This window comes from Streptomyces sp. NPDC001532 (genome assembly GCF_040298625.1).
Lineage (GTDB): Bacteria > Actinomycetota > Actinomycetes > Streptomycetales > Streptomycetaceae > Streptomyces.
In genome coordinates, this window is sequence record NZ_JBEPAL010000019.1 from 1 (window position 1) to 111,489 (window position 111,489).

At 71.1% G+C, this 111,489-nt stretch carries 110 protein-coding genes and 4 pseudogenes (1 of these 114 only partly in view); 65 read left to right on the forward strand and 49 right to left on the reverse strand.

Annotation, left to right across the window (positions count from 1 at the left end):
- Positions 1–4,262 (forward strand): CHAT domain-containing protein (locus ABT232_RS18825; protein ID WP_351841208.1); only part of this gene is annotated, 4,262 nt, incomplete at its 5' end.
- Between the two features lie 181 nt (positions 4,263–4,443).
- On the opposite strand, the gene ABT232_RS18830 is transcribed toward ABT232_RS18825, so the two are convergent.
- Both ABT232_RS18830 and ABT232_RS18835 read right to left on the reverse strand, forming a co-directional pair.
- Positions 4,444–5,400 (reverse strand): hypothetical protein, encoded by a 957-nt coding sequence (locus tag ABT232_RS18830; protein ID WP_351841210.1) that lies wholly within the window; start codon positions 5,398–5,400, stop codon positions 4,444–4,446.
- 3 nt (positions 5,401–5,403) lie between these two features.
- A complete protein-coding gene (locus tag ABT232_RS18835) occupies positions 5,404–5,778 on the reverse strand; it encodes a hypothetical protein (RefSeq protein ID WP_351841211.1) in 375 nt (124 codons plus the stop codon).
- Between the two features lie 377 nt (positions 5,779–6,155).
- On the opposite strand from ABT232_RS18835, the pseudogene ABT232_RS38475 reads away from it, so the two are divergent.
- A pseudogene (locus tag ABT232_RS38475) lies at positions 6,156–6,224 on the forward strand (YxiG-like protein); the annotation flags it as partial.
- Here ABT232_RS38475 and ABT232_RS18840 read toward each other — a convergent pair.
- Positions 6,214–7,506, reverse strand: coding sequence for a hypothetical protein (locus ABT232_RS18840; protein ID WP_351841448.1), 1,293 nt, complete (start codon positions 7,504–7,506; stop codon positions 6,214–6,216). The pseudogene ABT232_RS38475 and the gene ABT232_RS18840 sit on opposite strands and share 11 nt — an antisense overlap.
- Before the next feature lie 209 nt (positions 7,507–7,715).
- Here ABT232_RS18840 and ABT232_RS18845 point away from each other — a divergent pair, with 209 nt between their 5' ends.
- The gene (locus ABT232_RS18845; RefSeq protein ID WP_450872127.1) at positions 7,716–9,674 is read left to right on the forward strand and encodes an APC family permease; all 1,959 of its coding nucleotides are present in this window, start codon (positions 7,716–7,718) and stop codon (positions 9,672–9,674) included.
- 119 nt (positions 9,675–9,793) lie between these two features.
- Here ABT232_RS18845 and ABT232_RS18850 read toward each other — a convergent pair whose 3' ends face one another.
- Positions 9,794–10,996 carry a L,D-transpeptidase gene (locus ABT232_RS18850; protein WP_351841214.1) on the reverse strand — a complete coding sequence of 401 codons (1,203 nt, stop codon included), beginning with the start codon at positions 10,994–10,996 and terminating at the stop codon, positions 9,794–9,796.
- A gap of 281 nt (positions 10,997–11,277) precedes the next feature.
- On the opposite strand from ABT232_RS18850, the gene ABT232_RS18855 reads away from it, so the two are divergent.
- The 5 genes from ABT232_RS18855 (at position 11,278) to ABT232_RS18875 (ending at position 17,228) form a co-directional block, all read left to right on the forward strand.
- Positions 11,278–12,534, forward strand: coding sequence for a lipid II:glycine glycyltransferase FemX (locus ABT232_RS18855; protein ID WP_450872126.1), 1,257 nt, complete (start codon positions 11,278–11,280; stop codon positions 12,532–12,534).
- Positions 12,535–12,761: 227 nt separating this feature from the next.
- Positions 12,762–14,330, forward strand: a complete 1,569-nt coding sequence (murJ, locus tag ABT232_RS18860) for a murein biosynthesis integral membrane protein MurJ (RefSeq protein ID WP_351841431.1) — start codon at positions 12,762–12,764, stop codon at positions 14,328–14,330.
- 23 nt (positions 14,331–14,353) lie between these two features.
- On the forward strand, positions 14,354–15,037 hold the full coding sequence (locus tag ABT232_RS18865) for a response regulator (RefSeq protein WP_351841218.1): 684 nt from the start codon (positions 14,354–14,356) through the stop codon (positions 15,035–15,037).
- A 161-nt stretch (positions 15,038–15,198) separates the two neighbouring features.
- Positions 15,199–16,629, forward strand: coding sequence for an ATP-binding protein (locus ABT232_RS18870; RefSeq protein ID WP_502975423.1), 1,431 nt, complete (start codon positions 15,199–15,201; stop codon positions 16,627–16,629).
- A complete protein-coding gene (locus tag ABT232_RS18875; protein WP_351841220.1) occupies positions 16,626–17,228 on the forward strand; it encodes a hypothetical protein in 603 nt (200 codons plus the stop codon). Before ABT232_RS18870 ends, ABT232_RS18875 begins: the two co-directional genes overlap by 4 nt.
- A 39-nt stretch (positions 17,229–17,267) precedes the next feature.
- Here the strand turns inward: ABT232_RS18875 and ABT232_RS18880 are convergent, their stop codons facing one another.
- The 5 genes from ABT232_RS18880 to ABT232_RS18900 form a co-directional block, all read right to left on the reverse strand.
- Complete coding sequence (locus ABT232_RS18880; protein WP_351841222.1) at positions 17,268–17,456, reverse strand: hypothetical protein; 189 nt, start codon at positions 17,454–17,456, stop codon at positions 17,268–17,270.
- An 82-nt stretch (positions 17,457–17,538) separates the two neighbouring features.
- The gene (locus tag ABT232_RS18885) at positions 17,539–18,192 is read right to left on the reverse strand and encodes a DNA alkylation repair protein (RefSeq protein ID WP_450871740.1); all 654 of its coding nucleotides are present in this window, start codon (positions 18,190–18,192) and stop codon (positions 17,539–17,541) included.
- 134 nt (positions 18,193–18,326) lie between these two features.
- Entirely contained in the window at positions 18,327–18,623 is a 297-nt protein-coding gene (locus ABT232_RS18890) for an antibiotic biosynthesis monooxygenase family protein (protein ID WP_351841225.1), read from the reverse strand.
- A gap of 83 nt (positions 18,624–18,706) precedes the next feature.
- Positions 18,707–19,078, reverse strand: coding sequence for a hypothetical protein (locus tag ABT232_RS18895; RefSeq protein WP_351841227.1), 372 nt, complete (start codon positions 19,076–19,078; stop codon positions 18,707–18,709).
- Between the two features lie 590 nt (positions 19,079–19,668).
- Positions 19,669–20,385 carry a TetR/AcrR family transcriptional regulator gene (locus tag ABT232_RS18900; protein ID WP_351841229.1) on the reverse strand — a complete coding sequence of 239 codons (717 nt, stop codon included), beginning with the start codon at positions 20,383–20,385 and terminating at the stop codon, positions 19,669–19,671.
- Between the two features lie 98 nt (positions 20,386–20,483).
- Between ABT232_RS18900 and ABT232_RS18905 the strand changes: the two genes are divergently transcribed.
- Positions 20,484–22,229, forward strand: coding sequence for a CocE/NonD family hydrolase (locus ABT232_RS18905; RefSeq protein ID WP_450871738.1), 1,746 nt, complete (start codon positions 20,484–20,486; stop codon positions 22,227–22,229).
- Positions 22,230–22,445: 216 nt separating this feature from the next.
- Here the strand turns inward: ABT232_RS18905 and ABT232_RS18910 are convergent, their stop codons facing one another.
- The 3 genes from ABT232_RS18910 to ABT232_RS18920 all read right to left on the reverse strand — a co-directional run bounded on the left by ABT232_RS18910 (position 22,446) and on the right by ABT232_RS18920 (position 24,128).
- Positions 22,446–22,574 (reverse strand): hypothetical protein, encoded by a 129-nt coding sequence (locus ABT232_RS18910; protein WP_351841231.1) that lies wholly within the window; start codon positions 22,572–22,574, stop codon positions 22,446–22,448.
- A gap of 257 nt (positions 22,575–22,831) precedes the next feature.
- Entirely contained in the window at positions 22,832–23,485 is a 654-nt protein-coding gene (locus ABT232_RS18915; protein ID WP_351841233.1) for a hypothetical protein, read from the reverse strand.
- 211 nt (positions 23,486–23,696) lie between these two features.
- Positions 23,697–24,128, reverse strand: a complete 432-nt coding sequence (locus ABT232_RS18920) for a tetratricopeptide repeat protein (protein ID WP_351841235.1) — start codon at positions 24,126–24,128, stop codon at positions 23,697–23,699.
- A gap of 765 nt (positions 24,129–24,893) precedes the next feature.
- Between ABT232_RS18920 and ABT232_RS18925 the strand changes: the two genes are divergently transcribed.
- The gene (locus ABT232_RS18925) at positions 24,894–25,469 is read left to right on the forward strand and encodes a dihydrofolate reductase family protein (RefSeq protein ID WP_351841237.1); all 576 of its coding nucleotides are present in this window, start codon (positions 24,894–24,896) and stop codon (positions 25,467–25,469) included.
- A gap of 37 nt (positions 25,470–25,506) precedes the next feature.
- Here the strand turns inward: ABT232_RS18925 and ABT232_RS18930 are convergent, their stop codons facing one another.
- Positions 25,507–25,707 (reverse strand): hypothetical protein, encoded by a 201-nt coding sequence (locus ABT232_RS18930; RefSeq protein ID WP_351841239.1) that lies wholly within the window; start codon positions 25,705–25,707, stop codon positions 25,507–25,509.
- A 410-nt stretch (positions 25,708–26,117) separates the two neighbouring features.
- Positions 26,118–26,714: a hypothetical protein gene (locus ABT232_RS18935; RefSeq protein ID WP_351841241.1), complete on the reverse strand. Its 597-nt coding sequence runs from the start codon at positions 26,712–26,714 to the stop codon at positions 26,118–26,120.
- A 226-nt stretch (positions 26,715–26,940) separates the two neighbouring features.
- On the opposite strand from ABT232_RS18935, the gene ABT232_RS18940 reads away from it, so the two are divergent.
- The 9 genes and pseudogenes from ABT232_RS18940 (at position 26,941) to ABT232_RS18980 (ending at position 36,595) form a co-directional block, all read left to right on the forward strand.
- Entirely contained in the window at positions 26,941–27,534 is a 594-nt protein-coding gene (locus ABT232_RS18940; protein WP_351841243.1) for a DUF4291 domain-containing protein, read from the forward strand.
- 54 nt (positions 27,535–27,588) lie between these two features.
- Positions 27,589–28,311 carry a 2-phosphosulfolactate phosphatase gene (locus tag ABT232_RS18945; RefSeq protein ID WP_351841245.1) on the forward strand — a complete coding sequence of 241 codons (723 nt, stop codon included), beginning with the start codon at positions 27,589–27,591 and terminating at the stop codon, positions 28,309–28,311.
- A gap of 434 nt (positions 28,312–28,745) precedes the next feature.
- Positions 28,746–31,721 (forward strand): CHAT domain-containing protein, encoded by a 2,976-nt coding sequence (locus ABT232_RS18950; protein ID WP_351841247.1) that lies wholly within the window; start codon positions 28,746–28,748, stop codon positions 31,719–31,721.
- A gap of 111 nt (positions 31,722–31,832) precedes the next feature.
- Entirely contained in the window at positions 31,833–32,201 is a 369-nt protein-coding gene (locus ABT232_RS18955) for a hypothetical protein (RefSeq protein WP_351841250.1), read from the forward strand.
- A 3-nt stretch (positions 32,202–32,204) separates the two neighbouring features.
- Positions 32,205–33,110: a hypothetical protein gene (locus tag ABT232_RS18960; RefSeq protein WP_351841252.1), complete on the forward strand. Its 906-nt coding sequence runs from the start codon at positions 32,205–32,207 to the stop codon at positions 33,108–33,110.
- A 124-nt stretch (positions 33,111–33,234) separates the two neighbouring features.
- A complete protein-coding gene (locus ABT232_RS18965) occupies positions 33,235–33,963 on the forward strand; it encodes a DUF2625 family protein (protein ID WP_351841254.1) in 729 nt (242 codons plus the stop codon).
- A 189-nt stretch (positions 33,964–34,152) separates the two neighbouring features.
- Positions 34,153–34,614 carry a DUF2199 domain-containing protein gene (locus tag ABT232_RS18970; protein WP_351841437.1) on the forward strand — a complete coding sequence of 154 codons (462 nt, stop codon included), beginning with the start codon at positions 34,153–34,155 and terminating at the stop codon, positions 34,612–34,614.
- A 14-nt stretch (positions 34,615–34,628) separates the two neighbouring features.
- Positions 34,629–35,276 carry a hypothetical protein gene (locus ABT232_RS18975; protein WP_351841439.1) on the forward strand — a complete coding sequence of 216 codons (648 nt, stop codon included), beginning with the start codon at positions 34,629–34,631 and terminating at the stop codon, positions 35,274–35,276.
- A 197-nt stretch (positions 35,277–35,473) separates the two neighbouring features.
- A pseudogene (locus ABT232_RS18980) lies at positions 35,474–36,595 on the forward strand (IS630 family transposase).
- 8 nt (positions 36,596–36,603) lie between these two features.
- Here ABT232_RS18980 and ABT232_RS18985 read toward each other — a convergent pair.
- Positions 36,604–37,443 carry an NmrA family NAD(P)-binding protein gene (locus ABT232_RS18985; RefSeq protein WP_351841256.1) on the reverse strand — a complete coding sequence of 280 codons (840 nt, stop codon included), beginning with the start codon at positions 37,441–37,443 and terminating at the stop codon, positions 36,604–36,606.
- Between the two features lie 268 nt (positions 37,444–37,711).
- On the opposite strand from ABT232_RS18985, the gene ABT232_RS18990 reads away from it, so the two are divergent.
- The 5 genes from ABT232_RS18990 (at position 37,712) to ABT232_RS19010 (ending at position 42,210) form a co-directional block, all read left to right on the forward strand.
- Positions 37,712–38,545, forward strand: coding sequence for a helix-turn-helix domain-containing protein (locus tag ABT232_RS18990; protein WP_351841258.1), 834 nt, complete (start codon positions 37,712–37,714; stop codon positions 38,543–38,545).
- Between the two features lie 168 nt (positions 38,546–38,713).
- A complete protein-coding gene (locus ABT232_RS18995; protein ID WP_351841260.1) occupies positions 38,714–38,992 on the forward strand; it encodes a hypothetical protein in 279 nt (92 codons plus the stop codon).
- Between the two features lie 82 nt (positions 38,993–39,074).
- Positions 39,075–40,172 carry a GNAT family N-acetyltransferase gene (locus ABT232_RS19000; protein WP_351841262.1) on the forward strand — a complete coding sequence of 366 codons (1,098 nt, stop codon included), beginning with the start codon at positions 39,075–39,077 and terminating at the stop codon, positions 40,170–40,172.
- Positions 40,173–40,192: 20 nt separating this feature from the next.
- Complete coding sequence (locus ABT232_RS19005) at positions 40,193–40,726, forward strand: truncated hemoglobin (protein ID WP_351841264.1); 534 nt, start codon at positions 40,193–40,195, stop codon at positions 40,724–40,726.
- The gene (locus ABT232_RS19010; protein ID WP_351841266.1) at positions 40,723–42,210 is read left to right on the forward strand and encodes an FAD-dependent monooxygenase; all 1,488 of its coding nucleotides are present in this window, start codon (positions 40,723–40,725) and stop codon (positions 42,208–42,210) included. The genes ABT232_RS19005 and ABT232_RS19010 overlap by 4 nt, the downstream gene beginning before the upstream one ends.
- Before the next feature lie 77 nt (positions 42,211–42,287).
- Here the strand turns inward: ABT232_RS19010 and ABT232_RS19015 are convergent, their stop codons facing one another.
- A complete protein-coding gene (locus ABT232_RS19015; protein WP_351841268.1) occupies positions 42,288–42,740 on the reverse strand; it encodes an SAM-dependent methyltransferase in 453 nt (150 codons plus the stop codon).
- A gap of 106 nt (positions 42,741–42,846) precedes the next feature.
- On the opposite strand from ABT232_RS19015, the gene ABT232_RS19020 reads away from it, so the two are divergent.
- From ABT232_RS19020 to ABT232_RS19030, 3 genes are all read left to right on the forward strand, one after another.
- Positions 42,847–44,100, forward strand: a complete 1,254-nt coding sequence (locus ABT232_RS19020) for an MFS transporter (RefSeq protein WP_351841270.1) — start codon at positions 42,847–42,849, stop codon at positions 44,098–44,100.
- Positions 44,101–44,249: 149 nt separating this feature from the next.
- A complete protein-coding gene (locus ABT232_RS19025; protein WP_351841272.1) occupies positions 44,250–44,720 on the forward strand; it encodes a hypothetical protein in 471 nt (156 codons plus the stop codon).
- 144 nt (positions 44,721–44,864) lie between these two features.
- On the forward strand, positions 44,865–45,596 hold the full coding sequence (locus ABT232_RS19030) for a PIG-L deacetylase family protein (RefSeq protein ID WP_351841274.1): 732 nt from the start codon (positions 44,865–44,867) through the stop codon (positions 45,594–45,596).
- Between the two features lie 6 nt (positions 45,597–45,602).
- Here ABT232_RS19030 and ABT232_RS19035 read toward each other — a convergent pair whose 3' ends face one another.
- The 3 genes from ABT232_RS19035 to ABT232_RS19045 form a co-directional block, all read right to left on the reverse strand.
- Positions 45,603–46,271 (reverse strand): DNA methyltransferase, encoded by a 669-nt coding sequence (locus tag ABT232_RS19035; RefSeq protein WP_351841276.1) that lies wholly within the window; start codon positions 46,269–46,271, stop codon positions 45,603–45,605.
- Between the two features lie 93 nt (positions 46,272–46,364).
- Entirely contained in the window at positions 46,365–46,898 is a 534-nt protein-coding gene (locus ABT232_RS19040; protein ID WP_351841278.1) for a DUF6879 family protein, read from the reverse strand.
- Positions 46,899–47,173: 275 nt separating this feature from the next.
- On the reverse strand, positions 47,174–48,823 hold the full coding sequence (locus ABT232_RS19045) for a sodium/solute symporter (RefSeq protein ID WP_351841280.1): 1,650 nt from the start codon (positions 48,821–48,823) through the stop codon (positions 47,174–47,176).
- Between the two features lie 492 nt (positions 48,824–49,315).
- On the opposite strand from ABT232_RS19045, the gene ABT232_RS19050 reads away from it, so the two are divergent.
- Positions 49,316–50,086: a formylglycine-generating enzyme family protein gene (locus ABT232_RS19050; RefSeq protein ID WP_351841282.1), complete on the forward strand. Its 771-nt coding sequence runs from the start codon at positions 49,316–49,318 to the stop codon at positions 50,084–50,086.
- A 260-nt stretch (positions 50,087–50,346) separates the two neighbouring features.
- On the forward strand, positions 50,347–50,631 hold the full coding sequence (locus ABT232_RS19055) for a hypothetical protein (protein ID WP_351841284.1): 285 nt from the start codon (positions 50,347–50,349) through the stop codon (positions 50,629–50,631).
- On the opposite strand, the gene ABT232_RS19060 is transcribed toward ABT232_RS19055, so the two are convergent.
- Complete coding sequence (locus ABT232_RS19060) at positions 50,600–51,367, reverse strand: class I SAM-dependent methyltransferase (protein WP_351841441.1); 768 nt, start codon at positions 51,365–51,367, stop codon at positions 50,600–50,602. The two genes, ABT232_RS19055 and ABT232_RS19060, sit on opposite strands and share 32 nt — an antisense overlap.
- A gap of 92 nt (positions 51,368–51,459) precedes the next feature.
- Between ABT232_RS19060 and ABT232_RS19065 the strand changes: the two genes are divergently transcribed.
- From ABT232_RS19065 to ABT232_RS19075, 3 genes are all read left to right on the forward strand, one after another.
- Complete coding sequence (locus ABT232_RS19065; protein WP_351841286.1) at positions 51,460–52,341, forward strand: GNAT family N-acetyltransferase; 882 nt, start codon at positions 51,460–51,462, stop codon at positions 52,339–52,341.
- 90 nt (positions 52,342–52,431) lie between these two features.
- Positions 52,432–53,364, forward strand: coding sequence for a hypothetical protein (locus ABT232_RS19070; protein ID WP_351841288.1), 933 nt, complete (start codon positions 52,432–52,434; stop codon positions 53,362–53,364).
- Between the two features lie 325 nt (positions 53,365–53,689).
- Positions 53,690–54,430, forward strand: coding sequence for a nuclear transport factor 2 family protein (locus ABT232_RS19075; protein ID WP_351841290.1), 741 nt, complete (start codon positions 53,690–53,692; stop codon positions 54,428–54,430).
- 111 nt (positions 54,431–54,541) lie between these two features.
- Here ABT232_RS19075 and ABT232_RS19080 read toward each other — a convergent pair whose 3' ends face one another.
- The 5 genes from ABT232_RS19080 to ABT232_RS19100 all read right to left on the reverse strand — a co-directional run bounded on the left by ABT232_RS19080 (position 54,542) and on the right by ABT232_RS19100 (position 58,411).
- Complete coding sequence (locus tag ABT232_RS19080) at positions 54,542–55,378, reverse strand: NAD(P)H-binding protein (RefSeq protein ID WP_351841292.1); 837 nt, start codon at positions 55,376–55,378, stop codon at positions 54,542–54,544.
- Entirely contained in the window at positions 55,375–56,271 is an 897-nt protein-coding gene (locus tag ABT232_RS19085) for an alpha/beta hydrolase (protein WP_351841294.1), read from the reverse strand. Before ABT232_RS19085 ends, ABT232_RS19080 begins: the two co-directional genes overlap by 4 nt.
- Positions 56,268–56,822: a nuclear transport factor 2 family protein gene (locus ABT232_RS19090; RefSeq protein WP_351841296.1), complete on the reverse strand. Its 555-nt coding sequence runs from the start codon at positions 56,820–56,822 to the stop codon at positions 56,268–56,270. The genes ABT232_RS19085 and ABT232_RS19090 overlap by 4 nt, the downstream gene beginning before the upstream one ends.
- Entirely contained in the window at positions 56,819–57,223 is a 405-nt protein-coding gene (locus ABT232_RS19095; protein WP_351841298.1) for a nuclear transport factor 2 family protein, read from the reverse strand. The genes ABT232_RS19090 and ABT232_RS19095 overlap by 4 nt, the downstream gene beginning before the upstream one ends.
- 162 nt (positions 57,224–57,385) lie before the next feature.
- Complete coding sequence (locus ABT232_RS19100; RefSeq protein ID WP_351841300.1) at positions 57,386–58,411, reverse strand: AraC family transcriptional regulator; 1,026 nt, start codon at positions 58,409–58,411, stop codon at positions 57,386–57,388.
- A gap of 294 nt (positions 58,412–58,705) precedes the next feature.
- Here ABT232_RS19100 and ABT232_RS19105 point away from each other — a divergent pair, with 294 nt between their 5' ends.
- Both ABT232_RS19105 and ABT232_RS19110 read left to right on the forward strand, forming a co-directional pair.
- Complete coding sequence (locus tag ABT232_RS19105; protein ID WP_351841302.1) at positions 58,706–59,494, forward strand: TetR/AcrR family transcriptional regulator; 789 nt, start codon at positions 58,706–58,708, stop codon at positions 59,492–59,494.
- Positions 59,495–59,503: 9 nt separating this feature from the next.
- On the forward strand, positions 59,504–60,286 hold the full coding sequence (locus tag ABT232_RS19110; protein ID WP_351841304.1) for a phosphotransferase: 783 nt from the start codon (positions 59,504–59,506) through the stop codon (positions 60,284–60,286).
- A gap of 90 nt (positions 60,287–60,376) precedes the next feature.
- On the opposite strand, the pseudogene ABT232_RS19115 reads toward ABT232_RS19110, so the two are convergent.
- Positions 60,377–61,247: pseudogene (locus ABT232_RS19115) on the reverse strand (AbfB domain-containing protein); the annotation flags it as partial.
- On the opposite strand from ABT232_RS19115, the gene ABT232_RS19120 reads away from it, so the two are divergent.
- From ABT232_RS19120 to ABT232_RS19130, 3 genes are read left to right on the forward strand one after another with little or no spacing between them, the layout of a single operon-like run.
- Positions 61,234–61,584, forward strand: a complete 351-nt coding sequence (locus tag ABT232_RS19120) for an asparagine synthase-related protein (RefSeq protein ID WP_502975425.1) — start codon at positions 61,234–61,236, stop codon at positions 61,582–61,584. The pseudogene ABT232_RS19115 and the gene ABT232_RS19120 overlap by 14 nt on opposite strands.
- Positions 61,581–61,838 (forward strand): lasso peptide biosynthesis PqqD family chaperone, encoded by a 258-nt coding sequence (locus ABT232_RS19125; protein ID WP_351841306.1) that lies wholly within the window; start codon positions 61,581–61,583, stop codon positions 61,836–61,838. Before ABT232_RS19120 ends, ABT232_RS19125 begins: the two co-directional genes overlap by 4 nt.
- Before the next feature lie 41 nt (positions 61,839–61,879).
- Positions 61,880–62,428 (forward strand): lasso peptide biosynthesis B2 protein, encoded by a 549-nt coding sequence (locus tag ABT232_RS19130; protein ID WP_351841308.1) that lies wholly within the window; start codon positions 61,880–61,882, stop codon positions 62,426–62,428.
- A 382-nt stretch (positions 62,429–62,810) separates the two neighbouring features.
- Here ABT232_RS19130 and ABT232_RS19135 read toward each other — a convergent pair whose 3' ends face one another.
- Positions 62,811–63,761 carry a MerR family transcriptional regulator gene (locus ABT232_RS19135; protein ID WP_351841443.1) on the reverse strand — a complete coding sequence of 317 codons (951 nt, stop codon included), beginning with the start codon at positions 63,759–63,761 and terminating at the stop codon, positions 62,811–62,813.
- A 125-nt stretch (positions 63,762–63,886) separates the two neighbouring features.
- Here ABT232_RS19135 and ABT232_RS19140 point away from each other — a divergent pair, with 125 nt between their 5' ends.
- Positions 63,887–65,461 carry an alpha/beta hydrolase family protein gene (locus ABT232_RS19140; RefSeq protein ID WP_351841310.1) on the forward strand — a complete coding sequence of 525 codons (1,575 nt, stop codon included), beginning with the start codon at positions 63,887–63,889 and terminating at the stop codon, positions 65,459–65,461.
- A 142-nt stretch (positions 65,462–65,603) separates the two neighbouring features.
- Here ABT232_RS19140 and ABT232_RS19145 read toward each other — a convergent pair whose 3' ends face one another.
- Complete coding sequence (locus tag ABT232_RS19145) at positions 65,604–67,016, reverse strand: FG-GAP repeat protein (RefSeq protein WP_351841312.1); 1,413 nt, start codon at positions 67,014–67,016, stop codon at positions 65,604–65,606.
- A 183-nt stretch (positions 67,017–67,199) separates the two neighbouring features.
- Positions 67,200–68,075, reverse strand: a complete 876-nt coding sequence (locus ABT232_RS19150) for a LysR family transcriptional regulator (RefSeq protein ID WP_351841314.1) — start codon at positions 68,073–68,075, stop codon at positions 67,200–67,202.
- A gap of 231 nt (positions 68,076–68,306) precedes the next feature.
- Here ABT232_RS19150 and ABT232_RS19155 point away from each other — a divergent pair, with 231 nt between their 5' ends.
- The 3 genes from ABT232_RS19155 (at position 68,307) to ABT232_RS19165 (ending at position 71,661) form a co-directional block, all read left to right on the forward strand.
- A complete protein-coding gene (locus ABT232_RS19155) occupies positions 68,307–69,308 on the forward strand; it encodes an EamA family transporter (RefSeq protein ID WP_351841316.1) in 1,002 nt (333 codons plus the stop codon).
- Positions 69,305–70,612 carry an MFS transporter gene (locus tag ABT232_RS19160; RefSeq protein WP_351841318.1) on the forward strand — a complete coding sequence of 436 codons (1,308 nt, stop codon included), beginning with the start codon at positions 69,305–69,307 and terminating at the stop codon, positions 70,610–70,612. The genes ABT232_RS19155 and ABT232_RS19160 overlap by 4 nt, the downstream gene beginning before the upstream one ends.
- 200 nt (positions 70,613–70,812) lie before the next feature.
- Positions 70,813–71,661 (forward strand): carbon-nitrogen hydrolase family protein, encoded by an 849-nt coding sequence (locus ABT232_RS19165; protein ID WP_351841320.1) that lies wholly within the window; start codon positions 70,813–70,815, stop codon positions 71,659–71,661.
- Here ABT232_RS19165 and ABT232_RS19170 read toward each other — a convergent pair.
- Positions 71,638–72,519: a LysR family transcriptional regulator gene (locus ABT232_RS19170; RefSeq protein WP_351841322.1), complete on the reverse strand. Its 882-nt coding sequence runs from the start codon at positions 72,517–72,519 to the stop codon at positions 71,638–71,640. The genes ABT232_RS19165 and ABT232_RS19170 overlap by 24 nt on opposite strands.
- A gap of 104 nt (positions 72,520–72,623) precedes the next feature.
- On the opposite strand from ABT232_RS19170, the gene ABT232_RS19175 reads away from it, so the two are divergent.
- Positions 72,624–73,367 carry an SDR family oxidoreductase gene (locus ABT232_RS19175; RefSeq protein WP_351841324.1) on the forward strand — a complete coding sequence of 248 codons (744 nt, stop codon included), beginning with the start codon at positions 72,624–72,626 and terminating at the stop codon, positions 73,365–73,367.
- 132 nt (positions 73,368–73,499) lie between these two features.
- Here ABT232_RS19175 and ABT232_RS19180 read toward each other — a convergent pair whose 3' ends face one another.
- The gene (locus ABT232_RS19180; RefSeq protein ID WP_351841326.1) at positions 73,500–73,910 is read right to left on the reverse strand and encodes a peptidoglycan-binding domain-containing protein; all 411 of its coding nucleotides are present in this window, start codon (positions 73,908–73,910) and stop codon (positions 73,500–73,502) included.
- 337 nt (positions 73,911–74,247) lie between these two features.
- Between ABT232_RS19180 and ABT232_RS19185 the strand changes: the two genes are divergently transcribed.
- Positions 74,248–75,165, forward strand: a complete 918-nt coding sequence (locus tag ABT232_RS19185) for a helix-turn-helix domain-containing protein (RefSeq protein ID WP_351841328.1) — start codon at positions 74,248–74,250, stop codon at positions 75,163–75,165.
- Positions 75,158–76,168 (forward strand): helix-turn-helix domain-containing protein, encoded by a 1,011-nt coding sequence (locus ABT232_RS19190; protein ID WP_351841330.1) that lies wholly within the window; start codon positions 75,158–75,160, stop codon positions 76,166–76,168. The genes ABT232_RS19185 and ABT232_RS19190 overlap by 8 nt, the downstream gene beginning before the upstream one ends.
- Positions 76,169–76,198: 30 nt before the next feature.
- Here ABT232_RS19190 and ABT232_RS19195 read toward each other — a convergent pair whose 3' ends face one another.
- Positions 76,199–76,432 carry a hypothetical protein gene (locus tag ABT232_RS19195; RefSeq protein ID WP_351841332.1) on the reverse strand — a complete coding sequence of 78 codons (234 nt, stop codon included), beginning with the start codon at positions 76,430–76,432 and terminating at the stop codon, positions 76,199–76,201.
- Positions 76,433–76,726: 294 nt separating this feature from the next.
- Between ABT232_RS19195 and ABT232_RS19200 the strand changes: the two genes are divergently transcribed.
- Positions 76,727–77,275 (forward strand): DUF1062 domain-containing protein, encoded by a 549-nt coding sequence (locus tag ABT232_RS19200; RefSeq protein ID WP_351841334.1) that lies wholly within the window; start codon positions 76,727–76,729, stop codon positions 77,273–77,275.
- 343 nt (positions 77,276–77,618) lie between these two features.
- The gene (locus ABT232_RS19205) at positions 77,619–79,274 is read left to right on the forward strand and encodes a purine-cytosine permease family protein (protein ID WP_351841336.1); all 1,656 of its coding nucleotides are present in this window, start codon (positions 77,619–77,621) and stop codon (positions 79,272–79,274) included.
- A gap of 86 nt (positions 79,275–79,360) precedes the next feature.
- Here ABT232_RS19205 and ABT232_RS19210 read toward each other — a convergent pair whose 3' ends face one another.
- A complete protein-coding gene (locus tag ABT232_RS19210) occupies positions 79,361–80,428 on the reverse strand; it encodes a zinc-dependent alcohol dehydrogenase family protein (protein WP_351841338.1) in 1,068 nt (355 codons plus the stop codon).
- Positions 80,429–80,777: 349 nt separating this feature from the next.
- Between ABT232_RS19210 and ABT232_RS19215 the strand changes: the two genes are divergently transcribed.
- The 4 genes from ABT232_RS19215 (at position 80,778) to ABT232_RS19230 (ending at position 83,834) form a co-directional block, all read left to right on the forward strand.
- Entirely contained in the window at positions 80,778–81,614 is an 837-nt protein-coding gene (locus ABT232_RS19215; protein WP_351841340.1) for a DUF4397 domain-containing protein, read from the forward strand.
- 84 nt (positions 81,615–81,698) lie between these two features.
- Positions 81,699–82,418, forward strand: coding sequence for a class F sortase (locus tag ABT232_RS19220; RefSeq protein WP_351841342.1), 720 nt, complete (start codon positions 81,699–81,701; stop codon positions 82,416–82,418).
- 47 nt (positions 82,419–82,465) lie between these two features.
- Complete coding sequence (locus tag ABT232_RS19225) at positions 82,466–83,026, forward strand: RNA polymerase sigma factor (RefSeq protein WP_351841344.1); 561 nt, start codon at positions 82,466–82,468, stop codon at positions 83,024–83,026.
- Positions 83,013–83,834 carry an anti-sigma factor gene (locus ABT232_RS19230; RefSeq protein ID WP_351841346.1) on the forward strand — a complete coding sequence of 274 codons (822 nt, stop codon included), beginning with the start codon at positions 83,013–83,015 and terminating at the stop codon, positions 83,832–83,834. Before ABT232_RS19225 ends, ABT232_RS19230 begins: the two co-directional genes overlap by 14 nt.
- An 85-nt stretch (positions 83,835–83,919) precedes the next feature.
- On the opposite strand, the gene ABT232_RS19235 is transcribed toward ABT232_RS19230, so the two are convergent.
- Both ABT232_RS19235 and ABT232_RS19240 read right to left on the reverse strand, forming a co-directional pair.
- Entirely contained in the window at positions 83,920–84,099 is a 180-nt protein-coding gene (locus ABT232_RS19235) for a DUF6480 family protein (protein ID WP_351841348.1), read from the reverse strand.
- Positions 84,096–84,317: a hypothetical protein gene (locus ABT232_RS19240; RefSeq protein ID WP_351841350.1), complete on the reverse strand. Its 222-nt coding sequence runs from the start codon at positions 84,315–84,317 to the stop codon at positions 84,096–84,098. Before ABT232_RS19240 ends, ABT232_RS19235 begins: the two co-directional genes overlap by 4 nt.
- A gap of 309 nt (positions 84,318–84,626) precedes the next feature.
- On the opposite strand from ABT232_RS19240, the gene ABT232_RS19245 reads away from it, so the two are divergent.
- The 4 genes from ABT232_RS19245 to ABT232_RS19260 are packed head-to-tail and all read left to right on the forward strand — an operon-like array spanning position 84,627 to position 88,261.
- The gene (locus ABT232_RS19245; protein ID WP_351841351.1) at positions 84,627–85,532 is read left to right on the forward strand and encodes an ABC transporter ATP-binding protein; all 906 of its coding nucleotides are present in this window, start codon (positions 84,627–84,629) and stop codon (positions 85,530–85,532) included.
- The gene (locus ABT232_RS19250) at positions 85,529–86,320 is read left to right on the forward strand and encodes an ABC transporter permease (protein ID WP_351841353.1); all 792 of its coding nucleotides are present in this window, start codon (positions 85,529–85,531) and stop codon (positions 86,318–86,320) included. Before ABT232_RS19245 ends, ABT232_RS19250 begins: the two co-directional genes overlap by 4 nt.
- A gap of 8 nt (positions 86,321–86,328) precedes the next feature.
- Positions 86,329–87,627 (forward strand): sensor histidine kinase, encoded by a 1,299-nt coding sequence (locus ABT232_RS19255; RefSeq protein ID WP_351841355.1) that lies wholly within the window; start codon positions 86,329–86,331, stop codon positions 87,625–87,627.
- Positions 87,620–88,261, forward strand: a complete 642-nt coding sequence (locus ABT232_RS19260) for a response regulator (RefSeq protein WP_351841357.1) — start codon at positions 87,620–87,622, stop codon at positions 88,259–88,261. The genes ABT232_RS19255 and ABT232_RS19260 overlap by 8 nt, the downstream gene beginning before the upstream one ends.
- Positions 88,262–88,536: 275 nt before the next feature.
- On the opposite strand, the gene ABT232_RS19265 is transcribed toward ABT232_RS19260, so the two are convergent.
- Together ABT232_RS19265 and ABT232_RS19270 are read right to left on the reverse strand one after the other, a co-directional pair.
- Positions 88,537–89,490 (reverse strand): sigma-70 family RNA polymerase sigma factor, encoded by a 954-nt coding sequence (locus ABT232_RS19265; RefSeq protein WP_351841359.1) that lies wholly within the window; start codon positions 89,488–89,490, stop codon positions 88,537–88,539.
- Positions 89,491–89,500: 10 nt separating this feature from the next.
- Positions 89,501–90,703, reverse strand: coding sequence for an NAD(P)/FAD-dependent oxidoreductase (locus ABT232_RS19270; protein ID WP_351841361.1), 1,203 nt, complete (start codon positions 90,701–90,703; stop codon positions 89,501–89,503).
- Positions 90,704–91,032: 329 nt separating this feature from the next.
- On the opposite strand from ABT232_RS19270, the gene ABT232_RS19275 reads away from it, so the two are divergent.
- Positions 91,033–91,680: a hypothetical protein gene (locus tag ABT232_RS19275; RefSeq protein ID WP_351841363.1), complete on the forward strand. Its 648-nt coding sequence runs from the start codon at positions 91,033–91,035 to the stop codon at positions 91,678–91,680.
- Positions 91,681–91,751: 71 nt separating this feature from the next.
- Here the strand turns inward: ABT232_RS19275 and ABT232_RS19280 are convergent.
- A pseudogene (locus ABT232_RS19280) lies at positions 91,752–91,892 on the reverse strand (AhpC/TSA family protein); the annotation flags it as partial.
- Here ABT232_RS19280 and ABT232_RS19285 point away from each other — a divergent pair.
- Positions 91,879–92,727, forward strand: coding sequence for a cellulose binding domain-containing protein (locus tag ABT232_RS19285; protein WP_351841365.1), 849 nt, complete (start codon positions 91,879–91,881; stop codon positions 92,725–92,727). The pseudogene ABT232_RS19280 and the gene ABT232_RS19285 overlap by 14 nt on opposite strands.
- A gap of 152 nt (positions 92,728–92,879) precedes the next feature.
- Here the strand turns inward: ABT232_RS19285 and ABT232_RS19290 are convergent, their stop codons facing one another.
- The 3 genes from ABT232_RS19290 to ABT232_RS19300 all read right to left on the reverse strand — a co-directional run bounded on the left by ABT232_RS19290 (position 92,880) and on the right by ABT232_RS19300 (position 95,241).
- Positions 92,880–93,779: an aminoglycoside phosphotransferase family protein gene (locus tag ABT232_RS19290; RefSeq protein WP_351841367.1), complete on the reverse strand. Its 900-nt coding sequence runs from the start codon at positions 93,777–93,779 to the stop codon at positions 92,880–92,882.
- Positions 93,780–93,908: 129 nt separating this feature from the next.
- On the reverse strand, positions 93,909–94,430 hold the full coding sequence (locus tag ABT232_RS19295; RefSeq protein WP_351841369.1) for a peptidoglycan DD-metalloendopeptidase family protein: 522 nt from the start codon (positions 94,428–94,430) through the stop codon (positions 93,909–93,911).
- Positions 94,431–94,851: 421 nt separating this feature from the next.
- A complete protein-coding gene (locus ABT232_RS19300) occupies positions 94,852–95,241 on the reverse strand; it encodes a VOC family protein (protein WP_351841371.1) in 390 nt (129 codons plus the stop codon).
- A gap of 95 nt (positions 95,242–95,336) precedes the next feature.
- Between ABT232_RS19300 and ABT232_RS19305 the strand changes: the two genes are divergently transcribed.
- The gene (locus tag ABT232_RS19305) at positions 95,337–96,107 is read left to right on the forward strand and encodes a TetR/AcrR family transcriptional regulator (RefSeq protein ID WP_351841373.1); all 771 of its coding nucleotides are present in this window, start codon (positions 95,337–95,339) and stop codon (positions 96,105–96,107) included.
- A 14-nt stretch (positions 96,108–96,121) separates the two neighbouring features.
- On the opposite strand, the gene ABT232_RS19310 is transcribed toward ABT232_RS19305, so the two are convergent.
- On the reverse strand, positions 96,122–97,243 hold the full coding sequence (locus tag ABT232_RS19310) for a helix-turn-helix transcriptional regulator (RefSeq protein WP_351841375.1): 1,122 nt from the start codon (positions 97,241–97,243) through the stop codon (positions 96,122–96,124).
- Positions 97,244–97,389: 146 nt separating this feature from the next.
- Here ABT232_RS19310 and ABT232_RS19315 point away from each other — a divergent pair, with 146 nt between their 5' ends.
- Positions 97,390–98,184, forward strand: coding sequence for an NIPSNAP family protein (locus tag ABT232_RS19315; protein ID WP_351841377.1), 795 nt, complete (start codon positions 97,390–97,392; stop codon positions 98,182–98,184).
- A 147-nt stretch (positions 98,185–98,331) separates the two neighbouring features.
- Here the strand turns inward: ABT232_RS19315 and ABT232_RS19320 are convergent, their stop codons facing one another.
- Positions 98,332–99,417 (reverse strand): DUF5937 family protein, encoded by a 1,086-nt coding sequence (locus ABT232_RS19320; protein ID WP_351841378.1) that lies wholly within the window; start codon positions 99,415–99,417, stop codon positions 98,332–98,334.
- A gap of 99 nt (positions 99,418–99,516) precedes the next feature.
- Between ABT232_RS19320 and ABT232_RS19325 the strand changes: the two genes are divergently transcribed.
- From ABT232_RS19325 to ABT232_RS19340, 4 genes are all read left to right on the forward strand, one after another.
- Positions 99,517–100,833, forward strand: coding sequence for an MFS transporter (locus tag ABT232_RS19325; protein ID WP_351841380.1), 1,317 nt, complete (start codon positions 99,517–99,519; stop codon positions 100,831–100,833).
- A gap of 16 nt (positions 100,834–100,849) precedes the next feature.
- Positions 100,850–100,987 carry a twin-arginine translocation signal domain-containing protein gene (locus ABT232_RS19330; protein ID WP_351841382.1) on the forward strand — a complete coding sequence of 46 codons (138 nt, stop codon included), beginning with the start codon at positions 100,850–100,852 and terminating at the stop codon, positions 100,985–100,987.
- 79 nt (positions 100,988–101,066) lie between these two features.
- Complete coding sequence (locus tag ABT232_RS19335; RefSeq protein WP_351841383.1) at positions 101,067–101,570, forward strand: substrate-binding domain-containing protein; 504 nt, start codon at positions 101,067–101,069, stop codon at positions 101,568–101,570.
- A gap of 49 nt (positions 101,571–101,619) precedes the next feature.
- A complete protein-coding gene (locus ABT232_RS19340; RefSeq protein ID WP_351841385.1) occupies positions 101,620–101,979 on the forward strand; it encodes a hypothetical protein in 360 nt (119 codons plus the stop codon).
- Positions 101,980–102,550: 571 nt separating this feature from the next.
- On the opposite strand, the gene ABT232_RS19345 is transcribed toward ABT232_RS19340, so the two are convergent.
- Positions 102,551–102,943, reverse strand: a complete 393-nt coding sequence (locus ABT232_RS19345) for a VOC family protein (protein WP_351841387.1) — start codon at positions 102,941–102,943, stop codon at positions 102,551–102,553.
- Positions 102,944–103,220: 277 nt separating this feature from the next.
- Here ABT232_RS19345 and ABT232_RS19350 point away from each other — a divergent pair, with 277 nt between their 5' ends.
- A complete protein-coding gene (locus ABT232_RS19350) occupies positions 103,221–104,027 on the forward strand; it encodes a hypothetical protein (protein WP_351841388.1) in 807 nt (268 codons plus the stop codon).
- Positions 104,028–104,428: 401 nt separating this feature from the next.
- The gene (locus tag ABT232_RS19355; RefSeq protein ID WP_351841390.1) at positions 104,429–105,340 is read left to right on the forward strand and encodes a class I SAM-dependent methyltransferase; all 912 of its coding nucleotides are present in this window, start codon (positions 104,429–104,431) and stop codon (positions 105,338–105,340) included.
- Here the strand turns inward: ABT232_RS19355 and ABT232_RS19360 are convergent.
- Positions 105,337–106,425, reverse strand: a complete 1,089-nt coding sequence (locus ABT232_RS19360) for a hypothetical protein (RefSeq protein WP_351841392.1) — start codon at positions 106,423–106,425, stop codon at positions 105,337–105,339. The genes ABT232_RS19355 and ABT232_RS19360 overlap by 4 nt on opposite strands.
- 127 nt (positions 106,426–106,552) lie before the next feature.
- Complete coding sequence (locus ABT232_RS19365) at positions 106,553–106,807, reverse strand: DUF5132 domain-containing protein (protein ID WP_351841394.1); 255 nt, start codon at positions 106,805–106,807, stop codon at positions 106,553–106,555.
- Between the two features lie 211 nt (positions 106,808–107,018).
- Between ABT232_RS19365 and ABT232_RS19370 the strand changes: the two genes are divergently transcribed.
- The gene (locus ABT232_RS19370; RefSeq protein WP_351841396.1) at positions 107,019–107,231 is read left to right on the forward strand and encodes a hypothetical protein; all 213 of its coding nucleotides are present in this window, start codon (positions 107,019–107,021) and stop codon (positions 107,229–107,231) included.
- A gap of 36 nt (positions 107,232–107,267) precedes the next feature.
- On the opposite strand, the gene ABT232_RS19375 is transcribed toward ABT232_RS19370, so the two are convergent.
- The 3 genes from ABT232_RS19375 to ABT232_RS19385 form a co-directional block, all read right to left on the reverse strand.
- Positions 107,268–108,572: an acyl-CoA dehydrogenase family protein gene (locus ABT232_RS19375; protein ID WP_351841398.1), complete on the reverse strand. Its 1,305-nt coding sequence runs from the start codon at positions 108,570–108,572 to the stop codon at positions 107,268–107,270.
- Between the two features lie 366 nt (positions 108,573–108,938).
- Positions 108,939–109,163: an MbtH family protein gene (locus ABT232_RS19380; RefSeq protein ID WP_351841399.1), complete on the reverse strand. Its 225-nt coding sequence runs from the start codon at positions 109,161–109,163 to the stop codon at positions 108,939–108,941.
- Positions 109,164–109,188: 25 nt separating this feature from the next.
- On the reverse strand, positions 109,189–111,489 hold the 3' portion of the coding sequence (locus ABT232_RS19385) for an ABC transporter ATP-binding protein/permease (protein WP_351841401.1). Its footprint extends 36 nt past the window's final position; the window shows 2,301 of its 2,337 coding nt (coding positions 37–2,337); its start codon lies off the right edge, out of view; it ends in the stop codon at positions 109,189–109,191.

Here is a 111,489-nt window from a genome sequence, read left to right on the forward strand (position 1 = left end):
CGGCCGGGGGTGGCCTTACGTGGGCCACCCCCGGCCGGGTTTTTTTTGCGGCTCAGCGGTCCACTCAGGCGAGTTCGACGAGCAGGCCGCCTCGCCGCCGCCCTCCGTCTTCGTTCCGGAAACAGCCATATCGGACCGTTTCCCCGAGCCGGGGAAAACCCGAAAAACCCGACACGGCGTGTGCTATCACCGTCTCAGACAGTGAGCAGCATGGGGGTGTCTTGCGAACGGAACAGCTGGCCGCGCTGCTGGCGCGACTACAGCGAATCGCCGAAGACGGTGACCCGTACGGTGAGCCCGAACGGCAGGTGGCGGACGCGGCCGCAAGGCTCGCGGAGGGCTCGTACGAGGACGATGTGCGGGTGCGCTTCGAGCTCGGGTGCCTCCTCTGGCGTCGGCACGGACTGCTGCCCGAGGGGGAGAGAGCCGCAGCCCTTGACCTCGCTGTCGACGTGCTCGGCCCCTGCTTCGTCAGCGGCATGAGCGGGCTTCCGGCTCCGCTGCTGCCGCGGCTCGCGGACGCTGCCGCACCCCGCGCCTTCGACATGGTCCGGCATGTGCAAGGGTCCGACGATCCGAGACTGTTGTCCGCTGCCGTGGAGCTGTGGCAGCGCATCGTGAACGCCACTCCTGCCGAACACTCGGAGCGGCCGAGGGCGTTGTCCAATCTCGGTGGCCTGCTCGGGATCCGGTTCCAGCGCAACGGCACCTTGGCGGACCTGGACGCCGCGGCCGACCTGTACCAACAGGCCGTGGTCGCGGCCGGCGCCGGTCATCCGGACCGGGCCGGGATGCAGTTCAACCTGGCGAGCGTGCTGCGGGCTCGCTTCGCTCTTGCCGGCGCGGTGACGGACCTGGAGGTGGCCGTTGCCGCAGGGCAGGCGGCAGTGGACGCCACGCCGCCCGGCCGCCCCGAGTGGGCGGGCATGGTGTCCCTTCTCGGGGTCTCGCTGCTGGACCGGTTCGAACAGGCCGGAGCACTCCGGGACCTCGACCGCGCGATCGAGTACCTGCGACGGGCGAGAGCCGTGTCCCCGCCCCTCGGGCCCCAGTGGGTGCCGCTGCTCACCAGTCTCGGGCAGGCCCTGCAGGCCCGTTTCGGGCGGACGGGAGCGTTACCCGATGCCGACGCCGCCGTGAAGGTGCTCCATGACGCGGTAACGGCCATGCCCGGCCACCACCCGGATCGCGTGCGAGCACTCGTCCGGCTGGCCAGTGCCCTGGGAGAGCGGTCCCAGCGGACCGGCTCCACGCAAGACCTGGACGCCGCGATGGACCATTTGCGGCAGGCCGAGCGGCTGTGCCCGGAAGGCCATCCCGAGCGCGGAGCGGTCCTGTCCACCATGGCCAGCGCTTCGGGAGACCGGTTCGAGCGCACGGGAGCGCTGCACGATCTGGACACCGCCATCGCCCTGCACCGCCGGGCCCACGCCTCCCTGCCGGCACAGCACCCGGCGCGCGCCTCGGTGCTGTCCAACCTGGGGGCCGACTTGCAGAGGCGGTTCGAGCGGACGGGGGCGATCGAGGACCTCACCGAAGCCATCGCGGCAGGCCAGGAAGCGGCCTCGGCCACACCTGACAGCGACCCGGATCTCGCCAGGGTTCTGTCCAACCTCGCCGGTGCGCTGTCCCGACGTTTCGAGCGGAGCGGAGCGCTGACGGACCTCGACTCCGCCATCGACCGGCTGCGTCAGGCCGTGGCGAGGACACCAGCCGACCACCCCGACCGTCCCGGGCGGCTGGGCAACCTGGGCGGAGCACTGCGGAGGCGGTACGAGCGGACCGGGCAGTCGGCGGACCTCGATGCCGCCGTCAGCCACTTGCAGGACGTGGTGACCGCCACGCCGCCGGACCATCCCCACCGGCCGATGTGGCTGTCCAACTTGGGCGGCACGTTCGTGGCGCGCTTCGAGCGCACGGGCACCACGGCGGACCTCGAGGCCGCGATCAGGACGACGAGGCAGGCGGCGACCCTCCTGACACCCGGCCACCCCGAGCGCGCGGCGGTGCTGTCCGTCCTGGGCAGCACTCTGCTGCGCAAGCACGAACGGACCGGAGCCGCCGAGGATCTCGACGACGCCATCGGCTGCCTCGAACAAGCGGTGACGGCGACACCCGCGAGCCACCCCGACGCCGCACGCTTCCGGTCCATGTCGGGATCCGCTCACCTCAGGAAGTTCCAGCGTACGGGGCATCTGAAGGATGCCGACTCCGCCATCGGCCGACTGCGTGACGCCATGGCCGCGGCACCGGCGGATCACCCGGACCGCTCCATGTGGTGGTCCAATCTCGGCCTCGCCCTGGGGGCCCGTTCCTCGCGCACCGGAGCTCTCACGGAGCTCGACGCGGCCGTCGAGGCGGGACAGCAGGCGGTGGCTGCCACTCCGGCCGACCACCCGCACCGTGCGTCGGCGCTGAGCAACCTCGGGATCGCCCTCAGGGCGCGGTCCGAACGGACCGGAGCGGAGGCGGATGTCACCGCCGCCGCGCACTGCTGGCTGGAGGCGTCCGAGGTGGCGTCCGCGCCACCGTCCGTCCGGGTCAGGGCCGGCTTCGCCGCAAGCCGGCTGTTCGCCCGCGCCGGTGAGGCCCATCGTGCCGCGGACACGGCGGAGGCCGCCGTGCGGTTGTTGCCCTCGGTGCCGTCGCGGCGGATGGCACGCACCGATCAGCAGTACGCGATCGGCGGCTTCACCGGGCTGGCCGCCACGGCCGCCGCCCTGGCCCTCGCCGCTCCGGCCGGTACTCCGTGCGGTCGGGCGGAGCGGGCTCTGGGGCTGCTGGAGGCGGGCCGTGCCCTGCTGCTCAACCAAGTCCTGGAGACGCGCAGCGACGTGACCGATCTGCGCGACCGTCATCCGGAACTCGCCGCTCGCTTCCTTCGTCTGCGCGAGCTGCTCGACGATCCCATGGACGCCACGACGGACCCGGCAGCCGGATACGCAGCCGTGGACGGCGGGGTGCGTCTGGATCGCCTGAGGGCGGACCGGAACCAATGGGCCGAGGAGTTCGCGGAGCTCCTGGTCGAGATCCGGAGTCTGGACGGTTTCTCCTCGTTCGGCCTTCCTCCGAGCCCTCAGGAGCTGCGCGCCGAGGCGTCGGACGGCCCGGTGGTGGTGTTCAACGTCAGCGATCACCGAAGCGACGCCTTGCTGCTCACCTCCACCTCGATCACGAGCGTGGAGCTCCCTGCCCTCACTCCCGCGGCAGTCCTGCGACAAGCCCGCGCCTTCAGGAGCGCGCAGGAACTCGCCGCGCACGGAGAGACGCAGGCGGAGCGCGAGGAGGCGCAGGCAACGCTTTCGAACGTCCTGCGGTGGCTGTGGGATGCCGCCACCGGGCCGGTGCTGGAAGCTCTGGGCCATCATCGCCGGCCGGACGAGGCGTGCGACGAGGAGTGGCCGCGGGTGTGGTGGGTCCCCAGCGGGCTGCTGACGCTGCTGCCGCTGCACGCCGCTGGTCATCACACCGACTCGGGCGAGAACCCGCGCACGGTGATGGACAGAGTGGTCTCCTCCTACACCCCGACCGTCCGCACCCTGCGCCACGCCCGTGAGTGCGCCCGGAGCCGTGCCTCGACGGCCGTACGCAGTCTCATCGTGGCCATGCCGACCACTCCCGGGTTGCCCGGCCGCGGGCGCCTTCAGTTCGTCGAGGAGGAGGCCGAGATGCTGCGGGCTCGACTGCCCCAGCCTGTGCTGTTGCAGGAGCGTGGTGCAACGGAGGGTGGCGCCAACGCCCTCGCCGAACCTGACGCCCCCACCAAAGCCGCCGTGCTCAAACATCTGGCCGAGGCGTCCTTGGTGCACTTCGCCTGCCACGGCACCAGTGATCCCGCCGACCCCTCCAGCAGCCGGCTGCTGCTCCACGATCACGCGGAGGATCCGCTGACCGTGGCCAGTCTGATCCCGGTCGCACTCAAAAGCGCCGGGCTCGCCTACCTGTCCGCCTGCCGCACGGCCGCCGTGGACACCACCGAGCTGCTCGACGAGGCTATCCACCTCGCCTCCGCGTTCCAGCTCGCCGGGTTTCCCCATGTCATCGGGACGCTCTGGGCGATCGACGACCAGATCGCCGTCACCATGGCCAAGTTGTTCTACTCCCACCTGGACACGGACTCCACGGGCCTGGACCCGGCTCGTTCCGCCCGCGCTCTGCACGATGCGGTGCGCGAGGTGCGCGACGGCTCCGACCTGCCGCCCGGGTTCGACCGGAGGCAGACACCTCAGCTGTGGGCCGCCTATCTGCATGCCGGTGCCTGAGCGAGGCGCCCTACGAAGTGACGCCGCGACGCGACACCACGATGCCCAACGGGCTCACGGGCCTACGGGCCTACGGGCCTACGGGCCTACGGCGCCACGCTGCAACGTGACACCCATCGGAGCGCGTCGCGTCGGCCAGGCGGCACCACCCGCTCGGTCGCCCCACTCGGAGAGCGGGCAATCAGGCGCCGGAGGCGGGAGGGTCGTGGCGTGGCCGGGGAGGCGGGCTCGGGGTGAGATGGCGGGTGATGATGTCGCCGAACTCCTGGGTGAGGGGCGCCGGGTCGAGGCTGAGATGTTCGGCGAGGTCGCGGACGTAGGTGCGGGCCGCGGCCTCCAGCAGGTGGGCGTACAGGTCGGCGGCGGCGCGGGTGCGACGCCAACTGGCCAGGAGCAGCGCGGCGGTGACTGCCGTGGCGGGCCACCACCACACGGCGAGGCACAGGTAGAGCACCGCCCAGGCGGTGAGGGCGGTGGCCCGGGTGAGGGTCTGGCGCGCGGTGGTGACGTCGGTCCGCACCGTTTCGGGCAGGATCGTCCACAGGTGCGGCCACACGGCCGACAGGTCGAGGTGGTGGTCGCGTTCGAGGCGCACGGCCACCGCCTGGATGCGGTCGCCGCTCCAGGTGGGACGCTCGGGACATTCGACCGAGATGCGCGTCATCGCTGCCTGGGCGGCGTAGCGAGGGAGGGGGTCGGCCCGTTCGCGGCGCAGTCGGGCGTCGGCGGCTTCGTCTCTGAGGCGGTGCCAGGTCTCGGCTGCCGCCTTCCAGCGAGCGGCGCGGGAGCGGGTGGCCCTGTGGGCCAGGTGCCGGAGTCCGGGTGGCCAGGTGTACCAGTTGGTGGCGAGATGCAGTTGCTCGGCCAGGGATCCGAGCGCCGTCGCGATCAGTCCGGTGACGGCGGCGGCGGCCAACACCGCTGCCAGCAGCACGACTTGGCCGCCCACGGTGCGGACCGCGGGAGCGGCGGCCCACGCGGTTATCTGCTCGGTCAGGCTGTCGAGGTCGAACGGGTGGGCATGGCCGAGGGCGCGGGCGGCGGCGGCCACGGCCAGGTAGAGGGCTCCGGGTAGGACGAGCAGGGACATCCACCGTTCGGCGAGCTTCTTGCCGAGTTCCGCCAGCATGCCGCCCATGGGCTACAGCCGGTCCCGCCGCAGCACGTCTGCGCTGATCGTGCAGGTGGGGACCGGCATCGCGCCCTGCGGCCACCAGCGGCGGGTGCATCGAAGGGCCGGGCACAGATAGACGGTCTCGCCGGCCCCCGCGTAGGGGTCCACGCCAGCGGCACGGAAGTCACGGTCCGCAGAGCGCTCGTGATCGACGTACGAGTAGAGGCCCTGGGAGTCGCCGAGGGCCTGCAGCACAGAGTGCAGCACGTTCACCGCTCGCGCCACGCTCCCGCCGTCGCCATCACCGCCACGGCTCGCGTTCAGTACGTCGTCGAGGAGCGAGTCGCTTCCGGGCGGGCCGGCCCGCAACCGCCTGCGGATGTCCTCCGCGTGCGCACACACGACAGCCAGCCTTTTCGCCGTTTCCCCAAGATCCGCCATGCGCCCCCGCCCCCTCGGCCGCTCAGCCGCGCCATCGCACTCAGGGCTGCCCGATGCGGCTGAACCGGGGCGAGTCTACCCAGGCGTGCTGCCGTTCCGCGACGGATCGTGCTATCAGCATGACAAGGAGTGAGCGAGGCGGGGACCAGGGGGGTGCGGTGCGCGAGCGACTACTGGCCGCAATGCGGGCACGACTACGACAGGTCGCCGAGAGCCGCGATGTGTCACCCGTGCTGAAACGCCGCGCAGTTCGGGAGGCCCGGCAGTTGGCCGAAGTGCAGGCGCTTGCTCCCCTCCCCCAAGACCACCCCATCGCGCCGCTGTGCTGCTGCACTTCCACCTTGCTCTTCTCGGACCTTCAGGTGAGCGAGGTCCCGGTCGGATACGCACCCTTCGTCACGGAGTAGTGATCAGTTTCTCCGGGAGCCCGCCGTTCTTCTCACAGCCCAGTTCCTTGGCCATGGCCAGCGAGAAGGAATGGGCCACGGTGGCGTAGGCGTTCTTCAACGCCTCGGTGTCCCCCTCGGGCTCCGTCGGTGTGCCCCAGCGTTCCACGCCGATGCCTACGTGAGCCGCTTCATTCATGGAGTTGGGAAGCTTGTCGCTCCGGCACGCGAACCGGACCGACGCCCTGTTCGCCGCCGCCAGGGTGCGCTCCCCCATGTTCAGCACGGTGAATTCCGGGTCCGGTGCCCGTCGGAGAGTCGCCGTACAGCCCCCAGGTGACTCGGACGCGAAATCCGCCTCACCGCCGGCCGTGTAGATGCGACAGACGTCGTCGCGTCCTCCGGTGGCGGCCGGAAACACAGCGACCAGGTTATTCGCGGCCTGCGCGACGGTGGACTTCTCCGCTGTCGTACCGAACCGCGATGTCCCCGTGATCACCTTCAGTGCCTTGGACGCCTGGGCGGACACGGCGTCACCACCGCACACCTGCGTTCCCGCCAAGGCCTTGTCGGCCGGCTCCTCGTTTCCGTCCCCGTCACAACCAGTGGCCGCGAGACCCAACAAGCCGGTCACGGCCGTGGCAAGGAGTCCAACGCGTACCGACCTACGACTGATCACTATCCGCATCCTTACGTGTCCTCGGCCGCCGACCTCAGCCCGTCTCCAGGCTGTTGCCCTGCCGTTTCGCCCGGTTGTTGCCCACCCCGTAGCCCAGCAGCATCGATTCGCGAAGGTCCTGCGCGAACGTGCTGCTCTCGGGGGCCGGCGTCCGGGTGCTGCCCCAGGGTGCTGAGGGAGCCACACCGGGATCCGGGTACCCGGCCGGTAGCCGAGGGTCGCTGCCTCCAGGGCGTGGCCGAGGGCATCGGGCATGTAGTCGGGTGCAGCCTCACCTTCCTTCGGCTCCATCGAGTTGACGTCGGGGAAGGACTCCCAGGTGTCGATGACCTCGCCGTCCTCCGCACACAGCCGGGTCCACGAGGCGGCGACGTCGCTCGATCTGGAGTGCCCGGCGTCGGCAAGTGCAGTGGGCAGGCGGGGCGAGATCGCGAAGACGACGCACCCGTCGTCGCTCTGGCCAGCGACGATGCGAGGCTGAAGGCATTCCCACTCGACCACGGCTTCTTCGGGATCGAAGTTGCCGATGGAGAGCGACTCGAATGCCCGTCCCGGCCCCGGCTGAAGGGCCAGGCCCGCTGACGTGTCGTCCGGCGCCACGAAGAACTTCACGATGATGCTCACCCGGGCATCATGCCCGTCTGCCTACAGCCGTGATCGGCTGGACAAGTCCTAGGTAGCCGCGCCGGCGCAGCGGGACCTCACTACTCGGGCGAAGTGCGGGCAGGCGCATACTCGGTGATCGTCGCGCTGCCGCGAGGCGGTGACCGCCGTGACTGTTGTGGTGTCCGAGCGAAAAGGGCGTACGGGATATGAGTGACGCGGGTCGGCCGATGGTGCCGGAAGTGGTGGACAGTCCGGCTCTGCGGGCGCAGCCGACGGGGAAGGCGGCTCGGTGGCTGCTGCGTCATCGGGTCCAGCCGACGGGTCCCGCGGCCGGAGAGAGTCGGGCCGAGCAGCACCCCTGGTGGAAGGTGATGTGCCTGACCGGGGTCGACTACTTCTCCAGCCTCGCCTACGTTCCGGCGATCGCCGCCCTGGCGGCCGGGAGCGTGTCGCCTCTGGCGACGCTGCTGATCGTGGGGCTGACGCTGCTGGGGATGCTGCCGATGTACCGGAGGGTGACCAAGGAGAGCCCGAACGGTGCGGGCTCGGTCGCCATGCTGGAAGACCTGCTGCCGTTCTGGTGGGGCAAGCTGTTCGTGCTGGTCCTGCTCGGCTTCGTGGCCACGTCCTGGATCATCACCATCACGCTCTCCACGGCGGACGCCTCGGTGCACGTGGTGGAGAACCCCTTCTTCCCCACCGCGTTGCACGGCCACGAGGTCGCCCTGACCGTGGTGCTGCTGCTGGTGCTCGGCGGTGTCTTCCTGCTCGGGTTCAGCGAGGCGGTCAGTGTCGCGATCCCGCTGGTCGCCGTCTTCCTGGCACTCAACGCGGTCGTCATCGCCGTCGGCCTGGTGCACGTGTTCACGACCGACGGCGCGCTGTCGGCCTGGACCGACGCCCTCGCGGACGGCGGCGGCTTCGGTGACCTGGTCGGTCCGGCGCTCCTCGCCTTCCCGCTGCTGGTGCTGGGCCTGTCGGGCTTCGAGACCGGCGTGAGCATGATGCCGCTGGTGGCGGCCGACGGCGCCGACGCCGAGCAGCGGCTGCGTGCCAGGATCCGCAACACCCGCCGTCTGCTGACCACCGCCGCCCTGATCATGAGCGTCTACCTGCTGTCCGCCAGCTTCGTGACCACGGTCCTCATCCCGGCCGACGAGTTCGAGCCCGGTGGCGCGGCCAACGGCCGGGCTCTGGCCTGGCTGGCCCACGAGCACGTCGGCGAGGCCTTCGGCACGGTCTACGACGTCAGCACCATCCTCATCCTCTGGTTCGCCGGTGCCTCGGCCATGGCCGGGTTGATCAACATCGTTCCGCGGTACCTGCCCGACTACGGCATGGCTCCCGAATGGGGACGCGCGGTGCGTCCTGTCGTCCTCGTCTACACCGCGCTGTGTGTGGTGATCACCATCGCCTTCGACGCCGATGTCGACGCCCAGGCCGGCGCCTACGCCACGGGGATCCTGGCGATGATGGTGTCCGGGGCCTTCGCCGTCACCGTCTCCGTCGCCCGCGGCCGCCGACGGGTGGCCACTGTCGGCTTCGCACTGCTCACCGTGGTGCTGCTCTACGCACTGATCGCCAACATCGTCGACAAGCCCGACGGCATCGCCATCTCCGGCCTCTTCATCCTGGGCATCATCATCGTGTCGCTGATCTCCCGCGTGTCACGCACCACCGAACTGCGCGCCGACCGCGTCGTCTTCGACGAGACCACCCGCCGCTTCATCCACGACACCCTGGCCCACGACGACGCCATCAACATCATCGCCAACCGCCGCCAGGCCGGCGACTTCGCCGAGTACAGCAGCAAGGAACGCGAACAGCGCGGCACCAATCCGGTACCGGGCCCTGCCGACATCCTCTTCCTGGAGATCGACGTGGTGGACCCTTCCGACTTCAGCGAGACCCTCACCGTCCACGGTGTCGAAGTGGACGGCTACCGCATCCTGCGCGCCGAGGCTCCGGCCGCCCCCAACGCGATCGCCGCCATCCTCCTGGCCCTGCGCGACGCCACGGGCGTACGGCCGCACTGCTACTTCGCGTGGGCCGAGGGCAGTCCGCTGATGCACATGTTCCGCTACTTCCTCCTCGGGCGCGGCGACACCGCCCCCGTGACCCGCGAGATCATACGCAGCAACGAACCCGACCCCGACCGGCGTCCCGGCATCCACGTCGGCGGCTGAGAACCCGTCTCCTCCTCCCCCCAATTACGAGCAGACCAGCGGGGCAACGAAGGCCGCCGGGCGCGATGACGGAATCCGGCGGGCTTCGGACCCCACTCCCCCGCCGGTACCAGCCGTCCTCACAGCAGCGCGCTCTTCCGCTGCCAGGCGGCCCATGACAGGTTCCAGGCGCCGAAGCCGTTCCCCGGGTCCACCACGCCCTTGGTCTCCTTGCCGGTGATCTCGAACGGGTCGCCCGGGCGCACCTGCCCGTAGAACCAGGCCGCGTTCGCGTCGCTCATGCCTATGCAGCCCGAACTGCGGTTGGAGTTGCCGAAGTAGCGGGCGTTCCACGGGGCGGCGTGCGCGTACATGCCGGACCAGGTCAGCCGCATCGAGTAGTCGACCATCTTGTCGTAGGCGTCGCCGAGACCGACCGTCTCGGAGTTCATGTTGATGGTGCCCTCCTTGGCCATGAGTACGGCCGTTCCGCGCCAGGAGCGCTTGTCGCCGCCGGGCGTGCCTCCGGAGACCGGGATGTCGCGGACGGTCCTGCCGTCGCGCACGAGTTTGAGCCGGTGGGTGTCGAGGTCGACCTGGACGATCTGTTCGGCGCCGATGGTGAAGGTCGTCGTGTAGTCGCGTACGAACCAGCCGCCGTCGGCTCCCGAGTGGGTGCCGTTCAGTTCGGCGTCGAGTGTCACCTTCGTGCCGGGCTTCCAGTAGGCCTTCGGACGCCAGTCGACCCGGTCCCGGCCCGACCAGTCGCGGATCCAGCCCCAGGAGCCCTCGGTGTCGTTCGAGGTGGTGACCTTGAGCTGCCGCTCGACCTCGGCCCGGTTCTCGACCGGGTTGTCGAAGACCAGGGAGATCGGCTGGGCCACGCCGACGGTGGTGGCGGGGCCCGGCCGCCAGTCGACCTTGTTGACCTTGTCCGCCTCGGCCGTGGTGAAGGAGGCCTCGGTGGTCGCGGCGGTGCCGCTCGCGCTGCGGGTCGCGGCGGTGACCTCGTACGCCGTGCCGGGCGCGGCCTTGCGGTACGAGGTCCACCTCGCGCCGTCGGCCGTGACCTTGCCGGGCAGCCGGCGGCCGTCGGCGTCGGTGACGGTCACCGAGGTGAGCCGGCCGTGGGAGGCGGTGACGGTGACCGGCCGGCCCGGTGCGGCCTGCCGTCCCTCGGGTGTGACGGTGACCGTCACGGGTCGGTCGTCGGTCCGCTGGGTCCGCGGCGCGTCCGAAGCAGTCGGTGACGCACTCGACGAGCAGGCGGCGAGCGGCGCCAGCAAGGCCGCGGCGACGGCGGCCCGGATCGGGGCATGGGTGAACACACGTGTGCGGTGCATGGGGACCTCCGTGACGGGCGGTTTCAGCGGTCGACTTCCGCGGTCGGCTTCCGCAGGCCGACGTCCGCAGTCGACGTCCGCAGTCGACGTCCGCGGTGATGGGCGGACGATCGTGACTGTAGAGCCGGAAAACGCCAGGTCAGCCACTGCGGAGCAATGTGACGGCGGTTGGTGAGGAACGGTCATGGTCCGGTCACATTCACCGCGCGGAGCGGTCATGGGCCGCTGTGAGCATCGTCGGCGTCCCCGTGACAAGCCGGGGAGAAAGCGAGGCTCAGACCGTGTCCGCACTGCTCGTACCGCCTGGCCGCGTCCCCCGAGCGGGACAGGCACCCGTGTTCCTCGGTCCCGTCACGCCCGAGGCCTACCGTGCCTTCCTGGCGTCACCCGCCGGCCAGGCGCTCGGCCCCGGCTTCCTCCAGTGCCCTTCCTGGGCACAGGTCAAGGAGGGCTGGCGGGCCCAATTGCTCGGCTGGGGAACGGATCCTGGATCGGGCGGGCTGAGCGGTACGGGTCAGGGATCGGGTGCGCCGAGCGGTACGGATCCGAGGTCGGGTGCGCTGAGCGGTGTCGCCCTGGTCCTGCTGCGTCAGTTCCCGGGCACCCGCAAGTACTTCGCCTACCTCCCCGAGGGGCCCGTGGCCGACTGGGCGGATCCCGACATCGACGTCTGGCTGACGCCGCTGCTCGACCATCTGCGCGGCGCGGGCGCGTTCGCCGTCCGCATGGGACCCTCGCCCGCCTACCGGCGCTGGGACGCCTCCGCGCTGAAGCCGCTCGCGGGGCCGGGTCGCCGGCTGGGCGATGTGCTCGCCAGCGAGGTCGACCCGCTCGGCACCGCCGTCGCCGAGCGGCTGCGCGCCCGAGGCTGGCGCCGCTGCGGCGGGGACGGGACCGGGAACGACGGGGACGCCCAGCCCCGTCACGTCTTCCGGATACCGCTCACCGGACGCACCACCGAGGACCTGTGGTCCGGGCTCAACCAGGAGTGGCGGCGCAACGTCCGGCGCGCGCAGAAGGAAGGCGTGGAGGTGGTGGTGGGCAGCGCCGCCGAACTCCCGCAGTTCTACCGGCTGCTGGGCCTCACCGAGGAACGCGACGGCTTCCGGCTCGGCCGCCCCCTCGCCTACTACGAGCGTCAGTACGCGGCGCTCAACGCCGAGGAGCCGGGCCGGATGAAGCTGTATCTCGCCCGTCACCGCGGTGAGATCCTCGCCGCCCACACGATGATCACAGTGGGCCGCCGGGTCTGGTACCAGACGGGGGCCTCGGCCGACCACCGTCGCGAGGTACGGCCCTCCAACGCCCTGCAATGGCGGATGCTGCTGGACGCCCACGTCCTCGGCGCTGACGTCTACGACATGCGCGGGGTACCCTCCACTCTCGACCCCGACGAACGTGCGTACGGATTGCTGCGCTGGAAGCTCGGCACCGGCGGACAGGTCGTCGAGACGTTGGGGGAATGGGAGAGACCGTTGGGCGGCACCGCCAACCAGACGCTGTACCGCGCCTTCCAGGCGTACCTGAACCGCCGGTGAGCGCCACGACTCCGACCGGTACGGACGGCGCGGCCTCCCGGCCGGACGGCGAAGGGTCCCAGCCGGACAGCGCCGCCTCCCGGCCGGACGGCGAAGGGTCACCCGCCCGCGGCGGCGTGCACAGGCGCTCGCCGACCCGGCGGCGGCGACACCGGCCGGACGGCGAAGGGTCCGGCGACGGCCGCGCCGGTGCGAAGGCGGCCTCCACGGCACGCAGCAGTGCCGTCATGGCCGCCGGGTCGATCGTCTCCCGAGGCACCGGCTTCGCCCGCTCCGCCGTGGTCGCGGCGGCGCTCGGCACCATCGGGCCGACCGCCGACGGCTACGCGGTCGGCAACTCGCTGCCCACCATCGTCTACATGCTGCTCCTCGGCGGCGCGCTCAACGCCGTCTTCGTCCCCGAGCTGGTCAAGGCTGCCAAGGAGCACGAGGACGGCGGTGTCGCGTACACCGACCGGCTCGTCACCGTCTGTGTGACCGCCCTGCTGGCGATCACCGCGGCCGCGGTGTGGGCGGCCCCCGCGATCGTCGACGCGTACACCGACTACGGCGGCGGACAGGCCGCCATGACGACCGCGTTCGCCCGCTACTGCCTGCCGCAGATCTTCTTCCTCGGGCTGTTCACCCTGCTCGGACAAGTCCTCAACGCACGCGGCCGGTTCGGCGCGATGATGTGGGCGCCGGTGCTCAACAACCTGGTCGTCATCGCCGTGTTCGGGCTGTATATGGCCTTCGCCACGGACATCGGGGACACGGGCGGCGGGAGCGCGCTCACCCCGGCCGAGACCGCCCTGCTCGGCTGGGGCACCACCGCCGGGATCGCCGTCCAGACCCTCGCCCTCGTCCCCGCGCTGCGCGCGGCGAAGTTCCGCTGGCGGCCCCGTTTCGACTGGCGCGGCAGCGGACTGACCCGCCCGTTGCGGGCGGCCTTCTGGCTGGTGCTGCTGGTCCTGGCCAACCAGGCCGCCTACTGGGTCACCACCCGGCTGGCCACGACCGCGGGACTCGACGGCGGCCCCGGATACAGCGCGTACAACAACGCCTATGCCCTGTGGGTCGTGCCGCACGGCATCATCACGGTCTCCCTGGTGACCGCGCTGATGCCCCGGATGAGCGCGGCCGCCGCCGACGGGGACACCGCCGCCCTGCGGCGTGACGTCTCCCAGGCGCTGCGCACCTCCGCGTCCGCCGTCGTGCCCGCCGCGTGCATGCTGCTCGCCCTCGCCCAGCCGGTGATGGCCCTGGTCTTCGGGTACGGCAGGACCAGCGCCGGCGACACCGAGGCCATGGCCGGGATCCTGATGGCCTTCGCGCCCGGACTCGTCGCCATGTCCGGCCAGTACGTGCTGTCCCGCACCTTCTACGCCCTCTCCGACACCCGTACGCCGTTCCTGCTCAACCTGGTGATCGTCGCCCTGAACGCGGGACTGTCCGTGGCGGCCGCCCACCTGCTGCCCGCCCGCTGGGCCGTGACCGGCATGGCGGCGGCGTACTCGGTGGCGCTGTGCGTGGGCTGGGTGGTGACCGCCCGGGTGCTGAGCCGCCGTCTCGGCGTCACCCGTCCGCTGCGCTCGGCCGCCGCGGGCACCCATGCGCGGCTCGTTCTCGCCGCCGTACCCGCGGCCGGGCTGGGCCACCTGGCCGCGCTGGGCGCCGCACGGGCCGGAGCCCTCGCCTCCGCAACCGCCGGGGCCGTGGTCGTCGTGCTCGTCTTCGCCGTGCTCGCCCGGCCGCTGCGGCTGACCGAACTCGACGCCCTGCTGTCCGGCGTACGCCGCAGACTGGCCCGGACCTGACCACCACCTAGGGAGAACTGCCCATGCCCCGCGTGCTCCTCATCGAGGACGACCCTTCCGTGCGCGAAGGGGTCGAGCTCGGTCTGCGCCGCCGTGGACACGAGGTACGGGTGGCCGCGACCGGCGAGGCCGGTCTCGCCGCGCTGGCCGAGTTCCGCCCGGATCTGATGCTGCTGGATCTGATGCTTCCCGGCATGAACGGGGTGCAGGTCTGCCGGCGGGTCCGCGAGCGGAGCCAGCTGCCGATCATCATGCTCACCGCGCGGGGCGACGACTTCGATGTGGTGATCGGCCTGGAGGCCGGAGCCGACGACTACATCGTCAAGCCCGCCCGCACCGAGGTGATCGAGGCGCGGATCTGCGCCGTGCTGCGCCGCATCGACACCACCGGCCAGGACCGCGCGGCCGTCGAGGTCCACGGCGACCTGGCCATCGACCGCGCCGGGCTGACCGTCACGAAGTCCGGCCGCCGCCTCGCGCTGGCCCCCTCCGAGCTCAAGCTGCTGCTGCATCTGTCCGCAGCGCCCGAGCAGGTGTTCAGCAGACAGCAGTTGCTGGAGCACGTGTGGGAGCACAGCTTCCACGCCGACGCACGACTGGTCGACGCCTGTGTCGCACGGCTGCGCGGCAAGATCGAGGACGAGGCGGGCAGCCCTCGCTACATCCAGACGCTGCGGGGCTTCGGCTACCGCTTCGGACCGCTGTGACCTCCGGCTCCGGCCCCGGCCGCCTCGCCCGGCGGGCTCTCCGCGCGAGCGTCGGCCGCCGCGGCGCGGCCGACGACGGCACGGCGCCCGCGGACGCTCCCGCCGACGGCAAGGCGCCCGCCGATTCTCGCGCGGGGCGGACGCGGGCCAGGGCGTTCGGGCTGCGCACCCGGCTGGTGTTCGCCTTCCTGCTGGTCGCCGCCGTCAGCGCGGGCACCACGTCCGCGCTGACCTACCGCGAGGCCCGCAACGCGCTGCTGAAGACCGCCCAGGACACCGCGGTCTCCTCCTTCCGTGACCAGGTGCAGCAGACCGGCTGGGCCCTGCCCGTGCAGCGGGAGGGCCTGGAGGAGATCCTGCGCGACATCGCCCGGAAGGGAAAGCCGCGTCCCTGGGTGGTGTTCGCGGAGTACGGTTCGGTCCGCGCCTCCTCCGGCGAGAACCCCGTCTCCAGCGTCATCACCCCGGAACTGCGCCGCGCCGCACGCGCGCACCCCAACGGCAGCTTCGAGCGGGTCGTCAAGGACGGCGTGCCCTACCTGACCATCGCCATGCCCACCGTCTTCAGGACCGGCCCCGAGAGCACGCTGCCGAGCGGACTCGTCCTCTACGCCGTCATGCGGATGACCGACGAGCAGGTCAACGTGGACGCGCTGCTCGTGGCCGCCCGGGACGGCGCCCTGCCCGGTCTCGCCATCGCGCTGATCCCCGGCCTGATCGCCGCGCGCAGCGTGCTGCGGCCGGTGCGGGAACTGCGCCAGGCCGCCCAGAGCATGGGCAGCGGCAGACTCGACACCCGGATCACCGTGCGGGGCAGCGACGAACTGGCCGACCTCGCCCGCACCTTCAACGCTTCCGCGGGGAACCTCGAACGCTCCGTGCGCGAGCTGCGCGAGGCCGAGGCACGCGCCCTCCGCTTCGCCTCCGACGTCTCCCACGAGCTGCGCACACCGCTCGCCGGAATGCTCGCCGTCACCGAGGTGCTCGACGAGGACGCCGGCCGGCTGGACCCCGACACCGCCCGGGCGGTCCGCCTGGTCAGTGCCGAGACCGGCAAGCTCGCCGTGCTCGTCGAGGATCTGATGGAGATCTCCCGCTTCGACGCCCGCGCGGCCGAGCTCAACACCGACGAGGTGGACGTGGCGGAGACCATCGGCAAGACGCTGGAGAACCGGCACTGGACCGATGACCGCATCCGCACCGATCTGCCCCCCGGCATCCGCGCTCGCCTCGACCCGCGCCGCTTCGACATCGTGATCGCCAACCTCGTCGGCAACGCCCTGCGGCACGGCGGCGCGCCCGTCACCCTGAGCCTGCGCAGCGAGACGCGCTCCTCCGGCCCGCCCGTACTGATCACGGAGGTCGCCGACAGCGGGCCCGGCATCCGGCCGGATGCGCTGCCGCACATCTTCGACCGGTTCTACAAGGCCGACGCGGCCCGTACCCGGTCGGCGGGCAGCGGCCTGGGGCTGGCGATCACCCAGGAGAACGTCCGGCTGCACGGCGGCACCGTCCGTGCCGGGAACCTTCCCGGAAGTGGTGCCGTCTTCACCGTCGAGATACCGCTCCACCTGGAGGAGGCCGACGGATGAGGCGTGCGCGGACGTGCCGGCGTACCGGCGCGGTCGCCGTCGCGTCGGGGTTGCTGCTGCTCGGCGGCTGCGGCATCCAGGAGACCGACGTGATCGAGGCGGGCGGTCCCGCCTCCGTCCAGGCGTTCGTCGACCACGACTTCGACATGCTGCTCTTCTTCCGCACGTCCGACGGCGGGATCAGTCCGGTGATCCGGTCCACCACGTCCACGATCGAGTACGGTCCCGAAGGCGGCATGGTCGCCGGCCAGGACCCCGCCGACGGGGCCGCCGTACCCGTACCGACGGAGAAGGTGATCCTCGCGCTGCTCGGCGGTCCCGACGAACAGGATCGCGCGGCGGGGCTCGGCACGTCCCTTCCCTCCGCGCGCTCGGCCGATACTCCCCGGGTGGAGGTCTCGTCCGGCGGCGACAGGGTCACGACCGACCTGCCCATCCCACTGGACGGACTGGACCGCACCGCGCTGCGCCAGCTGGTCTGCACGATCGCCTACAGCCACGACGCCGACGGCCGGGCCACCGTACGGCTCACGGGAACGGACGGGGCGTCGGCCTCGGGAACCTGCGGCCTGGATCCGGCGTCGCGACGGCGCTTCTGACGGGCCGCGGGCCCGGTCCCAGGCGCGGGGGATCAGGTCTCAGGTCTGTGTCCGGAGGAGGTGTCGGGCGTGGTCGGTCTCGTCGGCCCGGAGGACGCCTGGGCGTGCGTCGCGGAGGTTCCAGTGGGTGGTCGTGCCGTCCGGGCCGTCGAGGCCGGAGCGGGAGAGAGCCGCCTCCAGACGGCTGCGGACCTCGGCCTCGACCGCCGCTTCGACGGCGAACAGCACTCGCGGCCACACCTCGTCACCGGGGCTCTTCGCGGCGGTGTGGTGGGGCGCGAGCGAGCGCGGAGGTTCATGTCTCCTCGCCTCAGGTCACCGTACTGTCCCCCTGCCGGCGCACCATCTCGGCGATCCACACGGGCGCGAACGGCGAGGTGCAGCCCGGTGAGGTCGGGTAGTCCTTGAGCACCTCCAGGCGCTCTCCGATCCCGATCGCGCGGCTGCGGTACTCGGCGTGCTCGATCCCGATCTGTGCCAGACAGTGGTTCATCGCCCATTGCAGACGGTCCGGGGCGTCCTTCATGTCCGCCTCGATCACGTCGAGCAGCCCCGCGAGGTCGAGGCCCTCGGGCTGCTTCGCCACGCGTTCGGTGGTGAGCGCCCACCCGGCGCTCGCGACGACCGGGTCGGGATCGGCGAGCCAGGCCAGGCGCAGTTCCTCGCGGTGCGGATTCTTCTTCACCACGTAGTTCACGAGCCAGTCGTGCACCTTCGGGGTGCGCGCCTCGCGCAGCATGGTGTCCAGCTCGTCGCGCTCGTACGCCCTCGGGCGGCAGATGAGGAGCGCCAGCAGCCGCGCCGCGGTGTCGGCCGTCGTCCAGAGCTCACCCGCGAGGTCGTGCCGCGTCTTGAGCCGCTTGGCGAGCGCGCGCAGCTTGGTGAGGTTCACGCCGTGGTCGTCGCCGTGTCTCTCGTTCACCGCGCGGATCTTCGCATCGTCCAGCGCGGCCAGCTCGGCCATCACCTCGGCCGCCGTCGTCCCGGCCACCTCTGCCTCCTGTCCGTCGCGTCTTCTGTCCGTCGCGCCTTCTGTCCGTCGCGCCTTCTGTCCGTCGCGTCGGGGGCCGCCTGGTGGAGGCCGTCGGGGCACCTCGCTCAGGTCAGCGGCGCGAGGGTGAAGTGTCGCACCTGGAGTGGTGCGACGAGGTACTCGTCCTCGCCCGGCAGCACCACGGGCTGGTCACGCCAGTGCTCGCCGGCGTAGCCGACCAGGTCCTCCTCGCTGCGCCAACGACTGACGTACAGCAGCGAATCCGGCGGCGCGAGCAGTACTTCGTGGTCCACCAGGCCGGGGTAGCGGCCGGGGAACTCGCGCACCGCGTCGACGATCATGTCGCGGAACGCTTCGAAACGCTCAGGACGTACGCGTGCCTCACTCACCCTGATGATCACGCCATCAGCGTGTCATACCGGTGGCAGGTGCGGTGCCCCTTCTTGGTCTCCTGTTGTTCTTCTCGCCGTCGGCCGGCCGAAGGTCAGGCGGCGGACGCGAAGAACAGCCCCAGCGCCACCGCCAGCACGACGGACCCGCCGAGCAGCGTCAGCACCGCCGGGACCGCCGCCGTCAGCCGCTCCTGGCCCCTGCGTCGGCCCCGGCGGAACACGACGCGGGCCAGGACGAGCGGCAGCGCGGTGATGGCAAGGAAGATCACGGGAACCGAGACCCTGCTGTACGCGGCGGCTCCGGCGTCGCCGACCAGATGCCAGGCGGTCGTACCGAAGACCACCGCCGGTCCCGCCAGCAGGACGAGCGAGAGGACCGACGCCACGGCGACAGTCAGCGCCTCGGTCATCCGCTCGGCACACGTCCGCCCCCGGCACGGTTCCGTCGTCCCGCTGTACCCCATGCCCACTCCCCCAGGTGCCGCGCTCCGGCGCGGCCGATGTGCCGATCGAGCCGTTCGTCCCGCGGGCGCCTGCTTAGCGGCAACACCAGGTCCGGAGGCTCGGGACACGATGATCTCACGGACCCGGGCCCACCGGCCGGGCAGGTCCGGGCTCTCACCGCAGCGCGGGCCAGGTGCGGGAGAGTCGGACCGGACGGCGAGCCGTCCGTCACCTGGTTCGATCGCGACTTCGACACCGAACTCGCGCTGGCGCCGGACTTCCGGACGTTCGTCGAGAACCTCACGGCAAGCAGCTCCTTCGACACCGAGCCCGACGCCACCCCGTCCACCTGACCTGTCGACCTGACCTCCTGCACCGCACCCTGCGGAGCAGCCGCGATCCTGCAGTACGGCCCTCGGGCCACCTTTTCCCGTCGCATGGTCGTGAGCCGTACGACGAAGTGCACGGCGGCGCCCGCCGCGGCCACGGACGGGAGGTCGGCCGCCATGGGGTGGGCCACGGCGTCCCGGAGTTGCGGAAGGGTGTCGGCCTGGTGGAAGCGCGCGGCGGCGAAGCGGTTGAGCAGACCGCTGCCGACGAGCAGGCCGCATCAGCCGGTGTCGAGCCCGTCGATCAGGCGATTGAGGAACCGGGTGAAGGTGGCGTCGGGGGTCAGGGGACGGCCGGGGGCGGACAGGGCCTCGGCGAGTTCCGGGTGGTGGCCGTCGGCCGCGACGGCGGTGAGGTAGCGGACCTCGGCTGCGGCGCGGTCCGGTGATCGTGAGACCGCGGCCTGCGCGACCTCATGGGCGACGTGCCCGGCCACGAATGCGGTGAGCTGGGCGAAGACCTCCAGCTTCGCCGCACCGTCCAGCCCGGTGGGCCGCAGGACGGCGAGTACGTGTTCCAGGAAGGCAAGCGTGTTGGGCCCCGGAACACGGCGGGTGGACAAGGCGGCGGGCAGCCAGGGGTGGCGCAGCATGTGGGCGCGCTGCGCGTGGGCGACGGCCTTCAGGTCCGCACGCCAGTCGCCGCTCGGCGGGTTCGTGACCGTGAGTTCGCCGCTGACGTGGTCGACCATCAGCTCCAGCAGCGTCTCTTTGTCCGGCGCGTAGCTGTAGAGCGACATGACGCCCGCTCCGACCTCGGCGGCCACCCGCCGCATGGTGACGACGTCGAGCCCTTCCGCGTCGGCGAGCTTCACGGCTGCGGCGACGATCGCCTCCCGACTGAAGGAGGGTCTGCGGCCTCTGCGGGGCTCGGTGGGGCGAAGCCAGAGCTGTTCGGGGTCGACGCCGGCGGCACCGGACTTTCCGTCGCTGGGCACGGCTTCGCTCTCCTTCCCTGGTCGTTGCGGTGGCTCTTGCCAAGCCCATCCAAGCATGCACTATTCTCGTACACAGTACGAGAATGTGGAGGGGAACGATGCCATCAAGCACGCCCGACGCCGTGGCCGGACCGGTCTGGACGCCGCCCACGGGCAAGCCACCGCTGTCGTCCCGCATGATGAGGGCGCTCTGGCGAGGCCTGCCGGCGAAGCGGCACGAGGTCGGCTGGGAGCCGGGGCTGGTGGTGCCGGCCGCCGACGGCAGCCCGTTGATCACCGACCACTACTTCCCGCGTGCCCAGGGCGACTTCCCCACCCTCCTGGTCCGCTCGCCCTATGGCCGAGGACTGCCGTGGTCGCCCCAGTACGGCCTGCTCTTCGCGGAGCAGGGCTTCCATGTCGTCCTGCAGAGCTGCCGCGGCACCGGCGGTTCGGGCGGCGCGTTCGACCTGTGGCGCAACGAGCCCGCCGACGGTCAGGCCACGGTGTCCTGGCTGCGCGAGCAGCCCTGGTTCAACGGAACACTGGGTACCGTCGGCCCCAGCTACCTGGGCTATGTGCAGTGGGCCCTCGCCGCGGACCCGCCGCCCGAGCTGAAGGCGATGGTCGTCCAAGTGGGCCTGCACGACCCTTACGCCCTCTTCCACGCGGGCGGTGCGCCGCGCCTGGAGAACGCCCTCGCCGTGGGTGTCGGCATGACCTACCAGCACCAGGGCCTGGGGCCGTTCGTCAAGGCGACCCTGCGTCTGCAACGCCGCCTGCGCGACATCACCACCGCGCAGCCGCTGCGCGGGGCGTACGTCTCAGGCCTCGGGTGCGCCATTCCCTGGCTGGACGACGTGATGGCCCACCCGGACGCCACGGACCCCTTCTGGCGCGGCGCGTCCTTGGCGGGATCGGCGGAGACGGCCGAGACCACCGGGCCCGCCGAGACCGCCGAGACCGCCGAGACGGCGGAGCGGCTGAACGTGCCCACGGCTCTGATCACCGGATGGCACGACGCGCTGGTCGACCAGACCTTCGAGCAGTACGGCCGACTGCGCCGCGCCGGATGCCGGACCGCCCTGCTCGTCGGGCCCTGGACGCACACCTCGGCCCTGCAACAGGGATGGCCGGAGGTGTTCGCCGAAAGCCTCGCGTGGCTGCGCGCCCACCTGTACGCCGACCCCTCCGGCCTGCGTCCGACAGCGGTGCGCGTGCACGTCGGCGGCGAGAACACCTGGCGGGACCTGGACGACTGGCCGCCGACCGCGGCCGCCACCTCGTGGTATCCCATCCCCGGCGGGCACCTCACCCGGCAGGCCCCCGCGGACTCCACCCCCGTGACGGCGTTCCGCTACGACCCGGCCGACCCGACCCCCTCCCTCGGCGGCCCCCTGCTCTCCCGCACCGCCGGCCCCCAGGACAACGGCACCCTGGAAGCTCGCGGCGATGTCCTGACCTTCACCGGCCCAGCGCTCACCGAGCCCGTGGACATCCTGGGCCCCGTCTCCGCGCGGCTGAGCATCTCCACGGACACCGGCCACGCCGATGTCTTCACCCGCCTGTGCGAGGTGGACCCACAAGGCCGCTCCGTCAACGTCTGCGACGGGTTCAGCCCGCTTCGGACGGCCGGAGATGCGCCCTCGCGGGTCACCGTCCCGATGAGTGCCACCGCCCACCGCTTCCCCGCCGGCCACCGCATACGCTGGCAGATCAGCGGAGGCGCCCACCCACGCTTCGCCCGCAATCCCGGCACCGGGGAATCGCCGCTGGACGCCACCACCTTCACGCCGGTGCACATCACGCTCCACACGGACTCGGCACTGGTCCTTCCCAGCAGCCCTGCCCAGCCCGAGGACTGACGCCGTAAACGACCACGGCCTATGGCTCCTGGCGGACCATCCCCGCGGCGCACTCCCCGAGGGCGATCAGCCCTACGCAGCCGTGCTCGCGCCGGCAGGGTGGAGGGGACTCTCCCAGCGGAAGGAGCACGCCGACTCGGTGTCCTCCACGGGACTTCCGCCCGCCTGCGCAGGAGAAGTCCGCCTGGCCGTAGCCGCTGAGCGAGCACAGGACGATCACCGGCTGCCCTGGCGATCGAGGTAGTCGATCAGTTTCACCTCGCTGCGACGCAGTCGATCACTGTCGTCCGCCGGGAGGGAGGCCAGGGCGTCGACGAGGACACGTGCTCGGGGAATGTGAACCATCGCACCTGAGTAGATGCGGCACCTGGAACACCAGGCCAAGCCGACGCACCGCTCGAACATCGAGGACTCAGGAGGATGGAGACGGAACTGGTAGGAACGGACGGCGGTCCCGCAGGCGGCACAGACCCAGCGGTCACCGTCCCTGACCGTGTCCCAGATCGCGACCTTGATCCAGCGTTGCCGCCCGACCGGTGCGCTTCAAGTCGTCATGCGCACGATTCTCCCTCACGGCAGCGGGTCCTGGCGTGGCCTCCGGGTCAGCCGTCGAGCGCGGCGGTAGGTGTGTCCCCGTTCTGGGCCTGCTGGGCCCGCTCGGCGAGCACCGCGGCCAGGTCCCGGACCGCGTCCTCGTCGATGCCGCCTTTGTGCGCGGAAGTCGTCTCGGTCCACAGCAGCGTCGTGCCGACCCGGGTCTGGGTGACGGCGCCGGGCTCGCCGCGGAAGCCGGAGGAACCGAATCGAGCGTCGCGCTCGTCACCGATCGGGCCGATCTCGAACGTCTTGGCCCTCTGTCCCGCCCTCTTGCCGTAGTAGCCGTCCCAGAGAGTGTCGTACGCCTTCCGGGCAGCCTGTTCGCTGTCGTAGGCGATGATGAGAAAGGTGACGGTGGCCGCGTTGTCGTCGTGGCGGAAGGTGGAGGCGCCGTAGAAGCGGGAGCTCTCGCAACCCGCGTTGTTCTTGATGGGGCAGGCCTGCGAACGGTAGAGCTTGTCCATCTCGACGGCCGTGGGCCGAGCGGACTCCTTCCAACCCGTCATGGCCTCGCCGTCCGGCAACGTCTCCTGTGCTTGCTCCTTCGTGAGCACCGCGGCCTTGCCGTCCCCGCTGTCGCTCTCCGCGCCACCGCCACAGCCGGCAAGCAGCAGCGCCGCCACGATCGCCACGCCCCACCGGTAGTCACTCATGGTCATGCCATCACCCCCGAGCGGATCCTACGTGGACCGTCTTCGTACGGAACGCGCCGCCAAGAGCCGAGACCGTCAGCCGTCGTGGCGAGTGCTCTGTCGGCCGATGCCGGTCGCTTCGTGGGTGCCGTCGCGTCGTTCCCAGCGGATGCGCGGTCGACGGAAGCCGTGCGGCCAGGCGACGGTGCGCGACTCGCCCCGAGCGGGAGCGGTGCGCTTACGGTCGAGTGCCGTCGATGTGCTCGAGCAGCGCCCGGGCTTCGACGGTACGGCGGTGGTCCGGGCCGAACGAGGCCAGGCACGCATCGTGAGCGGCTGAAGCCTGGCGACAGGCGTCGGGAGCGCGGCCCAACCCCCACAGCGCGGTAGCGGAGGCCAGCTCGACGGCGCCCGTCTCTGGGCGGCGCTGGTCTTCGGGCAGCGCGCGGTGGAGCTTGTCGGCGCCCTGCGCCTCGGCGAGGGCCTCTTCGTAGCGGGCTTGGCCGTTGAGGCTGCGAGCCAGGCCGAGTCGCAGGACGAGGGACGGCCGGTCGCCTGCACGACAGGCGGCCAGGGCCTCGCGGGCGAGTGCCTCGGCCTCCTGGTGGCGTCCCTGCGCGTTGAGGGCGAAGACCAGTCCATTGCGGGCGGCCGCTGCCAGGAGTGACATCTCCGGTCCGGTACCGCGGCGCGGCCTCGGCCACGGCCGCGCATTCCGCCTCGCACTCGGCGTGCTGACCGAGCGAGACCATCTGCTGGGCGCGATCCGAGCGCAGCTTCAGGGTCAGCCAGTGATCGGCTCCGAATATCCTCCTGAAGGCGGGCAGCGCTTGGTCGTAGGTGGCGAGTGCCTCGGCGTGGCGGCCTTGGGCGCCCGTCGCGAGCGCGGCGATGTTCAGCGCCACGGCTGCGTATTCGTCGTCGCGGGGCCGCGATCGGGCCACGGCTCGGGCTTCGGCCTCCGCCTCGGCGTAACGCCCGGCTTCGTGGAGGGCTTTGGCCTCAGCCACAGGCGTTCCCGTCATTCGCTGGGCGTCGCCTCGGCCACGCGACCGGAAGAACCTCATGAACGGGAGCATACGGATGCTGCGCAGGCTGCTCGGCGAGGAGGTGAGGAGGTGGTCGGCAGCGACTGCGTCCTGCGTCAGCTCAGTCGTGTGGGACTCGCTGCCGTGCGGACGAGTCGGCGGACGACTTCGTCTGCGTCTTCTGCGGCAGCGATCTGCCCTCGGTGTGGAACGTGGACCCCATCGCGTGACGGCCGAGGGTCACAGCCGCTGAACCCACCGCTCGGTGAACACGCCACCCGGCCGTTCCTCTTACAGGTCACCCTGCTTTCGAGTTCCGGCCGCATGCTGATGGGCGCGGCACACCGTGGAGTCGCCCTCCAGGCGTTCAGACTTGGTGGCGGATCTGTTCCCGAGGAGGACTTCTGATGCGCAGCGTGACCTACTCGATGGGCGTCTCCCTTGACGGTTACATCGTCGGGCCGGACGGCGGCTTCAACTGGACGGAGCCCGACGACGAGGTGTTTCGCTTCGTCAACGAGGAGATCCGAGATGTCGGCGTCCACCTGTTGGGACGACGGCTGTACGAGACGATGCTGTACTGGGAGACCGCCGACCAGGATCCGTCACTGGACGACTTGATGCTGGAGTGGGCCGCGCTCTGGAAGCCGCTCCCCAAGGTGGTGTTCTCCAGGACGCTTTCGTCGGTGCAGGGCAATGCCCGCCTGCTGTCCGGCGGCCTGGCGGAGGAGATCGATCGGCTGCGAGCCGAGCCGGGGGAAGGCAGGATCGCGATCGGGGGCGCGACTCTCGCCGCCGAGGCGGCGGCATTGGATCTCATCGACGAGTACCGGGTCCGGGTCTACCCGGTACTGGTCGGCGGTGGCATTTCGTTCTTTCCCCAGCACGAGCGCCGGGTGGATCTCGAACTCGTCGAGACCCACATGTTTCGTTCCAAGATCGTCTACCTTCGCTATCGCGTGGTGCGCCAGGCCTCCCTCTGAACGGTGACGCTCTTGGCGATCGGGTGGCGCTGCTGGGCTATCGCCTTTCCAGCGTCCACTTGCCCCAGGTGGAGACGGCGAGGAAACCGCCTCCCGGGACGGCGACCACACCTCGGATGTCGCCGTGCCGGGCGAGTTTCCTGGCCGGCCCCCCGGAGGCAGAGGTGAAGTGCAGTTCACCGTGTTCGCTGGAACCCAGCCAGGCGAAGGACACGCGTGCGGGGGCGTCGAAGTACACAAGTGCCTCGTTCCTGCCTGACAGGACGTCCGCCAGCACGGGAAGTTCAGCCGCCTCGACGGTTCGTAGGTGCCAGCGGGAGAAGCCCGTCCCTGAACTCGGCCTCGGCTTGACCCGAGTGACCTCCACCCGGTTGTGACCAGCGGGTAGCAGCACTCTGCGCACTCCGGGCCCGTATGTGTGCAGCAGTTCCCCGCCATGTTCCTTGCGCGTCGCCGATCGCCGTAGGGCGTGCAACGTGAAGGACGTGGTCAGGCCACCCCTGAACTCCAGGGGGACCGGCCCCTGCGCCCCAGCGGGCTGCGGTATCTCGACTTCCCGCCCTCGCCAGCCGCTCGCCCGGAACCTGCCCGCTGCCGACATGGACTCCCCCTCCGCCAGGTCGTCACCCGCCTGGATTCGATCACAAGCTACTCACGGTCGGGCCAAGTCGCCACCAGTGCTTGCCGATCCGGGAAGCGCGGACCGGAGACCGTCTCCTGCATGGGCTCACCGTTGAGCCAGCACACTTGCTCGGGGGAGCCGTCGCCGGTGTCGAAAAGGCAGCACACCCCACCGCTGTCGGCGGTGAGATCGGTGAACACCTTTCTCGCGTTGCTCGACCGCGCGAACAAGCGGCTCATCTTCGATGTCGCCGCCCAGCACTCCACCGAGGCGTAGCCAGAGTGCAGGAGGGATTCGAACCGGATCGTCGCGTAGATGTACCCGACCTGGATGCGCCCGTCCGCCACAGGCCCAGGGCCATCCGTCTGCGCGTACTCGCGCAGTGCGTCATCGGCGTCGAACATCAGGGACGTGTCGAGCTCCAGGCTGCAGCTCGTGGCGCAGTCGACCGGCTCGCTCTTGAACTGGGAGGTGAACGGGAGGGCAAGCCGCTCACCGCCGGGCAGGGTGATCTCAAGCGGTGGTACGGCGCGTGCCGGTGGCGCCAGCTCGGCCAAGTTGGCCAATGCCCTGGCGACATTTTCAGGGCGCAGAGAGATGTCGTAGCCGTAGATCAGTCCCATATATCGCTTGCTGCCCCTTAGCTGTCCCCTGCCGTCCCTGCTGTCCCTGCTGTCCCTTGCTCCCCTGAGGCGCCTGCTGTCGGGTGCCTCAGATCCAACCGCACCCTCTCACGCGCCGGCCCTCGGGTGCCTGTCGGTTACCGCCCTCACCACACCGCCTCCCACCCATGTCGGACGGCTGCTAATTCGATGGCGCGCGTCGAGCGGGGCCTTCACGCTGGTCACCGTGGCAGAACCCAAGCACCAGATCCGCGCCCTTCACACCGCTTCCACGGTCACCGTCTACCAGGCGTACAGGCCGGAGATCGGCCTTCCCGCCGCCCGGGACGGTCGCTTCCCGGCGGCCTGGCAGCGGGACCGGATGACGTGGATCAAGCCCTCCTTCCTCTGGATGATGTACCGCTGCGGATGGGGCACCAAGGAGGGCCAGGAGACCGTCCTCGCCATCGAGATCACCCGGGAAGGCTTCGAATGGGCACTGGAACGCGCCTGCCTGAGTCACTACGAGCGCGGCCTGCATCCTGACCAGGCGACCTGGAAGCGCCAGTTGAAGCGGTCTCCGGCTCGGGTCCAGTGGGACCCGGAACGTGACCTCCACCTGCAACCGCTCCCTCGCCGCTCGCTGCAACTCGGTCTCGCAGGAGAAGCCGCACACCGCTACGCGGACGAATGGACGGTCTCCATCACCGACGTCACCGCACTCGCGCACACGATCCACGGCCACGTACGGGACGGGGACCTGGCTGCGGCACGACGCCTCCTCCCCGAAGAGCGCCCCTACCCAGTGCCCGGACGAGGCCTGGACCACTTGCACCGGTGACCGGAGCCGCCAACGGCCCGCCGCCGAAGGGGACGAGTGCGCGATCATGACCCGATGAACACTCATTTCCGCTTCCTTGGTATCGATGAGCTGACCGAGACTCCGTCCGTGGCGGTCGTGGTCGACGTCATGCGCGCCTTCACCGTCGCCGCCTGGGCCTTTGCCCGAGGGGCGGAAAGGATCGTGCTCGCCGAGTCGCTGGAGGAGGCGCTGGCGCTCAAGGCTCGCCATCCGGACTGGGTGGCGCTCAAGGACGGTCCGCCCGCCCCCGGATTCGACGCCGTCAACTCGCCCGGAATGTTGCGGTCTTACGACCTCGGCGGACGGACCGTTGTGCAGAAGACCACGGCGGGGACGGTCGGTGCCCTCGCGGTGCAGGAGGCGTCGCTGGTGCTGTGCGCCGGCTTCGTGGTGGCGGAGGCAACGGCAATGCTGTTGCGGAGCCGTGAGTGCGACAGTGTCACGTTCGTGGTCACCGGCGATGGTGGACGGGCCGACGAAGACCTGGCCTGCGCTCAGTACATCGCTCGGAGGACCACCGAGGCCGAGACCGATTCCGCTGTGTTCCTGCGGCGCGCCGCCGAGTCGCGCGCCGCCGCCGAGCTGGCGGAGGGTGTGCGTCAAGGAGTCCACCACGATGACGTCGCGCTCTGCCTCGAGCTCGATCGGTTCCGCTTCGCCATGGTGGCGACCCTGGAGGACTCGCTCATGGTTCTCCGACCCTGCGCCGTGCGCTCGGATGCCGGCGGAAGTCCGGATGGTGGCGGATGTCGGTGACGGTGAGCTGGCCGGAGGTCCGGTCCGACCGGAGCGAGCAGGAAGCCGGTCCTTTCGGTCCGGGTGCGCCAGGAGGCGTTTCGGGTTTTCTCGTTCGTCCCTGTCGGCCTCGTCTCCTGGCGTAACGTGGCGCCACCGCCGGGCGCGCTCAGGGGAATCGGGAGTCGGGGGCATCGATGAGTGAGTTACACCCGGAGCTTCGGACTGCCGTCCTGCGGGCGATGTCCACACCGGACGAGGCGGCGCCCTTTCTCTACGACGCCCCGGAAAGCGTGCTGGATCGCCGTACGCATCACAACCTGGCCCGGTTGCTGCACGGCACACTCGGTGAGTTGACCCACGGCACACTCCGTGAGTCGACTCCCGAGCAGGCAGCCGCAGGGAGCGCTTCGGAAACCGCTGCGGAGACCGGCGACGCGGATGACGTGTTCTGCGTGATCTACCTCGTCGCCTGCTATCACTTCGCGCGGTATCGCCACGTACTCCCCGAGGCGGAGAAGGACTGGAATCGCCACGCGTGCAATTTCCTCTTCGGGATCGTGCACGCGCTGCGTCCCGAAATCGTTCCGCAGCCGCTTCGCGATCACTTCGCGGAGAACCCGCCTCAGGTCGTGGCGCCCTACGAGATCGCGCACGCCGTCGGCAACGCGCTGCTCCTCGCAAGCGTGCCGGCGAAGGACCAGGAAGGAGTCGTCCTCGCGGCGGCGTTCCAGGTGTGGGCACGGGAGGAGGCGCGGGGAAGCGCGTCCGAACCGCACATCACCTTCAACACCGGTACGGCCCTGGCGGAGATGGCCGAACTGGGCGGCGCAGGTGTCGATTCCCAGCGGATGAGAACCGCCGGGCTGCACCTCATGCGTGAGGCGATCGCCGCGCTGCCGGCGGGTGATCCGGCGCGACAGGAGATGCTGGCCGTCCTCACGCGAACGCAGGCCAAGTCCCCTCCGGCTCCGGTCCCCGAGGACAGTGTGGCGGCCGAGTGGACCCGGTACATGCGGGACGGGGATCTGAACCGGCTCGACAAGGTCGTCGAACGGCTGCGATCAGCCGTCCGTTCGCCCGCGACCGGCGAGCCGGACCGCACCCACCGCCGGATCGAACTGGGCCAGGCCTTACGGATGCGCTTCGAGATGACAGGTGATCTGGCGGACCTGGACGGCTCGGTCGCCGCGCTCACCGAAGCCCTCACCGGCCCACTGGGCGACGACGAGCGGGCGACCACCTATACGTTCCTGGGCCTGTCCCATCTCGACCGGTACGCCTCTTCCAGGGACTTCGCCCACTTGGAGGCCGCCACCGACGCCGTCCGCCATCCCTGCGTCACCGCAGCGGCCGCGTCACCCGCTCATGCGCAGCGGCTCACCAATCTGGCCGCCGTCCTGACCGCACGCTTCGACGCCTACGGGGATCTCGCCGAGCTCGATGAGGCGGTGAGCCACCTGGAGTACGCGGTGTCGGCCACTCCCCCGGCCCAGCACGACCATCCTGTGATGCTGATCAAGTTGGCGGTCGCCCGCTGGAAACGCGGCATGCACACAGCGCGGGACACGGATCTGGATGCGGCCGAGTCCTTGCTGAGACACGTGGCGGGCGAGCCCTCGGACACCGGACCCAACCAGCAGCTGGCCCGCTGGGAGCTGGGGAAGCTGCTGCGGACACGCGGACTGAGCCGCAGCGCCGTAGCCGATCTGAGGGAGGCCGTGGCGCAGTACCGCACCACGGCGCTCGCGCGCACCCAGGACGTGCGCACCCGGCTGGCGTGCGCCGCTCAGTGGGGCGTGACCTGTATGACGCTCGGGGACCAGGAGCAGGCGCGTACCGCGTTCGGGGTGGCGCTCGCCGAGCTGCTGCCCAAACTGACGGGACGGTCGCTGGGCAGAGCGTCACAGGAAGTGCGCCTGCGCGAGGTGGCCTCGCTGGCCAACATCGCGGCTGCGGTGGAGATCGGTGCCGGCCGGCCCCGAGAGGCACTGATCAGGCTGGAGCAGGGACGTGGTGTCCTGCTGGCGCAGGGGCTCCAGCTGCGCAGCCGGCACAGCGACCTGATCGCCGCCTCCCCGGAACTCGCCGGTCGTTTCGAGCGGGTCTGCGAGGAGCTCGTCCAGTCCGAGCGCGGCCCGGAGCAGCGCAGGGAGTCGGCCGCGGAGTTCGACAGGCTCGTGGAGGAGATCCGCGCCCTTCCAGGGTTCGGCGACTTCCACCGGCAGCCGGACTGGGCGCGCCTGAGGAAGGCGGCGGCCCATGGGCCCGTCGCCGTCGTCAATGTCTCTCCGCTGGGCTGCCATGCCCTTCTGCTGCGTCACCGTCTCGGCCGCACGGATGTGGAAGTGGTGCCGCTGTCCGGCGTCACGCACGAGGACGTGGACCGCCACGCCGATGCCTTCCGGGCGGCCGTGAGCACCCTGGTGACGCCGGGCGCCGCGAGCGGCGTGAAGTACGCGCAGGACCGGGTGATGAGGCGGACGCTGCGGTGGCTGGGCGAGGAGATCGTGGGCCCGGTCCTCGGCGCGCTGGGCCTCGACCGCCCCACCGGCCCTGGCGAGCCCTTGCCCCGGCTCTGGTGGTGCCCGACCGGTGCCCTCTCCCTGCTGCCCCTGCACGCGGCGCTGCTGGAGGGGAACGGACTGGCGGGTTCGGTGTACGCCCATGACAGGGTGGTGTCCTCGTACGTCCCGACACTCGGCTCGTTGCTGCACGCCCGCGAGACGCCGGCGTCCCCGGCCGACGGGATGTCGCTCGTCGCGGTGGCCGTGGATGCCGTGGACCGCACAGGTGCCGTGGACCTCACGGGCGCCGTGGACGCCACGGGTGCCATGGACGCCACGGGCGCCGTGGACTCCCTAGGCGCCGTCGATGCCGTGAACGCGTACCCGCCGCTTGCCGCTCTCGACGACGAACTGATCGCCACGAGACAGCTGTCCGCCCGCAGATCCGAGCTCCGCGACGCGGAAGCCACGCCCGAGGCGGTGCTCGCCGCACTGCGCACGCACACCCACGCCCATCTGGCCTGCCACGGCGTACGGAACCCGGCCGACCCGTCGCAGAGCAGGCTTCTCCTGCACGGCGGCGACCTGGCGCTGCGTCAGCTGGCGAGCGAGCGGCTGCGGAACGCCGAGTTCGCGTACCTGTCCGCCTGCCACAGCGCCGCACCCGGCAAGGAACTGGCCGATGAGATCCTCTCGGTCGCGTCGGCCTTCCAGCTGTGCGGGTATCGGCAGGTGATCGGCAGTCTGTGGACCGTGGAGGACGGCATGGGTCCGCTCCTCGCCCACGAGGTCTACCGGCTCATCGGCGCACCCGACGCTCCCGACGCCGCGTACGCCCTGCACCGGGCGATCGGGAAGCTGCGCGAGCACGACCGTTACCGCGAGCCGTTGTTCTGGGCATCGGTCGTCCACAGCGGTCCCTAGAAGGTGCCCGATCCACGCACCGGCACATGACGATACGTACGACACATATGACACAAGCCGAAACACGACGACATATAGCAGCACATAGTGACACGCAGCGAGGAGAGGCCGATGAGCGACGATCGCAGGATGCGCGCCGAATTCTGCTCGGCGCTGCCCTGGCTGATGGAGGACATGACGGCCGAGGGCACTCTCGCCGGACTCCACGACGCCATACGCGCCGTCCTGGCGGAGACTCCCGTGAGGCAGGCGGTGGCGGCCCTGGACATTCCGCCGTACGTCTTCGACGAGGCGGGGCCGGTGCGCGGCGACGAGCACGGAGCCATGGTCTTCGGGACGACGGCACGCTCCGCCGGGGAGTCGTACCGCTGCCCCGACGGGTGGTGCAGCCTCAATGTGGTGCGTACGCCGGGCGGCGAGCTTCCCGCCGGTGGGCGCTGCTGGCTGCGGGATCGGCCGCTGCGCGTCGTGGAGGCGTGAAGCGTGGCCCCGGTCCTCGACGGCCTCGGTCAGAAGCTGGCCGAGAAATGGCTCTCCTCGCTGGCGGCTCCTGGTCTGCTCTTCCTCGCGGCCGCGGCCACCGGCGCGGTGCTGGGCCACGGCTCCGCGCTCGACCGGTCCGCTGTCTTCGAGCGGTTCGAGCACTGGGCGACGGTGGCGGGGCGCTGGTCCACCATCGGTCAGCTCGCCGTCGTCGCCGCGATCGTCCTGGCCTCGGTGGCGCTCGGAAGCTTCGTACGGGTGTGCGCCGATGGTGCTGAGCGGATCTGGACGGGAGACTGGCCTGCCCTGGCCCGTCCGCTCGCCGATCGACTGACCGCTCGGCGGCTCAGGCGCTGGGAGGGGATCCAGGCGGAGATCGCCCAGCTCCGTGGACCGGAGCCCGCGCACCGGCGCGGCGAGCGGCTTCGGCGGGACCTCGACGAGCGCGCCGCACGCCGCGACGGCATCGCGCTCGCCCCGCCGTGCAGGCCCACCTTCACCGGGGACCGCATGGCCGCGGCCGAGACGCGGCTGCGCCACCAGTACGGCATCGACCTCGCCTCCTGCTGGACACGGCTGTGGGTGCTCCTGCCCGAGGACGTCCGCACCGAGCTCCGTACTTCGCGCGCCCGCTTCGACGCGGCGGTGGCCGGCTCGGCGTGGGCCGGCTGCTACGCCTTGCTGGGCTGCTTCTGGTGGCCTGCGGCCGTGGCCGCCGTAGGAACCGGGTTCGTGGCCTGGCGCCGTGGGCGGCGCGCCGTGACGTTCCATGCCGAGCTGGTGGAGTCCACCGTCGACGTCTACCTCAAGAGGCTGGCCGAAGAACTCGGTGTCGACGCGTCCGGCAGCCCTCCCGACCCTCGGGTGGGCGCGGCCCTGAACCGCCTGGCCCGTAAGGCCGGTTGAGGCACCGCCCGTCAGGCCGGTTGAGGCACGCTCCCGCCAGTACGGTTGCAGTCGGCAGCGACAGTGTCTTCCGCGGCTTCTGACGCGTGCGCAACCTGGTGCCAGAGCGTGCGACCATCCTCCAATGCGAGAGATCGACGAGTTGGTCAACGTGGACGATCCGGCGTGGCCGGAGCTTCGGGAGATGCTTGCGGCCGGCTCCGTGTCCGTTCAGGTGCTGCCCGCCGACGTGGAGGAGGGTCGCCGGTGCCTGCTCCAGATGCAGGTGACGGCGCGGTCGGTGCTGGGTGCTCTGGCGCTGAACACCGGCGGGCTGGTCGTGGACGACGGATGGGTGCGCGTGTTCGGCGGAGGGCGGTCGGTCGCCGGGGCGGGGCTTCCGAGTCTGGCCCAGGTCAATCGGTTCCCCGCGGACTTCGATCCGGCCTGGCATCCCGCGGCGGGTCTCGTCGTGGGCCACGACGTCGTCGGTGGAGTCTTCGCACTGAACGCCGGCGACCCTGCGGCCGTGGGCCGGCCCGGGGCACCTGGGCAGATGACGTACTTCGCTCCCGACACCCTTGCGTGGGAAGCGATGGACATGGGTCACTCCGGGTGGGTCTCCTGGCTGCTTTCGGGTCGGTTGGAGACGTTCTACGACGGGTTGCGATGGCCCGGCTGGCGTGAGGAAGCCGCGGCTCTGGCTTTCTCGCAGGGGATTTCCGTGTATCCGTTCCTGTGGTCCGAAGAGGCCCATGCCGATCTCGCGGCGACGAGCCGGCGGCCGGTGCCGATGCGCGAGGTCATCGGGGTCGCCGCGGATTTCGCCCGGCAGATGGGGCCGACCGATCCTGGGTTCCTCGGCGAGGTGTGACCTCTGCGCGGTCCGATTGCGACCGCTGTCCAGGGCAAGACCGAGGACAAGGAGCGGGCGGCAGGAAGCAGGAAGCAGGGTGGCTCCCGGCTGCGGTGGTGTCAGAGCCCTTCACTATGCTCCAACGCCATGACCAGCGACCTCGGGTTCACCTGCGCATGCTGCGGAGCCCACCACCCCGAACTGCCGATGAACTACACGGCCGAGGCCCCGGCCGTGTGGGATCCGGCGTTCGCCGGCGCCGACGACTGCCTGCTCTCGTCGGACCAGTGTGTGATCCACGGGCAGCACTACTTCGTGAAGGGCCTGATCGAGATACCGATCATCGGCGGAGACGAGGTGTTCTCGTGGGGCGTCTGGGTGTCGCTCAGCCGTGAGAGCTTCTCCCGGGCGGCAGACCTGTGGGACAGCCCCGGCCGCGAGGCCGAGAGGCCGTACTTCGGCTGGCTCACCACCGACCTGCCGGTCTACTCGCCCACGACCCTCAACCTCAAGACCAACGTCCACACCCGCCCGGTCGGTGAACGTCCCTACGTCGAGATCGAGCCCACCGACCATCCCCTCGCCGTCGAACAGCGCACGGGAATCACTCTGGACCGTGTGCGGGAGATCGCTGCGGCCGTGCTCCACCCCGGCAGCACGGAGCGGTGACGGCCGACGCCTCCATGTCGCCGATCCCGGTCGCACCTGCCGGCCTGAGCGAGAGAGCCCAGCGGTTCGTCGAGGTGGACGGCATTCGTGTCCCTCGGCAGGACATCCGACGGCACCACGAAACGTGGGTCGACTACGGAATCCCCGCTGCGGAGATCGACCGGGCATCGGCCTTCCAGGACCGCTGGGGCGGCCTCGCGCTACCGCCGGCCCCGTTCTACGAAGGTGGCCCGCGCGTCCTGCACGCCGACTGCCCCGAGGGCTCGGCCTCGGAAGGCTGGTCGTTCTCGGCCGGGAGCTGCCGGGTGTCCATGGCCTACGGATTCAAGATCGGGCCCGATGGCGAGTTCGGCATCGACGCCTACCGCTGGACACCTCTCCATGCCAGCACGGACGGATGGGTGGAATCCTTGGCGCTCGCCGCCCATGCCGGACGCTGGGCCAGGGCCGTGACCAGGATCCGGGGCGAGGACGTCGAGTCTCTCGACCTCGGCGACTACGAGCCCGTGCCGGAAGTCCAGGGCCTGACCGACACGTGGTGGCGAGGCGAGGACTCCCTCATCGCCGTCTACCGCGGCGAGGCCGTCGGCCTTGACGCGCCTCGATGCCTCGAAGCCCATGTGTACAGCGGCCTCGGCAAGTGGGGCCTCTACGGGGGCTGAACGCACACCGCCACAAAGTCGAAGACGTTCAATAATCGGTACTACGAGGGAACAGGGCTCCACGACACCACGAGGGCGCACGTCCCGCCCAGTCGCACTTGCCGTCGAGGCTGGTGCTGTGGCCGCATAGGTTCGCCGTGTTGGTGGTCGTGGCGGTTGGATGTCCGGTGACGTCCGATCCGACCGTTGGAGGCGCGGTGGCTGAGCCTGTCCGTGTGCGCAGACTGACCGACCAGGAGGGGCAGCGGCTGCAGCAGATCGTGCGCCGGGGCAGCACGAACTCGCTGCGATACCGGCGCGCGATGATGCTGCTGGCCTCGGCCGGCGGAAACCGGGTGCCGGTGATTGCCCAGCTGGTGCAGGCCGACGAGGACACCGTCCGGGATGTGATCCACCGCTTCAACGAGATCGGCCTGGCCTGCCTGGACCCTCAATGGGCGGGAGGCCGTCCCCGCCTGCTCAGCACTGACGACGAGGACTTCGTCATCCAGACGGCCACCACCCGACCTGCCAAACTCGGCCAGCCCTTCACCCGCTGGTCACTGCGCAAACTTGCCGCCTACCTGCGGAAAGTCCACGGCCGGGTCATCCGCATCGGTCGCGAAGCATTACGCTGCCTGCTCGCCCGCCGCAGCATCACCTTCCAACGCACCAAGACCTGGAAGGAGTCCCCGGACCCAGAACGCGACGCCAAACTGGACCGGATCGAGGAAGTGCTGAACCGCTTCCCGGACCGGGTCTTCGCCTTCGACGAGTTCGGACCGCTCGGGATCCGGCCCACCGCAGGCTCGGGCTGGGCCAGGCAGGGACACCCCGACCGAGTGCCCGCCACCTACCACCGCACCCACGGCGTGCGCTACTTCCACGGCTGTTACTCGGTCGGTGACGAAACCCTGTGGGGTGTCAACCGCCGCAAGAAAGGTGCCGCGAACACGCTGGCCGCACTGAAGTCGATCCGCGCTGCCCGGCCCGACGGCGCACCGATCTACGTGATCATGGACAACCTGTCCGCCCACAAGGGCGCCGACATCCGCCGCTGGGCGAAGAAGAACAAGGTCGAGCTGTGCTTCACCCCGACCTAGGCGTCATGGGCGAACCCGATCGAGGCGCACTTCGGACCGCTGCGGCAGTTCACTATCGCCAACTCCAACCACCCCCACCACACCGTGCAGACCCGGGTCCTGCACCGTTACCTGCGCTGGCGCAACGCCAACGCCCGCCACCCTGACGTGCTCGCCGCCCAGCACAAGGAACGTGCCCGCATCCGCAGCGAGAAGGGCATCCGCTGGGGCGGACGTCCTCTCAAGACCGCAGCCTGACGTAGAGGTCAGCGGAAGTCCGCAAGGTGATCCTCGGCCCACTGCGCGTAGGGGCGTGCCGGGTGGCCGGTCAACCGCTCGATGCTGTCGTTCAACGCCGCCGGCTTGCCGACCGTGGCCGCCATCAGATCGAGCAGGGCCCGCACGAAGTCGGCGTCCATGAACTGACTGAGCTGCTGCTGCACAGCCTGGTCCGCCACCTCCTCAAAGCGCAGCTCCCGGCCCAGGGCGAGGCCGAGTACCTCCACCTGCTCGATCTGGGTGAGTGACTGCGGGCCCGTCAGCTCGTAGACGCGCCCAGCATGTTCGGGGGAGCCGAGCACCGCGGCGGCCGCCTCCGCGACATCGCGCTCGTGCACCACCGAGGCGGCCGCCGCCGCGTACGGGCCGCTGACCAAATCGCCGCCCTGCAACTGCATCGCCCAGGCAAGCGTGTTGATTGCCGGGAAGAACAGTCGCAGGAACGTCCACCCAAGGCCCGTCGCCCGAATCTCCCGCTCCACCTGTGCGTGGTAGGCGGCGATCACGTCCGGCTGCGGATCTGCGCTGTCGACGACGGCCCCGGAGGACAGGAACACTACTTGCCGCACCCCCGCCTGACGTGCTCGCTCCAGCAGCGGCCGCGCGTCCAAGCCATAGGGCAGCACCAGGAGAAGCTCAGTCACGCCGTGCAACGCGGGCCCCAGCGTCGACGGATCGGTCAGGTCCCCACGCACCACCTCTACGCCCTCCGGCAGCCCGGCCCGCTCCGGATCGCGAGACAAAGCCCGCACCTGCCTCCCGGCGTCCGCCAGCGTCTCCACCGTCTGCCGCCCGAAGTGCGCGGTCGCGCCGATCACGAGGATCATGACGATTCCCTTCGACTCATGTGCTCATCTGTACATCCAGATGCACACGATAGGCAGCATGTGGGACAGATACTGTCCTATATGCGCGACGAGCGGTGGCCTGACCAACTAGGCGAACCTGTGCGGTCACAGCACTAGCCCGGCCTGACGGCGCCTGCGCTCTGGCCGCTTCCTGACGCCCCGAAGGGCGCGCGAGGTTACTCGATTCGATGTCAAGCAACCCTCCACGCATATTCCCTAATCTTGGCCCATCGGTACGCCTTGTTCCATGGCTGTTCAGGAGATGCGTATGGAGCACTTGGTGGAACGGGCCGTGCAGATCATCCGGGAGCGATATGCGGAACCGCTGAGCCTGGATGACATCGCCCGCGAGGTCATGGTGAGTAAATTCCATCTGTTGCGAGCCTTCGGCCGGTTCACCGGAGTGACTCCGGGGCGTTTCCTCAGTGCGGTCCGCATCAGCGAGGCGAAACGCTTGCTGCAGATCTCCGATCTCGGTGTCGCGGCAATTTCTTGCAAAGTCGGGTACAGCAGTACGGGTAGTTTCACCCGACGCTTCACCGAATCCGTGGGAATTCCGCCCACCCAGTACCGTCAGTTGAGCCGGGGCAAGGGCGAATATGTCGTGCGTTCACCGGCCGGCGGCCGGGGCGGTCCGGTGCGCCGCCGGCTGCGCGGTGTGGCCCGGGCTACCGCACGGCCCGTCTCCTCCCTCTACATCGGCTCGTTCGACGGCCCCATACTCCAAGGTCAGCCGTCCAGCTGGACCACCACAGAGCGCCCTGGGCCCTTTGCGCTCCAGCAGGTGCCGCACGGGATCTGCTACGTGCACGCGATGATGCGGGCAGCACAGGAGCTACCGGGACGGCCGCTGGAGACAATGCTGCTGACGGCCACGCTCGGCCCCATGCACATAGACCCGTACGTCAGCTTCGAGGTGGAACTGGTGCTGCGGCCGCGGGACTGGTCGCACCCGCCCGTCCTGTTCGCGGTTCCCGGCCTCGAGATACTCACCGACGCGGCGCCTCGACCCGGACTCAAGCGATTGTCCAGCGGAATTCGAGGACTCTCTCCCCATACTCCTTCGGAGGTCAGCAATTAGGGAGAAGACAGGGCGTGAAGCAGGCTGCAAGACTCCTTCATGAGCGCGGCGAGGGCCGCGTCTCGGCGGTCCGGCGGATCGCCTCCCATGAATCTCCCGAAGGGGTGCTGTATGCGCGACATCTGTATTGTCCGAGCGGAGTCGGCCGACGAATTCAGCGTGTGGGACATGGCTCCTGTCTGGGACCGGATCGAGGTCTGGGACCGGATCGAGGTGTGGGACCAGGTCGAGGTCTGGGACCGGGCCGCGGACGACCTCGCCGTCTGGGACCGCACCACCGACGACCTCGCCGTCTGGGACCGGGCCACGGACAACCTGTCCGTCTGGGACCGCACCACCCAGGACCTCGCCGTCTGGGACCGGACGACCGACGACCTGTCCGTCTGGGACCGGGCCACGGACAACCTGTCCGTCTGGGACCGGGTCCAGGAACTTCAGGCGGCCTGACAATCCATCCGCAGCCCGTCCGGCCCGGTGGCTTCGTGCATCGCCGGGCCGGGCGGGCGGGCAGGACCGGAAGGGAGTTGCCGTGACGGTGACATCACACCGCCCCGAGCCGGCGCTGGGCACCGCCGGGCTGCACGTGCTCACCGAAGTCCCCGAAGGCTGGGACGACTGGATCGGCAGAGCCCCGGTCACACTGCGCCGGCGCTGGATCTCCCTCGCCGAGGCGAGGATTCCCGGCGGCGCTCGCACCTTCCGGCTGTCCGGCCCGGACGGGGACCAAGTGGCGCTGGTCGGAGGCGTGATCGAGGCGCCGACGGGCCATGTGCGATTCGATCCGCAGCGGGTGCTGTCGGGCGGCTCGGTCGCCGACGGAGTGGTCGCCGACGGCCCGCACCCGTGGCAAGGGCTCTCCGCCGACGAGTTGTTCCCGTCCTGTGTGCTGATGGGCACCAACTACGAGTCGGCGCCGACCGGTCCGGGCGCCCGTGATCCGCGGGTGTTGCGGACGTATCTCGAAGGACTTCTCGACTGGTGCCGTGAGCAGGGGATGCGCAGTGTCGCAGCGCTGTTCCTGCGTCCCGACTACCCCGAGTTCCTGGACGTGCTGCGCTCGGCGGGGTTCGCCGTGGTCCCGATGGTGGACCGCTGCGACATGGATGTCACCTGGGACGATCTGGACGGCTACATAGCCGGGCTGCGGCGCAACCGGCGCTTCGCGGTACGGCGCGAGCTGCGCGAGATCGCGGCCCGGGGCATCGAGATCAGCGAGCGCCCGATCGGCGACGACGAACCCGAACTCGTACGGCTGCGGGCGCAGTTGGTGACGAAGTACGGCGGCGTTCCCGATGGGGAGCGCGAGGCGGCGTCGTTCCGGCATCTGCGTGACCACTTCGGTCCGGAGAACGTCTGGGTCGTGGAGGCCCGGCAGCGGGGCGCTCTGCTCTCCTTCACGATGCTGGTGCGGGACGGCGACCAGTGGACCGCGCTGATGAGCGGCACCGACTACGACCACCCCGACGCCACGTTCACGTACTTCGCCACGATGTTCTACCGGCCCGCCGAGCTGGCCCCCGAGCAGGGGATCACCACGATCGCCTACGGACTCGGCACCGTCGAGGCCAAACGGGTGCGTGGGTGCACCGTCAGCACGTTGTCCGCCGCGGGCCTTGTGCTCGACTGACCGACCGAAGGAGTACGCTCATGCCGCTCGATCCAGCCGCACCGGTGCCCCGGCACGACGGGAAGGTGCTCCTCGTCGCCGAACAGGGGCTGCAGTCCGCCGAGCGGATGACCGCCGCACAGGTCGACCGGAAGGTCTCCGACTTCTGGACCGGTATCGGCGGTGCCGGGTTCTTCCAGGCACTCACCACCCGCTTCTACGAGCTCGTCGCGAAGGACGAGCTGCTGTCCCCGCTCTTCGCCGTCCCCGACTGGACCCGCCACGCCGCACGGCTGTACGACCACTTCCACCGCATCTACGGCGAGAACGACCTGACCGCGGCCTGGGACCCGAAGATGCACCAGGCGCACGCGCACTTCCTGATCTCCCGTGAGCAACGGCTGCGCTGGCTGTCCCTGATGCAGGAGGCGGGCACCCAACTGGACGCTCCTGAGCCGCACTTCACCGAGTTCCTCACCATCATGAAGGTGGCGAGCGGTGAGATGACGGCGGTGTCCCGGGGTGCCGCGCTGACCCGCGGCGAGCGGTTCCACTGGGACGGGACCCCGGCATGAGCGGAACGGCTGTCCGCACCGTGGCCGTGGTGGGTGCCGGTCCGGCCGGCGCCTTCTTCGCGCTGGAGCTGGCCCGGCTGCTCCCGGATGCGGCCATCGAGCTCTACGACCGCCAGGACCGGGGGCCGGGAGCCGGCATCGTGCTGGCGGACGAGTTCGCCGAGCGTCTTCGGGCCGTCCATCCCGAGGTGCTGCGGCTGCCGGAGTCGGCGTACGCCTCGTGGGACGAGACGGTCACGGTGATCGGCGGCGAACGGATCCGGTCCGGTGCCTTCGGCACCTCGGGGATCTCCCGGCAGGTCTTCCACGCGCATGTCCGGGCGCTGGCCGCGCGGCATGCGAACGTGCGGCTGATCAGGCGTTCCGTCACCGAGCTGCCGGAGCGGGCGGACCTGGTGGTGCTGGCGGACGGGGCGGGCAGCGAGCTGCGCCGGGAGCGCGCCGACCGGTTCGGCACCTCTGTCGCACCGGGCCGGAACCGGTATCTGTGGATGAGCACGCCCGCGGTCCTCGAACCGTGTTTCCTCCTCAAGGATCCGGGCGGCCCGGGTCCTCTGGTGGTGCACGCGTATCCGCATGCGGCCGACGCGAGCACCTTCATCGTCGAGGCCGATCCGGACACCCTGTCCGACCTCGGTCTGCTCGACCTGCCGCCAGGCGAGGCGGAGCTGCGGCTCGCTACGCTGTTCCGCGACGAGTTGGGCGGCGCCCCGCTGACGGCCCGGACAGCGGGCTGGCAGCCGTTCCGTACGGTCGTCAACCGCCGTTGGTCCGACGGCCGGACGGTGCTGATCGGGGACGCCGCGCACACGGTCCACTTCTCGACCGGCTCGGGCACCACGCTGGCCATCGACGACGCGCTGAGCCTCGCTCGGTGCGTCGCCGGACACGACGACCCGCTCGATGCGCTGGCCGAGTACGAGCGCATCCGGCGGCCGGTCGCCGAGCAGACGCAGGCGGAGGCGGCGGAGAGCACGGCGTGGTTCGAGCAGTTGTGCCGGGGTGATCGGCTGGAGGGGCACCAGACGGTGTTCGCCCTGCGCAGCCGCCGGACGGCGAACACCTTCAGCCGGCTGCGGGAGCGAGACCCCGAGTTCGTCGCGCGCACCGTGGCCCGGCTGGCCGGTCATGCCACCGGCGCGGAGCCCGTCGATGTGCCGCTCACGGTGGGCCAAGTGCGCCTGGAGCACCGGCTGGTCGAGTTGGAGTGCCGGGACGGCCGGTGTGTGCTGCGGGGCGCGGACGGCACCCGGGCTGTGGGGGTGGTCGTGGACCGCGCCCCCGACCGGCCGCTGCCCGGCGTCGACTTCCTCGCCGTACAGGCCCGGCCGGAGGGCGGCCGAGTGACCAGGAGCGCTCTCGCCGCTCAGGTACGCAGCGTGGCGGCGCTCCCGATCGCGCTGCTGGTCGACGAGGAGCTGCCCCGGGACGAGGCCAACACCCTGATCGCCGCGGCGCGTACGGACCTGGTGGCCAGGTCGTGAGCCGCCGCGGCCCGGCGGAGCCGGAGCCGACCGCTGCGGCCCGGGATCCACAGTCAGCGGCTTCCGGCGCAGGCGGTTCAGAAGTAGTTGCGCATCAGCTCACTGGTCCAGGCCGGCCGCCGCACCTCACCGCGCGGGGCGAACTCCGGCAGGTACGGCTTGACGTCGAGTACCGGCGTGCCGTCGATGGCGTCCAGGCCGTGCACGGTGAGCGTCAGCCCGTCGACGGCCGCAAGGGGGCATACGGACACACCGAGGTGGTTGGGCCGGTTGGGTGCGCGCTGCGCCAGGATGCCGGACGCCGGCCAGTCGGTGTTGCCTCTGGGGTGCTGGGTGGCGGTGCAGGTCCGCTTCGCCAGATGGAACGCGAAGATCACCTCGACGTGCGAGTAGTCGTCGAGGCCGAAGGTCGCCGACTCGTCGAACACGGCTGGGTCCAGATCGATCCGTGAGACCACCGCCCCCCATCCGTCCTCGTGGATCTGTTGGCGTCCGCCGCGTACCACTCCGATGGGGCTGATCGGATTCACGCCGTCTCCGCTTTCTGTCCGTTGCGTCTCGGTCGTCCGGAACCCGCGAAGCATGTCCGCCCGCCCGCCGCGCAGTCAACCGCCCCCACCCAGCGAGGTGCCAGCCATGTCCCGCCTGTTCTCCCGTCTGCTGCCCGACCCCGGTCCCGGCCGGGTGCTGGTCCTGTGCACCGCCATGGCCAGCCTCGGGAACGGTCTCTACATCACCGGCGGCACCGTGTACTTCGTCCACGTCGTGGGACTGTCGGCGGGGCAAGTGGGCATCGGCATGTCGCTGGCCGGCATCCTGGCGCTGGTGCTGGGGATGCCGGCCGGGCAGCTCGCCGACCGGTTCGGGCCACGCGGAGTCACGACGGCGTTCGCGCTCGCCAAGGCGGCGGCGCTGGTCTCGGCGGCCTTCGTGCAGTCCTTCTCCGCGTATCTGGTGATGGCCGTGGCTCTCGGGCTGGCGGAGCAGAGCGGCAACGTGACCCGGGGCGCACTCGTGGCGGGAGTGATGGGCCGGGAGGGCAGGGTCCGGCTCTCGGCGTACATGCGCAGCGTGTTCAACGGCGGGTTCTCGTTGGCCTCGCTGGCGGCCGGCCTGGTCATCGCCGCCGATTCGAGGACCGCCTATCTCGCCCTGTTCTGGGGCGATGCCGTGGCCATGGTGCTGGTGGCCGCGCTCTACATGCGGCTGCCCAAGGTCCCGGGCGTCCCGCGCGAACCTCGCGGCGAGCGACCGCGCGGCGCGGTCCGCGACATCCCCTACCTGCTGGTCGCGCAGATCTCCGGCATCGCCAGGATCGGGCCGACCGCGCTGGCGGTGGGACTTCCGCTGTGGCTGGTGGTGCACACCGACGCGCCTCGGGCGCTGGCGGCATGGGTCATGCTGGTCAACACGCTGATGGTGGTGTTCCTCCAGGTGCGCATGTCGCGCGACGCGGACACCGTACGCGGGGCGGCGCGGCTTCAGCGGTTCACCGCGGTGGTCCTCGCCGTCGCCTGTGCCGTCACCGCGCTGACCGGATCGCTGCCCACCTGGGCAGCCGCCGCCGTACTCCTGGCCGCAGCGGTGCTCTTCACCTTCGGTGAGATCTGGGGCGAGGCAGCCCGGTGGGGGCTGCGCTACGAACTGGCGCCGGCGAACGCGCAGGGACAGTACCTGGGCGTCTTCGCGACCGGTGACGCCTTCGCCCTGATCGCGGGGCCGACGCTGGTCACCGCCGTGCCCGACCACCTCGGCGGCGCCGGCTGGCTGCTGATCGCCGCGCTGTTCCTCAGTGTGCTGGTCGCCAGTGGCCCCGCCATCCGGTGGGCGGAACGGACCCGGGTGCCGGAGCCGGAGCTGAGCGGGGCCACGCCGGCCACGGGCACGTGATCCGCGGCCGGGCATCCGTCCCCCGGCGCCTCGTCATGGCGCACCTGCGCCGCAGGCATCGGCGCTCCAGCAGAGCGCGAGGGACAGGCGAGGGGTGAGGCCTAGCGTCGCCTCACGAAGCGAACCCACCGATGCCCGAAGGAGTTCCCATGACCACCGGGGAGCACCAGTTCACTCTGCCCGGCGCGGATCTTCCGCAGCCCGACGCCGAGCTGCGCAAGAAGCGCGAGGCGGTCGTCATGGCGAACACCGTCGCCGAGTCCATCTGGGACATCGACGCAGTGCTCGCCACGTTCCCGCGCGGCGGTGTCTACCGGCTCGTACCGTTCGAGGAGGGTCCCTTGGTCGGTGAACAGGCCATCAAGCAGGGCTACTTCGCCGAGCTGCACCAGGCCTTCCCCCGTGCCGACCATGGCCTGTTCCACGTCCATCACACGCCGACCGCGTTGATCATGGAGGCGCAGTTCCGCGCCAAGCAGGAGGCGGACTGGCGCGGCATACCCAACCGCGGCAAGACCGTCGACGCCCCCATCGCCGTCTTCTTCCACTTCGACGGTGACGTGCTGGTCGACAAGACCCTCTACTTCGACATGGCCACCTTCGTCCGTCAGCTCGCCTGAGCATCCGGACATCGGGCGGCAGGAATCCGCACCGGACACCTCCGGTGGCGGCAAGCGGCCCTGGCCCCCGGCCCTTTCGACCGCTCCCTGGGCACACCGCCCCGCACCGACTCGTCCGACGCGTACTCCCAGAGAGGCAGCGCCATGACCAAGCCGTACGAACCGATGCCGGAGGACTGGCAGCGCGCGCTGTGTGTCGTCGCGCACCCCGACGACCTGGAGTACGGGCCCGCCTGCGCGGTCGCCAGGTGGACCGGGCAGGGCAAGTCCGTCGCGTACGCCGTGGTGAGCCGCGGCGAGGCCGGGATCGCCACCATGGACCCGAAGGCCACCGGCGCGATGCGTGTCGAGGAGCAACTGCGGGCGGCGGCCGCGGTCGGCGTGCGGGACGTGGACTTCTTCGACCACCCGGACGGCACCATCGAGTACGGCCTGCCGCTGCGCCGTGACATCGCGCGTTCGATCCGCAAGTACCGGCCCGAGGTACTGGTCACCATCAACTTCCACGAGCGGTGGCGCAGCGGCGACTGGAACTCCGCCGACCACCGCAACGTCGGCGTAGCGCTGCTCGACGCGGCGAGCGACGCCGGAAACCCCTGGGTCTTTCCCGAACTCGTGGAAGAGGGCTTCCAGCCATGGAGCGGTGTGCGCTGTATCGCCGTCGGCGGTTCTCCGGCGTCCGAGCACGCCGTCGACGTCACCGACGGCATGGACGCGGGGATCGAGGCACTGGCCGCGCACGCCGGCTACCTCGCGTCGCTGCCGCCGGACAACCCGATGGCCGACGTCGCCGGCTACCTCACCACCAAGCTCACGCGGTTCGGCGAGCGCTTCGACGACGTGCCGACCATGCCGTTCGAGATCATCGGTGTCTGAGCCGGATCACTCGCCAGGAGCCGAGAACAGCAGGCAGTAGTCGCCGGTGACGCTCTCCGACGGTGTGCTCCACTCGAAGTAGATCTCGCCCTCGAAGTCCAGCACCGCGGACAGCGCGTGCCCGACGTCGAAGGCCAGCGGAGTGACCTTGCCGCTGGAGTCGCGGAAGTTGCCGACGCAGACTCCGATCCGGCCGCCCGGACGCAGATGCTTGCCGATGGTGCCGAAGACGTCCGCCAGCTCCGCGAGGTAGCGCCCGTAGGAGCCGTCCATGGTGCGGAACGCGGTGAGCGGATTCTCCGGGTGGTCGTGCCGCGCCATGTACGGCGGGCTGGTCAGGCACAGGTCGAAATCACCGAGCCCGAGCCGGTCCCAGTCGCGCACGTCACCTGCGATGAACCGGCTCGGCGACCCCGCCGGCAGCCGTGCGTTGCTCGAGGCGACGCGCTGTTCCTGCAGCTCGATCCCGGTGCCGACGCGACCGAGCCGGTCGGCGACGACGATGGTCGTCCCGTAGCCGGAGAACGGGTCCAGCACCCGGCCGCCCGGCGGACTGAACGCCGTCACGATCGGTTCGACCTGCGCCTGCGTGAAGTGGATGTCGTTGCGCGCGCCCGGTGGCCGCTCCCGTGCCTTGTCCGCGCTGTCCAGGCGGAGCGTCCGGTGTGCCGTCATGGTGTTTCTCCTCCTGCGACGAGGACGACCCGTCTCCTGTCGCGGGGACGATGGCCGCGGTGACGGGAGACGGGTCGTCGGGGCGTGGTCGCCTCAGGCCGCGGCCTGTTCCTTGCGCGGCGGCGTGTAGTCGGCGTGGTCGATGGCGCGCTCCCACACGGCTTCGAACGCCTCCTTGCACTGGCGGATCAGCTTCGGGTCCTCGGAGAACTCGTGCGGGCCCCATGAGCCGTCGCCGTGGAAGTTGGTCCAGCGCAGCAGGCTGTCGTCGAACACCCAGAAGTCGTTGCCCGGCAGCAGCAGGTCCGATGCGCGCTGCCGGGGCAGCCAGCGCACCTTCTCGCCGGCGGGGACGTTGACGATCGTGGTGGTCTCCCACTCGTACTGGATGAAGTCGGTGACCGGCTCGGACACGATCCGCGCCCGTCGCCAGTCGATGCCGCGCTTCGTGGCGTCCTGCACCAGGTCGATCCAGTCGCCGTGGCGGTCGTACTCGATCGGGATGCCCTTCTGCCAGTCCACGAAGACCGGGCCCTGCGGGGTGTAGATGTCGCGCGTCTCCAGGTGGACGGCGGAGTGCTTGGTCTGCGCGATCAACTCGGCGAAGGCCGGGAAGTTACTCGACATACGAATCTCCAATCCGAGGTGGTACCGGGGTGAGACCGGGCCGACCGGCGTGCGCCGCGTGCGCCGCACCTCGGCCGAGCGCTCCACCTGCCGCAGCGCGGTGGAGCCGGTGGAGCACGACGCGAGCGCCCGTTCGCTGACGCAAGCCCATGGCCTTGCCCCCATTGGACAGGTCCGACCTCGAACCCAACTGGAGAACCGGTCCGGCGGCCCTGATCGTGCGAGCCGCTACCACGGTCACGGAGACCACGGCCGCCGTGGACCAGGGCGCCTGCTCAGCTGGTGGCGCCGTTCCGTTCCGGCAGGCCGACGGCCGGAGTGGGGTCGCCGGTGTCGTTCCCGCGCCGTCCGGTACGCGGGCTCGTCACGCTGCCCAGCCATCCCAGGGCGAAGCCGGCCGGGATGGAGATGAGGGCGACGGACTGGAAGGGCAGCCAGGCGAAGTCGGTGTCCGGCAGGAAGGACGACGGCAGGCCGGAGACCACGGGGGTGAAGGTCTGCAGGACGATGACGCAGGCCGCGCCGCCGATGAGGGTCCACAGCAGTCCGCGTTCCGTGAACCGGCGCCAGTACAGGGAGTAGACGAGCGCGGGCAGCAGGCTGGAGGCGGCGATGGCGAGGGCGACCCAGCTGTACATCTGGATGTTCCAGTCGAGGGCCGCGTAGGTGAGGGCGATACCGGCCACGCTGACGGCGGCCGCTCCCCACCGGGCGGTACTGATCTCCACGCCCTTGCCGCCGCTCTCCGACCGGCGCAGCGCCTGCCGGTACAGGTCGTGGCCGACCGCGGCCGACGCCGTCAGGGTGATGCCCGCGATGACGGCGAGAGAGGTCGCGAAGACGGCGGTGGCGACGATGACGAAGAGTACGGCGCCGGACGCGGACCCGGGGCCGCCGGCGAGCGTCCCGGTGGTGAGCATCAGGGCGCCGGTGCCTCCGGGGCTGACCTCGGCCAGCTTCGCGCCGCCCACGCTCGCCGCCGTTCCGAGACCGATCACCACCGTGGACACGACGACGGCCAGCACGACGAGCAGGGCCGCACGCACCGACCGGCGTGCCGCCGTGGCATCGGGGGTCGCGTGCAGCCGCATCACGACGTGCGGCATGACGGCCGCGCCGAGCACGATGCTGAGCTGAAGCCCGACGAAGTCGAAGGTCCAGCTGGCGCTGGGATTGGAGCGTTGCAGCAGCCCGGGGCGGAAGTACGCGTCGCCGGCTCCGTTGTTGGCCCGTGCCGCGTCCAGCAGGGCGACCGGGTTCCAGCGGAAGTGGACGAGGAGCGCGGCGACGACGAGGAAGAGGGCGACCAGGACGATGACCGTCTTCGCGGCCTGGAGCACGGTGGCCCCGCGCATTCCGCCGACGGCGGTGGCGCAGGCGATCAGTACGCCGATCATCACGGCGATGGCGCGCTGCGCGCCCACGGTCTCCACGCCGAGGAGCTGTGCGGTCACCAGCGCGACCGCCGAGAGCTGGACGACGAAGTAGAGCAGGCACACCAGCAGGGTGACGACGGCCGCGGCGACCCGGACCGCCGTCCCGGGTGCCCGGTCCGCGAAGATGTCGGCGATCGTGTAGCGCCCGCGCGCACGCAGCGCGCCGGCGAGGAGGGACAGCACGACGAGCGCGGCCAGCGTGCTGCCCGCGACGAACAGGCCGTCGAATCCCATCAGGGCGACCGTGCCCGCCGTCCCCACGACGGTGGCCGACGAGATGTAGTCCCCCGCCAGCGCCAGTCCGTTGCGCAGGGGCTTGTCCCGCCGCCGGCCGAGATAGAAGTCCTCGGCCTCCTCGCGGTGCGGACCGAGCAGCAGGCAGGCGAACAACGCGGCGACCACGATGAGGAGGAAACTGATCAGGACGGCGCCCCTGGTATCACCCCCGGACATCGACAGCTGTGCAGCGGTGAAAACGTGGGCGCTCATGGCTCTCCGGGACGCTCGCGACGGCAAGAGGCCCCACGACAGCACGGAGCGGACCGCCGGTGAAGGCGCGTGACCGCGAACGTGTCACCCGCACACCGGACAGGCCCTGTCGGCTGTGCGCACGACCAACGCCTCGCGAAACCGGGGGCGGGTGCGAGCGGCGCGCTGTGCCCCGCGACAACCCGCCGACCGGCGAATCCTGCACCCGCACACGCCGCCGTCGACGTCGGCGGCACAGGCGGCGTACGCGTCAGACGTTCACCCACCGGACGCCCGCGATGCTCCGGCGCACGGCTGTGACGGCCCACAACCGGCAGCGCCGCAGGCGGTGTTCAGGCATCGGGCCCCCGGGCCCGCCGCCACCCGCATCGCTGGCGGTCGGAGGACAACCGGTCCATGGCCCGGTCCCGCTCTGGTTCCGCGCCCTGGTTCCAAGGTCGTTGCCGAGATCGGACCATCGTCCGATGCCCGCCCCGGCTGCCGGGGTTGATCATGAGGGCTGTCCCGTCGAACCGAGGAGGAGCCGTGCGGGTGGAGCAGGTGGACTGGGTGGAAATTCCGGCAGGGCTGCTGCTTCGCGGTACGCCGGTCAGCGAGGTGGCGGAGGTGGCCCGCCGCTACGCGGACACCGGGGTTCCGGTGGAGTGGTACCTGAAGGAGGCCCCGCGCTCGGAGATCCACGTCCCGGCGTTCCGGATCGCCCGCACACCGGTCACGGTCGGCCAGTGGGCACGCTTCGCGTCGGCCACCGGTCGACCGGTCCCGCGGGCACCGGAGGACCATCCGGTCATCGGGATCGCCTGGGAGGAGGCGACGGCCTACTGCCGGTGGTTCGCGAAGCAGCTCGGCGGCGTCGAGGTGCGGTTGCCCACGGAGGACGAGTGGGAGCGTGCCGCGCGGGGCGACGACGGCCTGGAGTTCCCGTGGGGCGAGCGGTACCGCACCGGTCTGGCCAACCTGGTGGACCTCGGCGTCGGCACCACGACACCGGTCGGCTCCTTCCCCGACGGCGCCAGCCCGTTCGGGGTGCTGGACATGGCGGGCAACGCCGACGAGTGGACCTCCACCCTCTACGCCCCCTATCCGGGCGCCCCCGCCGAGGTTCCGGACAGCGAGGACTGGGCGTACGACCGGCACATCACCCGGGGCGGAGCGTTCCGTCACGACAGGGATCTGGCCCGCTGCGCCCGCCGGCACGGCGCCTACGAGCCGGATCTGGAAGCGATCGGTGTGGGCTTCCGCCTGGCGGCACCGGTGACGTAGCTTGCCGGTGCAGCGGGGCGGGCACAGCGGACGGATCGCCGCCGGGTCGGGGTGCCGGCTCCGCTGGAGCGGCGCACGTCGCAGCCGCGTGCCGCATGATGTACCGGCGCGGTCAGGGGGCCGCCGCTGTGAAGGGTGGGGACATGGGGAGACGCCTGCTGTTCGGGCTGTGCACACCGCTGTTGCTTCTCGGGGCAGCCGCTTGCGGTGACGGGGGGTCCGGTGAGGCGTCGGCGAGTCCGAGCGCGTCGACCGCGGTCGTGAGTGGGGCCGAAGCTCAGGAGTGCACGAAGGTCGTCACCGCCGCGGTGGCGGACAAGCTGTGGATCGACTCGGGTCAGGTGACGGACGATGACGAGTCCCGCGAGCGGAACGAACGCAGTCGGACGTTCGCGGCGACCTATCTCGGCGCCCCGGAGATGGAGATCTTCATGCGGGCCAACAGCGACGCCGTCAACGCGGTGAACGGCGGTTCGACCGTCACCGAGGCGCTGGCCATGAGCACCAACCGGATCACTGAGGAGTGCGCTGCCGCTCACCCGTGAGGTGCGGGATTCGGTAGACGGACACGTGGGATGTCGACTCGGCGGTGAATTCCGCGCCGGCCCAGTCCGCGTGCCTGCTCTCGAGTTCGAACCCGGCGAGCTGTGCCATCAGGTCGAGTTCGGCCGGCCAGATGTAGCGGTGCGGGCTGCGGAACAGTTGTGCCTGCTGCGTCTCGTCGAAGTGGATGTGGTGCGAAACGACGTGTTGCCGCAGGACGTCGTAGGTGTCCAGGCCGATGTAGCCGGGGTCGGACTGCCAGACGGTGGCCGTCTGCCCCGGCGGAAGCTTGCGCAGCTCGGGCACCCAGAGCTCGATCACGAACCGGCCTCCGGGTGTGAGATGGCGGGCCGCGTTGCGGAAGCACTCGACCTGCTCGGCCTGGGTGAGCAGATTGGAGATCGTGTTGTAGACGAGGTAGACCAGGGTGTACTTCCCGGGAGCGGCCGTGGTCGCCATGTCGCCGACGATCACGGGGATCGTGGCTTCGTCCGCCTTGGTACGCAGTTGCCGCACCATGGGCCGTGACAACTCGATGCCGGTGACAGGGACCCCTCGTTCGGCGAGCGGGATCGCCACCCGGCCGGTTCCGATGGCGAATTCGAGCGCTGCCCCCTCGCCCGCGAGCCGGGCGAGGCGGTCCACGGCCGGTTCCAGAACCTCTGGTGCGAACATGCCCGATCCGGGCGTGTCATAGCGCCGGGCGGTATCCGCGTCCCAGATTCTCTCCTGCTGCATTCCGCCCAGGCTCGCCGCCGGCCTCTCCGATGTCCAGCGAATTTCGCCCGCCGCCGGGCGACGCTCGGCGAGGACATCAGGGATCATGAAGTATGCGCCCGGACGACTGGCACCTCACCGAGGACGTCGACGACTTCCTCGCCCGAGCCGGGGACTTCCTGCGCTCGCGCCCCGCCCTGCACAACACCCCGCTGACGGACATCGAGAAACTGCGCACACGCCCGGCTGACGCACACGGCGGCGAAGCGGCCGTCTTCGGTCGGCTGGAGTCGGACGGTGAAGTCCGTGCCGTCTTCTACGGCACGCCGCACGGCCGCCTCGGACTCACCCCTCTCTCCGCCCAGGAGGCCGACGCCCTCGCCGCTCGCCTGACCGGCCTCGGCCACTCCCCCGCCCACGTCATCGCGGACCACGCCACCGCCACGGCGTTCGCCGAGGCATGGCAGCACCGCACGGGCGCGACGCCGACGCCCTTCTGGCGGACTCATCTCTACCGTCTCGGCACGCTCACCCCACCACAGCCGCGTCCGGAGGGCCGGGGCCGTGTCGCGGGCGAGGAGGACCATGCTCAGGTCGTGCGCTGGTGCCGTGAGTTCTGCGTCGACGTCCGCGAGAACGTCTCCATCGACGCCATCGACGCCGGCGCATGGGCCGACACACGTTTCGCGGACAAGCACTTCACCTTCTGGGAGACGCCGGACGGCACCCCCGTCTCCATGGCGGGCTCGACGTCGATGGTCGGCGGCATGATCCGGGTGGATCCCGTCTACACCCCGGCCCACCACCGAGGTCGCGGCCACGCGGGCGCCGTGACGGCCGAGGTGAGCGGAGCCGCGCTGGCCGCCGGCGCCACGGACGTCGTCCTGTTCGCGGACCCGGCCAACCCCACCAGCAACGCCCTCTACCAGCGCCTCGGATACGTCCGCCTCACCGACTGCATCGGGTACCGGCTGGACACAGCCGCGGTGCGGTGACCGAGCCGCGTCCAGCCGGTCTCGTATCCGGCGAGGAGGACCAATCCGGCGGACCGCCTGTGCGCGAAGGCAGTTGTATACGCTCTCCGCATGCGGCGCGGCGATGTCACGAGGGACGACGGCACTTGGACGGGCCTGGCCTTGGACGTGGAGGGCCGGCCTCGGCCGGGGCTGTGCGTGTTCAGCGCCAGGCCGCGACTGCTCCTCGCGCAGTCGTCGCGGCCTGTGCTGCTCGCCGTTGTCGCCGAGGACCTCGATGGCGTGGACTTCTGGCGCACCGACGAGTACCGCTCCTTCGTGCCCCCGCTGCGCGCCGACATGGGGCGCGCTCTGGCGGGCAGCCCGCAGCGGTGGGCTCATCGCTTCGCGCGGTACCTCGTCGACTCGCCGGACAGCCCGCTGCACGAAGGTCGATGGCTGCTCTCATGCGAGAGTCCGCTCCTGCGCTGGCGTGACGCTGGTATTTCGCATGCTGAGTACTGGACTTCGATGCTCCTCGACGGCCATCCGGACGGATACATCGAGTGGTTCATGCATTCCGGCTCGTGGGAGGTCCTTCCGCTGCGGCCGATGCCGGGTCCCGCGGACGGTCGGGTCAAGGCGTACCGCAAGCAGGCCCGGGAAGGGACGCTTCCGCCCGTCCTGTTGTGGTGGGTCAGTGGCCTGGACTGCCATCTGATCCTCGACGGCCATGCGCGGCTCGCAGCGGCGATCGCCGAGTCCGTCGAGCCGCCGCTGCTGCATCTGCACCGCACGGTGTCGCGCGACGACCTGGCCGCGCGTACCGATGAGGCCGTGGCCTCCTACGAGTACGAACTGGCACGTTTCGCCGGACTGCGCGCCCGGCACGGCTCCCACGTCCCGGACGGCGCCGCCGTCGCCGGCCCACGGCTCACCCGCGTCCTCCACGAACTGCGCACCAAGCAGCAGGCGACCTGGGCATGGCCCCTGCCCGGTGGCGAGGACCGCTGGCACCGCGTCGCACACGAGGTGACCGCCGGCCAGGCCTGGCCCCCGGCCTGAGCCTGCCGAAGCCCCGTCACAGCCCAGGCCATGGGCCTTCTCGCTTCTGCATCCGGGGGCAAGGGCCACTGCCGGCATTCGACGCCGTGAGCGCGTGGCTGTCCTGTGTCCGGGACCGCAGAGTACGCCCCGCCGTTCGAGCTGTCGGACCAATCAGGCGGCGGTTTGCGCCCGGCACCCAGCGACGCCCGCCCGGCTTGGCCTCCGGGCCCGATGGCAGCGTGCGGCGACCGTGGAATCACTTGCTCCGTCACACCCGACCGAGGCCACTTGGCACACCGCACATCGCACACCGCACACCGCACATCGCCTGTAGGAGCACATCGTGACGGACGAGCACCCCAGGACCACCCCCGCGCTCATGCGCCGAGCGGTCCTCGCCGGAGGCGTCGGGATGGCGGGCGCGGGGATCATGGCATCCCCCGCCTCCGCCGCGCCGCCCTCCCCCGATTCCGCCTTCCAGGTGAAGGACCTGGCCGTGCAGAAGGAGATCGAGACCGTCGTGCTCACCGAACGGTGGGCGCGGGACATGGCTCGGTGGGACGTCATGGCCGAGCAGTTCCATCCCGACTCGCTCGTCGACATCTCCTGGATCCGGACGAGCGGACCCGAGTTCGTGCGCCTGTCCCGGCAGAGTTTCGAGGCCGGCGGACGCAGTTGTCACGTCCTGAGCCCCGTGTTGATCCATGTCAACGGTGACCGCGCCACCGCGGACACCGGAGTGGTCATCGCCGGGCGCATCGGTGTGGGTGGCGTGGACGTGAACCTCACGGCCTACAGCCGCATAGTGGAGCGGCTGGAGAGGCGCGGGAAGGACTGGCGCATCAGCGAGCTGAAGTGCGTCTACCAGTTCGACCATCTGACACCGGTGAACCCCGACGAGACCGTCGATCTCGACCCCGACCGGTTGGCCCGCTACCGGCCGTCCTACTCGGCACTGTCCTACTGGGTCGAGGAGACGCGGGGCGCTGCCGCCGTGCGCCACGACCTGCCCGGTGTCGACCGGCCCGAGTCGATCGGGGACCTCTACGCCGCCAACAGCGCCTGGCTCGCCCGGGGCCGCTGACGCCGGGCACCGAACGGCGTCAGCGGCACGGCGTCACCCGCACGGCGTCACCGGCACGGCGGGGCGTGACGCGGCACCCCGGGCTCACCAGGCTCCCCGGGCTCCCTCAGGTCACTCCCCGTCGGCGGCGGTGAACGCCGAGCGGTGGGACACCGCCCACTGGCGGAACGTGCGGGGTGGTGTGCCCGTCACCTTCTCGACGGTCGCGTAGACCTGGGACTCGTCGAGCGTGCCGTCCCCGTAGAAGCCGAAGAACGCCCGGATGTACGGCTCCGGCACGCCCGCGGCGGCCATGTCGGCCCGGCCTTCCTCGTCCGAGAGGGCCTGGAAGCGCAGATCCCGCTCCAGGACCTCGGCGAGGACGGCCAGGCGCTGGGCCGGCAGCAGGGGTTCGGGGCCGCTCAGGGGATGGACGCGTTCCGCGTGACCGGGGTCGAGCAGGGCGCGGACGGCGACGGCGGCGATGTCGTACGGGTCGACGGAGGCCACCGGCACCGTCGCGAACGAGTCCCGGACGATGTCGCCGTCGCGGAGCTGCGGCAGCCAGCGCAGGGCGTTCGACATGAAGGCGTTCGGGCGTAGGAACGTCCAGGCGAGGCCGGACTCCCGCACCGCCTTCTCCGACTGGATCATGTACTCGGAGATGACGTTGCGGGTGTCGGTGGCGACGGTGGCCAGGCTGGAGAGCAGCACCACGCGTTCCACTCCGGCCCGGCGCATCCGGGTGAGGAGTCCGGGCATGTCGCGGTAGCCGGGGAGCAGGAACACTCCTCGTACGCCGTCGAGGGCGGGCGCGAGCGAGTCGGGGTGGTCCAGATCGCCGACGACCTGTTCGGCCGGCAGATCGGCGGGGCGGCGTACGAGGGCGCGCACCGGTTCCGCGGCGCGGGCGAGGGCCTGGACGACCTCGCCGCCGACGTTTCCGGTGGCTCCGGTGACGAGGATCATCGCAGGCTCCTGGCGAAGTGGGCGGCGACGGTGTCGACGGCGATCGTGACCTGGGGCTCGGTGTCGTAGAAGTCGAACTGGGTGCCCTGCGTCCACAGGATGTCCTTGGTTCCGGCGAGGCCGGCGTGGAAGCGGCGGGCGCCCTCGGGGATCGCCGCGTCCTCGCTGTGGACCAGCAGGGTGGGCTGCTCGATGCGGGGGGCCAAGGCGATGGCGTCGTAGGTGAGCCAGTCGGCCCAGGCCATGACGGCGAAGCGGTTGGGCCAGGCGGGGATGCCGCCGCGGGCCGGGTTGAGGTAGAAGTCGATGTCGTAGGGCATGGCGGCGCGTTCGTCCGTGGTGGAGACGACCGGTACGTAGTCGATCTCGCCGGTCTCGGCGTAGCGGGAGCGGGCCTCCCGGCCGGCCTTGATCCGTTCGGCGACGGCCTCCGCGCCGCCGTAGGCGTCCTCGCAGATCGCGGCGTCGTGCAGCCAGGGCGCCACGAGGGCGAGGGACCGGACGCGGGGGTCGTGGGCGGCGTTGTCGGACATGTACATCGCGGCCGCGCAGATGCCGAGGGCGCCCAGCCGGCCGGCGTCGACCGCCGGGTGGCCGGCCAGGCAGGAGACCGCGTGGTGGATGTCGCGCACCTTGCGGGCCGGGTCCTCCACGTCCCGTGGCTCGCCCTGGGACTCGCCGAAGCCGGCGAAGTCGAAGGACAGGGCGGCGTAGCCGCGGGCCGCGAGCCGTTCGGCGTAGCGGTCGGCCATCAGTTCCTTGACGCTGGTCCAGGTGCCGGCGACCACGACGCCGGGCAGCGGGCCCGTGGCGTCGGCGTCGTCCGGCAGGTGGAGGTTGCCCGTCAGGATGTCGCCCTCGCTGTCGAAGGTGACCTTGCTCGTGCGCGTCATGCGTACTCCAACGTGGCTCTGCTGATCAGTCCGTCGGTGATGTCGAAGCGGTAGTGGGCGCGGAAGCCGTCGCCCGTGCCGCCGGGGCGGAAGCGGACCAGCAGGGTGGTCCCGTCCGCGTGGGGCGTGTGGTCGAGGAGGGTGTAGTCCCCGTCGACGACCTCGGCCTCGGCCCAACGGCGGATCGCGTCCCCGCCGCGGATCTCCCGTCCGACGTCGACGACCAGGCCGTCCGGGGTGAAGGCGGCGGCGACGGCGCGGGCGTCGCGGGCCGCGACGGCGTCCAGGTAGCGCCGCGCGGCGGGGTCCAGGGGGCCGCGCGAGGCGTGGTCGGGCGTCGGCTGCGTGGTGTCCCCGGGCGAGGCCGGGGCGGGCGACGACGCGACGGCGCCGCCGCCCACGCTGTCGGCCGTGCCCGTGCCGCCCGCGCCACCTGTGTCACCGTTGTCACCTGTGTCACCGCGGAACGGGCCGCCGCCGATCGCCACCACGAGTCCGGCTCCCGCGAGCAGCAGGGCCACCGCCGTCCCCAGGGCGGCTGGTCTCCTCATCGCTCGCCGTCGCTCCAGACCGCGGTCATCACCACGCCGGTGATGCGCCATCGGTCGTTCGAGCGGGCCAGGTCGAAGCGGTAGGTGCCGCCCAGCGTCCACAGCGAGTCGTCGGTCTTGCGGTGGGTGGCCTGGAAGGCGGCGGTGCACACCGCGCTGTCGCCGTCGACGGCGACCAGGTGGTTGGTCAGGAGGTGCTGGGTGGCGACGTACACGCCGAGACCGGTCCGCCAGCCGTCGACGATCTGTGCGGGTGTCAGGGTGACGGGCTCGCCGCCGTTGAGGCTGGTGTAGTCCAGGGTCACCTGGTCGGCGAACACCTCGGCCAGCTCGTCCCACGCGCGCTGGTCGGCGTGCCAGGCCATGCGGGTGCAGGTGTCGATGACGTCCAGTCGTTCCATGATCATCATCCTCGGTACGGCCTCTCGGCCACGGTCCGTGAGTGGCGCAGGGGCCGTCGGGGGCACCGCGCTCGGCGTACCCGGCCCCGTGATGTCATCGAGGATGCCGCTTGCCCGGCGGGCGGTGTTGTCATTGCGTGCCCATCCGCTTGTCGCTGCGCATCACGCTCGGCCGGTCTGCGTCTGGTGCCGGTGCTCGCTGGGCGAGATGCCGTAGGCGGTGCGGAAGGCGCGGGTGAAGTCGGAGGCGCGTGGGATGCCCCAGCGGGCGGCGACCGTCTGGATCGGCAGGGTGCGCAGCGAGGGATCCGCCAGGTCGTGGCGGGCCCGCTCCAGCCGCTGGCCGCGGATCCAGGCGGCGACCGTCTCGCCCTGCGACTGCTGGGTGAAGACGCGGTGCAGGTGGCTGAGGGAGATGTGGTGGGCGGAGGCGACCACGCGCGGTGTCAGCTCCGGGTCGTGCAGGTTCCGCCTGATGAAGGTCCGCACCTGCCTCGCCAGGACCTCGTGCCGGGTCTCCTGCGGCAGGGCCGCCTCGGTGTCCAGGGTGTGGGCGAAGAGGGCCGACACCAGGTCGAGCAGGACCGTGCCGAGCCGGGGCGCGTCGGACGTCCGGAGGTGCTCGGCCTGCCGGTCGAGACCGGCCAGGAAGTCCGCGACCAGGGCTCCGGTACCGTCCTGCACCGACAGTCCGCGCCTCAGGAGCTTCTCCACCTGTCCCGGCGGTCCGGGCAGCAGTGCCTTGGGGAAGTCGACCCCTACGCCGGTGATGAGGCCCGCTCGGCCGCCGGCCGCGGCGCCGTTCGCGTGTACCTCGCACGGCCGGGAGTTGTCGTCGACGATGAGCTGGCGTGGGCCCGCGGTCACCGTCGTCGCGGTGTCGTGAACCAGCGTCAGCTCGCCGTCGAGCACCAGGCTCAGGTGGTACAGCTCGGGATCCGCCCGACGCAGGCTCTTGGCCGTCCGGCGCAGGCGCGTGGTCGGGAAGGTCGTCCGCCACGCGGTCACCGGTCCCAGTTCCATGAGGTGCAGCTCGGCCTGGAAGTCGGCGGTGCGGCCGGTGGTCCCGCCGGTCCGGGCGGTCAGGTCCGTCACGTCGGTGGCGCGAGTCCGGTCGATCAACTCCCGCCAGCGGTCGAGCCTCTCGCCCTGCGGAACGTCCGAACTGCGGAACACGGTTCCTATCACTTCGCGCACTCCTTCTGCCCCGTGTCTGGTGGCTCTGGGCCGGTGGCGGCGGACGCACCGGGCCGGGTGCCGCGACGGTGAGGAGTCCGAGCCCCGCGACGAAGGGGACAGTGAGTGCTCGCACGGTCCTGGTGCCGCGGGCTTTGGGAGTCCAGAGCCACGCGCCACTCCCCCTCCCGCGGATCGGGGCCTCGAGCTTTACTTTTTCAAGGAAACTATCACACGCAAACTAAGGGCGGGCTCCAGCGCTTCTGGCATGATGAGCGTTCAACTGCCGGGGGTGACAAGGGGACCATGACCAGCGACGACACTGTTCCGGCGCCGCTGCGGCGGCTGTGGCGACTTCCGGAATCCTCGCGGCTGGGCCGCCCCGCGACCCTCGGCGTCGACCTCGTCGTCACCACCGCCGTGGAGATCGCCGACCGCGACGGCCTGGACGGCGTGACACTCCCCAAGGTCGCCAAGAGCCTCGGCTTCACCGGGATGTCGCTCTACCGGTATGTCGGTTCGAAGGACGAACTCCTCGCCCTCATGGGCGACCACGCCCTCGGCGCGCCGCCGGCCTGCCTCGGTGCCGGCGACTGGCGCGAGGGCCTGCGCGCCTGGGCCCGCGCTCAGCGCGTGGTGTACCAGCAGCGGCCGTGGCTCACCCGCCTGCCCGTCACCGGACCGCCCTCGGGTCCTCGCCGGATCGCCTGGATGGAGGCCGCGCTGGCGATTCTGGCGCGCACGCCGCTCGACTGGGCGCACAAGCTGAGCGCCTTGGCTCTGATCGGCGGCTATGTGGTCCAGTCGGTGCGGCAGGAAAGCGAGTTCACTGCCCACCGGGCCGAGGGTCAGGGCCAGGCCGACGCCGAACGAGCCTGGGGCCGCGCCTTGGCGGGCCTCGTGGACCCTGGACGTTTTCCGCAGACGGCCCGGCTGCTCTCCTCAGCCATGCTGGAGGAGCAGCCGGCGGACCCCTCCGACCCCGCGATCTCAGACACCGCGATCTCCGATGCCGCGATCTCAGATGCCGATTTCTCCGTCGGACTGGAACTGATCCTCGACGGCATCGCGACCCGTATCGAACGCGCTCACTAGGATTCCACCGTGATCCAAGACGGTGAATCGATGCGCGGCGGCCTGTCCACCGTGCGCCGCGAGGGCGAGACCATTCTCAGGCCCTGGCGCGTGTGGACCCCCGCGGTGCGGGAACTGCTGCGCCACCTGGAGCGGGTGGGATTCACCGGTGTGCCGCGGGCCCTGGGCGACGGCCCCGTGGACGGCCACGAGACGGTGTCGCTGCTGCGCGGCGAGGTCGCCCTGTACCCCTGGCCACGGGCGCTCCTGGCGGACGAGGGCGTCGTCGCGCTCGGCCGGTGGCTGCGCGGTTACCACGAGGCCGTGCGCGACTTCCGGCCCTCGCCGCAGGCCGTCTGGTGCGACCCGGACGCCCGCTGGCGTCCCGGGCTGATCATGCGCCACGGCGACCTCACGAGCTGGAACTCGGTCTGGGCGGACGACCGGCTGGTGGGCGTCATCGACTGGGACCTGGCCATGCCCGGCGAGGCGTTGGACGACCTGGCCCAACTGGCCTGGTACAGCGTGCCGTTGCGGCTTCCCGACCGTCAGCACAGGGTCGGCTACGGCGACGCCGGAGCGCCGCTGGCGCGACGGCTGCGGCTGCTGTGCGACGCCTACGGCGCGGACCCGGCCGAGGTGCTGGACGCTCTGGCGCGGTTGCAGCGCGACGAGACCGAGCGGATCGCGCGCCTGGGCCCGCTCGGCGCGGACCCCTGGGCGGCATTCCTGCGGCAGGACTTCAGACCGGACATCGAGGAGGAACGCGCGTGGGCACTGGCCCGGCGCGAGGAACTCCTCGGTCCCGCCTGACGCTGTACGCCTGACGCTGCACGACCGGGCCGGGCGCACCACGCGGCGGACCGCTGACGCGCGTCGAACCGCGGCACCGCGCACGAGAGTTCAGTAGCCCACGGAGAACGTCGCGTCCGCTCGGTCCGTGGCCGACGCGATCGGGTCGATGCGCAGCACGTAGGCGGCGTGCCTGATGTACCGGGTCGGGTGGTTGTGGGAGCGGAAGGAGGCCCAGGAGGCGTCGGCCAGGCCTGCCACTCGGTGGAAGGTGGCGTCCTGGGCGAAGGCGGTCGTGCCGTCGTCGGCGTCGAGGCGGAGCTGGTAGTCGTAGTGCCGCAGGTAGCGGGTGGGGTAGTTGACCGACTGGAAGGACACGCCCGCGGCGTCGGCGAGGCCGGGGACGAGGCGCCACTGGGAGTCGGTGTACGGGTCGAAGGGGTAGGTGTCGATCCGAGCCGTGTAGGCGGCGTGGCGCACGTAGCGGGCCGGATAGTTGTAGGACTTGAGCCGGTTCCAGGCGGGGGCGCCCCATCGGGCCAGGAGGTTGCTGCGCTCGGTGGCGGTGATGGGTGCGATCGTGCAGTGTTTGGCGTTGACCGGGTGGGTGTAGAGCCGCTGGTCGACGGGGGTCCAGGTGCCGGCGGCGAGGTCGGTGGTCTGCCAGGCGTAGAAGACGCCGTTGGGGACTGTAGGTGTCGCCCCACAGGTACCAGGTGTTGGAGGTCAGGGACTTCACGAGCGTCGGGGCCTCGGTGCCGCCGTGGGCGACGGACGTGCTGAAGGGTGTGAAGCTGCCCGGGTTCAGGGAGGTGGAGCGGGCTCCGACCAGGCCGCCGGTGGCGCTGCTCTTGAAGTAGAGGTAGTTGACGCCGTTCACACCTACGGCCATGTCGCCGTCGATGATGTCGTAGCCGGGGTCGAAGAACACCTGCGGTGCGGAGACGGTGGTGAAGTCGGTGGTGTAGTTGACCATCAGGACGCGGTACAAACCGCTCATCGAGGAGGCCATGCGGGGCATCGTCCCCGAGGCCGTCCGGCTGCGGACCACCAAGGCGCACGCCGCGTTCGAGGAGGAGACCGGGCTGCGCCGCCACCGGTCCGCGCTGCTCGCCCTCTGGGAGGACTCCAGGCTGTCCGGGCTGGGCCTCGTCGACGTGGCCGCCCTGCGCGACTGGTGCCTGCGGCCGCTCGCCGCCGACCTGGAGAGCGCGCTGCTGCATCCGACCGTCGGCTGCGAGGTGTGGCTGCGCACACGCGAACGAAACCACGGCCCGGTGCGGCCGACGCGAACCGATACGGGAGGTATCACGGCATGACGATGACCCTGCGCCCCGGTGTGGTGACGGCCGACACCGAGTACGGCATGGCGCTGCTCGACCAGAACAGCGGCGAGTACTACACCCTCAATCCCACCGCGGCGCTCATCGTGCGCGCGCTGCTGGACGGCACGAGCACACGAGCGGCGGTGACGGCACTCACCGAGCAGTACGACGTGAGCGCCGAGCAGGTCGAGGAGGACGTCGTCCGCATCCTCGACGAACTGCGCGCCGCCAAGCTCCTCGCCGCCTGATCCGGCGGCCACCGCCGTACCGTTCCGGAGGGAGAGCAGCAGTGTCCACCTCGCAAGTCGTCCCGCACGATCCCCGGTCGGTGCCCCTCGGCCGACGGACGGTGACCCGGCTGGTCGTCGTCTGCGCCCATCTCCTCGCCCGGCAGCCTCCCGCCCGCATCCGCGCGGTACTGCTCAGGCTGCGCCGGGGAGCGCGCCCCGCCACCCTGCCCGAGGCCGCCCGTGCCCGCGCCACCGTCCTCGCCGTCAGCATGGCGGCCGGCGGCCAGCAGGGCTGCCTGCCCCGCTCACTGGCCACCGTGCTGCTCTGCCGCCTGCGCGGACAGTGGCCGACCTGGTGCGTCGGCGTGCGCAGCCGACCGCCGTTCGCGGCGCACGCGTGGGTGGAGGCGGACGGCGTCCTGGTCGGCGAGGGCGCTCCGGCCGACTACTTCCAGCGGTTCTTCACCGTGGAGCCGGAGCGGGAGCCGGCGACGGTGCCGGTGCCGGTGCCGGAGCCGGTGTCTGAGCCGGAGCCGGTGTCTGAGCCGGAGCCGGAGCCGACGCCTGGCGCCGTGGCCCACCGGCCGCCGGACGCCGCCGTCGACTGAGCCGGCGGCCGACGCCATGGTCCGCAGGCCGCAGGCCCCCGGCCGCCTGAGTCATCGGCCACTGCCCCCAACGAGCCGGTGCAGCGGGTGCCATGGCCCACGGCCGCCGGACGCCGCCGCCGAGTGAGCCGGTGCAGCCCGCGCCGGATGCTCCCGCCGAGTGAGCCGGTACAGCCCGCGCCGGACGCTCCCGCCGAGTGAGCCGGTGCAGCCCGCGCCGGATGCTCCCGTCGGGTGGGCCGGTGCAGCCCGCGCCGGACGTTCCCGTCAGGTGGGCCGGTGCGGCGTGCCGGCCCTCGCCGCTCCCTGCGGTGGCGGTCGGAGGCGCGAGCGCCGGAACCGCCTCGACGGCGGCGGGACAACCGGCTCACGTCGACGTGCCTCATCCCGCCCGGGCGTTGTCGCGCGCCAGTGCCGCGCGCAGCCAGTCGTCCGCCGAGCCCGGGGTCGGCTCCGGGCGTCGGCCCGGCGGCGTCAGCACCACGGCCGTCAGCTCCCAGTAGCGGTCCAGACGGGATTCGGCCGCGAGCCGCGCGGACAGCAGGCGGCGGAAGTCGCGGGTGTCCCGGTCGCCGTACGCGCTCGCGTACGCCGCCACGTAGGCGTCCAGCGCCTCCCCCGGACACGGCTCCCGTGCGCGCCGCAGCTGCGTGCCCGCGAGCTCGTACGCCTCGGCGAGGCCCGTGTACAGCACGGCCGCCCCGCGCGGCCCGGCCACCCGGTGCACCTCCGGCTGGGGCTGCCGGTCACCCGGGCAGGGGGCTGTCGTCATCGCGTGGAGTCGGGCGAAGGCGAGCACCTGCGCCGGGTCCGGATCGTCGGGCGGCTGCGGAACGGCCACTTCCAGGAACGCCGCTGCCGCCCGGGCCGGCATCCGCGCCGGCAGCCAGGCACGCCAGAACCGGGCCAGCGGTGCGGTGTTCGGCGGAACGCCGACCGAGCCGATCAGCCGCAGCCGGTCGGCTCGCTGCTCGGGCGGGCACTCCCGCACCAGCCGCAGCGCCGCCTCCCGCCAGCGCAGCATCCTCAGCTCGCCGCCCAGCTCGCGAAGGCGGCCCGCGACGGCGTCCTCCAGCACATCGCCCGCCGCGCCCTCGTCCTCGTCCTCCAGGACCCGGCGTACTTCGGGCAGCGGCAGGTCGAGGGCGCGCAGGGAGCGGATCAGCCGCAGCCGCTCCAGCGCCTGGGGGCCGTACCGGCGATGCCCGCCGCCGCTGCGGGACGCCTCGGGCAGCAGGCCCTGGTCGGAGTAGAAACGGACCGCTTTCACGGTGACACCCGCGCGTTCGGCGAGCTCGCCGATGCTGAGCGGAACCTCGTGCGACGTGGACAGTTGAACCTCCCTCAGGGGGAGTTCCTACGGTACCGGCGTGGCGGGCCGGGCGAGGCGGCCGGCCCCCGCGGATTGCGGCGTGCGCGACCGGCGCGACGTCATATGACGGACCCGAGGAGAAGGCCATGACCGTGTTCATCCTGGTGGCGGGCGTGTTCACCGGCACCCACGTGTGGCAGGAGACGGCCGCGCGGCTGACCGCGGCCGGCAGCGAGGTGCGCGCGGTCCCGCTCACCGCGGTCGACGCCACTCGCCCCGCCACGTCGGCCGGCGTCGATCTGGAGACACACATCGCGGACGTGATCGCGGAGATCGACGCGGTGGACACGGCGGGACCGGCGGCAGAGGACGTGGGGGAGGCGGGAAACGCTGTGGGCGGGGTGTCCGGCCGGGAGATCGTGCTCGTCGGTCACGACTACGGCATCCATCCGGTGCTCGGCGCCGTCGACCGGCGCTCACAGCGCGTCTCCCGCGTGGTGTACCTGGACTGCGGGATGCCGCAGAACGGCGTCCCGGCTCTGGCCGCCGTACCGGACCAGGCGCTGCGCGCGCGACTGGCCGAGCAAGCACAACGCGCGCTGTACGCGGGCGAGTTGGCGCCGCCGGCCGCCCGTGAGGAGTGGCAGCGCTGGGGCAGTACGGCCGACGTCGGCGACGCGGCACTGGACCGGCTCACGGCCCTTGCCGCGCCGCAGCCGCTGGGCACGCTGCTCCAGCCGCTACGGCTCACCGAAGCGGTGACGGCCGCGCCGACCACCGGGGTGCTGTGCACCCTCAACGGCGTCAGCGTCGACATGGTGCAGCAACTCGTCGACCTCGGCGACCCCGTGCTGGCGGCCCTGACCGACCCCGCGGTCTCCTTCTTCGACCTGCCCACCGGGCACTGGCCGATGCTGTCCCGTCCCGCCGAACTGGCGGACGTGCTGCTGCGCGCCGCGGCCGGCGAGGGGCGCCGTCTGCGCCCGGCCGGCGCCGGCGCACCGCCTGCCCATCGGCGCCCGTTCCCGCTGGACGTGCCTGAGCTGCCCAGGGACCGCGAGGGCCACGTCGACCTGTACGTTCCCGACGGCGAGGGGCCGCGGCCGGCCGTGGTCTTCGTGCACGGCGGCCCGGTCCCCGCCGGATCGCGACCCACCCCGCGCGAGTGGCCGACCATGGTGGGGTACGCCCGTCTGGCGGCCGCCGAGGGCATGGTCGGCGTCACCCTCGACCACCGGCTGCACGACGTCACCGACTACGAGCGCGCCGCCGAGGACGTCACCGCCGCGGTGGACCTGGTGCGGGCCGATCCCCGGGTGGACGCCGACCGCATCGCCCTGTGGTTCCTCTCCGGCGGCGGCCCGCTCACCGCGGACTGGCTGAGGAATCTCCCGGCCTGGCTGCGCTGCGTGGCCGCCTCCTATCCGATCCTGGCGCCGATGCCCAACTGGGGCCTGTCCGGCGACCGGTTCCGCCCGGCCGAGGCGGTCGCGCATGCGGGTGACCTGCCCGTCGTCCTCCTCCGGGCCGGCCTGGAGGCACCCGAGATCGCCGCCACCGTGGAGGCGTTCGTGACCGCGGCCAAGGACAGCGGGACGCGCCTGGAACTGATCGACGTACCCAACGGCCACCACGGCTTCGAGACGATCGACCCGCCCGAGGAGACCCGCCCCGCCCTGCGCCAGGCGATCCGCTCGGTCGTGACCCACTTGACAGACTGACACCCGAGCCACCCCCCACCCGGCCCGCCTGCTGAAGAGAGGGCGCGCCGGGTGGGGCGGTTGCAGGGCTCGGTTGGAGTCTCCGCGCTCCGCCGGACTCTCCACTCCGGATGCAAATGATCCGAACGAAACGGCTCACGCCTCAGCCGGCGAGGTGTGCGCCGAACTGTGGGGTGCCGGAGGTGGAGACGCCGGTGCCGGAGGCGGTGATGCCGGGGGTGCCGGTGGCGCCGGGGCCGGTGTTGCCGCGGAAGTAGACGGCCGACCCGTCGCCCGCGTTCTCGTCGGGAACGCCGACGAGGAGGTCCCAGTTCCCGTCGTTGTGGGTGTCGGCAAGGTGCAGGGAGGCACCGAAGTGGTCGCCGGTCTCGTCGTCGCCCGGAACGTTCGGGGTGCTCTGGGCGAAGAACTGGGCGGTAGTGGTGCTGTCGGCCCCGATGGCGTCGAAGCCCTTCTCACCGCCGTAGACGACGGTGATCGCCCCGGTGCCGCCGGCGCTGCCGAGGCTCTCGCCCGGGGCGCCGATGACCAGGAGGTTCGCGCCGTAGCCGTGGGACGCCGCCACTTCCAGGGCGGCGCCGAAGCGGTCGCCGGACTCGCCGGCGCCCGGGATGTTGGGCGAGTCCTGCGTGACGGTGTAGGAGACGGTGGCGGACGGGCCCTTGGCGTCGCCGTTGAAGACGCGGACGACGCCGCCGCCCTCGTTCGGGGCGCCGAGCGCGATGTCCTCGTAGTAGTTGTTGTCGAAGTCGCCGATGGCGGCGGAGGTGCTGGTGGGCAGCTTGACGATGCCGGCGGGGTCGAGGCCGGTGGCCGAGCCGAGCGCGTAGTAGGTGCTCGCGCCGGTGACGACGATGTCGGCGATCAGGTCCTCGCCGCCGAAGTTGCCCGAGGCGATGGCCGTCGGGGCGCCCGTGACCGAGGCAGGAGGGGTGAAGCGGTAGGCGCCGCCATGGCCACCGGCCTTGGTGAAGCCGCCGCGGAAGACGTCGATCGCCGCCTTGTCAGAGCCGATGGCCAGGTCGGGCTTCTGGTCGCTGTCGACCAGCGCGGCGAGGACCCGGCCGAACTTGTCGTGGGAGCCCGGCGCCGGGTCGGCGATCGTCACACCGGTGGTCAGGCCCGCGTCGGAGCCCCACAGGATCGCGACCGTACCGCCGTCGGTGTCGGTGCCGACGTCCTCGCCGGAGGCGCCGACTGCGAGGTCGGCGTAGCCGTCGCCGTTGAAGTCCTGCGCCACGACGGCGTCGCCGAAGCGGTCACCGGCCTCGGACCCGCCCGGAACACCGGGACTGTCCTGACTGATCACGGTACGCCGGGCGCTGCTCGGGTCGCCGACACCGCCCCACAGGACGACCACCTGCCCGGCGGCGGACTTGCCGGCCACGTACGCACCGGGAGCGGAGACCGCGATGTCGCGGTAGCCGTCGCCGTTGAAGTCGCCGGGCACATTGGACCCGGCGGCGCCGGCAGGGCCGGCCGTCACGGTGAGCATCCCGCCCGTCAGGGCCGCGACGGCGGCGATGGCCAGGGATCTGTGGAGGTGCTGGGTCACGCTGGTTCTCCTGCTTGGTGCATACGTCTGCTTGGTGCATACGTCTTACGGCCTTCGCGCCGACCGGGACCGTCGGACCTGTGTGGCGTGGTCCCGACGTACGCGACGGCTGAGCGATCAAGGAGACCGGCGACCGGGCGCAAAGGTTGTACGCGGACAAGCACGAGCTGGGATCGCCCGTGTTCACTCCTCCTCGATGCCCAGCAGTTCCAGGAAGGCCGCGGCCGCCGGGGTGAGGCTCTCGTTGCCCCAGATCACATACTCGGCGCGGGCGGGTGCGTCCGTGATCTCGATCGTGGCCACCCCGGCCAGGCTCGCCACGTACGTGGGCGAGAGCAGGGCCACTCCCAGGCCCGCGCCGACGAGTCGGGCCAGGTAGTCCGCGTTCGTCACCTCGAAGGCGACGTCGCGGGTGAGGCCGGCCGCGGTGAAGGCCAGATCGGACTGGGCCCGGCCGGCGGTCTTCGCCGGGAGGTCCACGAACACCTCCGTGGACAGCCGGCGCAGATCGACCGAGGTCTCGCCGGCGAGCGGGTGGTCCGGGGAGACCACGGCGACCAGCCGCTCCCGTGCCAGTTCCCGGGCCTTGACGCCACGAGGGCGGGACGTGACCGGGATGCCGAGGAAGGCCACCTCGATCTCACCCTCCCTGACCCGCTCGACGAGTTCGTCGCTCGCTCCCACGCTGAGGCTGATCCGGGCCTTGGGATGACGCTGGTGGAAGTCCTTGAGGACGGTGGGGATGTCCACGGCGGCAACGCTGGGGATCAGCCCCACCGCCAGGCGTCCGCGCACCTCCCCCACGGCCGCCGCGACCTCGGCGGCGGCCCGTTCCGCAGCGTCCAGGCACTGGCGGGCGGCGGGCAGGAAGGCCGCGCCCGCCGCGGTCAGCCGGACCCGGCGGCTGGTGCGTTCGAAGAGCCTCGCGCCCAGTTCCTTCTCCAGGCGCGCGATCTGATGGCTGAGCGCGGACTGGACCACCAGGCAGCGCTGGGCAGCCCTGGTGAAGCTGTTCGTCTCGGCCACGGCGATCACGTACCGCATCTGCTGGAGCTCCATGGATCCATCGTGATTCGAGATCCATGGGGTGACAAGCATGCATTGGACTCATCGATCGGCCGCCATGAGACTGGTGACCGGTGGCGAACAGCCGCGCGCGGCGGGGAGCGTCGTGCGGCCGCCTCGGGCGAGCCCATGACGGTCCGCCCTCCGTCGGGGACCGCGGGCGAACCCGGAGATCACGCCTGCGCTGCCCGTCATGTCCGCGGGACACTTCTACGGGATCGAGGCATGGTGAAGAGCAGACAGGCCGTGTTCACCCCGGCCCTGACGGGTCTCGCTCCGGCGGTCTGGGGCAGCACCTATCTGGTGACCACCGAGTTGCTGCCGCCGGACCGGCCGCTCCTCGCCACCACCATGAGGGCGCTGCCAGGCGGTCTGATCCTGCTGGCGCTCGGCCGGAAGTCACCGGTGGGCGTCTGGTGGTGGCGTGTGCCGGTGCTGGGTGTCCTGAACATCGGCGCCTTCAACTTCCTGCTGTTCGTGGCTGCTTACCGCCTGCCGGGCGGCATCGCCGCCGTCATCATGTCGGCGCAGCCCACGCTCGTCGCGATGCTCGCCGCCCTCTTCCTCGGTGAGCGGATCAGAGCCCTCCAGGCTCTGGCGTGCGTGATGGGTGTGGGGGGTGTGGTGTTGCTCGTCGTCAGAGGTCCGGCGTCGCTCGACACCGTCGGGGTTCTCGCCGCGGCCGGCGGAGCGCTGTGCATGGCCTCGGGCATCACGCTCACCAAGCGGTGGGGCCGGCCGGAGGGTGTCGGTCTGCTCACGTTCACCGGGTGGCAACTCACGGCCGGCGGTCTCGTGCTGCTGCCCTTCTGGCTGGCGCTGGAGGACCTTCCCGACGGTCTCACCGGCTCCAATGCCATCGGGTTCGCCTACCTCGTCACTCTGGGCGCGGTCCTGAGCTACGTCGTCTGGTTCCGGGGCATCGAACGCCTGCCGACCGTCGCGGTCTCCTTCCTCGGACTGGGCAGCCCGGTGGTGGCGACCCTGCTGGGCCACCTGTTCAAGGACGAGGAGCTGTCCGTCCTCCAGATCGTCGGCGTGCTCGTGGTCTTCCTGGCGGTCGTGCTCGGCCGGCCGCGCCCACGTGGGCGAAGCCTGAGCGGTCCCGATCGGCCCGAGCGTCCCCCGGTCGCACGGCCGCCGCAGGCTCCCCCGACCGCACCGCCGCCGCCGGCCTCCCCTACCACTTCCCGTACCGAGCCCGACCAGATCCGGAGGATCGCGTGACCGCGCCTGAAGGTGTGCAGGACGACGTGCAGAACGGCATGCAGAACGGCATGCGGAACGACGAGCGGGACGGCGTGCAGGGCGGCACGCAGGACGACGGACAGAACCCGGCGAACCGTGCCGGCACGCCACGCCGGCAGGTGCCTCCGGGCCGGGGATGGCTGGGTGTGGCCGCGATCACCGCCAGTCTGTTCGTCTTCCTGACCACCGAACTGATGCCGATCGGCCTGCTCACCCCGCTCAGCGAGAGCCTCGGGGTGTCCGTCGGCGCGGCCGGCCTGATGGTCACGGCGCAGGGGGTCGCGGCCGGTCTCGGCGTGCCGTTCATCGTGGCGTGGACCCGGCGCGTCAACCGGCGACTGCTGCTGAGCGCGTTGCTGGCCGTCCTGGCCGTCGGAAACCTGATCACCTCGATCGCCCCCAACTACCCGCTGATCCTGGGCACGCGTCTGGTCATGGGCTTCGCCAGCGGCGTCTTCTGGGCCATCGGCGTCAGCATGGCCATGCGCATCGTCCCGGAGAAGCACGCCAACCGGGCCACTGCCGTGGTGATGTCCGGCATCTCCATCGCCACCGTCGTCGGCATCCCGCTCGGCACCCTGCTGGAGAGCGCCATGGACTGGCGCGCCACCTTCCTGGTCTGGGCCGGCCTCAGCGCTCTGGTGCTCCTCGCGGTCGCCTGCACCGTTCCGTCACTGCCGTCGACCAACGCGGTGTCGGTACGCGAGGTGTTCGGGCTGCCGGTCAGGAACGTACCGCTGCGCGTGGTCCTCGTCATGGTCGTGCTGTTCGTCCTCGGCCACTTCGGCGCCTACACCTTCGTCCGTCCCTACCTGGAGGAGAACGCGTCCGCCACCGCCCGTTTCATCACCGTCGTCCTCATCGTCTTCGGGATCGGTGGCGCGATCGGCAACTTCATCGGCGGCCAGACCGTCAGGAAGAGCCTGCGGGGCAGCTTCGTCGTGGGCGGCCTGGTCCTGATCGCCGCGCTCGTCCTGCTGCTGACGGCCGGCGCGAACGAGGTGAGTGTCATGGCCGCCATGGTCGTGTGGGGCGTGGCCTTCGGTGTCGTGCAACTCAGCCAGATCAACATGACGCTCTCGGCGGCCCCCGAGACCTTCGAGGCCGCGATGTCGCTCAACACCATGGCCTACAACACCTGCATCGCCCTGGGCGCCGTCTTCGGCGGTCTGCTCGTCGATCACGTGGGTGTGACGAGTGTCGTCTGGTTCGGCATCGTCCTGATGGCTCTCGCCGTGCTCCTCCGCGTCGCCACGGACCGCGGGAACACGCGGACGAGCTGAGCCCCCCAGAGCCGGTAGCAAGTGGGAGGAGGGCAGGTGGGTGGGCCACTGCCCGCGAACGGAACATGTGTAGCCGGCCCGGCCCGGCCATCAGCACGGCTTATGCGACCTTCATGAATGATCGTTGGATGTCATGTCGATCATGGCCCAGCATGGACCACGAGCCACACGACATTGCGCCCTCCGGCGAAAGGAACCTCATGAGCGCGGCCACCTCTCACCCCTCTCTCCCCTTGCGAGTGGCGGCAGCGCAGGCACGCTCGGTCCCCGGGGACATCGACGCCAATGTCGCCGCTGCCGTCGGCATGGTCGAAGCGGCTGCCGCCGACGGGGCCCGTCTCATCGTGTTCCCGGAGAAGTTCCTCACGGGTTACGAGCCCGACCTCATCCGCGCGGACCCGCTCGAGCACGCGGTGCAGGCGAACGGCGACAGCCGACTCGACGCCTTGTCGGCGGCCTGCCGTGACACCGGCGTCGTCGCCGTGGTCGGTACGGCCGTGCACCAGGCCGGCGAGCTGTTCGTCTCCGCTCTGGTCGTCGGCTCCGCCGGTGTGGTGTCGGCTCGCTACGACAAGCAGTGGCTCTTCCCCTCGGAACGCGCCCTGTACCGGCCGGGCGACGACGGACTGTCGCTCGACGTCGACGGCTGGCGGCTCGGCCTCGGCATCTGCTACGACGCCGGCTTCCCGGAGCACGCCCGCGCCGCCGCCCTCTCCGGCTGCCACGCCTACGTCGTCGGCGCGCTGTTCGGCGTCGGCAACGGTCGTCACGAGTCACGGACGTGGTTTCCCGCCCGTGCCTGCGACAACACCATGTACGCGGTGCTGGCCAACCACGTCGGCACGACCGGCGGATGGCAGGCGTGCGGCGGCAGCGCCGTATGGGACGCCACGGGACGGCTCGTCGCCGAAGCGGGGCCCAGTGATCCCGCACTGGTGGTCGTGGAGCTCGACCCCGAGCACCTTCGGCGGGCGCGCCAGAATCACTCCGTGCTCGCCGCCCTCAGCGCGGCACCCGCCCGGCCCTCAGTCACCGTCGTCGGCCTGTAGCCGGGAGACCAGGGCGGTGGCCGAGCGGACCAGGCCCGCCACCGCGGGCGAGCGGCTGTGCGGGGGCCAGGCGATCACCGTGGTGACGTGCGGGGCGTCGGAGACCGGTACGGCGGTCAGGTCGTCGCGAAGACCGGTGCGGCCCGACTCCGGGACGACCGCGCAGGCACGGCCCAGGGCGATGAGCTGGGTGAGCTGCGTGTGGTCGCGCACCTGCGGGCCGGGGCCGTCCGGGAAGGTCCCGTCGGGGCGCGGCCAGCGCGGCAGGGGCAGGTCGGGCAGGTCGGTGACCTCGGAGAGCCGCAGGTGGGGGCGGACGCTGAGGGGATGGCCGGCCGGGAGGACGGCGACCTGACCCTCGGTGTGCAGGTCCTCGGTGTCGAAGCCGGCCGTGTCGTCGAAGGGCCGGTGCAGCAGGGCCACGTCGGCCCGGCCGTCGCTCAGCACCCGCGCCTGCTCGCCCGGCCCGCACAGCAGGACGTCCACGGCGACGGCACCGGGCTCGCCGGCGTAGGCGCCGAGCAGTTTCGCCAGCAGTTCGTCGGAGGCGCCCGCCTTGGCGGCGAGGACCACCGCGGGGCGGCCGGTCGCGGCGAGGGCGGCCCGGCGGGTGCGCCGCTCGGCGGCCTCGACGGCGTCCAGTGCCGCTCGCGCCTCCCGCAGCAGTACCGTCCCGGCCTCGGTCAGGGCGGCGACACCGCGGCTGTCGCGCTCCAGCAGGGTGGTGCCCAGGCGCCGTTCCAGCCCGCCGATCGCCCGCGACAACGGGGGCTGGGCGATCCCCAGCCGCTGCGCGGCCCGGCCGAAGTGCATCTCCTCGGCGACCACGACGAAGTACCGCAGCTCTCGTGTCTCCACTCCGCCAGCGTAACCGGGCCGGCCTGGAGCGATACCCGGGCGGTATCGCCGTGCACCCGATCGGTCTTGGACGCCCGGCCGGGCCAGGCAGAACCATCGGTGTCATGAGTGAGACGAACATCGTGAATGGACGAAAGGTCGCGCTGGTGACCGGGGCCAACAAGGGGATCGGGTACGAGATCGCCGCCGGGCTCGGCGCGCTCGGCTGGTGCGTCGGGGTCGGCGCGCGGGACGCGGAGCGGCGCGAGACCGCCGTGGCGAAGCTGCGCGCGGCCGGGGCCGACGCGTTCGGCGTGCCGCTTGACGTGACCGACGACGCCGGCGTGACGGCGGCGGCCCGGCTGGTCGAGGAGCGGGCAGGGCGACTCGACGCGCTCGTCAACAACGCGGCGATCACCGGCGGTTCACCGCAGGAGCCCACCTCGGTCGACGTGGACCGGGTGCGGGCGGCCGTGGAGACCAACGTGATCGGTGTCATCCGCGTCACCAACGCCTTCTTGCCGCTGCTGCGCCGCTCGCCGTCCCCGCGGATCGTGAACGTCTCCAGCAGCGTCGGCTCCCTCACGCTCCAGACGACACCCGGCACCGATACGGGCCCGATCTCCGCCGCCTACGCGCCGTCCAAGACGTTCCTCAACGCCGTCACCGTGCAGTACGCCAAGGAACTGGCCGACACCGACATCCTGATCAACGCCGTCTGCCCCGGCTTCACCGCGACCGACCTGAACGGCTTCCGGGGCGTGCGCACCCCGCAGCAGGGCGCGGCCTCCGCGATCCGGCTGGCGACCGTACCGGACGGCGGGCCGACGGGTCGCTTCTTCGACGACGAGGGTGAGGTGCCGTGGTGACGGGCATGCGGCCCGCGGTTGGACGGGGCGGCCTGCGGCACGGCGCGTCCCACCGCTCCGTCCTTCGTCCTTGACACGCGGAGGCCCCGGCTCCACGAGCCGGGGCCTGGGCGCCGGAGGCTGATCAGTGGATCAGCAGTACAGGCGGCGCAGGTAGGGCCAGCTCTTGGGGCCGATCTTGCCGTCGACCGCCAGGCCGGCCTTGCACGCGCCGTTCACGGTGCTCTGGAAGAGCCGGGCGGCGGACTGGGAGCGGGAGCCGAAGACGCCGTCGATGGTGCCGGGGTTGTAGCCCTGGTACTGAAGGAGACACTGCGCCTCCTTGCCCGCGGCGGTCACCTGCGTCGTGGACGGCACGACCGTGTCCCCGCTGTAGTAACCGGCGGTGAGCCGGCCGGTGGAGCTCATGTTGACGTCGCACGGGTAGGCGGCAGCCGCTTGGGCGCCGGTTCCGGCCGCGACGGCCCCGGTCGCCGTACCGCCCACCAGCGCGGCGGACGCGAGCAGGAGTGCGGCATACCTACGGGTTGTGGAGAAAGGCATCAAAGCTCCGTGTCTGAGGTGGAGTTGTCGCGCAACGGACTGCGGTCGGTGTCCGGTGCCGGAGGCGGTGACCTCCGCCGCGGCCCGGACGACGGTCATGTTGGTCGGCCGCTCGTCCGGGGGCCAGGCTCATCGTCACGTTGGGACATCCTGGGACGGTCACGTCGTTGAGCTGCGGGGATGCCGCACGGGACGAAGCGGCGCCGGGACGCGGGCCGGCCTCCCGGGTGACGCGCCCGACCGAGACGGGGAGAACTCGTGTGCGACCAGCGTGATTTCCGTACGCTTACCCCCGCGTCGAAGCCGTACGGAGCGGCGTGGCGTGAAGGGGATGGGCATGCCGCGTTGGAGGCCGCTGCCCGAGACGCTTGACCTGTCGGTCCGGCAACTCGTGGTGCAGATGCGTCAGCTGAAGGATCACAGCGGGTTGAGTCTGACCGCGCTGGCGAGCAGGACCTCGTACAGCAGGTCGTCCTGGGAGCGCTGCCTCAACGGCAGGTCGCTGCCACCGCTGTGGGCGGTGGAGGCTCTGGCGGACGCCTGCGGCGGTGATCGCACGACGCTGGCCGCGCTGTGGGAAGTGGCCACCACCTCGGTCGCGACGGACAAGTCCCGTGCGGTGCGCACCGATGCGGGAGCCGGTGGCGGGTCTGCGGCTGAGCAGCCGGAGGAAGCGGCGACCGAGCCCTCGTACGAACCGGCGGCGGCAACGCCGTTGCCGCAGGCACAGACACAGACACGGAGGCCGGCGCCGGTCGCGACGGTGCGGAGGCTGCCGTTCGGCACGAACACGCTCCGCACCTCGGCGTTCGGCACGGCGACGTTCGGCACGGCGGTGATGGTGTCGGCGGCCGCGGTCGTCGTCGTGCTGGTCACGGCGGGAGTGCTGGCCGCGGCACGGCCGTGGGAGTCGTCGGCACCGCGGCGTGCGACGGCGGCAGCGTCCACGGTCCCCACCTCCACATACTCGCCCCGGACGTTTCCCTGTTACTTCACCGTGCGCGACGGTCTGCTCTACGCGGGGCACAGCACGACACTGACCGATCCGTACTTCGCCGGGGTCACCGTCGAGGCGGTCGCCGAGATCCAGTGCCTGGTCCAGAAGCACGGCTTCGACCCGAAGGGCATCGACGCGTCCTTCGGGCCCAACACCAAGGCCGCCGTCCAGGGCTTCCAGCGGTCTCGCGGACTCGATGACGACGGCGTGGTCGGGCCTCGTACCTGGCGGGAACTCAGGAGGCCGCCGCGTGACTGAGGACAGCCGGCCGGGGCCGGACGGCCCGCCCTCGCCACCCCCGCCACCCCCGCCACCCCCGCCACCGTCGCCTTCCACGCCGCACGCCGCCTGTGAGGTCCGCCGACTGGCGGAACGGCTGACGGAGGCCAAGAAGGCGACCGGGATGAGCCTGGCCGCGCTGGCCGCCGCGACCGCGTACAGCAAGTCGTCGTGGCAGCGCTACCTCAGTGGGAGGGCGCTGCCGCCACGGGACGCGGTGCAGGCCCTCGCCGAGCTGAGCGGCGCGGACGCCGCACGACTGCTGGCCCTGTGGCGACTCGCCGACAGTTCCTGGAGCGGTCGCGATGCGCAGCATCACGACACGGCGGCGGGAAACGGGCCGCCCCCTCCGAAATCACATGTCCCGCCGGTCCACTCTCCGGAACCGGCGGTGGAGACCAGCCTCGACGCCACCCCTGCCGACACGGGACATGACCGACCTGCCGCCGGCGCGGCGCACCACACGCCGACGGCAGGCAGGCCCGAGCGGCGCGCCGTCCCCGTCGCCGTCCCCGCCGGCGTCACCGCCGCCCTCGTACTGACCGGCGTGGTGATGGCGAGCGTACTGGCGGCCGTGGTGCTGACACGGGCGACCGCCGAGGAAAGCCCAGGCCCGGTTTCGGGCGCGGAACGGCTCGTGATCCCGTGCCGTGGACACGACTGCACCGGCCAGGACTCCGAGCAGGGCGAGACGGACTGCTGGTCGGACGCGCGCACGCACGCGGTGCGTACGGTGTCGGGTCGAACCGTGGAACTCCGCCACAGCGCGAAGTGCGAGGCGGTCTGGGGCCGCATCCGTGACCCTCGGCCGGCGGACCGTGTGTGGGTCGAGACCACCGACAGCCGTCGCCAGTCCCGCCAGGTGACCGTCCCGGGCCACGCCCTCTACACCCTGATGCTCGGCGTCGACTCCCCCGCCGACGCACGGGCTTGCTACGACTTGGGCGACGGCCCGTCCGGCTGCACCGGGCGAGGGCGTTAGCACGCGCCACCGGTACCCCCGCTCCGGGCGCTACGCCGCGCTCTCCTTGCCCACCTCGCCCGGGTCCCCCAACGGCCGGGTCAGGGAGTCCTCCGGGTCCGGCCGGCGACCCGGCTCCGTCTCGTCCAGCTCCCAGTAGTGCCGGCAGTCGTCGCAGCGGTACTCCGCGATCCCCACGTCGATCAGCAGTACGGCGTGGTGCGGGCAGCCGCTGCCGTCACCGCGGCCCACGCAGTCCAGCTCCAGTTCCCCGGCGTCCCCCATGCTTACGACGGTGCGCCGTGTCGGCGTCGCTCGGGGAGAGGGCTTGTGGGGCGCACAGGCGCTCACCCCCGGCAACACACCCCAGCACCCGCCAACAGCCCCACGAGCATGACGCCAAAACCAGTGGAGCGGCGCCGCCGTGCGCCATTACCGTGCTGCCGAACCGAGTCGCCCAGCAGAGGACACCCCGTTGTACACCCTGTGAGACCTCCCGAGCGCTGATCTGTCGCGCGTCGCACCTGTGCGCCGCGCTGCTTCTTGCTGCGGACTTCTCACTGAAACCGGTGTACTTCTGTGCTCAACACCTGGGTGGTCATGCCCACCTGCCTGCCGACCGTTCTCCGCCGCTGTCACGCCTGCCCGTCCGGGCGCTTCCGGCCGAACGGCAAGTTCCGCGTCAACGCGAACCACAAGCTCCTCGACGTCTGGCTCCTCGTACTCTGCTCCTCCTGCGGGGACACGGCGAAGCTCACGGTCCTGGAGCGGATGAACGTGCGCTCCGTCCGGCCCCAACTGCTGGACCGGCTGCACGACAACGACCCAGGCCTGGCAGCCGAGTTGCTCCAGGACCCGGTCGTCCAGCGCCGCAATCGCATCGCCCTCGACTGGAACCACGCCTGGCGTCTCGACACCGGCGGGTCGGACCACCTGGACCGCGAGGTCATCGACGTCTCCGTGCGCTTCGCGGCACGGATTCCGGTCCGGCCGGTACGACTGATCGCTGAAGGCTGCGGCCTCTCGCGGGCCGAGGTCGAGAGACTGATCACCGAGGGGAAGGTCTTCTCAGCGGTCCGGCTGAACGGCAAGCTCTCCGGCGACTTCACCTTCACGGTCAAACGCTGAGCCCTCCCCGAGCCCAGGGGCTTGTCCGGCGGAACCCCGCCGGACAAGCCCTCGAGAACGCGTGCGGAAACCTGCCGTTCACGCCACACGCGCCTTGAGGGAAACACGCGGTCACTAGCGTCTCCGCTCATGAATCCGCAGTTGTATACGGGAGTTCGGCCCGCGTGAGCGGTTCGCCGGACGCGTTTCCCCCCGAGGCGGCGGCGCGGTTCGAAGTGGCGTCGCCCGTCCGCCGCCTGCCCATCCGCCCACCGACCTGCCCGTCCGCCGACCTGCCCATCCGCCCGGCCGCTCGCCCGCCGTACGTAGGCGTACCGCATCCCCGAAGGGCTGACAGCTGACCATGAGCACCACTGAGTCACCTCAGACGGCCACGGTGCCGCACTCCCCCACCAGCCAGGCCACCAAGGAGACGCTGGAGGACTACACCCTCCGTTTCGCGCCGCGCAGTTACCGCCGCTGGACCCCGATGGTCGTGGCGACGACCGCACTCGGCGGCATCGCCTACATGGCCGACTTCTCCATCGGCGCCGGGATCGGACTGGCCCACGGCACCGGCAACGCGCTCGTGGCGATCGCCGTCGCCGCGGTCGTCATCTTCGTCACCGGCTTCCCCCTCGCGTACTACGGCGCCCGCTACAACATCGACCTGGACCTGATCACCCGCGGCTCCGGCTTCGGCTACTACGGCTCGGTCCTCACCAGTGTCATCTTCGCGAGCTTCACCTTCATCTTCTTCGCCCTCGAAGGCTCGATCATGGCGCAGGGGCTGAAGATCGGCCTCGAAATGCCGCTGTGGCTGGGCTACTTGGTCTCCACCCTGATGGTGATCCCTCTGGTCGTCTACGGCATGAAGGCACTCAGCAAGCTCCAGGTGTGGACCACCCCGATCTGGCTCGTGCTGATGGTCGCCCCGCTGGTCTACCTGGTCGCCACCGACCCGGGCACGGTGGACCGTTTCCTCTCCTACGCCGGCACCGACGGCGAGGGCGGAGTCAACACCGCTTCCGTGCTGCTCGGCACGGGCGTGTGTCTGTCGCTGATCGCGCAGATCGGCGAGCAGATCGACTACCTGCGCTTCATGCCGCCCAAGACCGAGGCGAACCGGCGGGCCTGGTGGACCGCGGTGGTCATGGCCGGCCCCGGCTGGGTGGTGCTCGGCGCCCTGAAGCAGGCCATCGGTGTCTTCCTCGCCGTCTACATCCTGGCCGAGGTCGGGCCGACGGCCGCCCCCGAGCCGATCCAGCAGTTCCGTGGCGCCTTCGACGCGATGATGCCGTCCTGGCTGGTCCTTCCGCTGGCCGTGGCACTGGTCGTCATCAGCCAGATCAAGATCAACGTGACGAACGCCTACTCCGGGTCGCTGGCCTGGACGAACTCCTTCACCCGCGTCACCAAGCACTACCCCGGCCGCATGATCTTCGTCCTGGTCAACCTGGCCTTCGCGCTCGTGCTGATGGAGGCCGACATGTTCAGCTTCCTCAACAGCATCCTCGGCTTCTACTCGAACTGCGCGATCGCCTGGGTCGTCACCGTCGCCACCGACATCGGCGTCAACAAGTACCTGCTGAAGCTCTCACCGCACGCGCCCGAGTTCCGCCGCGGCATGCTCTACGCCGTCAACCCGGTCGGCGTCGTCGCGTTCGTCGCCGCCTCCGGCCTCTCCATCGCCATGTACTTCCACGCGCTCGGCGACACCCTCCAGCCGTACTCGCCCGTCGCCGCCGCCGTCATCGCCTTCGTCCTCACTCCGCTGATGGCCGTCGTCACCAAGGGCAGGTACTACCTGCGCCGGTCCGACGACGGCATAGCCGAGCCCTTGCTCGACGCGGACGGCAACCCGAGCGCGACGACGTACGACTGCCACGTCTGCCACCAGCCCTACGAGCGTCCCGACCTGGCCGCCTGCCGCACCCACGACGCGATGATCTGCTCACTGTGCCTGAGCACGGACAAGGTCGGCGACCACGTCCTGCCCGCGCAGCCGGCCACCGCGTGACCTCATGGCCGGGCGGCACACGAGACGCCGCCCGGCCTCCTCCAGCACGTGGTCGCCCGTCGCAGCAGCCCTGATCAGGCGTCGTCTCACGATGTGACGGCCAGTTCTCCGTGGGGTTCCCCGCTGAGCACCACCTTGAGCGCGCCGGTGTCCGCGGCCGCGGCGAAGACGTCGTACGCCTCCGCCATCCGCTGCAGCGGGAAGGTGTGGGTGACCAGGGCGGCGGCGGGCAGGCGGCCGGCGGCCGCCATCCGCAGGAGGGTGGGCGTCGAATGGGTGTCGACCAGGCCGGTGGTGATCGTCACGTTCTTGATCCACAGGTCTTCCAGGTGCAGGGTCACGGGTTTGCCGTGCACGCCGACGTTGGCGACGTGCCCGCCCGGCCGCACCATGCGGGTGCACAGTTCGAAGGCCTCCGGCAGTCCGACCGCCTCGATGACCACATCGGCTCCCAGCCCGTCGGTCAGATCGGCGATCAGTTCCTCCGGTGCCTCGGCCGGATCCCCTACGGCGTCCGCACCGAGCTCCCGTGCGGCGTCTCGCCGGGTCGCGGCCGGGTCCACGACGAGGATCTGCTCGGGGCTGAAGAGCCGGGCCGTGGCGACGGCCGCGAGGCCGACGGGTCCGGCGCCGACCACGGCGACGGTGTCGCCGGGCTGTACCTCTCCCTTGCGGACGCCCACCTCGTAGGCGGTCGGGAAGATGTCCGCGAGCAGGACGGCGTCACGGTCCGTGACCGTGGCGGGCAGTGGGTGCACCGACAGGTCGGCGTACGGCACGCGCACGTACTCCGCCTGGGTGCCGTCGATCAGATGGCCGAGGATCCAGCCTCCGCCGCCCCGGCACTGGCCGTACATCGCCCGGCGGCAGTACGCGCAGCGCCCGCAGGCCGTGATGCAGGAGACCAGGACCCGGTCGCCCGGGCGGACCGTGCGCACGTCGGCGCCGGTCTCCACGACCTCGCCCACCGCCTCGTGCCCGAGGACCGTGCCGGGGCGGACCTCAGGGACGTCGCCCTTGAGGATGTGCAGGTCGGTGCCGCAGATGGTGACGGAGTCGACGTGAACGACGACATCGGTCGGCTCCTTCGCAGCAGGGTCCGGGACGTCCTGCCAGGAGGACTGGCCCGGGCCCTGGAACACATAGCCCTTCATGACGAACCTTCCTGGAGTGCGGTGCGGTGCACGCTGTGCCCCGCAGTTCCAGGGTCCGCCATGACGTGGTCCCTCGCTCGGGCCGTTCGGCCCTGACCGCGGTCAGCCCGCCGGCCCGACCGGCATCCGGCCCGGCATCCGGCCCGGCAACCCGACCGCCGCTGCTCGAGCCGCCGCGTGGCGCCGTGTGCCGGAGCCGGTCAGCCGTCCGTCCCTGCGTCCCGGCGTCCCGGCGTCCCGGTTCGGTGTCCTCGAAAAAACGGGCTTCGGGTGAAACCGCGCCTCTGCGCCCGGCCGAATGCTTCTGCGCAGAGGCCGAGCACTGCACCAACCCGGAAGGAAGATTGCCATGACCGCACGAGTAGCGGGCGCGGCGCTGGCCGCCGGAGCTGTCGTCGTCCTGTCCGTCACCGGTGCCTCCACCGCGCTGGCCCAGTCGTCGTCCGCGGACGACGAGCAGGCCACGGTGTCGGTGCTGCACGCCGTACCCGGTCTGACGGTGGACGTCTACGCGGGAGACAAGGAGCTGATCGCCGACTTCGAGCCAGGAACACTGACCGAACCGATGAAGCTGGACGCCGGGTCCTACGACATCAGGATCTTCGAGGACGGCAAGGGCCCGGACGGTACGCCCGCCATCGAGAAGACGGTCGACGTGCCCGACGGGGCCGACGCCACCCTGGTGGCCCATCTGACCGCCGACGGCGAGCCCGCCCTGGACGCGTTCGTCAACGACACCTCCAAGGTGCCCGCTGGTGAGGCCCGGCTGACGGTGCGCCATGTCGCGGCGGCACCCGCCGTCGACGTCCGCGCCAACGGCACCCCGGTGTTCGAGGATCTGAAGAACCCGGACGAGGCCACGGCAGAGGTGAAGGCCGGGACGGTCTCCGCCGATGTGGTCCTCGCCGGCACCGACACCGTCGCCATCGGTCCTGCCGAGCTGAATCTGACCGAGGGCACCAACACCGTCGTCTACGCGTGGGGCAGCGCCGACGACAAGAGCCTGGCGCTGAAGACGCAGGCGCTGACCGGTATGCACTCGGCTCCCGATGGTGTACCCGCCGGTGGCAGCGGACAGGCCGCCGCGCACAACGAGAGCGTCCCGCTCGGCGCCCTGTCCCTCGGTGCGGTGTCCGCCGTCGCCGTGGCCGGACTGCTGATGCGACTGCGCGCGACCACTCGCTAGGACCGCACGCACGGTGTGCCGCCGCCCGCCGCCCCCGGCCGGCTGCGGCACGCCGGCCCCAACGGTACCCGGAGGACGATTCGTATGGGCACCCCAGCGCCACGGCGCACGCTGCTGGCCGCCCTGGCTGTGGCTGTCGTGGGGCTCCTCGTCTCCGTCGCGATGGCCGTCGGGACGTGGAGCGGGCGGCCGAGCGCCGATGTGGACGACTTCGGGACCGCACTCGGCAGCCGCCCCACGGCTGCCCAGCGGGCCCTGGAGAGGACACCGGAACCGGCTGCCACGGAGGAGGCGGGTACGACGGCGTCGGCGGCCCCCACGGTCCGAGAGCCGTCGGTCCCGGAGCCGTCGGTCCGGGAGCCGTCGGTCCTGGAGCTGCCCCGGCTGGGCGTCCGGGCTCCGGTCGACCCGGTGGGGGTCGCGGCGGACGGACAGATGGAGGTGCCTGAGGATCCGCGTCGGGTCGGCTGGTACCGCTTCTCTCCGCGGCCGGGCGAGGCGACGGGGTCGTCCGTCATCGTCGGGCATGTCGACTCCGAGCGGGGTGACCTGGGCGTCCTCGCCGGTCTGTCCGAGGTACGGCAGGGCGACGAGGTGCGGATACGGCGTTCGGACGGCAGCTGGGTCGACTTCCGAGTCGTCTCACGACGCACTGTCGACAAGGAGACACTGACCGGAAGCGGCGTGTACCGCAGGGACGGGTCGGCGGTCCTCAGCCTGATCACCTGCACCGGCCCGTACCTCCCCGACAAGGGCGGATATCAGCAGAACCTGGTTGTCACGGCGGTAGAGGCACCGACGTGACCACGATGTGGGGCGGATCCGAGGTCCTGGCGGCTAACGTGGTCGGCGTGACGTCCGCCTCCGACGACGAGCTGGCCCGCGGCTTCGCCGAGGGCGACGAGTCGTGTCTCACCGAGGCGTACCGCCGATGGGGCGCCCTGGTCTTCACCGTGGTGACACGGCGGCTGGGAGACGCCGAGGAGGCCAAGGACGTCACCCAGCAGGTGTTCGTCGGAGCCTGGCGCGGCCGGCGGGGCTACGATCCACGACGAGCGTCACTGAAGACGTGGATCATGGGCATCACGCACAAGAAGGTGGCTGACGCCCATGCCCATCGGTCCCGACACCTGAGAGACCTGGAGGCGGCCACCGGTGCGACGGCAGTCGCGCACTCGCAGGAGCAGCGCTCACCGTCGGACTCCGTGGTGGACCATCTGCTTCTCGTCGACGAGCTGGAGAGGTTGCCCGAACAGCAGCAGACCGTGCTCAGGCTGGCCTTCTTCGAAGACCTCACGCAGGCACAGATCGCCGAGCGCACAGGGCTCCCCCTGGGCACGGTGAAGACGCACACTCGGCGTGGGCTGATGCGCATGAAGCACCGATTGGAGGTGGACGGTGAAGCACGCTGACGAGGAGACGCTGGCGCTGATGGCGCTGGGTGAGGCCGCGCCGTCCACGGCCGACGAGCACCTGCGCCAGTGCGAGCGGTGCCGCCAGGAACTGGTCCGGTTGCGTCACGTGGTCGCGACGACCAGAGCGCCCGTGGTGCGGGACGACGAGCTCCTTGAACCACCGGCCGACCTGTGGGACGACATCGCCGACGAACTGGGACTCGGCTCACGGCCGGGCGCCGCGCACAGGGACACCGCCCGCGCGGACGGCGGCGAGGAGGTGCCGCCTCAGCCGTCGTCTCAGCCCACGCAGACCACGACGCGGGTCATGCGCCCGCCGGAGGACGGCGGCGGCGCCACGACCGCGCCCCCGGTCCCCCGGCCCCGTCGGCTGAGTCGCTTCGCCGTGATGCTCACCGCTTGTGCCGCACTCCTCGGTGCCGCGGCAGGCGCTGGGATCACTTGGTGGGCCGGCGACGACACCGCCGTCACCGCCCCGGCCACCCAAGGCGCACGACTGGACTCGCTCCAGGCCGGTTCGGTCGGATACGCGCGGCTCACCGGCGGTGACAGCGGCCGCACCCTCGACATAACGGTCCAGGGCCTCCCCCAGACCTCCGGCTACTTCGAGGTCTGGCTCATGGACCGCAGCCACACCAAGCTGATCTCCATGGGCGTCCTCGGTCCCGACGGCCACGCCGCACTGCCCGTGCCGGACAACGTCGATCTCACCGAGTACTCGGTGGTGGACGTCTCGGTCCAGCCGTACAACGGCAAGCCGGACCACTCGGGGGACAGCCTCGTCCGAGGGCCGTACCGACTCTGAGCGGTCGCCGGCGGGCAGCCGCATTCCCCGGTGAGCGGTGCCGGTGAACCGCGGCGTGCGGCTCGGTCGAGACCGAGCCGCCAGGTCACAGGTCGATGACTCTCGCCACGAAGAAGCCGGCGATGAGCAGACAGCCGATCACGATGAGGAACAGCCACAGGTGCGGGTGTTCCCAGACTCCGCCGTCCGGCCGCTCGGGATGGGCTTCGGCTGTCGACCCCTCCACGGGAGGTGTCTCGCCCGGCGGGTGCAGTGACTCGGTCACGATGCGTCGCCGTTCTCGTAGTTGGCCAGGGCGAGTCCCAGCGCGAAGAAGGTGGGGGCCCATTCGCCGACGAAGATGCCCCAGCGGTCCGCGCGCTCCAGGTTCTCGGTCCGGCTGGAGGTCAGCCACGAGACGAGGGACAGGCCGATGGAGGCGGTGGCGGCGAGGTAGGCGTGCTCGCTCTTCACACCGGCGTCGTGCAGCTTCTTGACGATCATGAGTGCTCCCACGAAGAGGGAAGATGGCGGATGGTCGGCCACTACTCAGGGCGCCGAATTGAACAAATCGCCCATCGACGGATGATTCGGGTCCGCGTGCCCGGACGGATGCACCGCGGTCGCGCCCTCGTGAGCCGGCGTCGTCCTGGCGAAGCATCGACCCGCCGAAGGCGAGGCCGAGGGCCACAGCGGCCATGCCCACGCGGCTTCGACCGCGACGGTCGTATCCCGCCATCAGCCGATCGGTTGATGTGCCTTCGAGCGCGATGGCCGATGCCCGCCCCCGCCCCGCCGCGGCACGCTCTCGGTATGGCAGTCATCGAAGTCAGCGGCCTGCGGAAGGCCTACGGGGGCAGAAGGGTCGTCGACGGTGTGTCCTTCGCCGTCGAGGAGGGGGAGGTCTTCGGAATCCTCGGTCCGAACGGCGCGGGCAAGACCACCACGGTGGAGTGCGTGGAGGGACTGCGGCGGCCGGACGGCGGAACCGTCCGGGTCGCCGGCTACGACCCGGCCATCGATCGCGGCGCCGTCACCCGCCTCCTGGGCGCCCAGCTCCAGGAGAGCCGGCTGCAACCGAAGATCACGGTGCGGGAGGCGCTCGAACTCTACGCCGCCTGCTACCCGGACCCCGCCGACTGGCGGGATCTGGCCGAGCGTCTGGGGCTCACCGCCCAGCTCCGAACCCGCTTCGCGAAGCTCTCCGGCGGCCAGAAGCAACGGCTGTTCATCGCGCTGGCCCTGGTCGGCAACCCGCGCATCGTCGTCCTGGACGAACTCACCACCGGCCTCGACCCGCGTGCCCGCCGGGACACCTGGCGGCTCATCGAGGAGGTGCGCGACAGCGGCGTCACCGTGCTGCTGGTCACGCACTTCATGGAGGAGGCCCAGCGCCTGTGCGACCGGATCGCGCTGATCGACAAGGGTCGCCTCACCGCGCTGGACACTCCGGCAGGCCTGATCGGGCGCAGCGCGGGCGGTACGGAGATCTCCTTCCGTCCCTCCGCGCCGCTGGACACCCGGCAGCTGGCGGACCTGCCCTCGGTCACGTCCGTGCGGGAGCTGGGCGGCGGCCGGATCGTGGTCGACGGCACCGACGAGACCGTCAGCGCGGTGCTCTCACTGCTCGCCGGGCAGGGCATCACCGCGCATCACCTCCGTATCACGGAGGCCACCTTGGACGACGCCTACCTCGACCTGACGGGACCCGACGCATGACCGCCACCAGCCCCGGCACCCGGCCGACCGCCTTCTCCCTCCCCCTCGGGGACGGCTCCGTCGCCGTGCTCAGGGCCGAGGCACGACTCTTCCTGCGGGAGCCCGCCGCCCTCTTCTGGATCCTCGCCTTCCCCACGCTCCTGCTGTGCGTGCTGGGCTCCATCCCCTCGTTCCGAGAGCACTCGGCGGATCTGGGCGGCCTGCGCGTCGTGGACCTGTACGTCCCCATCGCCGTACTGCTCGCCATGATCACGGCCGGCATCCAGTCCATGCCGCCCGTGCTGACCGGCTACCGCGAGCGGGGCATCCTGCGCCGGATGTCCACCACTCCCGTGCGGCCGGGCGCCCTCGTCGGCGCACAGATCGTGCTGCACGCCGCCGCCGTGGGAGTCTCCGCCGCGATCGCCATGGCGGTGGGCCGGATCGTGTTCGACGTGGCGTTGCCCCGCCATCTGCCCGGCTGGCTCACGGCGTTCGTCCTGGCCACCGTGGCCACCCTGGCGCTCGGCGGCACCGTCTCCGCCGTGAGCCGTACGACCAAGATCACTCAGGCGGTGGGTTCGGCGGTGTTCTTTCCGGCGATGTTCACCTCCGGGGTCTGGCTGCCCGTCTCGACCATGCCCGAGGCCATCCGGCGCGTCGTGGACCTCACCCCGCTGGGCGCCGCCGCGCAGTCCCTCGACGCGGCCGCGGCGGGAGACTGGCCCGGCTGGGCGCACCTCGGGATCATGGCGCTGTGGGCGGTGGTGCTGACGGCGGCGGCCGGACGCTGGTTCAAGTGGGAGTAGGGCAGGGGATGACGACGACGGTCGAGGAACGCTGGGCACAGTTCTTCCGGTACGGCCCGTATGCCCTGCTGGGCCTCGCCACCCTCGTCGGAGCCGCGGCCGCCGACGCGGTGATGACCCGCTCCGAGGTGTTCACCGCGGCGGGACTGGTTCTCGCCGCGCTGGCGCTTCAGGCGTGGTGGACCCGTGCGGTGCCGCGGCTGCTGGCGGCGGACAGGCTCAACGGCGGTGCGCAGGAACGGGGTTGTGACCAAGTGGCGGACGCCGGCATGCCGGTACTGCCCGGGCGCACCCTCGCGGGATACGTCTACTTCACCCTGCGTACCGTTCTCGCCTTCATCCTCACCTGGCTCAACCCGTTCTTCGCGATCTACGCCTGTCTCGGCTACTTCGACACCGGGCGGCTGCTGCCGCCGCGCGCCGCCCGGGTCGGGTACGTCGTCACCGCGGTCATCATGGGCGGCTCGCAGTCCGGCGGCCTGCCGCCCGCCTCTCCGCTCGGCTGGGCCGCATTCGGGGCGCTGTTCCTGCTGAACACCGTGCTCGTCCTCGTCATGAGCAATCTGGAGGCCAAGGAGGCCGAGAAGGTCAGGGAGCGAGCCGAGACGATCGCCGCCCTGGAGAAGGCACTCGCCGAGAACGCCGCCCTGCACGCCCAACTCGTGCTCCAGGCACGGGAGGCGGGCGTGGCCGACGAGCGGCGCCGCCTGGCCGCGGAGATCCACGACACCATCGCCCAGGGCCTGGCCGGGATCATCGCCCAGCTCCAGGTGGTCGCCTCCACCACCGACCCCGGCCTGGCCCGCGAACACCTGGACCGCGCCCAGACCCTGGCCCGGCACTCCCTGGGCGAGGCCCGTCGCTCGGTGCAGAATCTCTCCCCGGTCGCCCTGGAGCACGACACGCTCCCCGAGGCGCTGAAGAAGACCGTCGGCGAGTGGTCCGAACGGACCGGTGTCGCCGTCCGGTTCACGGTGACCGGTACCGAGGAACCCTTGCACGGGGAGGTCGCCGCCACTCTCCTGCGGATCGCCCAGGAAGCCCTCGCCAACGCCGCCAGACACGCCGAGGCCACCCGAGCCGGCGTCACCCTCTCCTACATGGGCGACGAGATCACCCTGGACGTACGTGACGACGGGCGCGGCTTCGATCCCCTCGCCGTGCCGCCGCGCACCGGCTCGGGCGGCTTCGGTCTGCACGGGATGCGCACCCGCGCCGAACGCATCGCGGGCACCGTCGCCGTGGAGTCGGAAGCCGGCCAGGGCACCGCGATCAGTGCTCGCGTACCGTTGGTCCGCCATGACTGACCACACCATCACCCTGCTGATCGTCGACGACCACCCCGTCGTACGGGACGGTCTGCGCGGTATGTTCGCCACCGCTCCCGGCTTCGGTGTCCTCGGCGAGGCCGCGGGCGGCGTCGAAGGCGTGGAGCTCGCCCTGCGCCTCGACCCGGATGTCGTGCTCATGGACCTGCGCATGCCGGCCGGCAGCGGTGTGGAGGCCATCGCCGAACTCACCCGACGCGGCGCCCGCGCCAAAGTCCTCGTTCTCACCACCTACGACACGGACACCGACACGATCCCCGCGATCGATGCCGGCGCCACCGGTTACCTGCTGAAGGACGCGCCTCGCGAGGAGTTGTTCGCAGCGGTCCGCGCCGCCGCCGAAGGGCGCACCGTCCTGTCCCCCGCGGTCGCCTCCCGCCTGGTCTCGGCCGTCCGCAAGCCCGCCGTCCCGGCGGGCGACAGGCTGTCGGCGCGGGAGCGCGAGGTGCTCGAACTGGTCGCCAAGGGCACGTCGAACCGCGAGATAGCGCGTGAACTCTTCATCAGCGAGGCGACCGTCAAGACTCATCTGACCCATCTGTACGGCAAGTTGGGTGTGAAGGACCGCGCGGCGGCCGTGGCGGTCGGCTATGACCGGGGCATCCTGGGCTGAGCCCCAGCCCCAGTGTGAGCCGCAGCCCCAGTGTGAGCCGCAGCCCCAGTGTGAGCCTGGGCCCGGCCGCGAGGGCGCGCGCCTGACCTGAAGGTGCTACAGCCGTAGCCGCAGCCGCCGACTCGCGGCTCGGCGCGACACACGCGCTGCGCCTGACCGCGGTCGGCGTCGGCTTCGGCGCCCGCGTCCGCCTCCGTTTCCGTATCCGTATCCGTGTCCGTATCCGTGTCCGTATCCGTGTCCGTGTCCGTTTCCGTATCCGTGCCCGTGTCAGCTCACCACTCGGCGACGAGCGGTACGTCCGGCTCGTGCTGCCGCCAGGCTTCGGTGAGGCGGACGAGACGCGCGGGGGTCGCGATGCCGCGTACCGTCGTGATCCTGCCGTTGGCGATGTCGAACGTCACGACGCCGCTGACCTTGGGCGGCGCTGTCGGGCCGTCGAGCACGACGAGGATGGCGGGAGCGCCGTTGACGAGTGCGTAGTGGATGGCGGGCGTGCCGCCGACGAGTCGCCGTTTCGCGGCGGTGGGCCTGAATCCGGCCCGTGCGACGGCGGCGATGCGCCGCGCCGTGTCGAACCGCAGCAGCTTCTGGGTCAGTCCGGCGCCGTCGGAGATCGCGATCGCGTCGTCCGTGAGCAGCGCCACCAGCCGTTCGGTACGGCCCGACGAGGCGGCGGCGAGGAATTCCTCGACGATCTTGCGGGCGGACGCCGGGTCGACCTCGCCGCCCCGGCCGCGCCCGGCGGTGATACGGCGCCGGGCGCGGTGGAGGTGCTGCTGGCTCGCGGACTCGGTGATGTCGAGGATCCCGGCGATCTCGGCATGACTGAAGGAGAACGCTTCGCGCAGGACGTAGACGGCCCGCTCGAAGGGTGACAGGCGTTCCATGAGGGTCAGCACGGCCAGGGAGACCGATTCGCGCTGCTCGAAGGTGTCGGCGGGGCCGAGCATGGGGTCGCCGTCGAGGAGCGGTTCGGGCAGCCACGCGCCGGCGGCGCGTTCGCGGCGGAACTGTGCCGAGCGGAGCCGGTCGAGGCACAGGTTGGTGACGACCTTGGTCAGCCATGCCTCCGGGACCTCGATCCGCTGCCGGTCTGCGGCCTGCCAGTGCAGGAACGCGTCCTGTACGGCGTCTTCGGCGTCGGTGGCGGAGCCCAGCAGCCGGTACGCCAACGAGGCCAGCCGGTTCCGGCCGGCCTCGAACCGATCCATGTCGGTGCTGTCCATGGGGATCACCCTAGGCGGCAACGCGATCGCTCGCGGACGCGTCGACCGCGACGGTCAGCCGGTGCCGGCGCTTGGGCAGGCCGAAGGTCGGATGCGAGGTGGCCCACAGCGACATCCAGAGGACGCCCGCCTTGATCCGCGCGGCTTTGCGGCCGGCGACGTGCTTCGGCTTCGCCTGCCCTTCGTCGTCCACCAACTGCACGATCCCGTCGTGCCGTCCGAGACTGATGTGGTTGCCCAGGTAGGCCAGCTTGACGTTCGCGATCTCGCGGCCGGTCAGGTTTGCCACGATCGCCTCCACGGCCTGCCGCCCGGTGTGTCCGGCCGAGGCGCAGGACATCGGCAGCGGTCGGCCGTTGTCGGCGATGGCGTAGGCGCTGTCGCCGACGACGTAGACGTTCCGGTGCGAGACGGACCGCATGGTGCGGTCGACGACGGCCCGGCCGGTGTCGGTGACCTCCAGCCCGCCGGCCGCGGCGATGGAGTCGACAGCGAACCCGGCCGTCCAGACGGTCGCGTCCGACGCCAGGGCGGTGCCGTCGGCGCACAGCACCCGTGCCGCCTCGACGGCTTCGACACTGGTGTGCTCCAGGACCGTGATGCCCAGCCGGTCACAGGCCCGGCGCAGGTGGCTGCGGGCTCCGGCGGAGAGCCGGGCGCCCAGTTCGCCGCGGGCGACCAGCGCCACCGACAGGCCGGGGCGGGACTCGGCGACCTCGGTGGCGGTCTCGATGCCGGTCAGCCCGTCGCCGACGACCACCACACTGCCTCCTTCGCCCCGCCCGGCCAGGCCGTCCAGACGCTCACGCAGCCGCAGTGCGGAGGCCCGGCCGGTGACGTCGTAGGCGTGCTCGGCCACGCCGGGCACACCGCCCTCGGCGACGCGGCTGCCGAGCGCGTAGACGAGCGTGTCGTAGCCGTACTCGCCACCGCCGTCGGCGTCGGCCACCGCGACGACCTGGCGCTCGGGGTCGACGGCGGTGACACGGGCCAGGCGCAGCCGTATGCCCGTGCCCGCGAAGATGTCGGCGAGCTTCGGAGCCTCGATCTCCTGACCGGCCGCGAGCTGGTGCAGCCGCAGCCGCTGGACGAAGTCCGGCTCGGCGTTGATCACGGTGATCTCGGTGTCCGCCGGGGAGAGCCGACGGGCCAGGTTCCCGGCCGCGAAGGCTCCGCCGTAGCCGGCGCCGAGAACGACGATGCGGTGCTTCATGCGTTGCTCCTGTCGGTTCGCTTGCTCCTGGTGACTTGAGCGGGACAGCGTCTCGATTGCTGACAGGAACGAGGTGTGATGTGGGACACAGGGCGGCCGGCGGGAGGGGCGGCCGACGATCGGGGCGAGACCGGGGCCTCGGACGCGCCACATACGAGCAAGTGCGCTCGCCTTGTTCGCGCGGCGCGGGCCACCGCACCCAGGATCGACGCAGTACGCCAAGGGTGGCGACCGAGCGCGATTCATCTGGTCCCACGCATGGCGAGGGCCGCGGGCCGGAAGGATGCAGGCGCTCCACCATCGACTCGGACAAGAGTGAGGGACGACCCATGCCGACCCCTGCCACCCTCTCCAGCTCCCTCTCCCCCTCCACTTCCACGGCCACCCGTCGCGCCTTCCTCACCAGGGCCGCCGGCACCGGGCTCGTGATAGCCGCCGGCGCCACCACAGCCCTGGCGACCGCCTCCCCCGCCCAGGCCGCGCAGCACCTGTGGAGGTGGTGCTACCAGTGCAGCCAGCTGTGGTTCTCCGGCAACGGCAGCGGTTACTGCCCGGTCGGCAGCGGCATCTTCGGCTGGGACCACGGCCACCAGAGCGCGAGCAGCGGCGACTACGTGCTCCTCTACGACACGGACCCCGGCGTCGGTGACACCAGCTGGAGGTGGTGCCGCGACTGCGCGGCCCTGTGGTCGAAGGGGTGGTGGGACAGCGGACGCACGACCTCGTACTGTCCCAACAGCAGCCGGCCGTTGCGATGGCACAACTACACCGGGTCGGGCACGTACAAGGTCGAAGCGCTGCCTGACGGCACCAACGGCCCCGGCGGCCAACGGCAGTGGTTCCTGTGCACCCGGTGCTCGGGCCTGTTCTTCACCGGCAACGGCTCCAACGGCACCTGCCCCGCCGGTGGCGCCCACCGCCACTGGGTGTCACCCGAACCGCAGATCGGTTACGAGTACGTGCTGCGCCAGCTTTGAGGCCCCTTCCGAGGCAACTCGGGGCCACCGCACGCAGCGGACAGCAGGCTTCGCCGCCGTGAACTCACAGCTCAGTCGAGTGCGTCGAGAGCGGTGAGGATGTCGGCCGGTTCGGCCCTCCTCGTGTAGTCGGCGTCGACGAAGGCCCAGCGGACGGCGCCATGACGGTCGATGACGTAGGTCGCCGGGAGCGGAAGCGTGCGCGGGTGGCCGCGCCTTGACCACGAGGTCCCGCTGGGCGGCCCCTCCAGCACCACGGGCATCAGCCTGAGCGACGTCCACGGCGGCACGCCGGACCCGACCGACACCCAGGCGCCGACGGCCCCGACCAGCTTGACCGGCACCGCGAAGACGTCGACCAGCGTCTCCCTCTCCTGGACGGCGTCGACCGACAACGTCCGCGTCACCGGGTACGACGTCTACCGGGGCGCGACCAAGGTGAACGCCACGCCGGTGACCGGCACCTCGTACACCGACACCGGACTCAGCCCTTCCACGGCGTACGCCTACACCGTCCGGGCCCGGGACGCGGCAGGCAACGTCTCCGCCTCCTCGGGGACGCTGAACGTGACCACGGAGTCGGCCGGCACTCCGTCCGGAGCGGTGAAGGTGCGGTACAAGAACAACGACGCGTCCGCGACCGACAACACCATCCGGCCCTCGCTCCAACTGGTCAACACCGGCAACTCCACCCTGGACCTGGCCACCGCCTCGCTGCGCTACTACTTCACGCGGGACGGTTCGGCCGCCGTCAGCGCCTGGTGCGACTACGCGGCGGTGGGCTGTGCGCAGGTCAAGCTACGGGTCGTTCCGCTGGCCACTCCCGTCACGGGCGCGGACGCCTACCTGGAGGTCACCTTCACGGGCGGCTCACTCGCGGCGGGTCGGGACACCGGCGACATCCAACTGCGGATGAGCAAGACGGACTGGTCGAACTTCGACGAGACGAACGACCGCAGCCGCACGACGGCCACCGCGTACACCGACGCACCGGCCGTCCCCGCGTACATCGGCACGGCCCTGGCCTGGGGAGGTGCCCCCGACTGAACCAAGGGCCCGACTCGACCGGCCGGGTTCTGATGTCGAGGCGCGCCGGGGAACTCGTCGATGAGTTTCCCGGCGCGCTCGACTCGGACGAACAGGGGCGCCGCAGGACCGCAAACGCCGTAGCCGTGCGGCGCGATCAGCCGATCGGCCGATCAGCCGATCAGGGCCTCGGTGATCTGCCGGGTGGTCTGCGCGGCCACCCGAGGGTTGACCGCGGCGTAGGTGGTGTAGGCGTTCAGGCCGGTGGCCAGGGCCCAGCCGCGGCCTCGTAGCCAGGTCGCGTCGTCCACGCCCAGCGCGGCCCGGAAGGCGGCCCGGCTGTCGGCGGACATCAGGGTGAAGGCGATCATCAGATCGCAGGCCGGGTCGCCGATGCCGAGCTCGCCGAAGTCGATGACGGCGCTCAGACGGCCGTCGAGGGTCAGCAGGTTGCCCGTGTGGAAGTCTCCGTGGAACCAGACCGGCGGGCCTTCCCAGCCAGGCGCGTTCAGCGCCGCGTCCCACAGTCCGGTCATCGCCTGAGCGTCGAACGTGCCGCTGACCTGGGTGATCGCGGCCCGTGTCGCGCTGTCCCTGGCGGCCAACGGCAGGGCGTCGAGGACGCCGGGGGCATTCTCGCCGGCGACGTCCACGGGCTCGAACCGCTGGAGAGCGGCAAGGAACCCGGCCAGTTCCACGGCGGCCTCGCGAGAGTCGGCAAGCCTCTCCACGGTCGCCACCTCACCCTCCAGCCAGCGGGACACCGCCCACGGCCACGGGTAGCCGAAGCCCGGCTGACCCACCGCCATCGGGACCGGGATCGCCAGCGGAAGGTGCGGAGCGAGTCGGGGCAGCCACTCTCGCTCCTTGCCGGCTTGCCCGACGACCTCGGCCCGGCAGGGCAGCCGTACGGACAGCTCCTCGCCCAGCCGGTAGATCACATGGTCCGAACCTGCCTGGTCGAACGCTTCCAGAGGCAGCGCCGCCCATTGCGGGAACTGGGTGTCCACCAGGCGCCTGACGAGTGCGGCGTCGATCAACGGGCGGATGTCCGTGACTTTCCCGGTCGCCAACTGCAACTCCTGCGGTCGACCCGCTCCGTGCGGCGGGCGGTCCGGGCCATCAAAGTGCTTGGCGCGTCCGGTTGTCGACCCGATTACCGCGCTGTGGAGCCTGCGGCGGCGACCGGGCCGAACCCCGTTCTACAGGGTCGGGGGGTTGCCGTCCTGGTGGAACTTGACGTGGGTGACGGTGCTGGAGTTGGCCGTGCTGAGGAACAAGCCGTACAGGTCCACGCCCAGGTACCGGCCGTGCGGCGCCCCTCCGATGATCTCCACCAGCGCCAAGTGGAGATGGGAAGCGGTGGGCGGGTGATGCTGGACCGCGCCGAGAACCTCACCACGGGTGATGGACTTGCCGGGGCCGATGTGGGGCGGCACCTTCGTGATGTGGGTGTAGAACGCACCCATCATGTCGTTGTGGGACCGCATGAAGAGCTCGGCGCCGTAGTTCTTGTCGGAGTCATGGGCGGGGTCGTGTGGATTGAACCTGGTCACATGGCCGTCGAACACCGCGCGGACCTCCGTGCCACCGGGGGCTCCGAGGTCCATGCCGAACTGGCTGTGCCACTCGGGCGGGCCGTGCGTGCCTCCGTTGGGTCCGCCGAGTCCGCCGGTGAATCCGGAGTCGAACGGGTGGGACATGTCGATCGTGAAGGCACTCATGGCGCACACTCCCTCGGCCGGGACAGTGAGACAGCCCGCGTTCCTCTCTTTCCAGTGTGGTTCGCCCAGCCCTGCTCGGCGAGTTCGGGGGATTGACGTGGTGGAGCACGGGCCGGCCGGCCGGTGGGCGACCAGTGGCGCGGGCCTCCAGTGGCCCCCCGCGAAGGGCGAGTGGAGTCCGTCGGTGCCCATGACCGCGCGCGGCGCACCGCAGGCAGGCAGGCAGGCAAGCAAGCAAGGGGAGCTCCCCGTCCTGGCTCGGGGGATGGCGCAGAACGGGGAGCTCACCTTCAGCATCCTCCGGGTGGACCGGAATGTCGCGGCGTAGCCGACCGGCCGACACTGTCCTCGTCCTCGGAGCCCGCGCGCTTCCGCGTCCGGGGCTCCTCGCCAGCGCCAGGCCACCGGCCGGTGCCGGGCCTCACTGGCCGGTGGAGGCGTTCCAGTCGACCAGCTGGACGATCACGCCGTTGGGGTCGCGCACCTGGAAGGCGCGCTCGCCCCACTCCTCCTCGGTCAGCGGCATGGTGATCGCGACGCCTTCCGAGCGGAGCCGCGCCAGCTCGCCCTCCAGATCATCGACGACGAAGGCAAGGATCAGGCCGGAGGCGTGGTCATCCCGCTGGTCCTCCGGCAGTGAGGCCAGTCCCCGCCGCAGAAAGATGACGTTCATCCCGGCGTCCTCGCGGGTCAGGGACGCGAAGCCGTCGGCGGCCATCACCTCCTGGAATCCGAAGTGCTCGACGAGAAAGGCGCTGGACGCCGGGACGTCGTCGACGTTCAGCGACACGGCACTGGAAGTGATCTTCACGGTGACTCCTTCGAGCTCACGCTCACACGACGACGAATACTCTGTACAACGTACACTATACATAGTACAGAGTAGGGATGCGGCAAGATGACCTCGTGCCTACGGAACGAACCAGCGCCGGCGATCCGGCCCGCACCCTGCAACTGCTGTGGCGCGACTCCACCGCCGATCGGCGCCGGGGACCGCGACGCGGCCTGAGCATCGACGCGGTGGTCGAGGCCGCCACCGCCATCGCCGACAGCGAAGGCCTCGAAGCGTTGACCATGCGTCGGGTCGCCAAGGAGCTCGACGTGGTGCCCATGACCCTGTACACCTACGTGCCGGGCAAAGCGGAACTCCTCGACCTCATGCTCGACGCCGCCTACGCGCGCATGCCGCACACCGACACCCGTGCGCAGCCCTGGCGCCGGCGCGTCGCCGCCGTCGCGGAGGAGAACAGGGCCCTGTTCCGGCGCCATCCCTGGGCCGCCAACGTCTCCACCGCCAGGCCACCGCTCGGTCCGGGGCTGATGGCGAAGTACGAGCACGAACTGTCCGCGCTCGACGGCCTCGGCCTCAGCGACGTCGAGATGGACGACTGCCTGACCCACCTGCTCACCTTCGTGCAGGCATGGGCCCGCGCCGACGCCGACGCCCGCGCCACCCGGCACGACAGCGCCATGAACGACCAGGAGTGGTGGGACGCCAACGCCCCGCTACTCGCCCGGGTTCTCGACGAGAACGCCTACCCCACGGCCGTACGCGTCGGCGCGGCGGCAGGCGCCGCGCACGGCAGCGCCTACGACCCCGATCACGCCTACGACTTCGGTCTGCAACGCGTCCTCGACGCCTTCGCCGCCCTGATCGAGCAGGGCGCAGACGGGTAGACGCGAGCGGTGAGTCATCCCGGTTCCTGAGCGCCGGAGCCAGTCATCTGTGCCGGGCAGCCACATCCGTAAGCCCTGGCGAGCACCCGTATAGTATCGGCCATGGCTTGGCGCAGCTCGGTCGGCGCGACGACCTCGACGTCGACACCGAGCCGCAGCAACTCGCCACAGGCATGCTCGGTGCTCTCGGTCGGGATGACCGCCTCGACCCACCCGTCGTCGCCGACGGCGGTCGCGGTGGAGTCGACCGCCCGCACCACCTCCGGCGGAACATTGTCCGGCAGGCGTCGGCGTCCGCGTGGGGACAGACGGATGGTGGCTGTGCCGGTGTGGCGGCGGCTCCGGAAGTCGTCGAGATAGGTGGTCCAGTACGCGCCCAGGTCGAATTCCTGCGGTCGCTCGAACAGTTCGTCGCTCGGCGCCGCGTCGAGGACTTGGGCCACTCGGTAGGTCGCGATGCGGCCCTTCGTGGCGGTGGCGCTCGCGCTGGCGCTGGCGTTCGCCGTGGCGGTGGCGGTGGCGTTCGCCGTGGCGGTTGCGGTTGCGGTTGCCGTGGAGGCCGCGGTGGAGGTCGCGGCCACGAGGTACCAGACACCGGACTTCAGCACCAGACCGTAGGGCCGAAGACGGCGACGCACTTCTTGGGGCGCGCGCCAGCGGCGGTAGCGCACATCCACCGCACGTCGGGCGAGTACCGCGTCGACGAACAGGGTGAGATACGGCGCCTGTTCGGGTTCCCGGTACCAGCCGGGCGCGTCCAGGTGGAACACCGCCGCGGTCCGCGCCGCCTCCTCTCGCGGTCCCGCCGGCAGCGCGGCCAGCAGCTTCAGCCGCGCCGCCGTCACCTCTGCCGCGAGGCCCAGGTCGGCGGCGGGCCCGGGCAGACCTGCGAAGAACAGTGCCCTCGCCTCGCCCTCGCTCATCCCGGTCAGGCGCGTGCGGTAGCCCTCGACCAGCTGATAACCGCCGCCACGCCCGGGCTCCGCGTAGACGGGCACCCCGGCGGCCTGGAGACGTTGCAGGTCCCGGTAGGCGGTGCGCACGGACACGCCCAGCTCGTCGGCGAGCCCTCGCGCGGAGACACGGCCTCGGGATTGCAGCAACAGCAGCATGGACAGCAGTCGACCGGCAGACATGGGCGCATTCTCTCCGTAAACCCTGACAGCCCTTGTCACACGGCCCGCCTACGGTCAAATCGCGCCCGTTGCTGGGCGATCGAGCCGGAACCAGCCCCGCACCCGTGGACCACACACCTCGGAAGAGGACCGAACAGGAGCCTGCCGTGCCCGCCACCGACCTTGTCAGCCGCCCTGCCCTGATCGAGCTTCGCCAGTACACGCTGCGGCCCGGTAGACGCGACGAGCTCATCGCCCTGTTCGACCGCGAGTTCGTCGAGGCCCAGGAGGAGGCAGGGGCGACCGGGATGCCCCGGACTGCCGAGGCCGCCGGGCGTGCCGAGGCCCCCGGAATGATCGTGCTCGGCCAGTTCCGGGACCTCGACGACCCGGATCGCTTCGTCTGGCTGCGTGGCTTCCGGGACATGGCGGTACGGCGGCACGCGCTGACCGCCTTCTACGACGGCCCCGTCTGGGCCGAGCACGGCCCGCGGGCCAACGCCACCATGGTCGACTCCGACGACGTCCTCCTCCTGCGCCCTCTCTCCGACGCGAGCGGTGTCACCGTCTCCCCGGCCCAGCGGCCCCCGGTCGGTGCTCCGGCGCCGGAGCGATTCGTGTCGGCCACCGTGTGGTCCTTCCCTCCCGGGCGGCACGACGGCATCGCCCTGATCCGGGACGGTCTCCTTCCCGTGCTCCGCGGGACGGGGCCCGCGCCGCTCACCGCCCTCACCACCGAGACGGCACACAACACCTTCCCGAGGCTGCCGATCCGCACCGGTGAGAACGTCGCCGTGGTCTTCGCCTCGTACCCCGATGAGGATGCGTACCGGCAGCACCTCGCCCAGGTGCGGGCGGATCCCCTGGTACGGGACGAGATCCTGCCGGGCATCGAGCGCGAACAGACAGCGGCCCCTCAGGTGCTGCGTCTGGCGCCCACGGGCCGCTCGCTCCTCTCCTGACGCACAGAGGCCACCTGGCCATCGCCTTGCAACTGATCGGCGGAGCGAAGGGTGAGAAGGCGCGAGCTGCGGGATACGGGAGACGGAAGGCGAGCAGAGGCCTTCCGACGGCACCGTCGGCACCGTCGGCATCGCCGGAGAAGCCGCTCAGCGCAGCACAGCCGTCAGCAGGTCGGTCCCCAGCGCCGTCAGGTCGGGCAGGTTGAGCGTGTAGCGGACGTAACGGCCGTGCCGCCGGGGTGTGAGCAGGCCCGCGCGGCGCAGGACCGCGAGGTGGCGGGAGACCTCGGGCGGTGAGAGTTCCCAGATGTGGGCCAGCTCGCCGGTGGTGTGCGGGCCGCGGGCCAGGGTGCGCAGGAGCCGCAGCCGTACCGGGTGGGAGAGTGCTTCCAGTCGTAGGGTGACTGTTTCCAGCGACACCGGCTCCGACGGGCCCGGCTCGGCCACGGGGTACTGCACCACCGGCTGCCACCCGGGCGCGTGGACCACCACCAGGTGCGGGTGGCTGAAGACACTGGGGATGAAGGTGACCCCGGTGCCGTGGGCCGCGGTCGCCTTGTCCTGCAGTTTGTCGACGACGATGCAGTCGCCGTCCGGTGCCAGGGTGACCGCGCCGGAGACCGATGCGAGTGCCGGCCCGATGCCCTGGTGTCTCAGCAGGTCGTTCTTCAGGCGCAGATCGGCGGCGAGCCGCACGGCGGCGCCCGCCCAGGCGGCGTCGAAGAAGGCCTCGGCGCACTGTTCGAGGGTGTCGCGGACCCGTGCCCGCACCGCGGCCGGGTCCGTGAGCAGCCGTTCCGCGAAGGCCTCTTGCCGCGCGCCACGGGCCTGGGCGAGGTCCAGGGCCCGTTCGCGCGCGGTCGCGTCGGTGAGCGGCGAGGGCGTGGCGAGGGGGACCCGGTTGCCGCCGCAGGTGGTGACGAGCGCCGCGGTCACATACCGCTCGTCGTCGATCCGGTCGACGTCGTCCAACTCCTCCGCGAGAGTCGGTCGAGGCCGGGCGGGGAGGAGGAAGTCGGCTTGTGAGGAGCGCCAGAGGAACTCCGCCTCCCGCAACCGCTCGGCCAGCTCGGGCCGCAGCCCGGACCAGACGTCCGCGGCCCAGCCGGCGAGCTGCGGATGATGGGCGGGTTCCGCCAGCACATGCAACATCTCGGTCAGCTCGGCCAGCGGGGAGGCGGCGAACCGCAGTCGCTCGGACGGCAGGCCGCCGATGTCGATCCTCAACGTCATCCCGTCAGCATCACCGATGGCGCGACGGGCGACGGCGTCGGTTGACGATGTCCGTCAACCGACGTGCCGGACGCGGCGGTCGTGCCCACCGTTTGCGCCATGACCACCACCGTCAAGATCCGGCCGCGCGCCCTCGTCCACGCCTCCGGAGGCCCCCGTTATGCCGTCACCCTGTCCGTGGACGCGCTCGGCACGGGCCTGCTGCGGCCCTTTCTGCTTCTCTACGGCGTGACGGTGCTGGATCTGTCCGCGGCGGCCACCGGCATCGCCATGACCTGCGGCATCGTCGCGGGTCTGGTGTGCATGCCGGCGGTGGGCCGATGGCTGGACCGGGGCGCTCGCAGCACGGTCGTGGCGGCGTCGATGCTGGTGCGGGTGGTGGGCGTCGTGCTGCTTCTGGGCACGCCGCCCGGTCAGGTCTGGTTGTTCTCCACGGCGGCGCTCTTCCTCGGCGTCGGCAATCAGGCGTGGCCGGCCGCCCACGCGGCGCTCGTGGCCACGGTCGCCGAGGGCCGTGAGCGCGACGCCGCGCTCGCGGCGGGCCGCGCCCTGCGCAACGCCGGCCTGGGCGTGGGTGCGCTCATCGCCACCGTGTGCCTCGCGGGCGGCACCACCGCACTGCGGGCGCTCGCGGCCGTCACGGGGCTCGCCTGTCTCGCCGCGGCGGCGCTGGCGTGGTCGGTGCGTCTGCGCGCGCGTCCGCTCCCCGGCCCTGCTCTCGGCCCCGCCCTCGGCAGCGCCGCCGGGCCCGCGCCGAGGATGCGCGCGCTGCTGGCCGCGAACGTGGTCTACGTCTTCTGCCTGAACGTTCCCGAGATCGCGCTGCCGCTGGTCCTGGTGACGCAGTTGCACGCGTCGCCGGTGTGGTCGGCGGCCGTCTTCGTGGCCAACACGGTGCTGGTGGTCACCTTGCAGGTGCCGGTCACCGTCCTGATGTCCCGGTTCTCCCGGCGGACCGTGCTGGCGCTCGCGGGAGTGGTGCTGACCGCGTCCTACCTCGGCTTTCTCGCGGCCACCTCGCTGGGGCACGGCTGGGGCGCGCCGGCCGTCGCCGCGGTGTCCGTGCTCTGCACGATCGGCGAGATCGTCTACGCAGGCAGCGCCACCGCTCTCGTCACCGTCCTCGCCCCGGCTCATGTCCTGGGACGCACTCTCGCCCGCTTCGAGCTCTCCACGGGCTTCGGCCTCGCCGTCTCCCCGGCGGCCATCACCGCGCTCGCGTCCCACGGCCCGACCGCCCTGTGGGGAAGCCTCGCCACCGCGACACTCCTCTCCGCCTCCGTCGTGGCCACGGACACCCACCTGAGCCCTTCCGACCCGCCCAGGCCTTCCGTCCACCCCGAGTACGCCGCCCGCGGAGGGCCGACGCTTCCTCGAGCGCCTCTCTCTTCTCGTGAGTGCCCTCCGAAGGGTTGACACCGACGATACCGAGGTGAGCGCTCACCAGTGGACGAGACGTCAGATCCTGGGCACCGCTGCGGGCACGGGAGCCGCGCTCGGCGCATCCGCACTGATGACCCCGGGCGTCGCTCAGGCCCATGACGGCAGGCCCGGATCGAGGCCCCCATGAAGATCATCGCCATCGAGGAAGCCGTGCTGCTCCCGGGGCCCGTCACCTCGCCGTACAGACATCGCTGAAGAAGGCGGGTGTGGACACCGACGAAGTCCGTTTCGTCGAAGTTCCCTTCAGCGACATGCTCGACGGACTCGACGACGCCCAGGTCGATGCCATCGCAACGGTCCAGCCGTACATGGGCGCCGTCGAGGCCGCCGGGCACACTTCGCTCGGCGACCCCTTCCTCGCGGTCGACTCCCCCGCCGTCGCCGGCATGTGGATCGCCGACCGGGAGTGGGCGCAGAAGAACCCCGGAACGATCGCCTCCTTCATCGCCGCACTGAACTCCGCCGACCGCTGGGCGTCGGCCCACACCGACGGAGCGAGAACCTTCCTGTCATCCGCACTGCGGTACCTCGCGCGCGCCGCGCAGACGGCTCCGCTGCCCAACTGGGACACCTCGATCTCGCCCGCGTCACTGGAGCCCTGGATACAGGCCCTCGCCGGCCCCGGACAGGTCGTCGGCGACTTGCCGGCCACCGACCGGTCATCGCCCCGGCGGTCGCTGCGGTTGCCGCGGCCACCACCGGGGTCATGATGGAAACAACGGGTGACCCTTCGATCCCCACTCCTCCAAGAAGGCGATCATGGGACAACACGGCGGGCACGTGACGATCTTCCCGAGCTGGGTTCCTCAGAAGACCATCATCGACATCATGTGGGACGACTCCAGGCTGTCGGATCCCCACCCCAGAGACAGGTGGGACGGAGAACTCGCCCTGCTCGCGAGAACGTCCAGCACCCAGGGCGAATGGGAGTGGGATGCGGCGGCGCAGAAACTTGGCCTGTGGGTGCCCGTCCCCGAGGGCGGCCACCGACGCCTGGTCGCAACGCTCCATCAGTTCACGTTCCCCATCAAGGGAATGTCGGGAACCGGCAGCCTGATGCCCGGTCTCGCACCGGCCAGCGGAGAGCTGACTCTGACGTGGCAAGGAGACTCGCTGTAGACGCCCGCGCACGGCGACAGCACCGAAGCTCTGGGCTTGCTCAAAAGGCGCTTCAGGTCACCCGGACGCGGGGCATCCTGCGGGCAGTCGGTGCGAAGGCCCGGCGGAAGGGGGACGTCATGTTGATCGGGTTCGTGCTGGTGGGTGGGTTCGTCCTCACCGTTGTCACAGTGGTCACCTGGATGGTGCGCCGCGCCTGGCGCCGCGCCTGGGACGACCTGGGCCTGCAGGCCACAGGTGCCACGGGCTACGGCTGGAGCTCCGGCCGTCCGGGCCACGGAACATGGTCACCCGGTACCCGCACCGGCACGACGACACACGGCGCCGGCAGCTCCTCCGACCAGTCGTCCTGGTGGGAGACCGGCGCGAGCGGAGGCTCATCCAGCGACTGCTCCAGCGACAGTTCGTCGTCGTGCGGAAGCAGCTCCTCGTCATGCGGCAGCTCGTCCTCCTGCGGAAGCAGCTCGTCGTCCTGCGGCAGTTCCTGCTGAGGTCAGGAGGAGGGTGGGCGACTCACCGTACGCCCACCTCGGCCCGACGGTGCACTGCCGGAGAAGCACACGGCTCTCGGTCAGTCCTCCTGGAGCACGGAGAGGACGTTGCCGGCCGGGTCGGTGAACCATGCGATGGCCGCGGGGCCACCGCCGCCGACCCGGACGATGCCCTTCTCGTCGTGCTCGAAGCCCGAGTAGCGCTCAAGGGTGACACCGCGCTGTTCGAGTTCGGCGACGGCGGCATCGATGTCCTCGACGGGGAAGTTGAGGATCGTGAACGTCGCGGGGGTGTGCGTCTCCTTCGGGTAGACGAAGACCTGCGTGCCGCTGCCGAGCCTGAGGGTCAGCATCCGCATGTCTCCCTCCCCCGTCTCCTCCACCTGGAGGCCGAGCGTCTCGCCGTAGAACCGGCGGGCCTCGCCGAGGTCGTCGACCGAGAAGCCGCTGAACGCCTGTGACTGACCGAACATGCTCTGTGTCTCCTCCGCGGGTGGTCCGTTCTGCACGGCCCAGGCCACATCACACGTACCGCGGTCACAGGGCACGCCACGCGGGTCGCGGCCGAATGGTGGCGCGCCCTTCACCCTGCTGGAGTCGGCCCCTCCCGCACCGCCGCACTGGAGCGGAGGACGGGGTCGTTCCTGACGGTGGGGCAGGCGCACCTGCTGGTCGCCGAGCGTCGGCCCCACCCAGCCGTGACACCCCACCCCGCGCAACGCCCACTCGACGACGTTGTAGCCTCCGCCTGTGACCTATGGCCGGAGTCGGAACGGGAATCCTCCTCCCCACGAGCTGCCTCATTATCAAGCGCTCCTGGACGATACCGACTGGGCGTCACTCGCCACCGCACGCGGTACAGGCGAATCCCTGCCGACCGCGCTGGCACGCATCATCAGCCCCGACCCGGTCGTGAGGGCCGCCGCCACCGACATGGCGCTCAGGGAAGTGACTCACCAGAACACCATCTACGAAGCCACCGTGCCCGTAGCGCTCTACGCCGCGGCCGTCCTCGACCACCCGGTGATCGCGGCAGACGACTTCGGCCACAACGCCGACGCGCCACCGCACCGCCCGACCCTCGTGCGACTCCTCGAGTGGCTCAGCGGCACCGCCTACGACGCCGACGACGAGTGCGTCGCCATCGCTGAACGCCTCTTCGGCAACGGGTTCCTCGACGAGGACCATGACCTGCGCGCATTCCGAGACGCGCGCCCGGCGATCTTCTCCGGTGTCCATCCCCTCCTCGGCCACGACCACGGGGACGTACGCGACGCGGCCCTGGTCGCCGCGATTCCGCTCGCAGAGCACCCTGACCTCACCGCGCACCGAGCCGAGCTGGTCGATCACGCCTGCCGTCTGCTGGCCACCAGCACCGACCGTCACCATCGAGACCGTGTCCTCGACGCCATGAAGACATGGGGCTACGACACCAGTGCCCTGGAGAACGCGGACGACATCGCAGCCCGCGAGCGTTACGCCCGTTTCAAAGCGGAACGTGATTCCTGGTGGGCGGCCGACGGGACAGGCGGCTACTCCGAAGATCCACCGTTCTGACTCCAGGACGCGCGGCGCCCCAAGCACCCCGTGCATCACTCGCCATGGGAATCCCACCCCAGGCGACGAGCCGGCGGCCGGACAAGCCAAGGTCGGAACTGCACTCACCTGGCCATGCACCGGGCGATGACGCCCCACGGGCACGACAGGCGACGCACCTCGCGGCACTCGCGCCGCCGGCGAACCGCATGACGGCCGTCCGCCGATCGACTCCACAACGGCGCGCCTCGGTCCTGTGGGCGGTCCGCTGTGGAAGATCGGTGCGGTGGCGATCTCGGAGCAGGCCGCCCGGTTCGCCACTCCATGTGAGGAGGTCCGGCCATCGAACTGTTCAGGGACGATTCCCCCACCGCCCATGCACCGCTCCTGCCCGGCAGGTTCAGCGGCACGTCGGGGGCGTCATGACCGGCGCTCAGCGTGGTGAAGCGCCGGGTGGCGGGCGTTACGGTGAGGCCGTCTTTCCTCCCGGGCAGGCGGGCGAAGGTGAGCGCATCGACTTCGGTGCTCTCGCCTACGACGACATCACCATGGCGCGGCTGCGGGCGCTCGGGGTCGGTCCGGGGTGGCGGTGCCTCGATGTGGGTGCGGGGACGGGCACCGTGTCTCGCCGGTTGTTGGACGAGGCCGGGGTCGCGGGCGTGCTCGCGGTGGATCGCGACGTACGTTTTCTCGCCGAGCGGCCCGCGCCCGGGCTGGAGGTGCTGGAAGCCGACATCACCGCCCCCGACTTCAGCGCCGCCGACTTCACCGCCACCGACATCACCGCCCGTGGCTTCGTCGCCGAGCCGTTCCAGCTCGTCCACGCGCGCTTCGTGCTGATGCACCTGCCCGAGCGCGAACGCCTGATCTCAGCGCTGGCCGAACTCGTCGCCCCCGGCGGTGTGCTGGTGCTCAGCGACGGGGTCGACCTGACGAGCGACCGGACGCCCGGTACGCCGTACACCGCGGTGATGCGGGCGATGTGGCAGGGGCTGCGGGACACCATCGGCACCGATGTCTCCTGGGTGCCGTCGTACCCGCAACTGCTGCGCGGAGCGGGGCTCCTGCCCGTCGCCGCCGAGATTCATGTGCCGCCGCTCGTACCGGGCAGTCCCATCAGCCGCTTCTGGGCGGACACCTGGGAGCGGAGCAGAGCGGCGATGCTCGCCACCGGCCTCGTCGACGACTCGGCCGTCGACGCGGCGGTGCGCTACCTCGGGTCCGACGAATGCGCCGCGCTGTCAGCCGGCATGCTCACCGTCTGGGGATGGAAGCCCGAGAAGCCCGAGAAGCCGGAGAAGCCGGAGAACCCCCAGAAGCCCGAGCGGCTCTAGTCGCCGCCACCGCCACCTCCGCCGTCACCACCGCCGCCGTCACCGCCACCTCCGCCGTCTCCTCCGCCGGAGCCTCCACCGTCGCCGCCGTCACCGCCGTCCGAGCCCCAGCCGTCGGCGCCGCCGGGTTCGTTGTCGTCACGGCCGGTGCCGAGGTTGCTGAACCACGGGCGGTCCCACCAGGCGTCGGCGGTGATCGGCTCCGACTCGATCGACCGGCGCCGCTCGGCCCGGAAGCGCGCTGCTCCTGTGGTGTCACCGATCCCGAAGGTGACAGCGAAGGCATGCGCCATGACGGCGTCCAGCGGGTCGGAGCTCTCGTACTGCACCGGGCTCAGCGGCAGCAGGACACTGCCAGGCTCGGGCCGCGGCCGCCCGCGCGGGCGCGTCAGGAGGGCGACACGGCGTTCGTCGCGCGACAGCCACGAACTCTTCGCGGTCTCCCGCCGCAACTCCCAGTACTGTCCCGGCAGCCGGACCTCCACGCGCCGCTTGGACTTGCGATGCTTCTTCTTGAGGCTGAGCTCCGCCACCACGTCCCCGACCGTCAGGCGCAGGCCGCGGGAGGGGTAGTGGTCGCCGCGGTGGAAGCCGTAGGGCGCCCGTATGCGTACGACGGGAGCGTTCGGCCCCCATACGTCCACGCGCACCAGGTTCCGGTCGACGGCGACGGTGATCGGCCCGGCGGGGCCCGGTGCGAACCGGCGCGCGATCCACAGCGGTACGCCCTCGGCCTGGGCCCGGGCCGACAGGACCGCGACCTGTTCCGGGCCGCCGCAGTGTCGTACGGCCAGCTCGCCCAGTGTCCGGGCGAACTCGGCGGCTCGGCGTACCTTCAGCGGTCTGGTGGTGCCGGTCGCTCGCGTCACCGGGACGACGCCGGGCCCGGCCGCCAGAAGTTCCAGCGGGCGTTCCGTCCCACCGCCGCCGAGCCAGTGGCCGCGCTGGAACGCCTCGGCGATGGCGGCGAGGTTCAGCTCGTGCAACGGCGTGTTCCTGCCGCCTCCGCGCAGCTCGCCCTCGGTCAGCTCGACGGTTCGCGCCAGCGGGTTCCACGACCGCTCGCCGTACAGCACCTGGCTCACAACACCCCCATATGTACGCGCCTCGACAGGCCCGACCCTCACTCAGAGAGTGGCAGGAGCACCTGGACGGTTCCCGGTGGCCGGCATGTGACGGCGGCGAGCGAGCGTGGGGCCCGGCGAGTCAGCGTCATGGGGTGGCGGCGCCGGCCCGGGACCTCTTGGCGCCCTGACGCGGGACCTCCGAGCCGTCCTGGAGGTCGGCGGCCAGCACTTCCGCGGTCGCCTCGGCGGCGATGTCGCTCAGGTCCTCGTTGATCTCGTGGGCGACTCGCTTGGCGTCGAGCACCAGTTTCACCGAGGACTTGACCGTTCCTCGCAGGATCTTCTTGATGAGGGGCGCCGAAGCCGCTCCGACCAAGAAGACAGGGATCACAGGAAGCATTTTCAGCACAGCCCTTCTTGAAGTGCGGCAGATATTCCGCCAGTGTTCTCCTAATCCGAGCCTAGCTCCTCAAAGGAGCGCTTTTCCAGGATATTCACCCTTTCGAGTACATCCCTCTTTCTTTGATCTTTTCCATCTCCTCGCAGCCATATTCTGCACCCTGAGGCATGCTGGGTTGCGCCTCTTGACCTGCGATGAGACAGGAGTGCACATGGAGAAATCCGCTGCCGGCGAGGCGGATGCGTCGATGGAAACGGGAATGGAAGAAGTTCTTTATTCCGCGGAAGTGCGCCGCGTCGAGGGAAAATGCACACTCGTCATCAATGATCACCTGCACGGCCATGTGGAGGTGTACGCGGTACCGAAAAAGGCCGTGCAGAAACTTCCCTTCTATCTCTCCATGTTGCGGAACAAACTGGATTGAGCGACCCCCGAGAGGAATCTCGGGGGTCATCGCCTCTCAGGGCTGCCGCTGTGCCACCAGGGGCGGGACCGGTCGGCAGCTCTCCAGCAGAGAGTGCGCCAGCACGCTGTACATGGTGTCGTTCGGGCCGTCGGCGATACGGAGTCCGCGGATGTCCCTGAGGCGCTTCTCTATCGGCGTGCGGCAGGTGTACCCCTCGCTGCCGTGCAGTTGCAGCCCGATGTCGACGGCCCGGTAGGACGCGTCCGTGGCGAGGGCCTTGGCCGCGGAGCAGGCCGCCACATCGGCGTCGTCGCCCTCCCGCCCCGCCGCCTCCGCCTGTTCCATCCGCTCCAGGAGGGAGAAGCACCAGGCAGTGGCCGCCTGCACCTCGGCCGCCGCCGTGCCGAGGCGGGACACCACGGAGGGAACGTTCGCCAGAGACGTCCTGCCGACACTGCGCCTACGGGCCCGGACCATCGTCTCCTCGATCGCCGCCGTCGCCGCACCCAGGCAGACCAGCGCCATCATCAGACGCCAGTTGGAGAAGTGCGCGTCGAAGATGCGGCGGCCCTCGCCGGGCGCTCCGAGCAGGAGCTCCTTGCCGACGCCTACGCCGTCGAAGTGCAGATGCCCGAGGCTCCAGCCCCGCAGGCCGAGCGGAACGCTGGTCTCGGTGAGCACGCCGGCGGTCGCTGTCGGCACCCACACCGCCGACAGCGGCACCTTGCGCAGCCACGCGTCGTCGGCATTGCTGGCCGCGACCTGCTCCGGCCCGATCACCTTGCAGAAGACGACGAAACCGGTGGCCTCCTCCACCCGGCTGACCAGCCCCTTCGTTCCGGACAGTCTGAGATGGTCACCGTGGTCGACTGCCAGAGTGCGCAGACCGCGCAGGTCGGACCCGGAGTGCGGTTCGCTCGACGCCACGCCCGCCAGCTCGCCGCGGGCGACGACGCTGTCGTGGACGGCCTGCCGGACGAGGGGCCCGCCGTACCGCAGGGCCATGGCGCCGTGTCCCGAACTGAAGATCTCCCGGGCGTCGCAGTCCCGTCGCCCGGCCAGGAACATGGCGAGGCCTTGTGCGACGCGTCCGAGTCCCGGGGGAACCCCTGCGGCGGTGTCCAGGCCGCCCGGCGCACGGCCTCTTCTGTCCCGCTGCTCGACCGGCGCCCAGGCCAGGTCGAAGCCCGTCAGCCCGGCGGCCGCGGCGTGTTGGCGCAGTTCGAGCCACGGCGGCCGGGCCGCCTCCTCCGTGACGGGCTCGGGCAGGTGTGTGTCGAGGAAGTCGTTGACTCGGGTCGTGAAGTCCCGCAGAGCAGGATGGCGGGACAGGACGGCGCAGGATTCCGAGAAGAACACGTGCGGTCTCCTAGACGGCTCGAGGGGGGAGCGGGCACCGGCGCGGTACCCGCAAGCAGCTCGCCGATCAGTCACGGCGCGGAGCTGGGCACGGTGGTGGGTGAGTCAGGGGCCGGGCCGAGGGGACGGCACGAGGGGACGGCACGCGGGGCGGTGGAGGTGTCGGCATGCCCCACGCACCGGCTATTGGCTGTTGGCTGCCGGCTGAGGCGCCTCGCCGGCTCCGGGCCCTCCGTAGGCCGCGGGCCCTCCGTAGGCTCCAGGCCCTGCGTAGGCTCCAGGCCCCCGTATGCCGGGGCCCTCGGCCGATCGGGGGACCCTCTCGCCGTCCTGGAGGGCCTCTGCCGACCGCCGACCGCTGCGGGTTCACCGTCCTCCCTCCCCGGCCCGGGCGAGGCTGCGCGGTCGCATGTCCGTCCACGTCCTGTCGACGTGGTCGAGGCACGCCTGCCGGGTGTCCTCCGGATGGACGACGGTCCAGCCCTCGGGTACGTCCGCGAAGGCCGGCCACAGCGAGTGCTGGCCCTCGTCGTTGGCAAGGACGAGGAAGCGGGCTTCGTCGTCGTCGAACGGGTTCGTCTCGTACGTCATCTCTGCTCTCCTGGCGCGGTGGTTGTCAGGCGAGTGCCGGTCTGCCGGCCTGCAACTCCCACAGGGTGGTGTAGGTGCCGCCGCGCGACACCAGTTCCTCGTGCGTGCCCTGCTCGGCCACCACTCCGCCCGGCCCCATCACGTAGATCTGGTCGGCGCCTTGGACGGTGGACAGCCGGTGGGCGATGACGATCATGGTGCGGTCCACGCCGAACGCCTGGAGGGCTTTCTGGATGACGGCCTCGGTCTCATTGTCGACGGCCGAGGTCGCCTCGTCGAGGATGATGACCGGCGGATCGCGCAGAATGGTGCGGGCCAACGCGATGCGCTGTTTCTGCCCGCCGGACAGTTCGGCGCCGCGTTCACCGACCCGGGTGGCGTAGCCGTCGGGGAGGGCGTCGATGAAGGCGTCGGCACCCGCGGTGCGGGCGGCGGCGACCAGTTGCTCGTCGGTGGCGTGGAAGGTGCCGTAGCGGATGTTCTCGGCGATGGTCGCGTCGAACAGGAACGGCTCCTGGGTGACGTAGCCGATCGTCCTGCGCAGGTCGGGCAGGGCGAGGGTGCGCACGTCCACGCCGTCGAGCAACACCTGTCCGCGCTCGGGGTGGTGGAAGCGCATCAGCAGTTTGGCGATCGTGGTCTTGCCCGCGCCGCTGGTGCCGACGATGCCGGTGGTCCGTCCCGGAGGAATGACCAGCGAGGTGTCGCGGAGCGCCGGTGCCCGGCCGGGATAGGCGAACGTCACCCGCCGTAGTTCGATCTCTCCCTTCACCTGGTCGGCTGCCACCGGGCTGCCTTCCTCGACGGGTTCGACGGGGAGGTCGTGCAGTCGCTCCACGCGGTCCAGGGCGGTCAGGGCGCGCTGGTACTGGTCGGCGGTGCTGCCCAGGCGCGACAGCTTCAGCATGGCGATGCCGGGCATCTCGATCAGCGGCCCGAACGCCGCGGTCGACAGGGTGCCCTTCAGTACCGCCCGACCGCCGAGCAGCACGGTGCCGACCAGGGCCGAACCGCCTGCCAGGCGCAGCACCTGGGGCGGGATCGCCGCGGTGCGTCCGGTGGACCGGTTGGCCTGGCTGCACTCGCGGTTCAGCTCGTTGATGCGGGCGATCTCGTGCTTCTCGGTGACCGCGGACTTGATGGTGGCGTGGGCGTGCAGATTCTCGGTGACCCGGCTGTTGAGCCGGGTCCGGTGCTCGTCGGAGGCGGCGTGGCTGGCGACGGCGCGTTCGTGGAAGCGGAAGGACAGCCAGGCGACGACGGGGATCGGTGCGAAGGCGATCCAGGCGATCTGTGGCGCGAGCAGCAGGAACGCCGGTACCAGCAGTCCCAGGCTGGTGATCATCTGAACGACGTCGTTCATGTGTGAACCGACGAAGGTGCCGATCTGGCCGATGTCCTCGGACAGAACGGTGTTGACCCGGCTGACCCGCTCCCTCTCCAGGTCGGCGGGCGCCACGTGCTGGATGTGCTCGTAGGTGCGGGTGCGCCAGTCGTCCTCGACGTTCTGTGCCAGCTGCCGCCAGACGACGGTGGCACCGTAGCCGGCGGCGGCCATGGCGAGGCAGGCCGCTCCGGCGGCTCCGACGAGGAGGGACAGCTGGCCGGTGACGGTGGCCAGGCCGAGGCCGGCCAGGGTGGCGCTGCCGCCCTTGGCGACCAGCAGCACGATCGACGGGCTCAGCGCGAACAGCGCGATCTCCGCCAGCTGCGAGATGCCGGAGAGCAGGGCCGCCAGGGCGAACTTGCGCTTGTGCGGGCCGAGGATGCGGCGCAGGGGATGGCGGCGCGGGGAGGTGCCGTCCGCGGCGTCCGCGTCCTGTCGGGCGGCCTGGTCGGATCTGCGCCAGGCTCGCCGGACGACGCCCGCCGTCGCCGCCGCCGTCACTCCGAGGGTGACCAACGGCCGGGCGAGCAGCCGCAGGAGGAGCGGCCCGCCGCCCACCGCCGCCGCTACGACGCCTCCGACACCGAGCGCCCTCGGCAGCCAGCGTCCGGAGCCGCTGCCTGCCCGGTGACCCGGGCGGTCACGACGGGGGCCGGTGCCCCGTTGTGGCGCTGAGGCGCCCTCGGCCACAGCGGCCCCGGCGGGCGACGGGTGGCTCGGCCCGCCGGTCGCCGCCGTACGCAGCGCGCTCATCGCCCGTTCGACCGTCCGCCGCAGCAGCCGGGCGGCCTCGCCCGGGCTGAGGGTGCGGTCGTGCCGCAGCAGGACCCGGCCGGTGACCGGGTTGACGCGTGCCTCGTCGATGCCCGAGGTCTGCTGGAGAGTCCGCTCGGTCAGCCGCGCCAGCGTGGGTCTGCCGCGGACGTGGTCGACCTCCCA

Excerpts from the sequence above, each read along its gene's own strand:
- ABT232_RS18970 (WP_351841437.1), top strand. The coding sequence starts at position 34,153 with ATGAACTACACGGCCGAGGCCCCGGCCGTGTGGGATCCGGCGTTCGCC.
- ABT232_RS19150 (WP_351841314.1), bottom strand. The coding sequence starts at position 68,075 with ATGGAGCTCCAGCAGATGCGGTACGTGATCGCCGTGGCCGAGACGAAC.
- ABT232_RS18975 (WP_351841439.1), top strand. The coding sequence starts at position 34,629 with ATGTCGCCGATCCCGGTCGCACCTGCCGGCCTGAGCGAGAGAGCCCAG.
- ABT232_RS19025 (WP_351841272.1), top strand. The coding sequence starts at position 44,250 with ATGACCACCGGGGAGCACCAGTTCACTCTGCCCGGCGCGGATCTTCCG.
- ABT232_RS18910 (WP_351841231.1), bottom strand. The coding sequence starts at position 22,574 with ATGGTTCACATTCCCCGAGCACGTGTCCTCGTCGACGCCCTGGCCTCC.
- ABT232_RS19175 (WP_351841324.1), top strand. The coding sequence starts at position 72,624 with ATGAGTGAGACGAACATCGTGAATGGACGAAAGGTCGCGCTGGTGACC.
- ABT232_RS19325 (WP_351841380.1), top strand. The coding sequence starts at position 99,517 with ATGACCACCACCGTCAAGATCCGGCCGCGCGCCCTCGTCCACGCCTCC.
- ABT232_RS18850 (WP_351841214.1), bottom strand. The coding sequence starts at position 10,996 with ATGCACCGCACACGTGTGTTCACCCATGCCCCGATCCGGGCCGCCGTC.
- ABT232_RS18935 (WP_351841241.1), bottom strand. The coding sequence starts at position 26,714 with ATGGGACTGATCTACGGCTACGACATCTCTCTGCGCCCTGAAAATGTC.
- ABT232_RS18830 (WP_351841210.1), bottom strand. The coding sequence starts at position 5,400 with ATGGGCGGCATGCTGGCGGAACTCGGCAAGAAGCTCGCCGAACGGTGG.
- ABT232_RS19085 (WP_351841294.1), bottom strand. The coding sequence starts at position 56,271 with ATGACGCGCACGAGCAAGGTCACCTTCGACAGCGAGGGCGACATCCTG.
- ABT232_RS19245 (WP_351841351.1), top strand. The coding sequence starts at position 84,627 with ATGGCAGTCATCGAAGTCAGCGGCCTGCGGAAGGCCTACGGGGGCAGA.
- ABT232_RS19210 (WP_351841338.1), bottom strand. The coding sequence starts at position 80,428 with ATGAAGGGCTATGTGTTCCAGGGCCCGGGCCAGTCCTCCTGGCAGGAC.
- ABT232_RS19185 (WP_351841328.1), top strand. The coding sequence starts at position 74,248 with ATGCCGCGTTGGAGGCCGCTGCCCGAGACGCTTGACCTGTCGGTCCGG.
- ABT232_RS19070 (WP_351841288.1), top strand. The coding sequence starts at position 52,432 with ATGCGGCGCGGCGATGTCACGAGGGACGACGGCACTTGGACGGGCCTG.
- ABT232_RS19275 (WP_351841363.1), top strand. The coding sequence starts at position 91,033 with ATGCCGACCCCTGCCACCCTCTCCAGCTCCCTCTCCCCCTCCACTTCC.
- ABT232_RS19155 (WP_351841316.1), top strand. The coding sequence starts at position 68,307 with ATGGTGAAGAGCAGACAGGCCGTGTTCACCCCGGCCCTGACGGGTCTC.
- ABT232_RS19220 (WP_351841342.1), top strand. The coding sequence starts at position 81,699 with ATGGGCACCCCAGCGCCACGGCGCACGCTGCTGGCCGCCCTGGCTGTG.
- ABT232_RS19080 (WP_351841292.1), bottom strand. The coding sequence starts at position 55,378 with ATGATCCTCGTCACCGGAGCCACCGGAAACGTCGGCGGCGAGGTCGTC.
- ABT232_RS18905 (WP_450871738.1), top strand. The coding sequence starts at position 20,484 with ATGCCATCAAGCACGCCCGACGCCGTGGCCGGACCGGTCTGGACGCCG.
- ABT232_RS18995 (WP_351841260.1), top strand. The coding sequence starts at position 38,714 with ATGGCTCCTGTCTGGGACCGGATCGAGGTCTGGGACCGGATCGAGGTG.
- ABT232_RS19050 (WP_351841282.1), top strand. The coding sequence starts at position 49,316 with ATGAGGGCTGTCCCGTCGAACCGAGGAGGAGCCGTGCGGGTGGAGCAG.
- ABT232_RS19215 (WP_351841340.1), top strand. The coding sequence starts at position 80,778 with ATGACCGCACGAGTAGCGGGCGCGGCGCTGGCCGCCGGAGCTGTCGTC.
- ABT232_RS19095 (WP_351841298.1), bottom strand. The coding sequence starts at position 57,223 with ATGGAACGACTGGACGTCATCGACACCTGCACCCGCATGGCCTGGCAC.
- murJ (WP_351841431.1), top strand. The coding sequence starts at position 12,762 with ATGGCCGCCGGGTCGATCGTCTCCCGAGGCACCGGCTTCGCCCGCTCC.
- ABT232_RS18965 (WP_351841254.1), top strand. The coding sequence starts at position 33,235 with ATGCGAGAGATCGACGAGTTGGTCAACGTGGACGATCCGGCGTGGCCG.
- ABT232_RS19005 (WP_351841264.1), top strand. The coding sequence starts at position 40,193 with ATGCCGCTCGATCCAGCCGCACCGGTGCCCCGGCACGACGGGAAGGTG.
- ABT232_RS19105 (WP_351841302.1), top strand. The coding sequence starts at position 58,706 with ATGACCAGCGACGACACTGTTCCGGCGCCGCTGCGGCGGCTGTGGCGA.
- ABT232_RS19165 (WP_351841320.1), top strand. The coding sequence starts at position 70,813 with ATGAGCGCGGCCACCTCTCACCCCTCTCTCCCCTTGCGAGTGGCGGCA.
- ABT232_RS18895 (WP_351841227.1), bottom strand. The coding sequence starts at position 19,078 with ATGGGGTACAGCGGGACGACGGAACCGTGCCGGGGGCGGACGTGTGCC.
- ABT232_RS19370 (WP_351841396.1), top strand. The coding sequence starts at position 107,019 with ATGGAGAAATCCGCTGCCGGCGAGGCGGATGCGTCGATGGAAACGGGA.
- ABT232_RS19065 (WP_351841286.1), top strand. The coding sequence starts at position 51,460 with ATGCGCCCGGACGACTGGCACCTCACCGAGGACGTCGACGACTTCCTC.
- ABT232_RS19140 (WP_351841310.1), top strand. The coding sequence starts at position 63,887 with ATGACCGTGTTCATCCTGGTGGCGGGCGTGTTCACCGGCACCCACGTG.
- ABT232_RS19035 (WP_351841276.1), bottom strand. The coding sequence starts at position 46,271 with ATGACGGCACACCGGACGCTCCGCCTGGACAGCGCGGACAAGGCACGG.
- ABT232_RS18990 (WP_351841258.1), top strand. The coding sequence starts at position 37,712 with ATGGCTGTTCAGGAGATGCGTATGGAGCACTTGGTGGAACGGGCCGTG.
- ABT232_RS19040 (WP_351841278.1), bottom strand. The coding sequence starts at position 46,898 with ATGTCGAGTAACTTCCCGGCCTTCGCCGAGTTGATCGCGCAGACCAAG.
- ABT232_RS19255 (WP_351841355.1), top strand. The coding sequence starts at position 86,329 with ATGACGACGACGGTCGAGGAACGCTGGGCACAGTTCTTCCGGTACGGC.
- ABT232_RS19240 (WP_351841350.1), bottom strand. The coding sequence starts at position 84,317 with ATGATCGTCAAGAAGCTGCACGACGCCGGTGTGAAGAGCGAGCACGCC.
- ABT232_RS19380 (WP_351841399.1), bottom strand. The coding sequence starts at position 109,163 with ATGACGTACGAGACGAACCCGTTCGACGACGACGAAGCCCGCTTCCTC.
- ABT232_RS19345 (WP_351841387.1), bottom strand. The coding sequence starts at position 102,943 with ATGTTCGGTCAGTCACAGGCGTTCAGCGGCTTCTCGGTCGACGACCTC.
- ABT232_RS18915 (WP_351841233.1), bottom strand. The coding sequence starts at position 23,485 with ATGACCATGAGTGACTACCGGTGGGGCGTGGCGATCGTGGCGGCGCTG.
- ABT232_RS19320 (WP_351841378.1), bottom strand. The coding sequence starts at position 99,417 with ATGACGTTGAGGATCGACATCGGCGGCCTGCCGTCCGAGCGACTGCGG.
- ABT232_RS18925 (WP_351841237.1), top strand. The coding sequence starts at position 24,894 with ATGCGCAGCGTGACCTACTCGATGGGCGTCTCCCTTGACGGTTACATC.
- ABT232_RS18865 (WP_351841218.1), top strand. The coding sequence starts at position 14,354 with ATGCCCCGCGTGCTCCTCATCGAGGACGACCCTTCCGTGCGCGAAGGG.
- ABT232_RS19260 (WP_351841357.1), top strand. The coding sequence starts at position 87,620 with ATGACTGACCACACCATCACCCTGCTGATCGTCGACGACCACCCCGTC.
- ABT232_RS18985 (WP_351841256.1), bottom strand. The coding sequence starts at position 37,443 with ATGATCCTCGTGATCGGCGCGACCGCGCACTTCGGGCGGCAGACGGTG.
- ABT232_RS19340 (WP_351841385.1), top strand. The coding sequence starts at position 101,620 with ATGGGACAACACGGCGGGCACGTGACGATCTTCCCGAGCTGGGTTCCT.
- ABT232_RS18920 (WP_351841235.1), bottom strand. The coding sequence starts at position 24,128 with ATGTCACTCCTGGCAGCGGCCGCCCGCAATGGACTGGTCTTCGCCCTC.
- ABT232_RS19060 (WP_351841441.1), bottom strand. The coding sequence starts at position 51,367 with ATGCAGCAGGAGAGAATCTGGGACGCGGATACCGCCCGGCGCTATGAC.
- ABT232_RS19180 (WP_351841326.1), bottom strand. The coding sequence starts at position 73,910 with ATGCCTTTCTCCACAACCCGTAGGTATGCCGCACTCCTGCTCGCGTCC.
- ABT232_RS18945 (WP_351841245.1), top strand. The coding sequence starts at position 27,589 with ATGAACACTCATTTCCGCTTCCTTGGTATCGATGAGCTGACCGAGACT.
- ABT232_RS18875 (WP_351841220.1), top strand. The coding sequence starts at position 16,626 with ATGAGGCGTGCGCGGACGTGCCGGCGTACCGGCGCGGTCGCCGTCGCG.
- ABT232_RS19250 (WP_351841353.1), top strand. The coding sequence starts at position 85,529 with ATGACCGCCACCAGCCCCGGCACCCGGCCGACCGCCTTCTCCCTCCCC.
- ABT232_RS18885 (WP_450871740.1), bottom strand. The coding sequence starts at position 18,192 with ATGGCCGAGCTGGCCGCGCTGGACGATGCGAAGATCCGCGCGGTGAAC.
- ABT232_RS19365 (WP_351841394.1), bottom strand. The coding sequence starts at position 106,807 with ATGCTTCCTGTGATCCCTGTCTTCTTGGTCGGAGCGGCTTCGGCGCCC.
- ABT232_RS19045 (WP_351841280.1), bottom strand. The coding sequence starts at position 48,823 with ATGAGCGCCCACGTTTTCACCGCTGCACAGCTGTCGATGTCCGGGGGT.
- ABT232_RS19270 (WP_351841361.1), bottom strand. The coding sequence starts at position 90,703 with ATGAAGCACCGCATCGTCGTTCTCGGCGCCGGCTACGGCGGAGCCTTC.
- ABT232_RS19205 (WP_351841336.1), top strand. The coding sequence starts at position 77,619 with ATGAGCACCACTGAGTCACCTCAGACGGCCACGGTGCCGCACTCCCCC.
- ABT232_RS19265 (WP_351841359.1), bottom strand. The coding sequence starts at position 89,490 with ATGGACAGCACCGACATGGATCGGTTCGAGGCCGGCCGGAACCGGCTG.
- ABT232_RS19030 (WP_351841274.1), top strand. The coding sequence starts at position 44,865 with ATGACCAAGCCGTACGAACCGATGCCGGAGGACTGGCAGCGCGCGCTG.
- ABT232_RS18955 (WP_351841250.1), top strand. The coding sequence starts at position 31,833 with ATGAGCGACGATCGCAGGATGCGCGCCGAATTCTGCTCGGCGCTGCCC.
- ABT232_RS19295 (WP_351841369.1), bottom strand. The coding sequence starts at position 94,430 with ATGAGTGCCTTCACGATCGACATGTCCCACCCGTTCGACTCCGGATTC.
- ABT232_RS19195 (WP_351841332.1), bottom strand. The coding sequence starts at position 76,432 with ATGGGGGACGCCGGGGAACTGGAGCTGGACTGCGTGGGCCGCGGTGAC.
- ABT232_RS19355 (WP_351841390.1), top strand. The coding sequence starts at position 104,429 with ATGACCGGCGCTCAGCGTGGTGAAGCGCCGGGTGGCGGGCGTTACGGT.
- ABT232_RS19010 (WP_351841266.1), top strand. The coding sequence starts at position 40,723 with ATGAGCGGAACGGCTGTCCGCACCGTGGCCGTGGTGGGTGCCGGTCCG.
- ABT232_RS19020 (WP_351841270.1), top strand. The coding sequence starts at position 42,847 with ATGTCCCGCCTGTTCTCCCGTCTGCTGCCCGACCCCGGTCCCGGCCGG.
- ABT232_RS19310 (WP_351841375.1), bottom strand. The coding sequence starts at position 97,243 with ATGTCTGCCGGTCGACTGCTGTCCATGCTGCTGTTGCTGCAATCCCGA.
- ABT232_RS19090 (WP_351841296.1), bottom strand. The coding sequence starts at position 56,822 with ATGAGGAGACCAGCCGCCCTGGGGACGGCGGTGGCCCTGCTGCTCGCG.
- ABT232_RS18845 (WP_450872127.1), top strand. The coding sequence starts at position 7,716 with ATGGTGCCGGAAGTGGTGGACAGTCCGGCTCTGCGGGCGCAGCCGACG.
- ABT232_RS19125 (WP_351841306.1), top strand. The coding sequence starts at position 61,581 with ATGACGATGACCCTGCGCCCCGGTGTGGTGACGGCCGACACCGAGTAC.